Raw genomic sequence first — 113,999 nt, 5'->3', positions numbered from 1 at the left:
CGATGGAAATGCCGCCGAACAGCCAGCCGTAGGCCAGCAGCATGAAGATCAGCACCGATATAAAGGCGATAATGGTCGAAAGCTGGCCTTTGGCCACCGAGTCGGCCCCCAATTCGGCCGACACCACGCGCTGTTCTTCGATATTCAAAGGCGCAGTCAGCGCCCCGCCGTTGAGCACATTGACCAGCTCCGAGGCTTGCTGAACCGTGAAGTTGCCCGTGATCTGGCCCGAACCGCCCGTGATGGCGCTGATGATACGCGGAGCCGACACCACCTTGCCATCCAGAATGATGGCAAACGGACGACCGATATTCTGCGAGGTCGCCTCGCCAAACTTGCGTGCACCTTCGCCGTCAAAACGGAAACCGATGGCCGGGCGACCGTTCTGATCGTTATCAACAAAGGCCTTGGTAAGGTTTTCGCCCGACACGATGACCCGCTTCTTGACCACCATGGACGGCGGCAAGGTCGGATCGGAGGTCGGCAGAAGCTCAGAGCCCGGCGGCACACGACCGGCGGCCACATCGGACGGCGAGGCCGACTCGTCCACCATCTGGAAGGTCAGCTTGGCGGTGGTGCCGATCACGCGCTTGAGCTGCTCCGGGTCGCTCTCACCGGGGGCCTGAACCACGATACGGTTGGTACCCTGACGAATGATGGTGGGTTCGCGCGTCCCCAGATTATCGACGCGGCGGCGCACGGTTTCGATGGATGCGTCCACAGCACCGGATGATGCAGCGGCCTTACCTTCCTTGGTGTAGGTCAGGTGGATGACCTGATCGCCTTCCTTGCTGATGGCCACATCGCGCGCCGACGGGTTATTGACCAGCGGATTGGATAGCGGCGTCAGGGCCGTGACGGCGGCATCGACGCGCCCGGCTTCGTTGATGCGGACGCTGACCACGTCGCCCTGAGCGGTCAGGGTGCCGAAGGCAATCCCGGCGCTGCGCAGGCGGTCGCGCGTCTCTTCGGTCAGGTTCTTGATCTTGTCCTGTGCCAGCGCGTCCGTATCGACTTCGAGCAAAAGGTGCGAGCCCCCTTGCAGGTCGAGACCGAGGTTCAGGCCGCTTTTCGGCAGGAACCCATACTGGTCAAGGACCGTTTTCGGCAGAAGATTGGGCAGGGAAAACCAGATACCCAAAAGGGTGACGAGCGTCACCAGGGTGATTTTCCAGCGGGACAATTGCATCATGATCGTTACGACCCTTGAGTTCCCGATATCAAAAGTTCACGGGAATGGGTTGAATAAAAACACAAAAAGCCTGTCTGACGGATCAGACAGGCCCTGATGGACTAACGGGGTTTACGCGGCTTTGTCATTGGCCGGGGCGGGATCGCCCTTGGTACGGACTTCGGCGATCATCGACTTGACAACCGGCACATTCACACCCGAAGCGATTTCCACCATAACCTGGGCCTCTTCAACGCGGGTGATCTTGCCGATCATGCCGTTCGACAGCACGACCGTGTCATTGCGCTTTACGGCGTTGAGCTGGGCCTGATGCTCCTTGGCACGCTTTTGCTGCGGGCGGATGATGAGGAAGTACATCAGGACGAAGATCGCCACGAAGGGCAGAAGCTGAACAAGAGCGGCAGTATCCAAGACCGGGGTCTCCGTTTTGGCCCGCCAGGCGGCAGGCAGGAAATGAGGTTGCGCCATACATAGGCACACAGATTAAAAGGTCAATGCGCTTTTTACGGCTTCCTTATGCGTGCAATGCTTTGAAGGCCTGCGCACACAGGCCTCAGGGCAGGATCAGCGTCGGGTCAAAGGGCTTGGCAATTTCTGAAGACGGCGTGTAGCGCACTTCAAAATGCAGTTGCGGACGATCCACCGCCCCGGTCGCGCCCATAGTGCCAATCGTCTCCCCTTGGGTCACCTTCTGACCGGACTTCACCATAACCTTACCGAGGTGCGAATACCCGGTGTAAAAGCCATCGGCGTGGCGGATATAGACCGTGTTCCCCAGTTCCTTTACCTGATCGCCCACATAGACCACCGTGCCTTCGTTGGCGGCGACAATTTCCGCGCCTGCCGGCCCCGCAATATTGATACCGTCATTGCGTACATTCGGGGCCAGCTGCCCGTAGCGGACCAGCACATTCCCTTTGTACGGCCAAACAAAGCGCCCCTTCCCCAGCTTGACCATGCCCGCAGTATCGGACGGCAGGGCCTTAGGGGGCTCCACCGGCCTCGCAGGGGTGGGCGTCGGGGCCGGCGGCGTTACAACCGGTTTTTCGGCGGCAGGGCCGGCGACCACGGGCTTAGGGGCGGGCGCCACCACCACGCGCTTCGGCGCATCGGCCTGAGCCACCACGGCCTTGACGCGCTCAGGCGCGGGGCCAGAGGCATAGGTTTCTGCCCCCTTGTCCCTGGCATCTTCGGGCAGCAATATCTTCTGGCCGATATGGGTCACCGAGTCCGACGCCAGACCGTTCATTTTATAAAGGGTCTGCACCGGCACGCCGAAACGTCGTGACACCCCAAACAGGGTGTCCTTGGGCTGAAGCGTGTAGACAAAACCGGCGCGGCTATCATGTACCGGCAGAGTCGCCGCAGGCTTGGGCGCAGCTGGCGCGGGCTTCGTCGCCACCGTAGTGGCAGGCGGAGGCGGTGGCGGGGGTGGCGGCAAGTCGCTGGTGGTCACCCCTCCTCTCGACCCGAGCGGCTGAATCCCCGTGGACTCTTCGGCTGCGGCAGGGCGCGTTTCAACCGGCGGCGTCTGCGGGGCAGCGGCCACGGGCTTCTGCTCCATATAGATAGGGTATTTCGGCGTCTGGGGCATCACCGTACACGCCGAAAGGGCCGTCGCGGTCAGGACCGGGATGACGATAACGGAAATTCGCTTTAAAGCGTGCATGAGTTTCTCCGGAGCGTCGGTAATCTCGCTCCTTTATGGCCGAACTATGGATAATGAAAGATTACCAGCCCCGGCCGCGGTTGAGGATTTGCAAAGGAATCTGCTCGCCGACCGGCTTTCCGGCTTAAAAAAATCGGCCCTCCGTTTCCGGAACGGCTGGCCTTGCAAACCGCACCACGCCCCTGCCAGCCGTCCTTCGCATCCAACGACAGGTTTGCAGAACCGTCATATCAAAAACGCATACAATTCAAATTTCAATAATTATATTCAATCGGCATGCGATCCGGAATCTGCCTGACATTTTCCGTAAGGCACAGGGCTACATACTGTGCTTCCTGCGCATCACTTGCCTGTCAAGCGCGACAAATCCGCACAACGTCAACAAAACGTCATATGTGAAACGTATACATCAAACTATCTCATTTGCATTTCTTATATGTCCGTTTGTAAGGGGGCTTCACCAACGGCGCATCGCAAAGGGGAACCAGCCTCACACAGTTCTTAGCTGAAGCGCCATCTGCCGGGCCTTCAGTCGGTTTAGCCCGCCGGTATTGGCCGACGGGAGGGGACGACGCGCGCCGCCAGCGGGCGTCGGGACACATTCAACGGAGATACCCATGTTCAACCCGCCATCGCGCCTCAAACTCGCGGCCCTGACCGGCACCAGCGTACTCGCGCTCGCCTTCGTTCCGGCCGTGCACGCCCAGACGGCCAATACCCAGGCCCAGAAGTCGGCGGCCAAACCGGCCACTGATGAACCCATCACCGAAGTGATCGTCACGGGTCAGCGCCTGTCGAACGCCAACTCGATCCTGGCTCAGAAAAAGGCCACCGGCGTCGTCAACGTCATTTCCGCCGACGATCTTGGTAAACTGCCTGACGCCAACGTGGCCGATGCTCTGGCCCGTATCCCCGGCGTCAACGTCGTCGTCAATCAGGAAACCGGCGAAGGCGAATACGTCTCCATCCGCGGCCTGGCCAGCACCTATAACGCCTATTCGATCAATGGCGTGCGCGTCGCCCTGACCGACGCCAGCTCGCGCAAGATGTCGATGACGGTGCTGCCGCCCAACGGCCTGAAAGCGATCTCGGTCAACAAGACCCTGACGCCTGACCTCGATGGCGACGCCATCGGCGGTTCGGTCAACTTCGTCACCCCCAATGCGTTCGACTTCCGCAAGCCCACCCTGCGCGTTTTTGCCTCCTATGGTCTCAATGACCGCGCCCAGAAGCAGGACGAAGACGCCGGCAGCGGCCAGATCCAGATCGACGGCGCGCGCAAGTTCGGCGATGGCCGCTTTGGTCTGTTCGGTTCGGTCTATTACGGCAAGAGCCACTACACCAACGAAGAAACCGAAAACGACGGCGAATGGGAACCCTATCGCTGGCGCAAGGATTCGGTCGAAGCCATCGACAGCCGCTCCATGTACCTGCCGGGTATCGACCTCGACTTCCGTCGCGGTGAGCAGGAGCGTTACGGCGGCAACTTCTCGGCCGACTACCACTCTGAACAGCACGACCTCTACGTGCGCGGTCAGTACGCCAAGCTGAACCGTACCGGCACCAATGACTATACGGACTTCCGCAGCCGCTCCACCAAGCGTCTGACGCAGGTCAATCTGGAAGACACCACCCTGCTGCAACCGGAGCAGATGATCACGGGTCGTGACCCTGTGAAGGGTAATATCTACGGCTATACGACCGCTCAGATCGTCGATGCGGACAAGGACGGCCTCATCACCGACGCCGACCGCAAGTCGGGCAACTCCTACTGGTCGCTGTTTGGCCGTTCGGGCGTCTGGAACCCCAAGGCCTTCCAGTTTGCCCGCACCCATGAGTCTCAGGATCAGGAATCGTCGCTCTACACGATCAATATCGGTGGCCAGAGCCGCTATGAGCGCCTGACGCTCGATTACGACCTCAGCTATTCCTACGGTGAAAAGGGCACGCCGCTCTATTACAGCATCGGTTATAACTGCGATAAGTGCTCGACCGACCCGATGTTCACCTCGACCGGCATCCTGTGGTCGTCGGCCGATCCGCGCTTCCCGCTGGCGCAACTGCCAGCCTATGCCGCCAATGTCGATCGCCGCGACGATCTGCTGCCGTTCGATGGGGCGTCCATGAGTCAGGATAAGCAGTCGGATGCGCGCACGGCCCTGAAACTCGATGCCCGTTATGAAATGAGCGGCCTGATCGACTATGTGAAAGGCGGCTTCAAATATCTGAAGTCGGAGCGCGAATACGACTCCACCCCGATCTGGGAAGGCGATCTGTCCGGCACGCCGCTCAACGGCAAGTCGCTGGGTGCCTCAGGTCTGGTCGAGCGTCAGGTCGATGGCTTCTTCAAGGACCGCTACTACTATGGTTCGATCCTGAGCCGCGAAAAGGTCATCGCTGCCGTCAACGCCGCCCGTGCCGCCAATCCGGTGACTCATTCGACGGCTGAACTCAGCCGCGACGACAAGAAGGGCTCGGAAACCATCTATGCCGGTTACGCTCTGGCCCACATCCAGTCGGGCGACCTCGAAGTGATCGCCGGTGCCCGCGTCGAGCACACCAAGGTGGAAACCACGGCCTGGATCGACGACGGCACGAAGTCGGGCTTCGGCAAGACCGAAAAGGACTATACCAATGTCCTGCCCAGCGTTACGGCCGTCTATCGTCAGGGTCAGAACCTGATCTATCGCGGCGCTGTCTGGACCAGCTTCTCGCGTCCGGAATATGCCAACATCTCGCGCGGCGAGAGCGTCACCCGTGACAAGGTGACTCAGGAAATCATCGCCATCAACCGCGGCAATCCGGATCTGAAGCCGGGCGAGTCGGTCAATTTTGACCTGTCAGCCGAATATTATCCAGACCGTTCCAGCGTGGTGTCGGTCGGCGTCTTCCATAAGAAGATCAAGAACTTCATCTTCACCAATGGGCGCTCGGTCAATGCCGACACCAAGGAAGGCACCATCACCATCACCCAGCCGCAAAACGGCGAAGACGCGACCCTGACCGGCGTGGAACTGAACCTCATCAAGTCGTTTGAAGGGCTTCAGGCCCCGTTTGACGGCTTTGGTGTCGAGGCCAATGTGACGTCGCAGAACTCTTCGGCGGAAACCGGTCTGGCCTATCGCCGCGGTCATCCGATCTCATTCCTGCAAGCGCCGGACCTGATCTACAACACCTCGCTGACCTATCAGAAGTACGGCATCGAGGCCAAGCTGAGCTATCAGTACCAAGGGGCCTATGTCGAAGACACCCGCGACAACGCGGTCGATAAATGGGTGCAGCCGAACAAGTCGCTCGACCTGCATACGCGCTACACGCTCCGTCCGGGTCTGACGGTGGACTTCGACGTACAGAACATTCTGGACGGTCACCGCTACTACACGACCAAGGGCCGCAGCCCGACTTATCAGAAGGACTATATGGAGCCGGGCCGCAACTTCATCCTGCGCCTCGCCTACACCTACTGATACCGCTCTCATCTCTGAACCTGCCCTTCCGGTTCCGGCCGGAAGGGTTTTTCTATGCCCACAAGACAAATCATTGTTTTCAATAAACAAAGCCTGTTTGCGTTTCCGGCCCCGCTTTGTATGCTGAGGTCCTGTAGCTTATCGAAGAGAGAATCATGCCCGTTTCGCCTGACGACAGTGCCGAGCGTAGCCGCCGCCGTGAAACCGGCAGCCTGTCCATTGGGGCCCTCAAGGCCTTTGTCACCGTCGTCGATCAGGGCTCCTTCTCGCGCGCGGCGGCCGCATTGGGCGTGTCTCAGCCCAATATCTCCAACCAGATCAATACGCTGGAACAGATTTGCGGCGTGCGCCTACTTAACCGGCGCACCCAGAACCAGAACCTGACCGACGCCGGGCGCGAGCTTTATACGCGGGCGCGTCTGGTCATCAGCCGCGTCGATGACTTCGAAATGACGGCCAATCTGTTCAGCGGCCTGAAGCGCGGGCGCATGTCGGTCGGCTTTTCCACGCCGCCGGCGGCGATGCAGTTAATCAGCCAGTTTATACGCACCTATCCCGATATCGAAATCACCAGCCGTCTGGGCAATACGCGCTCTCTCACGCTCGACGTGATGGAATGTCGCGCGGATGTCGCCATTATCTCGCTGCTGGAGCCCGACCCGGTTCTGGCCTGCCATCTGGTATTCGAGCAGTCGCTCAACCTGATGGTCCCCGTCGATCATCCGTTTGCCCAGCGTTCCCACATCGAAGCGCGCGAACTGAGCGGCCTACCGCTGATCCTGCGCGAGGAAGGCTCCGTGACGCGCGCCCTGACGGAAATTGCGCTGGGGCGCAGCGCCACTAGCGTGGAACGCGGCTTTATCGTCGAAAGCCGCGAGGCGGTGAAGGAGGCGACCGCTCACGGTATCGGTTTCGGCTGTATTCTCGATGGCGAAATCGGCCATGACGCGCGCCTGAAAGCCTTGCCCGTTCAGGGTATGCCGCGCACCGGCGGCGTCTATATCGTCACCTTGCGTGAAAACATGGAAATTCCGGCGGTTTCGGCCTTTATTCGCCTTGCCGGACTGAGGGGGAATGGTTTATAATTATATTAAATATCATCATAAGATGGATTTAATATTTTTATGACAAAGCTCGTCTCTCTGGAAGCGTTGCACGCCGAAATTCGCGATATTTACCTGGGCAATGCCCAGCGTCCCTATGGCCTCTACGGCATCAATCAGCTTCAGCACGCCCTGCAATCGGCCGCCCATGCCGAGGCTCAGGCCCTGTCATCCGCCCTTGTGATCGCGTGCCTGCTGCACGATGTCGGCCACATGATCCACGATCTGGGCGAAGCCCCGGCCGAAGACGGCGTGGATGACCTGCACGAAGCCCTGGGGGCTGAATGGGCGGCCGAGCGCTTCCCGCTGGCCGTCAGCGATCCGATCCGCCTGCACGTCGCCGCCAAGCGGTATCTGTGCAGCGTGGAACCGGGTTATGAGGACGGTCTGTCGAAGGACTCACGCATCTCACTGGCGCTTCAGGGCGGCCTGATGGACAGTGCCGAACAACTGGCGTTTCTGCACGAGCCCTTTGCCGATCAGGCCATAGCGCTGCGTCGCATCGACGAACTGGCCAAGGACAAGCACGCCGTCACCGACAGCCTCGACGCCTTCCTTGATCGCCACCTCGCCGCGGCCCTGACGATCGAAACCACCCTCGCCTGATCGTCACACGATCATAATAATATTAAATTATACCAAAAACGGTCTAATTTAATATTATAGCAATCGAGGATGGCATGACCTCCAGACTTACCCGCAGCCTGGCCCGGTCTGGTCCGGGATGGGTGGCCGTCTATGCCCTGATGGCCGCTTTTACCACCTATTTCTGCATGTACGCCTTCCGCAAACCGTTTGCGGTCGCCAGCTATGCGGACATATCCGGCTGGCCGTTTGCCATCGACTTCAAGATCACGCTCGTCATTGCTCAGGTGCTGGGCTACGCCCTGTCCAAGATGGTGGGCATCAAGGTGGTCAGCGAGGCCAAGTCCGAGCGCCGGGCCTTGCTGATCGTGGGCTTTGTCCTGACCTCCTGGATCTCCCTGATCCTGTTTGCCGTCCTGCCAGCAGCGCTGAAGGTCATCGCCATCTTTTTCAGCGGTCTGCCTCTCGGCATGATCTGGGGGCTGGTGTTCGGCTATCTGGAGGGTCGGCGCAGTTCGGAATGGCTGGGCACCGGCCTGTGCATCAGCTTCATCGTCTCTTCCGGGGTGGTGAAATCGGTCGGGCGCGCGCTGGTCGTCGATTATGGCATCCCCGAACTGTGGATGCCGGCGGCGACCGGGGCGCTGTTTCTGCCGCTTCTGGCCCTGTCGGTGTGGATGTTGTCGCAGACCCCGCCGCCGGATGCCCGCGACGTGGCCGAGCGCATGGCGCGTCAGCCCATGTTCCGCGAAGAACGTAAGGCCTTCTGGGCGCGCGCCGGGCTGGGTCTGGTCCTGCTGATCATCGCCTATATCGTCCTGACCGCCGTGCGTGACTTCCGCGACAATTTCGCCGTCGAACTGTGGGATGCGCTGGGTTATGGCGATGAACCCTCGGTCTTCAGCCTGTCAGAACTGCCGATCGCAGCCCTCATCCTGCCGTTGTTCGGCCTGACATCCCTGATCCGTGACAATCGCCGCGCGGTACTGGTCTATCATGTCATGATCATCTCCGGTGCAGTGCTGATTGGCGCCGCGACCCTGGCGTGGCAGGCGCATCTGCTCAGTCCACTGTGGTGGATGATCGCCGTCGGGGCTGGGGTCTATCTCGGTTACATCCCGTATAACGCTGTGCTGGCCGACCGTCTGACGGCAGCCCTGAGCCTGCCCGGTAACGCCGCCTTCTTCATGTATCTGGCCGATGCCTCCGGCTATGGCGGCAGCGTCGCCCTGATGCTGCTCAAGAATTTCGGCCTATCCCTGAGCTGGCTCGGCTTCTTTACCGGCCTTTGCTACGCCGCCGCCGCCATTGTCGGGGCCACCACCCTCGCCTCGGCCCTCTACTTCTCTCTGAAGGTTTTCCGCAAATGACGCCGACCCGCCGCGCCGTAACCGCCGCCCTGAGCGGCATGGGTCTGGGCAGCCTGGCTGCTCCGCTCACCACCGCCGCGGCGCAACCGGGCACCCCCATACGCCGCATCGCCATTCTGGGCTGCATCCGTCAGAAAAAACCCGTCCCGGCGCTGGTGGCCTATGCGGCGGCCAAGGCCGATCTGAACCTGTGGATTGGCGATGCAGTTTATGTCGATACCAAAGACGATCCCGCCGCCTTTACCGAAGCCTATGCCCAACTGGCCAGCAAGCCCGGCTTTGCCGAACTGCGGGCGCAGGGCGTGCATATGGCGACTTGGGACGATCATGATTACGGCGCCAATGACGCCGACCGCACCTACCCGCTGAAAGCGGTATCCAAGACGGCGTTTCAGCGCTTCTGGAACCTTGAAACCGACACCTCGGCACTGGATGACGGCGTGTACAACAGCCGCCTGTTTACCTTCGGGGCGCGCCGCCTGCACGTCATCATGCTGGACGTGCGCTGGCACCGCGACGCGCCGGACGGCCATGGCGACATGCTGGGCGAGGCACAGTGGCGCTGGCTGGACGAACGGCTGGCCGTCGCGGCAGACCTCACTCTCATCGTTAGCGGGACGCAGATCCTGCTCACCGCCGGAACCGGCTCAGAAACGTGGGAAGACTATCCGCGCGCCCGTGATCGGCTGTTTGAGATGATCCGCAAGCACCGCCGCGAAGGCGTGGTCTTCATCACCGGCGATCAGCACTATGGCGAGGTGGCCCGCGCGCGCGGCGCTCTGGGCTATGACGCGGTCGAGTTGCAATTCTGCGGCCTCAATCAGATCGAGAAGCCGGAAAAGAACCTCTATCGCGTCTCGCCCGTCTCCACGACCCTGCACGCCATGTGCCTGCTGGATATCCAGTGGGAGGCGGACGACTACAACACGCCGCACATCCTCTATCGCGTCAGCGACAGCCAGACCGGTGCGACCGACATCTCCTATCGCCTTAATTTCAGTGAACTGACCTTATAAGCAAGGGACACAGCCATGACCGCTGATCGCCGCCATTTTATGAAGGCGCTGGGCGCCGCGGGCCTGAGCGCTGCCACGCTGGCGACGCTGGAAAAGGCCATGGCCACCCCGGCCCATAACCGCACCGGTACGATCATGGATGTCGAGCACGTGGTGATCCTGATGCAGGAAAACCGCGCCTTCGACCACTATTTCGGCAGCTTTCCCGGCGTGCGCGGACTGGGCGATCCGCGCCCGCTGCGCCTGCGCAACGGGCACACCGTCTGGCGTCAGCCCAGCGACCAGCACCCGGACGGCTATGTGCAGCCTTACTGGGCCGACTCCAAAACCGCCAATGCCTATGTGGTCGATGGGGCCGATCAGGGGCACAGCGCCGCGACGATCATCGTCAATGGCGGGCGCTTCGATCAGTGGGGCGTCTCACGTCAGTTGCAGCACCGCATGACCTATTACAAGGCGTCGGACCTGCCCTTCTATCACGCGCTAGCCTCGGCCTTCACCATTCTTGACGCCTATCACTGCTCGACCCTGACCCAGACCTATCCCAACCGCCTGCACCTGTGGACGGGCTGCAATGGCGGCGGGCGTGTGGGCGGCGACCCGGTGATGAGCAATTACGGCGAAGACGAAACCCCTTCGGCCGACATGGCCACCGATCAGCCGATCAAGGCCTATGAGTGGACCACCTATGCCGAGCGACTGGAAGCGGCCGGGATAAGCTGGAAGGTCTATCAGGAATACGACAATTTCGGCGACAATATCCTGTCGGTATTCAAACCCTTCCGCCCGTGCGACAAGGAGTCGAACCTCTATAAGCGCGGTCGCTCTTGGGTATCGGAACACAAGACGGGCGAAGACCGCACCCGCTCGGACGGCCAACAACTGGTCGAAGCCTTCCGCGCCGATATTGCCGCCGGTCGCCTGCCGCAGGTGTCGTGGATCGTCACCGCCGCCGCCCTGTCCGAACACCCGCGCTGGACGCCGGCGGATGGTGAGAACCTGACCGCCAAGCTGATCGGGGCGCTGGTCGAACATCCCGAAGTCTTTTCAAAGACCGTCTTTATTCTCAACTATGACGAAGCCGGCGGCCTGTTCGACCATATGCTGCCGCCCATGCCCGCCGCCGATGCCACGCGCGGCTACAGCGGCGTGAGCGTGGCCGGGGAGTTCAAGGATTACGACAAACACCCGCATCCCGGCATTCAGGGCCTTCAGCCACTGGGCCTTGGCATCCGCGTCCCTGCCATCGTCGTATCGCCCTGGAGCCGCGGCGGCTATGTCTGCTCTCAGGTCTTCGACCACACCTCAACCCTGAAATTCCTCGAAAAGCGCTTTGGTGTGAAAGAGCCGAACATTTCCGAATGGCGACGCGCCGTGTCCGGCGACCTGACGGCCTGCTTCGACTTCAAAACGCCCAATGCGGACACACGCGGTATCGACCTGCCCTCGACCGACGATTATACGCATCGACTGGCCCACGCGGCGCGGCAGCCGGCGTTGAAAATCCCGCCCGTTCAGAGTCCGGCGCAACAACCCGCTGTGCAGCGACTGGCGCGGCCCCTGCCTTATAGCTTGGGGGCTGACCTGCGCCCGGAGGGTGACACCCTGCGGATCGAACTGAACAACAGCGGCACACAGGCGGCGGTCTTCACCATCCATGACTACGCGCCCTACGGCCTGAGCGCGCCGTGGCACTACACCCTGATCGCCGGCGAACGTCATACGGCGGCCCAATGGAACCATCAGGACAAGGAGGCCTACGATCTGGCCGTGCACGGTCCCAACGGCTTCTATCGTCACTTCCGGGGCAAGCCGTCCAGAACCGGCTATGTGCGCGTGAGCCTGCACGAAGACCCCGCCAACACACAGGTGGTGCTGCGTCTGCATAATGACACCGCTGCCGAAGCGACACTCAGCCTCAGCGTCGATGCCCGCTATCCTTTGGGGCCGGGCACGCCGCGCCAGCAGACGGTCACCCTGAAACCCGCTGAGCACCGCGACATCGCCTGCGACCTGAGCGCCAGCGACCTGTGGTACGACCTCAGCCTCAGCGATACGGCCGATGCCGACACCCTGTGGCGTTACGCCGGGCACGTCGAAACCGGCAAGCCCAGCCGCACCGATCCCGGCATAGGTGCGATGGTCCTGACGGTGTAGAGGTGGATTAGCCAGAGCCCTGTTCTCCGTACCATGGTATAGGAAAAAGGTACGTTCCGGAGGGACATCTCATGGCGATTTCGCATACACTCATTGAACGGCACTATATCTCGCGCGTCGGTTGGCTGAGAGCCGCCGTTCTGGGGGCCAATGACGGCATCATTTCGGTGGCCAGCCTGATTGCCGGTGTCGCGGCGACGCAGGCGGACAAGCCTGCGGTGCTGGTGACCGGTCTGGCAGCGCTGGCGGCGGGAGCCTTGTCCATGGCGGCCGGCGAATATGTGTCGGTCAGTTCGCAGGCCGATACGGAAAGCGCCGATCTGGCGCGCGAAACGCGCGAACTGGCCGAGGACCCGGCGGCGGAGCTGGCGGAACTCACGGCCATCTATGTGACGCGCGGGCTAACCGAAGACCTGGCCCGCACCGTGGCGCAGCAACTCACCACGCACAATGCCCTGCAAGCCCATGCCCGCGACGAGCTGGGACTCTATGAGCATATGCAGGCCAAACCGGTGCAGGCGGCCCTGACCTCCGCCGCGACCTTCACTGCCGGCGGCATTATGCCCATTGGGGTACTGGCCCTCAGTCCGGAAAACCTCATCCTGCCAGCGGTTTCGCTGTCGGCTCTGGGGCTGCTGGGGATACTGGGCGCGGTTGGTGCCCGGACGGGCGGGTCGAACCTGCTGAAAGCGGTCGTGCGCGTGGTCGTCTGGGGTGGTATCGCCCTCAGCGTCACGGGGCTGGTCGGGCACCTGTTCGGGCCCGCCGGATAAAAACCGCTATGTTCCAGAAATCTTTGAGGCAAAAAAACAGGGACGCCGGTCGAAACCGGCGTCCCTTCTTTCAGGCCGGTATTCACGCCCGGCCGAAGCCGGGCATGAAAACCGTGTGCGTGACGCAACCTATCGGATTGCGCTTAGTAAGCCACGGTGACTTCGAGGCCGACCGTGCGCGGCGGATTGAAGTTACCGTAATCACCCAGCGTCTTGGCGTTGGCGGCCGAGCGACGGTAGATGTAGGTTTCGTCCAGCAGATTACGCGACCACAGCGAGACGGTCATCTTCGTGCCGGTCGCCTGCATGGCGATGTCGGCGATGGCCAGTCGGCCGTTGACGATGAAGCTGCTGTCAGACATCACGCTCTCGTTCTGGAACGTGTACTGCGCGTCGGCGTAGTTGCCGTCGAGGTGGGCCTCGAAGCGCGCGCCGTTGCTGCCAAAGGGCTTCTTGTAGTCGATATTGACCGAGGCCGCGTTCTTCGGCGTGAAGACGGTGTAGAAGGTGGTGACCACACCGGCATTGTTCTTCGAGTTGATCGGCGGAACCTTGGTGTAGGCGTAGTTGAGGCCAAGCGTCAGGTTGTCCGTCGGCTTCACCAGCAGTTCGGCTTCCAGACCTTCGATCTTCTGAACGGTCGGGGCGTTGTAGGTGAACTCGATGTTCTTGTTGAAGTTAGGGTTGACCGTGGTCGTGCCCGGCAGGGTCGGGTTCGGATCGACGTTGGAGTCGTCGAGCTGAGCGTTCTCACGATCCATCTTGTAGGCGGCCAGGTTCAGACGCGCCTTGTGATCGAACATGTCGAGCTTGGCACCAACTTCATAGGACTTGACCGATTCCGGGCCAAAGGCGCGGAAGTCGGTGGAGCGGTCGTTGGCCCCGCCAGCGCGATAGCCGGTCGCATACTTGACGTAAACGTGGGCGTCGGGCGTCACGTCATAGGCCGCGATGGCGAGCGGATCGAAGCGGGTCTTCTTGAAGTTCAGCGTGTAGGGGGTCGCCACGTTGCTGATCATGGTGAGCGCGCCGGTACGCTTGTCGTTGGTGACGCGGCCACCGAGGGTCAGGTGCAAAGCCTTGTTGGTCGAAGGCGTCCAGGTGGCCTGACCGAAGGCGGCTTCGCTGGTGGCTTCGCCGACGCTGTCACGCGCGATGAACATCTGGCTCTTGTTGGCCCAGCCCATCTTGGACGAGGTCACCGGGCCGGTATAGTTCTGGCTGTTGATCGTGTAGGTGCCGTCAGCATTCCAGGTGTTGGTGGACGGTGTCGCGGCCCATTCCGACACGTGCTCGTTGAAGTAGTAGATGCCCGCCACGTAGTCGATGTCGTCGGTCTTGCCGATCAGCTGGAATTCCTGGCTGACCTGATGCTGACGCAGGAACGACAGGCTGTAACGGCTGAAGGCCGCATTGGCCGCAAAGGCCGGGGTACGGTGCGCACCACCCGAGTTATCCCACTGATCGGTGGTCACACGGCGGTAGCCGGTGATCGACTTCAGGTCGAGGCTGGGGGTCAGATGGTAGGTGAAGGTCGCCGCGGCACCTTCGGTGAGGGCCACGCTCGGCTGTTGCGGCACGCCAATGTCGGCGCGCTTCATGCGGTTTCCGCCGCTGACCACCACGCTCGACGGCAGGGGCGCGATATTGCCCGAAGCGGTACCGACCGTCAGGTTCAGCGGGTTGTAGTTGATCAGCTGGCTGTAGTTCGGGGTGCTTTCATCGCGCGAAGCGTCGATCGAGAACACGCCGGTCAGCTTGTCGTTCGGGGTCCACTTGGCCGACAGACGACCGCCGGTGCGGTCATACTGGTTCCAGCCCGCCTGACCCGGCAGGATGTTCTTAACGGTCGGATCCTGATGCTGATAGACCGAGTCAATCTTGAAGGCCAGGGTATCGAAGGCCGGCAGATCCAGGTGGGCTTCCAGCGACTTGGAACCATAGTTGCCGAAACCGGCCTGCACGCGACCGCCGAAGACGCCCGTCGGGTCCTTGGTCACGATGCTGACGGCGCCGCCTTCGGTGTTACGACCGAACAGGGTGCCTTGCGGGCCCCGCAGGATTTCGATGCGCTGAACGTCGAACAGGGCGGCGTTCAGGCCTTGCGAACGGCCCATATAGATATTGTCGATATAGACGCCGACCGGCGTGTCGCGGGCGGTCTGGTTCTGGTCGAAGGGCACGATGCCGCGGATGCCGACGGTCAGAGCCGACTGACGGGCTTCGAAGGTGGCAACGCGCAGCGAAGGCGCAGCGCCATCGGCGAGGTCGAGCAGGCTTTCAACGTGGCGATCCGCCAGCGATTGAGCGCTCAGAACCGAGATGGCGATCGGAGTCTTTTGCAGGTTGGTCGCGCGCTTGGTGGCCGAAACAACGACTTCGGTCAGCTTTTCGGGGGCTTCAGCCGCCGGAGCTTCGGCCGGGGCATCCGTTGCCGGCGTGGCAGCGAAGGCAGGAGCAACAAGCGAACCCAGAAGGGCGCTGCTGAGGAACAGATATTTTTTCACGTCGAGTCTCCAGAGTGGGATCGACGAGCAATTAATTTCAATTCATGACAGTATTATAACGGCGCATTTGAAGCATTTTCAATTTCAAATGGAGTATCTTTTATGGCACATTACATCAAATGAGGCGAAAATTAAGTCTTAAAACGTCTTAATTATTTAATTATACAGGCATAGCAAGGCTATATTTGATATTGAAATCGAGTGGATGCGCGGTTTAAAAAAAATGACATTAAAATCACTCCAAAACGTCATAAAGCGTTACGTAACCGCGTTCACGCGGATGAAGCGACCCTTTATCTGTGTTAAGTGCGCTATTTTCGCATCACAAAAGGTTGCCTTATGGGCACAAAAGCGCTTGTGATCCGTGTGTTCCAGAGTAAGAGCCCCTATGCCCTCTGACCCGTCCAAACCCCCGCCGGTGGTCCTGACTGTTGGGATAGGCACCGAAGCGGCCTATAAACAGCGCTACCCGGATGCGTCGGATACCCCTGCCCTGTGGTTCGACAGCCTGAGCGACTTTGCGCGTCTGATGTCGACACCGAACCTGACGCTGTTGTCGATGATCCGCAAACACCATCCCACCTCGGTGCTGCAACTGGCGACCCTTGCCGGTCAGAATGCCACCACCGTCTCCTCGACACTCAGGTTGCTGGAACAGCACGGCCTGCTCAGCCTGTCGCGGGGGGAGCGCTACAATGTGGTGGCGGACGTGGCGTTCGACGAAATCCGCGTGCTGTTCCTGCTTGATGCCTGATCCGGTTCGGGCTCAGGCCGGAAACAGCACCTCTATGCGGGTCCCCTTCCCGTCGGGACCGTCAAGAACGTGGATTTGCGCCCCATGCCGGGCTGCAATTTCGGCCACGATGGACAGGCCCAGACCACAGCCTGTCTGATCCGTCCCCAAACGATAAAAGCGTTCAAAAACGCGCGCACGCTCTGCCAGAGGAATGCCTGGTCCCGTATCATCGACGCACAGCCGCACAGGATGGAGGCTCACCATTACCGTAACCTGCCCGCCGGCGGGCGTGTAACGCACGGCATTGTCCACCAGATTGCCGATCAGTTCGCGCAAAAGCTGCGCCTCTCCCTTCAGGCAGACTCCGGCATCCAGACCGTCATAGCCCAGATCAATGTCCTTTTCTTCCGCTGCGTCGATCCAGTTTTCCAGTTCGTCGCGCACCAGTTCCGCCAGATCGACGGACGTCGTGGCGCTGCGGGTCTGAGACGGCTCTGAACGCGCCAGGGTCAGAATCTGGTGCACCATGTGGCGTGAGCGGGCCAGAGCCGTCAAAACCTGCGACAACGCTTCACTGTGACGTGCCGGATCGGTTTCACGCAAGGCCCGTTCCGCCTGCACCTGAAGGCTGGCCAGAGGCGTGCGTAACTGATGGGCGGCATTGGAAATGAACCTTTGCTGCGCTTCCTGCGCGGCCGAAAGCCGCCCGATCAGCCCGTTCAGCGAGGTCAGCAAGGGCTTCAGTTCCAGAGGCATCCGCTCGATATCCGCGACAGGCTGAAGGTCGTCAGCGCGATAGTCGGCCAGTTGCGCACTGACGCGGTTGACGGCCCGCAGGCTGGTGGCCACCGCGTACCAGATGCTCAGACCGATAATCGTCAGGATAAACGCCTGAAACGGCAGGCCAATCAGAGCGATACGGGCGACGATGGCGGTGCGCTTGTTGAAGGTTTCACCCACCTGAATCAGGATCGAATTGTTCGGATTGCCGGGATAGGCGATGCGCGTGGCCACGATACGGGTCTTATAGCCCCGGATTTTCGCATTATAGTAGAACCGCTCCCCGATCTTCGGGTTGACCGGCGGATCGGGGAAGACCGCATTGCTGAACAGGACCCGACCATGTCCGGTAACGACATTGCCAAAGATACGGTCCTTAGCGTCCCATTCGAACATTTCGATCGCCGCCGTCGGCAGGTTCAACTGCGCCTTGTTTTCGTGGCTCACCACCTGATCGCCCATGGCCATGGCTGAATCGTAGAGCCAGTTGTCATAGACCTCGGAGCCGATATAGCTGGCCAGCGCCAAAGTCCCCAGTCCGCTGAAGATCAGAACGACGGCAATAGGCACGCCCAGCCGCTGCAACAGGCGCCAGCGCAGGGAATAGGCGCGCGCGATGCTCACGACCCCGTCTCCGCCGCAGGTGTTTTCAGCCGTTCCAGACGATAGCCCAGACCACGCAGCGCGCGAATGGCCACATCGGCCCCGGCGTCCGACAGTTTGCGGCGCAGGCGGCTGATGAAGACCTCGATCATCGAGGCATTGGCCTCCTGATCCCAGTTGTAGATGGCCTCAGCCAGTTGAAACTTGGCCACGACCCGCCCGGCCCTCTGCATCAGAAATTCGAGTACAGCCAGTTCCTTGGCGGTCAGGTCGAGAAACGCCCCCTGCACCGTCACGGTCTTGGAGGTCATGTCCAGCTCGACAAGGCCGAAGCGCAGTTGCGGGCTGATGGACTGCCCCCGCCGCAGAAGGGCCCGCACCCGTGCCTCAAGCTCCACCAGCGCGAAGGGTTTGACCAGATAGTCATCCCCCCCGGCATCCAGTCCCTGCACACGGTCCATCAGCTCATCGCGGGCCGTCAGGATCAGGACCGGCGTGGTGATCCCCTCACGCCGCAGACGGCGCAGAAGGTTCAGGCCATCTCCGTCCGGCAGGCCAAGGTCCATGACGATCGCCTGATAACTGTGGGCCTGACACGCAGCCTGCGCCATGGCGCAACTGTGCACCACGTCGGCCGACAGGTTCGACTGTTCCAGCGCCCGCACAAGCCCGTTGGCAAGCTCTATATCGTCTTCAACGAGCAGCAGGCGCATACACGGGTCCGGCAAGGTTCAGGCAAGCTTTGGGCAAGGTCCGCGCAAAGTCGCAGAAGTATAACAGTTTCCGGAATGTGGGCCATCGGCGCGCCATGAGCAAGTCTTGTGTTGCGGGTGCCGCCGGTCGCCGCCGTTTTCGGAGGGGCATCTCGCCTCCGGCCGGTTCTATTGTCGCGTCAGCAGGTTGAATATGAGCAAGGTTTTAAAGGTCGGCATCACGGACTATTGCGGTGATGACGATTCGGACGACAGCATCCAGTCGATGACGGATGGCACGCCGGAAATCTGGTTCCGCTCGCTGCCGGCACTGGCGCGGACACTGGCCGGCCAAAACCTGGCCGTTCTTAACGTCATTCGCGAATCGAAGCCGCAATCCCTTCTGCAACTGGCGGAAATGACCGGTCGTAATATCCGCACCGTGGCTGAAATCCTGCAAAACATGGAAAAGCACGGACTCGTCACCCTGCACAAGGGCGAAAACCGCATGGTGCGCCCGGAGGTCAATTACGACTCCGTGCAACTGGTCATTGACCTAGACAAGCTTCAGTTCAACCGCCGTCAATCGCGCGGCCGCAATTTCTGATCCCTTAGCGCCCCTTGCGTCCCGACATGCAAAAATGGTCCCGCCGGTGACGGCAGGACCATAAGTGACATCTCAGACCTGGCTAGTTCTTGAAGCGAACGCCCATGAAGATGCGGCTTCCGAAGGTCTCGTTACCGATGATGCGCGCATCCGCATTATATTCCACGCGCACCTCGTCAGTGAGGTTGACCCCTTCGACAAAGACCGTCCAGTTCGGGGTGACGTTGTAGTTAAACGCCGCGTCGAGCGAGCCATAGGCCTTGTTGAATTCGGGCAAATTGCCGCGACCGGTCGGCGTGATGAGCCACTTGTCGCGCCAGTTGTAGGACAGACGCGCGCTTAGCTTGTCGTTTTCGTAGTAGAGCGAGCCGTTATAGCTGGTCTTGGACAGACCAGGATAAGGCAGGGCCTCGCCGGTGATGGCGTTGGTGCCCTTATACCCCTTATCCTCCTGAACGGTAACATTGGCCAGTATCCCAAGCCCGTTGAACGGTGCTGGCAGGAAGTCGAAAGCATACTGAATGCCCGCCTCGACACCTGTGATCTTTACTGGCGAATTGTCGTTGACCGGACGGGTGATGTTATAGGTTGTCCCATCAATGACTTCGGGTGAGGACTGATTAACGATGAAGCGTGAAATGTCCTTGCGGAACAGCGTCACCGACCAGAAGCTGTCGGCATTGAGATAATGTTCCAGCCCCAGATCGAACTGAGCCGCCGAAAAGGGCAGCAGGTCCGGATTGCCGCGCGAACCGGTCAGGCCGACAATATCGGTCGAACGGCGTAGCGCCAATTGGCTGGGGGCCGGGCGCGACATGACCTTGCTGGCGGTAAAGCGGCCAACCCATTTGTTCGGCACAAACTTCATGCGCATGTTGAAGGATGGCAGGAACTCTGAATAGCCGCCTTCACGGACACCGGGCACGAAGGTCACAGCGCCCCCGGTCCCCTGCACGCGGTTATAGCCGCTCGATTTGGTATCAGTGTCGATCAGGCGGCCACCAATGACCCCGTCCACCGGGAAGGGGAAGTCATTGTCGAAGCGGAAGCCCAGTTGCACATAGGCGGCGTTGGTGTTTTCCTCGACGGTCCAAGTGTCAAGAAAGGCCTGATAGCTGCCCATGGTGTTGGCGTTCTGGTTCGTCGCATGGACATCCATCGTCGTGCCGCTGGCGGCAATCGTCGCCCAGTAGGTCGCGTAGGTATTATCGACCCACTGACGCACACCGCCGGAATAGCCGAGGTCGCCCGTCTTGAAGAAGGGAATGTCGTTAACGCGCGAATTGACGTTGACGATGGATTGCAGGGTCGCTGCCGGCACCGAATAGACGACGGCTGCACCAGAACTGGTGGGCATGGGCGTGCGGTTGGCCAGACGGATGGTGCGCTGATACAGGAGGCTTTCATTGCTCACCTCCGTGCGCGAGACGCCGAACTTGACGCTGGTGATCCACAACGAGTCCGACGGCGTCCATGTGGCATTAAAACGCGCCGCCAGTTCGTCGGCGACATTGTCACGCGGGTTATAGACGGCATCAAGCTGATTGACACCCTGCCCTGTTTTTACATCCAGACCGGGGAAGCTGAACTGCGGCGACCCTTGCGAGCCCGTATAGTCGATGACCGCCCGCGGTACGCCGAACACGACGGCGGTCGAGTTGATTTCATCGTTATGAACGTCACCCTTTGAGTAGGATACGCGGCCGTCAAACAGCCATTCCCCCACCGTCCACTTACCGCCAATGGCGGAGGTGTACTGGGTGCGCGTCAGGCTGCCGAGGATATTCCGGTAGGTCAGATCAATCGGAAAGGCCGAGGTCGAAACCAGTTCGACATGCGAGGCCGTGTTATCAGCACCCACACGCGAATTGGCGTAGTCGATTTCGCCAGACGAACCGCTCAGTTGCAGGAACTGGCTGTACACCTCTTCTTTGGCGCGGGCATAGGTGAGTTCCGCAAACAGGTTGAGGTAATCGTTCGGACGCCATTCGACGACGCTCGACAGGGCCGCCCGCTTGGTGTCGCGCCGATCCATAATCAGGCGCGGAATTTCGGGGATCCAGTCTTTGACGCCATCGCCATTAAGATCAGAGTCACGTCCTGTGGCTCCAGTGGCGCGACTGCGGGCCGCATCCGTGCGGCGAATCCAGCCGGTTGTGCGCGCATTATTCGAAAACAGGTGGCGGTCTTCGTAGGTGGCGCTTACCAGCACACCCAACGTATCGCCGGCAAACAGACGCGAACCGATGATCGCCAACTTCGGGTCCCAGCTTTCGGCAATGTTGGAATAGACACCCTGGGCGGACGCCGCAAAGAAGGGCTTACGGCTGTCGAACGGGCGTCGCGTGACAATCCGGACCGTACCACCGACACCGCCTTCGCTCATGTCCGGAGTGGCCGACTTCACGACCTCAAGGCGGGAAATAAATTCGACAGGCAGATCGCGGAAATCAACCGCCCGGTCGCCTGCGCCGACGGTCAGCGACATAGCTGTCGAGCCATTGACTTCGACGCGCGTCTGGTTGGGATCGCCGCCGCGAATGGACACGCCCCGGCCTTCGCCATCCTGACGGCTGATCTGAACACCCGTCACGCGTTGCAGGGCTTCCCCCAGATTCTTGTCCGGGAACTGACCAATATCTTCAGCGGTAATGGCATCGACGACCTGCACCGCATCGCGTTTGACATTCATCGAAGACCGTAACGAACTGCGGATGCCGCGGACAACAACCACTTCCGGTTCAGCCGCCGCCGTGGACGCCGAGACCTCTTGCGCCTGCACGATACCGCTGGCGCTGCACATGGCCATAACGAGCGCGGCGACGGACGCATGGCTGCGCCACCTGACATTGTTCATGAGGATGCTCCCTTTTGTTTTTCTGGTTCGAGCGCGAGACTCGATCACGCACTAATGATCGTGATTGAATTTGATCGTATATGATGATTTTTATTCATTCAAGTGCAATTACAGCAATGAATCTACAATTGAGACAAATTTGCACCACGAAATAAGAAATTCTATTTAAAAAGCAAAATGTGTAAATGAAACGGGAAAATCTCGACTGCGCCGTATGCGCGTCGAGTGAATATAGATTATAAATTTTTTTTCTTTTGCGCGATCTATAGCTTGTATTATTTTACGGCTATTTGATACGGGCAGTTTTCTGTAATCAGGTCAGAATTTTAACATGCCAGATTTGCGTTGAATAATACGAAATTTCGCGCGTTATATAGAAAAAATCTATATCGGAGCGCGTAATGGATCGGGTCCTTTTGCAATTTCTGTCAGTCGCCGAAGCGGGGTCGATCAGCACTGCGGCCGAACGGCTGCATGTCACCCAGCCCACCCTCACCTTCAATCTGAAAAAGCTCGAACGCACACTCGGAGTCAGTCTGTTCTCACGCACCTCTCGCGGGATGCGACTGACGCCCTATGGTCAGACCCTGTATGAACATGCGCTCATCATGAAGCGGCTGCACGACAATGCCATGGCCGCCATCGAGCGTCAGAAAAATGACTTTGAGCACGGCATCAGCATAGGGTCCGGATACACCGCCTGGAAAGCCTTTCTGCGCGACCTCGTCTTCGACTACCGCGCGACCCATCCCCACGTATCGATCAATGTCAGCCTCAGCAATGTGCTGCGCCTGATGGATCAGCTTCTGGCCGGGGACATATTGATGTTCGTCGGCTATAAGGTGCCGGATCTCGACCCCAATCTCGGGACCACCTTCGCCCCGGTCGGTCGCCTGCAGGATGGTTTTTTTGTCCGCGAGGACCATCCTTTGCTGGCGCGCCCGCGCACTCAGGCCGAGATCAAGGCCTATCCTTCAACCATCGCCTTCCCCCGCGAAAGCCATCAGCAACGCCTGTCCAGTTCGGTCTTTACCGGCGGCACGGTGGGCAAGGCCTTTACTTCCAATTCCTTGCAGGCGTGTATCGACTATGCCAAGGGCACCGACGCGGTGCTTCAGCACGGCGACCTGCTGGCCGATGAGTTCGCGAAATCCGGTCTGCGGCAGGTGGAACTCTTGCCCGGCGAAGCGCCAGACCCGGTACAAATGGGGGTTTATGCCCTCAAGGAACGCAGCAGCGATCCGCACGTCATGGCATTGATCGAGGATATTCGTAGCCGGGCCGCCAAGGCCTATAGCCTCGACAATGCGTAACCTGCCAACACAGCGAATGTGAGAGACCAAGGAAATGGTGCCTGGAGCCGGAATCGAACCAGCGACACGCGGATTTTCAATCCGCTGCTCTACCAACTGAGCTATCCAGGCACTCATAACATCGGAACGACCTTGGTGCGCCGCGCCGGGAGGCCGCTCTAATAAGCGAGCCATTCGGGCTTGGCAAGCGCGCAAAGCCTGAATTTCGCAAAAAACCCGCCTAAACCGCGTCTTTATCGTCAAAAGGTGAGGATAAGTCCGTGGGCGGCGCAATCCCCTCCTCCTCCTGAGCTTCGGCGGCCAGAGCGCCTGTGCCGCCGATGACGTATTCGCCTTTCAGCCAGTGCATGAGGTCGGTATCGGCGCAGCGTTTGGAACAAAAGGGAGAATAGTCCTTCGCCGCATTGGGAAGGCTTTGGTCAGCCACCTGATAGGGCTGCCGGCAATAGGCGCATTTGCGTTCGGTCATGGGGCCCATATAGGACGACTATCGCAGCGGAACAACCTCGCTGAGAGACGCCGTTTCGACGCTGAGGCGCGGTGTCAGCGGATCGAGACTGTCTTTCAGGCACTGCCGTACCTGATCAGCCACCGGCCCTGGGGCGCGCAGGATCAGCCGCCCCCCCGCATCCGATCGGGCCTCGGCCACGGCGCGCCACAGGAGTTGCCGGGCCGCCCTCAGTGGCGTATCTTCGGTGTGCGGCCGGGCGCCCCACGGCCGGCTGAATTCCAGCGTGCCGAAGCGCGTGATCGGCCCGCAGGCAATGGCGCGGCCTTCCGCCGCAAAGGCCGACTGCACCAGCCCGGTCAGCTTCTCGCCATTGTGCTTGTTGCCGATCAGATCGACCACCACCAGCCCCGCCAGATTGGACAGGCGCAGGCGGCGCACCACCTCTTCCACCGCCACCTCGTTGAGGCGCTTGGCGGCCTGACGCGGCGTGTGGATCATCCCCTCCCCCGCACGACCCATGTCGATGTCGCAGGCGATCAGGGCACGGGTCGGCTCGATAGACAGATAGCCACCGCCGGGCAGGTCAAAGCTGGGCTGGGTCGCCTGCGCCTCGGCGATATCGAGGGCGTCGGGGTCTTCGCAAGGCTCAAACCGGAGCTGTGGGTTGATCAGACGCCGCGCCTGTTGCTTCAGGCGTTCGATGAGCGTCAGCGTGTCCGACAGGCGACGTGGCGGCCCTTCGCTGACACCCAACAGGCGGGCGCGCGCCAATTTATCGGCACGGGCTTCGGCGGCGATTTCGACCTCCACTGCCGTACCTTCGTTCAACGCATCCGGATCGCTGAGGTCGGCCATGGAGTCTTGCCCATCGGCCAGCCTGAGAAAGCCGATGCGCCCCGACTTTGCGGTCAGTCGCGCCACCGAGCGCGTCCCCCACAGGGTCAGCGAGGGATCGAGCACCGGGCCTTCGGCATAGAGCAGCGGCTGACCCTCACGCGCCACACAGGCGCGCACCAGACCAAACCGCTGTTCACTATACAGTTTCAACCCGCGTAACCCGCGCCGCGCAGCAATTGCAGGGTCTCATAGGTGGGCAGCCCCACCACCGACGGGAAGGAGCCGATCAGGTGGATGACAAAGGCGCTGGCGCGACCCTGAATGCCGTAGCCACCGGCCTTGCCCAGACCTTCGCCGGAAGCCATATAGGCGTCAATCTCTTCGGCGCTCAGCCGTTTGAATTGCAGGCGCGTTTCCACCACGCGCGCCGACAGGCCCTTAGGCGAGACCAGCGCGACGCCGGTATAGACGCGGTGGCTGCGGCCGGACATCAGCTCCAGGCAGGCGCGCACTTCGGCATCCGTTTCAGCCTTGGGGAGGATGCGCCTGCCCACACCGACCACCGTATCGGCGGCCAGAATATAGGCAGGGTCTTCGACCAGTGCCGCAACGGCTTCGGCCTTGGCGCGCGACAAACGCCCTGCCAATTCGCGCGGCGTCTCACCTTTCAGTGGCGTTTCATCAATGTCGGAGGGGAGGATACGATCGGGTTTCAGACCGATCTGGGCCAGCAGGTCCACACGGCGGGGACTGGCACTGGCCAGAATAAGGGGCAGCATCAGGCACGCCCCTTACGTAAAGCGGCCAACACTTATTTGAACCGGTAAGTGATGCGGCCCTTGGTCAGGTCATAGGGCGTCATTTCGACCATGATACGGTCACCGGCCAGCACGCGGATGCGGTTCTTGCGCATCTTGCCCGCGGTGTGCGCGATGATTTCATGACCCGAGTCTTCGAGCGTCACGCGGAATGTCGCGTTCGGCAAAAGCTCGACAACGGTACCCGCAAACTCCAACAGTTCTTCTTTTGCCATTCGGCCCCACAGGGAAAGGGAAAAGGGCGAATCGTCATGCGATGTCGCCCATGAAAATCAGTGGCGCTCCCTTTATACCCAAACGGGTTCAGAGGAAAGAGGGAAAGCGCGCGTGAAAAGGCGGAGCCCCTTTCGGAACTCCGCCGATCCAGTACACACTCCCGGAGCGAAGCGACTAGCGACCGAGCGGGAGCGCAGGTTGCGCGCCGCTAAGAGGCCAAGCCTCTGAGCGCAAGTTAAGGATTAAAACTTGCGTACCACGCTGACCGACAGGTTGTCGGCATTACCCCGGTCATCCTTGAAGGCCGAGCGGGTATAGTCGCCGCGGATGGCATAGGCGTCATTGAGCTTCATCTGCGCGCCCACACCGACATCCAGCGCCGTGCCGTCTTCGGCGATCGGCGAGTTGTTATAATTCTTCAACTGAGTGTCCGAGACACCCACGCGGCCGATCAGTTCCACGCGATCCGACACCGGCAGGAAGCCCACAGCATAGGCGGCCTTCTTGTTGGTCAGCTTATAGCGGCCATTATTGGTCGTATCGCCATTGGTGCCGGCCGCCAGTTCACCTTCGACACCGAAGTGCGGGGTCAGCTTGGCGCCGAGGCGCGCATTCATCGAGTTGAGGCTGGAATCAGACTTGTTGTTATTCGTAGCGGTCGCACCGATCGAGCCATACACTTCGGGCTGCGACAGGGACTGCGCGGAAGCCGTGGACGCGCCGAAAGCCGCAGCGGCCAGAGCGGCGGTAGCCATGAGCATGGTCTTCATAGTGAACTCCTATTGTCTTCGTGTGCCGTGCGGTTTTCGTGAACCGCACTCATTGTTACTCGCCGGAGCTGATGCCCCAGCGACCAGACAACAATCGCTCTGCAAAGGGGCCGCAATGGGCCGCCTCAAAGGCCATTTCTGGGCGTTTTTACAAGAAAAACATCAATTTAGGTAGAGATTGCGGCAAAACCGCCATCTTGATGAACTCAAAATGAACGACCATTCATTTCGGGAAAAATACGCATAAAGCGGCTTTTGCGCCACACCTGCATTTTATCCCCACACGGAGCAATTAACCCCGCAGGTGCAGGGCGTGGATCAGGGTGAACAGACGCCGCGCCGTTTCATGATCAATTTCGATCTTGCCGGTCAGACGCTCGGTCAGGAGGTCCGCACCGTCATTGTGAATACCGCGACGCCCCATGTCGATGGACTCGATCTGCCCCACCGTGGCGTTTTTCAACGCCTCGTAATAGCTTTCGCAGATCATGGCATAGTCCTTCATGATCGGCTTGAGCGGTGTGAAGGACAGCATGAACTTCTTGGCATAGCCGTCGCCCGACACGTCAAACACCAGACGCCCGTCTTCATAGGCCAGTCGCAGATCGTATTTTTCCGCTGTGCCGCCTTCGGGTTTGAAGCTGTTTTTTTCGATCAGGTCGAACATGGCGACCTGACGCTCATGCTCCACCTCCGGCGACGGCGAAGCCAGGCTGTCGGAGTCGATGTCGATACGGGCCAGTTTCATAATTACACCGGGTGGCTGGGGGTCGAACGGGCGCGATGCGGCGCGGCGAGGTCCATAAGCAGAAGATCGACGGCCTCAACCTCGATCTTCAGTTCGGCGGCGGCCTTGCCCGCAAAGCGCAGATAGAGGTGGCAGGCCGGGGCTTCGAGCGGTTCGGTGGCCAGATGCAGGATGGTCATGCCTTGCGGCGGCCGATGCACGTCGAAGCCACGCGACTGAAGGCCGGTGATCGAGCCGATCTGCAAGGCACAGGCGGCGCGCAACGGCGTGCGGCTCTTGTGTTCATGGCAAAAGCGATTGAAGCGCAGAGTCAGGGCACGGGCACGGGCATCATAACGCACGTCTTCGCCGCGCAGGGCCGCATCCTGCAGCAGCGCGCTCAGCGGCACCACGTCCTCTTCGCTCTGGGCGAGAAGACGGAGCGGTTTCGGCTTATTTTGAAACCACCCAAACATGAGGCTTATTCTTCCTCAATCGGGTCATTGCCCTTGATACGGCGAATATTGGCGCCGCAGGCCGACAGCTTGCCTTCAAGGTTTTCAAAGCCGCGATCCAGATGATAGACGCGATTGACGATGGTTTCGCCGCGCGCCGCCAGACCGGCAATGATCAGACAGGCCGAAGCGCGCAGATCGGTGGCCATGACCTGTGCCCCGCGCAGTTCCTCAACGCCCGTTACTTTCGCTTCGCCGCCGTGCTGGACCGAGATACTGGCCCCCAGACGCCCCAGTTCCGGCACGTGCATGAAGCGATTTTCAAAAATCGTCTCGCGCACCGTGGACTCGCCTTCGGCCAGCGTCATCAGCGCCATGAACTGCGCCTGAAGGTCGGTGGCAAAGCCCGGATAGACTTCGGTGGTGATATCGACCGCTTTCAGGCGGCCCTGACCGCGACGGATGGTCACCGTATCGGCGGTCGTTTCGATCTCGCAACCCGCCTCACGCATCTTGTCGAGCAGAATACCGATCAGTTCCGGGCGCACCTTGGTGAGGCGCACCTCGCTGCCCGGCATGGCCGCCCCGGCCAGCGCGTAGGTGCCGGCTTCGATACGGTCGCAGATCACCGCCCAGTCGGTGCCCTTCAACGAGGTGACGCCATCGACGACGATGGTCGGCGTCCCCGCCCCGCTGATCTTTGCGCCCATGGCGTTCAGACATTCGGCCAGATCGACGATTTCGGGTTCACAGGCCGCGTTTTTGAACACCGTCGTACCCTGCGCCAGAGCGGCCGCCATCAGGGCGTGCTCGGTCGCGCCAACCGAAACGAAGGGGAACTCGATCTCCGTCCCCTTAAGGCCGCGCGGTGCCTGAGCGAAAACATAGCCTTCGTGCATGTCAATATGAGCCCCCAGCGCCTCCAGCGCCTTGAGGTGCAGATCGACCGGACGTGCGCCGATGGTGCAGCCGCCGGGCAGCGACACCTTGGCATGACCCGTGCGCGCCAGAAGCGGCCCCAGCACGTTGAACGAGGCGCGCATCTGACGCACCAGATCATAGGGGGCAAAGGCCGAGGTGATTTCCGGCGTATGCAGGAGGGTTTCCTGATGCCCGTCCGGTCCGTTGGTCTCAGTGATCTGCGTACCGAAGCGTTGCAGCAGACGCCCCAGCAGGCGCGTATCGGCCAGACGCGGCATATTGGTCAGGCGCACCGGGTCTGAGGTCAGCAGGGACGCCGCCATCAGTTTGATCGCGGAATTTTTGGCTCCGCTGACGGGAATATCCCCCTTGAGCGGCACGCCGCCTTCCAACGCAATACGATCCATTGAGTACGCCTGATCCAGATGTTCTTGAGCTTTCGTTTCATGCCCGGTCCGGGCGCGCCGACTCCGGCGGATGAAACAAAATGGATTTGGCGTTCTACATCACCGGGCCGCAGGTGCAACAGCTAGTTTTTCGTCTCGTCTTGCGGCGCTGGCGTCGGTTCGGGGCGGCGTGCGGCGGCCTTGCGGCGCTGGAGATTGGCGCGCAGGGCGGCATTAAGGCGCTCGGCCTTCTCATCCCTGGGGTTTTTATTCGGAGAGTCGCTCATAAGGCGGTGATTTAGCGTTCCATCCACAAAAAGCGAGCGAAAAATGCACTTTTCGCTTTGCGTTTCGCGCCGGTTTGGGTATTAGCCCCGTCCTCAGCCGGTGTTAACACCGGTTCAGCCGTATTAGCTCAGTGGTAGAGCGCATCCTTGGTAAGGCTGAGGTCGGCAGTTCAATCCTGCCATACGGCACCATGAAGGCCCGGTTCGGAAACGACCGGGCCTTCGCCATTTTCAGCCTACCATGCGCCGAACGTACCTGGCACCGCCCGTCCTCTCGTTGAACGGATGTCCCTTTGCGCCCGGATCGCCGAAGTGGTCGTGGTGTAATAGCCGATACTGCCGGAAGGCATGTTGAAACTGACTATATCGGTCCAGATGTGCGCCGTGTCGTCGGCACCGATGGCAATGGTATCCACCCCGTCGCCGCTCAACTTATCCCCCGTATCGCCTTCGACGTGGGTGGCCGCCAGAAGCTGCTCAGAGGTGTCGATATTACGAACCGGGCCGCCCTTACCGTTAAAATAATGTAGGCGTCGCCCCGCTGTGGGGTTGCCGGTTGCGCGGTGACCGCACGGGTCTTGCCCTTCGCCTGACTGAGGGCGTCGAGCCGCCAGAGACTTTAATTCAATGAGATATGTTTTGTGCCTGTCCCGCTTGCAGCAGGGGCAGCCCGAGCGCAGGTGTGTTTTGCAGCGACACATTCGGGCCTCATCAGGCTGACGCCAGTCAGTGTCCGCTCAAAAAAGAGACCGGGAACGAAAGTCAGGGCAAAAGATAGACGAGACGCTTCTTGCCCCTGGTAGACTTCAGGGTAGCCAAATGGTCTTTATGGCGGCCCGATGCATAGGCCTCACGGCCACTCTCTTCGATATAAAGGGTTTTTTCGATTTCCTTTTGCACGATGTGCGCGGCGTAGAGGTGCCCCTGAAACAGTGTGTCCGCCAGACCGGATACCGGCAGAAGGGGGATAATGCCGTCAAAACCGCTAATTCCCGCATCAATCGAAAGAACGAACAGGGTCTGCACAAAGGTGATAGGGCTGATGCGCACCCGCACCGCGTTAATCAGGATAAACAGGCTGGCGATGATTGAGTAACCGGCGGCAACGCCCGGCACGGGCACCCACGACAACAATCCGTCCAGACCGATGATATTGATGGGGCCGATACCGACGATACGATCCGAGAGGCGTTTAATCGTGCCTATGGAGTCATAGGTCTTCTGAACCTCGTATGCCGATCTGACGAACATGTCACTTGCTCCCCTTCGCCCGTTATGGCTACAGAGATTGCCTGTAGCGGGGTTATGCGTCAATCAGATGAGCGAGGGGAATTAACCATGATCGTCACAACCACACCGAATGTCGAAGGCCGCAGTATCGACACCTATATCGGCGTCGTTACCGGTGAGGCTATTCTGGGGGCAAATATCTTCCGTGACCTGTTTGCGGGTATCCGCGACATTATCGGCGGCCGTTCGGGCTCTTACGAAAAAGTGCTGCGCGCCGCACGCGAAGCCGCCTTGAAGGAAATGCAGGAAGAAGCCGCGCAACACGGCGCCAATGCCATTGTCGGCGTCGATCTCGATTATGAAACCGTCTCTCAGGGCACCATGCTGATGGTGACCTGCTCCGGCACCGCTGTCATCCTGCGCTGATCCGTGCTGGTTCTGCGTGTGTTTTCGTTTCTGGGCTTTGTGCTCAGCCTGGCGCTGCTGGGCATGGGGGCCGTGTGCCTGCTCGATCCGCATGAAGCGCGTGGGTACCTGATCGACATCTTCACGGCCCCCCTCCTCACTGTGGCGGTGGCGGCGAGCTTTGTGCTGATCCAGTTGCGGCAGCGGGCCTCGGCGCTGATGAGCCTTATGGCAGCTGGTCTTTTGGGGGTGAGTTTCTGGTCGCAGATCAGCCCGCCCCACCCGCCAACGGAAACGAAGGCGACCCCGGTGCGGCTCATGTTCGCCAACCTGTACGCCAAGAACGAGACGCCGGAGCGACTGCTTGAGTGGGTCAGAGCAGAAAACCCCGATGTCGTGGCCATGGTCGAAGCCGGGCCTCTGGCCGAAGCAACCTTGGCGGCAAAATTACGCCAGACCTATCCCCACGTGGCTCGCCGCTATGACACTTTCGTCTTTTCGCGCTACCCCCTGACGCGGCCGCGCGCCCGCCCCATTGGTTACAGCCTGCTAACCGTAGAGGTCGCGGCACCTGCGGGAGCGTTTCATCTGGCCGTGGCGCATCTGACGCGTCCATGGCCATTCAGTGCACCGGGCGACCAACCGCGCCAACTGGAGCGGCTTGGCGCGGACCTGCGCGACGAACAGCCGGAGCGCACGGTGCTGGTCGGGGATTTCAACACCACCCCCTCAGCCTCAGGCCTTATGGATATCAGTCGCCACCTGCACCTGTTCGCTGCCCCGGCCCCGGTCGGCACATGGCCGGCGGTGCTGCCCGCGCCTTTGCGCATTGGCATAGACAACGGCTTTGCGGGTAAGGACCTGACCCTGCGCAATCGCAAGTCCGGGCCCTATTACGGTTCCGACCACCGACCGATTGTTTTCGACATCTATCCGGCGAAGTCATGACGGCTGGATGCGGTTCGCGCATCCGGCCGTTCCATAATTACTTACGCGGCGCCGGACGGCGCTTGGGAGCGGCCTTGACCGCCGACAGGGGCTCAAACACCGGGGTGACCACCGGCTCTGACTCTACCTCTTCACTGACCCCGGTCTCGACGGTAGGGGCCTCAAATGTCGGCAAGGGTTCGATGTGCACCGGTGCCGATACCTCCGTCAAGGCGTCCACAACCGCGTCTTCAACCTCGATCGCGGCTATGACGGGGGCAACGGCGGCTTCGCGCACCGCCTCATTGACCTCTTCCAGCACATGCGCCGCGTCTTCGCTGGCCTTGAACCAACTCTGTCGCAGGCTCATCATATCGACAAAGCCGTGCGGCAGGTCCTTATAGAGGTCGTTGCCTCCCGCGCGGCGGGCCGTCGCTCCGGACAACATCCAGGCGGAGACACCAAAGCTGGTCGCGGCAAAAAACGGCACCCACATGGGCGAACAGGCCCCGATCCAGAAATGGGTCAGGCGCTCCGTCGCGCTCTTCATCTCTTCGGAGGTGGGCAGCGAAAAGGGGGGCAGATCGGATTGCGTCATGGTCAACATCTCGGGGCCTCGTGCGCTCGAAAAATATTGCAGCGCACAAAATCTAACACAGAAATCCACAGCCGCCTATGCGACCCATCGCCCTAAGCAGGCAAATTCGCGTGATCGGCGATTAATCCAACCTCCACACCGAGGCCTTACCCCCCGGTTCGGCAAAGACCTGAGCCAGATCCTCGGCAATGTCGCGCATGGCCCTGACCACCGACGCCGGCGCATTGACCGTCACCAGCGCGCAGCCGTTCATCTTCAACGGATGGGTCAGCGGGCGCAGGCGCAGTTCGGCCACGGCAATGTCCGGCCCGCCCTCGCCCGTCTGGTCCTCCAGAAGCTCGCATTCCATATGGCGCAGGAAGCGATCGAAGGTTTCAAGGTCTTTCAGCGGCAACCACACCAGCGCCTTGGTGGCGGGCTGTTTTTTCAGCACGTCACGCAGGGAGAGATTGATGCGCTCATAATCCTCGAACTGCTCGAACGGCGGGTCGATCAGCAGAAAGAAATCCTTGTCCGGTTCGACCATTTCGACCGCCGCCTCATAGCCATCCGTATGGCGGGCCTTGCCGCGCGGCGTCACCGTCTCCCTCAAGCGCTCGTAATCGTCCTTGCGCAACTCGCAGCCCATATAGCGGCCTTCTGCCGTCAGATGGTCAAGCACCAGAAGCGGCGAGCCGGGATAGAGGCCGATGCGCGTTTTGAACCCGGCCGCGCGGTTCTTGGCCCACACATAGTCCGACAAGGGGATGAGACTTGGCGGCACGTCACGCCCCAGCAGATAGCCGATCCCGGCCTCGGCCTCCTTGGAGCGCGAAAAGGTCGGATCGGACAGGTCGTACTGACCGGCCCCGGCGTGGCTGTCCACCACCTGAAGCGGTTGCCCCATCTCACGCAGGGCGCGCAGAAAATTCAGCAGAACCGCGTGCTTGAACAGGTCGGCGAAGTTCCCGGCGTGGAAGCCGTGGCGATAGTTCAAAGCCCTAATTCCTTCTGTTTCTTTTTCGACAGGCCATCCGCGACCAGACGATGCGAGTCAGCAATCAAGCCACGCAGTTCGTCGTCGGACATCTGATGGCCGGTATAATACTGTATCCAGCTCATGCTGCGTGAGGCCAGATAGGGGGCCGGGCGGCAATCGGGATGATCGCGCAGGATTTCAAAGGTCATGGGTGTCACCTTGACGCTGAACGACAGGTGTCCGTCGGGTTGCGTGCCCGCAACGACGAAGACCTTACCACCGACCTTCCACACATCGGACTGCCCCCACTGCACCACATGGGTGGTGGCGGGGAGCGACCGGCAGAAGGCATTGAGGTCGTCGAGGGTCATGGCGTTACCTATAGCACCTACCCGTAAATGGGGGGAGGCACCTGAGATGTCACCCCTTCAGACCGCGGGCGATCTCCAGCGTGTCGGCCAGCAGCGATTCCGACGTCGGCCAGGCCCCGGCCCCCTTGCCCGTCACGTACCAGAAGTCTCCGTTTTCCAGCTCGATAATGGCGCGGTTCTGCTCGCCCTTGGCCCCCACCAGATAGTGATCGGCGGGAAGCTCCTCCAGCTTCATCGACACCTCAAGACCCTTAGACGTCATTATGGCGCGCGCCACGTAGCGCAAGCCCTTGCCCTTGGGGATGACCAGCGATTCCGCCGTGATGGCCCCGACCTCAACGTGCACGGGCGTCACGCCGGGGAAGGCGATTTCGCGCAGCAGGCGCAGCTTGGCCCCCACATCCGTGCCATCAAGATCGGCCGTAGAATCTGGCTCGGCAAAGCCCAGACGGCGCGCCTCATCCATGGCCGCATCGAAGGTCTTACCCGCTTCGACCTGGTCAATCACGAAGTTGGAGGTGCCGTTGACCACCCCGGCAATGCTCTTGATCTTGTGCGACTTGACGGCGCGCAGCAGGGCTTCGATGACCGGGGCCCCGCCTCCGACCGAAGCCGAATAGGTCAGCGCCGCGCCCGACGCTTTCGCCGCGTCCTTCAGCTTGCCCTGAACAGCGGCCACCGCCTGCTTATTGGCAGAGGTGACGCCGACGCCCAGTTTGAGAAACTGCTCCAGCAGTTCCGCCGAGGGCGACACGCCGGTGCCGATATCGACGAACACATCGACATCAGCGCGGGCAAAGTTACGTGCATCCGAGGTAAACTTACCCGCCAGCGGATGGTCGCGGCGCTTCGACGGATCACGCACCAGTACGCGATCGACCTCGATCAGGTCCGACCATTCAAGGCAGCGTTGCAGGAACATCGAGCCGACGCCCCCCGCCCCCATCACCGCTACACGGATCTTGCGCGCAAAGCCCGGCGTCCTGCGTTCCGCCGTCTTGGCCCCCAGCACGGTCTCATACCCGCGCGCCATGCCCGCGACCTCGACCTCCAGCCCGTGCTCGTGGGCGTATTTCATGGCCTTGGCCTGCACGACGGGGAAGGCGATCTTTTCGGCCTCCTCCCACGACAGGGCGGCGTAGGGCTTGGCTGTATCGGGATAGGTATTGGGGTCGATATCATAGACCGCATCGACGTCCTTATTGAGACGCACGCGCGCCTCGACACCGGCGTCACGCAGGGCCTTGCCGATAAAGACGGCGGTCAGGTCCGAGCCGCCCCGCCCCAGAAGCACAGGCTCACCGGCGGCGTTTTCAGCCACATACCCCGGCACCACCACCAGATCGGAGGCTTTCAGGTCGTTGATCAGCACTTCGGTCTTCAGGCTGACCGGCTGAGCATTGAAATGATCCCCTTCAGCGGTCAGACCGATTTCGGCCACCGAACGAAAGCGCGTCACGATCCCCGACCGCTCGCAGGCCATGGCGAACAGGGTCGAGGCCTTCATTTCACCGGTCGCCAGCAGGTGCGGCGTCGCCGAAGAGGCCGAGGCCTGCGTATAGCCAACGGCCAGACGCATAAGCTGGTCTGTCTCACCCTTGAAGGCCGAAATAACAGCAATCACCTTTTGCGCGTCGCGCACATAGCGATAAACCTCGGACACGGCGCGGTGCAGGGCCGCTTCGGAGGTCAGAACCGAACCACCGAATTTCACGACAAGGGTAGACATGTTCTCAGATCCTTATTCCGATCGCCCTTACGGCAGGCGGGTAAGCATGGCGTTATAAGTCTTTTCAACGAATTCAAAGAAAAAAGATAAGGCGCGCTCCGTTTTTCGTGTTAAGCGCGCGACGACGGAGAGAAGTCGTTGCAGCAGTATCTAAAATCATCCGTGAGCCTGAAGGCCTATGCCTGCCTGCTGATCGCCTCGATCCTGTGGGCGGGCAATATGGTGTCGGGCAAGCTGGCCGTGGGGCATATCAGCCCCGCCATGCTGTCGGCCGCACGCTGGATACTGGCGGCGCTGGTGATCTTTGCCCTCTCTGTTAAGCCTTTGCGCCGCGACTGGCCCGTCATCCGTCAGCACCTGCCGCTCCTTCTGGCCTATGGCTTCTTCGGTTTCGCGTCGTTCAATATCCTGCTCTACACCGCGCTTGAGCACACCAGCGCCATCAATGTGGTGATCGAAGACGCCGGTATTCCTCTGGTGATTATGGGGCTGAACTACGCGCTTTATCGCATCACAGCCTCGTGGGCGCAGGTCGCGGGCTTCAGCGTCACCGCTATCGGCGTCATGCTGACGGCCACGCATGGCGATCTGCGCAATATTGTGCGGCTGGACCTCAATCTCGGCGATGCCCTGATGCTGCTGGCCGTCATCAATTACGGGGCCTATACGATCGCCCTGCGCTATAAGCCGGCGATCCACTGGCAAAGCCTGATGGCCATTCCGACCATTGGGGCCATAGGGGCCGCCCTGCCCTATCTGCTGTGGATGTCGCGCGATACCGGTATCGTCTGGCCCGATACCACCGGCTGGCTGATCGTGCTCTATACCGGCCTTCTGCCATCATTGGTGGCACAGGTCTGCTATGTGTGGGGCGTCGAGCTGATCGGGGCCAACCGGGCCGGCCTGTTCATCAACACCATCCCGCTGTTCGGGGTGATCCTGTCGGTGCTGATCCTGCGCGAGCCTCTGCACGGGTTTCACTTCTGGGCGCTGGCTCTGGTCATTGCCGGTATCGTGCTGGCCGAATGGGGCCGGCCTAAAGCCTCACAACCTACCTAACGCATCCCTTTGACGGCGTTGAAATAAAGTCCGTCGGGCAGCAGCGCCAGAAGTTTGACCATCCGCGTAAAGCCCTTCGGGAAGTGGATTTCGAAGCGTTTGCTGTCCAGTTCGCGGGCAATGGCGCGGGCGGCCTTTTCCGGCGTAATCATCATCGGCATCTCAAAACCGTTCTTGTCCGTCAGGCGCGTTTTGACAAAGCCCGGATTGATGACCTTTATATCCAGCCGGTCGCCATGTTCGGCGCGCAAAGAGGTCGCCAAAGAAATCACCCCCGCCTTGGTGGCCGCATAGGGCTGACCATTGGGCAGGCCGCGATAACCCGCAACCGACGCGCAAAGGGCGATCTGACCTTTTTCCGCCATGACCGGCAGGGCGGCCTCCACGACATAGAAGGCCCCTTTGAGGTTGGTATCTATAATGCGGCCCATGTCACCGAGGTCGATCTGCCCCAGCTTCATCGGCGTGTAGGCCCCGGCAAAAAACAGCACACGATCAAGCGGCCCCACCGTGTCCCTCAACCATATCGCTGAGCGCGCCACCGCCGCACCGTCCGATACATCCAGCGGCAGGACGCGATGCCCGCGGCCCTTCAGGCGTTTACAGATCGTGTCCAGCGCCTCGGTATTGCGCGCCGACAGGATGATTTCCTCACCCCGCGCCGCCAGCCGTTCGGCCAGCGCCTCACCTATGCCGCTGGAGGCCCCGATGATCCAGGTGCGTTTGGGTGTCTTTCGCGGGCTCATGCTTCCCCCAGGAGTCTGGCGCGCAGTGCTTTCGAGGAGGTCCGGCTGCCCAGCCAGATATCGAAGAACAGGCGCGTAAATTGCTTATCGCGGATAGTGCCGATGGAACGGCCATTGTGAATGAACTGGGCGTAACCATCGGCGTTGCGCACACCCGTAATATAGGCCCCCGAACGGATGTCCGGAAAAATGGCGCTCATCTGCTGCCGCCACTCTTCCAGCCTGGCCCTGTCCGAAAAGCCCTGTTTGCGGATTTCGACCACCGAATGATCGACGATATGCTTCGCGGTGATGTTTCGGAGATAGTCCAGCCGCAGGGCGAACGGCTTTTGCGGGTCATAGCGGCCATTGGGCGCATAGAGGCTGGCGTCAAAAATCGACAGGCCCAGCACACTGTAACGGCCCTTGCCGACCAGCTTGCCGTCAGGCACGCCCGCCGGAACCTCGGCGCGCCCAGCAAAAGCAGTGATCGAGAGGGGCAGAACGCCAAGAGAAACCAAGAGCGCGCGACGTTTGATTTGGGTCATATCGTCATTACGCATGACAGCCGCTGCCGGATGACCCGCTTATGCGCTTCTTATGCGAAAAGGCCTCAGGTCCATCAACCTCTTGACGACAAACCGAACTTGGGCGCATAAGCGCACATAACTCATCGAGACCAGCCGAGGGACAGGCCCGACGACGCTGGGGCAACCGCCGACTCTTCGGAATGGTGCCAACTCCTGCGGAAGTGCGCTTCCGACAGATGAGAGAAGCGACAGCGGCTGTGTGGCCGTGTCTTCTCCCGACTGGTCCGTTGAGCCCCTGTTTCGCACCGGACCACTGAGCTTTTACCGATATGAGCTTTATCAAACCCTTGTCCATGCCTGATCTGACCGGCACCGATATCCGCGTCGATATTCCGGACGATTTCCGTTTGCAAAGCGGACAGAAACTCGAACAGACCGACGTGGTCGCGCGCCTCTATGGCCCCGCCGATGGCCGCGTCGTGGTGGCCGCCGGCGGTATTTCGGCCGGGCGTATCCTGTTTGCCAAGGAAGATTCCACCGACACTGCCCCCGGCTGGTGGGAGGGCGTGGCGGGCCCCGGTGAGGCGCTGGATCTCAACAGGTTTCGCGTCCTGTCTATTGAATTTGCCCCGCGCCTGCCCGCCTCTCAGGTCTATACCATCACCACGCACGATCAGGCACGTTTGGTGAAGCTGATCCTCGATCACCTTGAGGTCGCTCATGTTTTTGCCTTTATCGGCGCGTCTTACGGGGCGATGATCGGGCTGGCCTTTGCCGAGCTTTATCCCGACTATATCGACCGCGTCTGCTGCATTTCGGCGGCGCACAGGGCGCACCCGATGGCCACAGCGATGCGCGGCCTGCAACGCCGCCTGCTGAAGTTCGGTCTCGATACAGGCCGTGAGCAGGAAGGGATTTCACTGGCGCGGCAACTGGCCATGACCACCTATCGTTCCGAAGCCGAATTTTCCGAGCGTTTTGATGGCCCGGCCCCCGACTGGGCCGGCGATAACTACGCGGTTTGCGGCTATCTGCGGGCGCGCGGCGATGCCTATGCGTCGAACGCCAATCGCTGGATATCCATGTCGGACTCGCTGGATCGTCACCGCGTTGACCCGGCAAAGATCAAAGCGAAGGTGTTTCTGGCCGCCGTCCCGACCGACCGGCTGGTGCCCTATTCCGACATGCAGACCCTGCATGAGACGCTGAGAGACAGCGTCTTTATCGACTTCCCCTCACTTTACGGACACGACGCTTTCCTCAAAGAAATCCGTCTGGTGTCCGATATTGTTCGCACATCCCTCAACGATTAGCCCGTCTCCCTTTAGGGAGAACGGGCAGGAATGAACATGTCCAGAAAAGACTATCTCAAAGACGCCAAACCCGGCACCAAGGTCATCAATATCGGCATCGACACGGACCGCGCCCATGGGGCGGTCATGCCGCCGATCTACCTGTCGTCCAACTATTCCTTCGCCGGTTTCGGGCAAAAGCGCGGTTATGACTACGCCCGTTCCGGCAATCCGACGCGTGACATCATCGCCGATGTGATCGCCGACCTGGAAGGTGGCGCAGGTGCGGTGATGACCGCGTCCGGCCTCGCGGCGCTGGACCTTCTGTGGCAGGACCTGCCCAACAAACGTGTTATCGTCCCCCACGACTGTTATGGTGGTACGCAACGACTGCTCAACGCACGCCGTCGTCAAGGATTGATCGAAGTCGTCTATGTCGATCAGGGCGACGATGCGGCTATGGAGTCTGCTCTGTCGCAGCCGGCGGGTCTGTTGCTGCTGGAGACGCCGTCCAACCCGCTGATGCGCGTTATCGACCTCGAAAAGCTGATCGCGCTCGGCCACGCGGCCGGGGCGAAGGTCGCCGTGGATAATACCTTCCTGTCACCTGCCCTGCAAAACCCCATCGCGTTCGGGGCCGATTTCGTCATCCATTCGACGACCAAATATATCAATGGCCATTCGGACGTTATAGGCGGGGCGCTGGTCTGCACCACGGCAGAGGACGTCACCACCTATCGCTGGTGGGCCAATTGCCTCGGTTCGACACCGGGCGCGTTTGACTCCTATATGACGCTGCGCGGCGTGCGCACGCTTCTGGTGCGGGTAAAGCAGCAGCAGGAGTCAGCGCAGGCCATTGCCGAATTCCTCGACGCTCACCCAGCCGTATCGCGCGTCTTCTATCCCGGCCTGCCGTCACACCCGCAGCACGCACTGGCGAAACGTCAGCAAAAGGGGTTCGGAGCCATGATGAGTTTCGAACTGTCGGGCGGACTTGAGGCCGTCAAGCGCGTGCTCGAAGTCGTTGACCTGTTCAGCCTAGCCGAAAGTCTGGGCGGGGTCGAAAGCCTGATCGTGCATCCGGGGTCGATGACCCATGCGGCCATGTCGCCGGAAGCGCAGGCTACGGCGGGGATTACCGAGGGCCTGCTGCGTTTGTCGATTGGCCTCGAAGACCCGACGGACCTGATCGCTGCGCTCGACCGGGCCTTGCAGGTGGCCTGACCCTTCAGCGACCCAGACCCTGAAACCGCTTCAGCTTGTCCGGGTTGCGCACGAAATAGATGGCCCTGGCGCGCCCGTCGTGAGTTTCGATAGTGAGCAGATCGCGGGTGCCATCCGTGTGGTGACTGAGCACCGACAGGGCCCCATTGGCCTGTACAAACTCGACCCGCACCACCGTGTGTTGGCGGAATTTCTGGTAGATACCGACCATGAATTTCAGCACCCGGTCGCGGCCTTCCAGCACGTTGAGGGCGGCTGACACCTTGCCACCGCCATCGGAATGGAGCGTCGCGTCGCGCGTCAGCAGGGCTTCCAGAGCGCTTACGTCTCCGGACTGCGACGCCTCCAGAAAGGCCTCAAGGAAGGCGCGTTCATCATCGGGCGTAACCGCAAACCGTGCGGCAGGTGTTTTGTCGCGCCGCACCGCCTTGCGCGCCCTTGCCGCCAATTGCCGACAGGCGGCTTCGGAGCGCTCCAAAGTGGCCGCTATGTCGGCAAACCCCACGCCGAACACGTCGTGCAGTAGGAAGGCCGCACGCTCCAGGGGGCTAAGCCTTTCCAGCGCGTAAAGCAGCCCGATTGACAGGTCGTCCGACAGTCCCTCTACGGCCCTTGCGCCCGGGAAATCGCTGATATCGTGCAGAGGCTCGGGGAGCCACGGTCCGACATAGGTCACGCGCTGACGATGCGCCGATTTGAGGACATCGAGGCTGAGCCGCGTCACCACCCGCGTCAGGAAGGCCCGTGGATGTACGACGGTTTCGGTATCGCGGGTACGGATATAGGCCTCCTGCACCACGTCCTCAGCCTCAGCGACGGTGCCCAACATGCGGTAGGCGACGCCGATCAGATAGCGGCGATGACTCTCGAAATCGGCGATCATCCCGCGCTCCTATCTGGCCCGGTCCTGCGGATGGACCTGCCGCAATGGCACAGCGATGCGGTTCCAGCCATTGATCTGCGCGATCAGAAAGGTCAGGTCAACCGCGTCCTTTTCGTTAAATTCAAACCGCATGGCCTCATAATCGGCGTCCGGCGCTTCGGTGGTCGAGATCAAGGTCACGCTCTCAGCCCAGGCCAGGGCGGCGCGTTCACGGGGGGTGAACAGGCCCGACTCGCGCCACGCATCGAGCAGCAGGAGCCGCTTTTCCGTATCGCCATCCTTGAGCGCCTCTTCGCGGTGCATGTGCAGACAGTAGGCGCAATGATTGATTTGCGACACCCGCACCTTGATCAGGTGCATCAGCGACGGCTCGATAGCGGTGGTTTTGAAATAGTCTTCGAGCGCCGCTTTGGCCTTATAGGCTTCGGGGGCGACGGCATAGCCATTGATCCGTTGCGACATAACACGTCTCCTTTTCACCGCCGCTTGGGTGCGGCCTTGAAGGCAAGACGAGCCAGCCGAAGCGGTTGTGACAGGACGCCGAAATTATCTGGTCTTCAGGCGGAAAATCTGACGGCCCGTGCCATCGAAATTAGCCGGGTCGAGCCAAGCCTCATAGGCGGAGCGGATGCGCGGCCACTCAGAATCAACTATTGAAAACCATGCCGTGTCGCGGTTTTCGCCCTTCATCACCATGTCCTGGCGAAAGGTGCCCTCGTAAGTAAAACCGAAGCGTTCCGCCGCCCGCACCGAGGCCAGATTGGCCGCGTTGCACTTCCATTCAAAACGGCGATAGCCCAGTTCGTCAAACAGATAGCACCCCATCAGAAACACAGCTTCGGTGGCCAGTGCCGTGCGTTGCAACGCGCGCCCAAACAGCACGGCGCCGATTTCAGCGCTTCCCTGCGCCTCGCGGATACGCATGAAAGAGGCCATGCCCATGACCACCCCGTGGGCATTGAGGATAACCTGCGTTTCCCAGCCTTCCTGCGCGCGCTTGGCTTCGAAGTCGCGCTCAAAGGCCGCTTCGCCCATATAGGGACCGAGCGGCATATAGCGCCACAAATCGCCATTCCCCTCACCACCGGCGACCGCATAGAGCCCCGCCCGATGACGCGCCCAGTCGAGCGGTTCCAGACGGCCATACCGGCCCACAATCGTCTTCGCCGCCGGTCGGGGACGCGGCGTCCAGTTTTCAAGACTCATGGCTTATCCCTACTTCCCTTGCCGCCTAAATCATTTTAGCCATATCGACAACGAAAACCGGGAGCGTTTCATGACCTATTCTGCCGCCACTAAGCGTTACGACGCCATGCCCTATCGCCGCTGCGGGGCTTCGGGCCTGAAACTGCCGGCGATTTCGCTGGGCCTGTGGCATAATTTCGGAGATATTGACGCTCTGGCAACGCAACGCGCCCTGCTGCGCGCGGCTTTTGATCGCGGCGTCACCCATTTCGACCTGGCCAATAATTACGGTCCGCCACCGGGCTCAGCCGAGGTAAACTTCGGGCGCATTTTCGCCGAAGATTTGAAGGCTTATCGTGATGAGCTGATCATTTCATCAAAGGCCGGCTGGCAGATGTGGGACGGCCCCTACGGCTCCATGACCGGTACGCGCAAGCACCTGATCGCGTCCTGCGACCAGAGCCTGAAGCGCATGGGTCTCGACTATGTCGATATCTTCTATTCGCACCGCCCGGACCCGCATACGCCGCTGGAAGAAACCATGGGCGCGCTGGCGACGCTGGTCCAGCAGGGCAAGGCGCTCTATGTCGGTATTTCCAACTACGGCCCGGACCTGACGCAAAAGGCCGCCGATATTCTCAAATCACTGGGGGTGCCCCTGCTGATCAGCCAGCCGAACTACAGCCTGCTGGATCGCTGGATCGAACCGGCACTGCTGGAGACTAACGCGCGCAACGGTGTCGGCACCATCGTCTTTTCACCTCTGGCGCAGGGTTTTCTGAGCGACAAATACCTGAGCGGTCTGCCCGAAGATTCACGCGCCGCCCGCCTCGACTGGGTGCGCGCCGGACTGACCGACGCCAAGCTGGCCCTGATCCGTCAGCTCAATGAGCTGGCAAAGGCGCGCGGGCAATCTCTGGCGCGCCTGGCTCTGGCCTGGACGCTGAAGGATGAGCGCGTCACCTCGACCCTGATCGGGGCACGTACTGTCGAGCAACTGACCGACAGCCTTGGCGCGCTGGACAACCTCGCTTTCAGTGATGACGAACTGGTGCGGTTGGACCAACTGACGCGCGACGCCCTGCCCGGCATTTTCACGGCTCCGCCGAAGTCCACGGGTCAGGATCTGATCGACAATCCGCATTTCAGAGCCTGAAAAAAAAGCGCCGGAGATTCGTTCCGGCGCTTCCTTGTTTTCAATCGGTTAGGCACAAAAATCTATTGCGCGACGATGACTTCGCCCGAAGTGGCCTTGTGGATCAGGGTGACGTTGATATTGCCGCGCGTTGCGTTCGAATAGGGGCAGACGACGTGTGCGGCTTCGATCAGGTCGCGCGCCGCTTCGTCCGGGACGCCCGGCAGGTTGACCTTCAGCGTCACTTCGAGGCCGAAACCGTTAGGGATCTGCCCGATACCGACCGATGCGTCGATCGAGGCGTCGGCGGGAACGGCGACCTTCTTCTGACCGCCAACGAACTTCAGCGCACCGATAAAGCAGGCGGCATAACCTGAGGCGAACAGTTGCTCCGGATTGGTGCCTTCCCCGCCGCCACCGCCCAATTCCTTCGGCGTCGAAAGCTTGACCGACAGACGGCCATCGTTGGTGGAGGCGGTACCTTCGCGGCCGCCGGTGGCCGTAGCGTGAGCGGTGTAGAGCGCGGTGATCGAGGTGGTCATGGTCAGGTTTCCTTTGCGGTTGAGGTCGATGAAGAACAGCCCGCGGCGTGTCTGAAACCTAGATAGATTGCGCGCAATCTTTTGTCAATTGCATTGTGTGCAATTTAATTGATTTTAAGCGATTATTGTGTTATCCCTTTGCCAAGTCAGGAGAAAATCATGTCCTCGCCTCTCATCCCTGCGGAAATGCGGCTTGAAAATCAAATCTGCTTTGCCGTCCACAGCGCCGCCCACGCCTTTGCACAGGCCTATAAGCCCCTGCTGGAACCCTTGGGCCTGACCTATCCGCAGTATCTGGTCATGCTGCTGCTGTGGGAGAAGGACGACCGGTCGGTGAGTGAACTGGGGACGCCGCTGTTTCTGGATTCCGGCACGCTGACGCCGCTGCTGAAACGCCTTCAGACGCAAGGGCTAATCGACCGCACCCGCGACCCAAAGGATGAGCGCGTCACCCGCATCACCCTGACGGATAAGGGCAAGGCACTGGCTAAACAAGGGCAATCCATTCCGCAGGCTATGCTGTGCGCCATGGGCAATATGGACCTGCCGCACCTGATCGCCCTGCGTGATCAGGTTAAGGCCTTGGGCCAGACCCTGCGCGCCGCCTGACGGAGATTTGGCCGCATTGGCGACACAATGCGACCTGTGGACAAGCCTCCCTTTTCGACAAACCCGAAACAGATCAATGTGATCACGGTCTAATCACGCAAATATCACGGAAACGTGATTGCGCCGTGAAAATGACGTGATTTCAGCGCGACATGAAGGCCGCCGCACTCGACTGCGGCGTCAACCTTCGTTTGGGGAGCCCCTCATGTCACCGCGTTGTTCCGGCCGTCTGGCCGTCGTTTTGCTGTTTGCGACCCTGCTCACTCTGTCGGCCTGTTCCAAACCCGCAGAGGAAGCCGCTCTTACCGAAGAAGCCGCCCCCGCTGACGCCGGTGGCGATATAGCCAAATCAACGCGCGTCGATCCGGCCTCTGTTCCGCAACTGGCCTATGATTATCGCTTTGATCTCAGCGCGCCCGACAAAACGGTCAGCGGCATGATGGAGGGCCATCGTGAGGCCTGCGCCGTGGCCGGCCTTACCACCTGTCAGCTTCTCTCACTGAGCAGTCAGAATACGGGTAAGGAGGGGCAGCTTCACACGCTGACCCTGCGCGCCACGCCGCAATGGATCGGCCTCTTCCGCAAAAATCTCAACAACGAACTGAAGGCCACCGGCGCGAAAATCGAGAGCCAGAGCATTGCCACCGAAGACGTCAGCCTGAGCCTCATTGACGCTGAGGCCCATATCAAAAACCAGATGGCCTTACGCGATAATCTGCAGGCGACGCTGCGCAGCCATAAGGGGAAGATGAGCGAAGTCATCGAGTTAAAGCAGCAACTGGCCACGATTCAGTCGGATATCGACAGCGCACAAACCGCCGTGGCTACAATGAAAAAGCGCGTGGCCATGTCGAAGCTGACCCTGACCTATCGCCCGGCCTCGGCGGTGGCCGTCGATGGCACTTGGGCGCCTCTGAAATCCGCGCTGTCGGATGTGGGGCCTAACATGATCTCGGTGCTGACCGTGATGGTCGCCGTGGCGGGTTACCTGCTGCCTCTAGGGCTTATCGCCGCGCCGGTCATCTGGTGGATGCGGCGCGACCGTAAAGCGGCGAAACCCACGCGCCCCGAACAGATCTGATTTTGAAAAAAAGCACCGCATCGAAACCGATGCGGTGCCTTTCTTTCCGGGATCGAGACTGCGGCCCCCCGCAGCCTCCCCTCCCCCCGATTAGAAGTTGAAGCGCAGACCGGCGACGTAGCGCGGGCCGAACTTTTCGAACTCGATAGGATAGATGGACGTGCCACCGTAACGACGGGCCCCCTGATTGCGCAGGTTCGAACCGTCGAAGAACCATTCGAGATTGTTGTTGATCTGATAACGCACCGACAGATCGACTTCTTCGTCTTCATCCCAGTAGATGTCGCCGTTGTCGGCCGGCATGGCCACACCGTTGACAATTGTGCTGCTGCCGATGTCCTGAATCCAGGCCGTGCGGTACTGATAGGCCAGACGCACGGTCAGACCGTACTTTTCATAGATCAGTTGCAGGTTGTAAACGCCGTCCGAGGTGCCCGGCAGGTCGGCCTTGCGCTCAGGCACGATCACCGGAACTGCCTTGGTGCCGATATTGTAGGCCGGTATGGTGATTTCGGAGTCCGCCAGCGTGGCCGAGGCCTTCACACCGAAACCGCCCAGCCATTCCGGCCAGCCCAGACCTTCGACCAGCTTTTCGGCGCTTTGCGACGCGAACAGTTCAACGCCCGACAGCTTGCCCTTACCGCCGTTACGCAGGGTGGTGAGAATGTAGGATGAACGATCCGTGTTGCCGGAGTTCAGGATGTCAGAGCCGAAAGTACCCGATTGGTTGAACAGCACGTCTTCCAGATCCTTGTGGAAGAAGCCCGCCGACAGGAAACCCGTCTCGCCGTAATATTCGAGATAGGCGTCAAAGCCGGTCTGCTTTTCCGGTTTGGCGTTCGGGTTACCGCCCGAGATCGTCTGATCGCCATCCTTATAGGTAAAGCTCGGACGCAGATCGTCATAGTCCGGACGAGAGGCGGTGCGGTTCAGCGAGAAGCGCGCCTTCAGACGGTCAGTGACGTTCCAGTTCAGGTGTACGCTCGGATAGACGAGCGTGTTATCGCTCGACGTATTCACAAACTTGGACAGGGCGCTGGAATAGGCCTGGCCCTTGTTCTCAATGGACTCGACGCGGGTACCATAGACGATATTACCCCAGTCGAACTGGGTGGTGGCCATGATGTAACCGGCGGTCAGGAACTCCTTGACCATCCAGTAGTTATCCGCCGAGTAACCAGCCTGACGGGTGGCCGCACCTTTGTTGATATAGCTGTCCATCAGCGCGTTGGTGTACGGCTGGTTGGTATAGCGGAAGGTATAGCCCAGCGGCTGACGGCCCTTGTAGGGATCGTCGATGGCCAGATCCCCCCACGACGGGATGGCGATGCCGTTGGCGCAGAAGGAGTTGGCGGGGGCACCCGAGGCCGGGCAGACGCCCGAAGAGTTGAGGCCCGACACGATTTCGTAGCGCTCGACATTGTTCTTCTTGGTGCGCGACGTCGTCAGGGCACCGAACTCCAGCTTGGTGCTGTGACCGAAGACATCCGTTTGACGATCAAAGTCGATCTTGGCGGTCAGGGCCTGCGTATCCTCGCCGCCGGTGTCGCGACGGAACTGCTGAAGCAGCATGGGAAACTGTTCAGCGCTAAGAATGCGCTCGCCCTGGGTGCGAGCGGAGGTCGTGCCCGTGGTGCGGAACAGGCGCACCATGTTCTGATCACCGTTGCGGAAGTCATAAACGGCGGTCGGACGATCGGTGAAGGTCGAGGGGCTCTGATAGGCCGCCGACACCGGGGTGTCGCCACCGTTCTTACCCAGCGTGTAGTTCAGGCGCCACGACACGTCGAAGCCGTACCAGTCGCGGTGCTCGCCGCCGATGGTCGAGGTAGCCAGGATTTCTTCGGAGTCACGATAGTCGATACGTGAGTTCAGACGCGCGCCGTAGGAGATGCCCGACTTGGGATCGGACGCGTTCTGAACCGCGGCCGTGTCGTAACGCACGCCCGCAGCATTGGTGCCCTGATCGAGACGCACGATCCAGTTGTCGCGCAGTTCGTCATCCTTGAACACAGTGGCGATCAGCGAGGCGAAGATGGTGTTCTTGTCGTCGAACCTGTAGTCGGCGCGGGTCGAGAAGGACGAGTTGTAGCGGGTCAGGCGATAGTTCTTGTATTCGAACTCACGCGCGAAACGGCGGCCCTGATCCGCAACCACCGCCGGCAGGTAGGGATCGGTTTCCCAGTTTTCCGTCGCCATGTTGCGGCGATAGTAGGACCCCTGAGCCACGATGCCCAGCTTGCCGCCCAGGAAGATGTTGGAATAGACGAGGTTGGAGTCGATCTCTTCCCCCCCGCCCAGCGTCACATGGCCGAGCCCCAGCTTGCCGGTGATCTTCTGACCCTTATAGTCGAAGGCGCGGCGCGTGCGGATGTCGATATTGCCGGCGACGGTATCGCCCGGCATGGACGGCACGATGGCCTTCTGGATCGTTACCTGAGAGGCGATAGCCGACGGGATGTTATCGAAACGCGAGTCGCGGCCTTCGGCGGACACAACCGACAGACCGTCGAAAGAGATGGTCGCCCAGCGGCGCGGCATGCCGCGCAGGTTGACGTAACGGGCCTGACCCTGATCGCGCTCCAGACCGACGCCCGGCAGACGGCCGATGGCGAAAGCGATATTCTGATCCGGCAGGTTACCGGCATCGTCCGCCGACAGAACGCTGACCAGCGAGTCCGACTGACGCTGCGCCTTCAAAGCGGCCGCATCGGATTCCGCCAGCGGCTTGCGGGCCTTAACGACGACTTCGGTGACCTCTTCAGCTTCAGCGGCCTGCACGACGACCGGAACGGCCACAGCGGCGATCGGCGCCATGGCAGCCGTCAGCGCGAGAAACTTTTCCAATTTCATAATCTATCCCCAGATTGTCCGCACGACATAGATGTATCGCGCCCGTGACGCAGCCAGTAGGCGCCGGGGATGACGAATGAGATACAGTTTTGCAAAGGTTTTGCGACACCGTCACATTCGTGGCTGAAGTGTGGCATTCCTGCATAGCCCATAGGACGGCATGTATTACATCAGCCCTTTGGGTTTAAAAGAGCAATCCCATCTGAACTCGCATTGACGACCCTCAATGCAATCGTTTTAATTCTTGAAACAGACCTAAAAACGGGCTGCGCTTTTTCAAAAATCGGCTACAAGGCAGCGCATGAATTGTTAAAGGGGATAACTGTATGCTGCCGACCCGGAAATTTAAACTTTTTGCGACAATCTCAACGCTTTGTCTTTTATCCACCGGGTTGTCGGCCTGCCTGCACCCTGAACTGATCTCCGACTCCACCAAGATGACGCAGGGCACGGGGACCCCCGTTCTGGCGGCCGCGGAAACCACTGCGGTCGGCACCGTCAATCTGGACTCGGCGGACGATCCCGAAATCTGGGTCGATCCGTCCGACTCCAACCGCGTTGTGATCTATGGCACCGACAAAAAGGCGGGGCTTTATAGCTACGACCTGAATGGCAAGGTGATCGACTTCCTGACCGTGGGCCCGATGAACAATGTCGATCTGCGTAATAACGCATTGGGCCTGCCGGTTGTCGTCGCCGCCTCTGACCGCGTCGGCAATGGCGTGCGTTTCTTCAAGCTCGATCCGGCCACGCTGAAAACGACGGACTGGGGCTTTGCGCCGCTGGCTACGTCTGAGGCCTATGGTTTCTGCCTCGGCAAAACGACGGCGGGCGATCTGGTCGCCATCATGGTGGGCAAGAACGGCGACGTGGCTCAGGCCACGGTTGGCGTCGCTGCGGGCAAGCCGGTCCTGAGCGAAACCCGCCGCTTCAATGTCGGCACGCAATCCGAAGGCTGCGTGGTCGATGATGCCACACAGACGCTTTACATCGCCGAAGAAAACACGGCCATCTGGATGTACAGCCTCGATCCGGCAACGGGGGCTCAACGCAAGGCCCTGATCAGCCTGCCGTCGGACGTGCTCAAAGCCGATATCGAAGGCCTGACCCTGCTGCGTGACGGCCAAAAAACCTATCTGATCGCTTCGTCGCAGGGCGACTCGGCCTTTGCCGTCTGGCGCGTAGAGGGTGAACCCGCCTATCAGGGCCGCTTCTCGGTCTTCCCCGGTAATGGCATCGACGCCGTGACGGGTACGGATGGCGTCGCGGCCTTGGGCGGGCAGGTCGGTCCCTATGCCAAGGGTATCGTCGTCATGCAGGACGACATGGACACCGAAGGCGAAGCGCTTTCGACCCAGCGTTCACGTCAGAATTTCAAGATCGTGGACTGGAAAGAGATCGAAGCGAAACTCGGCCTGAAATAAAACACAAAGCCCCGCCAACCGGCGGGGCTTTTCTTATACCAACGGCCGAAGATGCTGACCGCATCCGGCCGTTGAAGGAACGATACCAAGAGTCATTTTCAATGACCCTTGGTATTATCCGAGTTCTTTGGAGCGTTTTTGTGCCGCCATCACCGCAGCCGTGACAAGTTCGGTCAGCCCCTGCCCCTCCCGCCGCAGTACCTTCAGCGCCGCTTCGGTGGTGCCGCCGGGTGAGGCGACCTTGCGGATCAGGTCTTCGGGGTCTTCGCCCGCCTGATCGAGCAGATTGGCCGCCGAAATCAGGGTGGCGCGTGCCAGTGTTTTGGCATCCGCCGCCGTCAGACCGGTTTCCAGCGCCGCCTGCTCCAGCGCCGCGACAAAGGCATAGACATAGGCCGGCCCCGAACCGGAAACGGCGGTCGCCGCGTCGATCAGGTCTTCGTTGTCCAGCACCACCGTCGCCGCCATCGGTGAGAAGAGATCGGAGGCCGCCTGCAAGGCCACCCCCTCCGACGCATAGAGGCTGGCTACGCCCTTACCGGTCGCGACACCGGTGGTCGGCATAACGCGCGCGACTTTCAGCGGCGCAAACACGCTGCTGAGGTCTTCGGTCCGCACCCCGGCCATCACCGAAATCAACGTCGCATTCGGGTTGAGGTTGCCGTCTAGAATTTGCGCCGCCCCGCGCCAGCTTTGCGGCTTGACGGCGATGATGACGGTGAAGGCGTCGCGCCACACTTCCGGCGACGGGTTAAGCCGCGCCCCCAGACCCGCATAGGCGTGGGCTTCTTCGCCGGGATTGAGGTCGAGAATGATCAGGTCGGACGGCGCGATATGCCCGGCCGCACGCATCCCCTTGAGCATGGCCGACCCCAGCGCTCCCGCGCCAATGAGAAGTATGGGTTTCGCCAGCATTGATGGACCTCAATAAATCTTGAATAAAATGCGAAAAATGCCGACGGGCCGCCCCGAGGCATTTTTCACCGTACAGACCACACAAAAGTACCCGAAGGGCAACTTTTGTGTGAGCGATTAGGCCTCTCCGATTGTCTCAAACAGGCAGGCTTCCAGCGCCGCTTCGGCCGTGGGCGCGCCCTTGAACAGGAAGTCGAAGGCCGGATAAAAGCGATCCACGGCTTCGGCGGCAACATTGATCATGTGCGCCGTCTGCACCTGACCGGGGCGTTCCATCGGGCTCGACAACAGGGTATGGCGGAAGACGATATCGGCGGGCAGACGCCCCGCTTCGCGCATTCCTTCTTCGTCCTCATAGATTTCAAAATGGCCGAACCAGACACGCTGATTAACCAGCGACAGCAACTGATGGATCGGCGCCACCTTTGCCGGATCGAAGCGCAGGTCGAGCGACGAACACAGTTGCAGGCACTCCCCTTCCGGACGGCAGGAGAACCACATGTCGTGCGACTTCCACAAGCCCGCCAGCGAGAACAGCACCTCGCCATCGGGCGTCCGCTCAAAGGTCAGGCCTTCGTCGGTGAGGATGGCTTCGACCAGTTCGAGCGGGTCGGAAGTCGTGTCGGTATAATCAGCCTGAGGCAGGTCCATGAGAGATACGGGTGTCCTGAGAGAGGTCCAGAGGGCGGGATTACTCGGCCTTGGATTTGAGGCTCTGGATTTCCAGCTTCAATGCGGCGATTTCGGCCAGCATGACCTCCTTCATCGCCTCGAATTCATCGCGGCGGATAAGGTCCATATCGGCGACGAAGCGGTCGCCCTGGGCGCGGAAGGCGGCCTTGGCCTCGTCACCGGCGGCCTGAGCCAGAGACATGGCGCTGGTCGAGAGCTTGGCGAATTCGTCGAGGAAGGGGTTTTTCGACTGCATGGGAAAATCCTTGCGGATAAAGGCCCGGAAAGAGCCTCAAATGAGTTGTCACACTGTGCGCATATAGTGCGAATGGCGACTGAAAGAAAGTTTTTCACGATTCTTGCCCCCCTTCGATGATTCCTTTAGGTCATTGAATACAGTTCACAGGTTTCTGAGCATGACCCTGCCCGACATTGATCCCGTCCTTTTGCACATAGGGCCGCTGGCCCTGCGCTGGTACGCTCTGGCCTATGTTGCGGGTATAGCGGTGGGCTGGTGGTACCTGACGCAACTGATCCGCAAGGAGTCTTTGTGGGCTCCCTACCCCGCGCCCCTGTCGCGCGAAAACCTCGAAGACCTGATTATCTGGATGGCGCTCGGTATCATTCTGGGCGGTCGCATTGGCTATGTGCTGTTCTACGATCTGGCGCCCATCCTGAAAAACCCGCTGCAATTCTTCAAGGTATGGGAAGGCGGCATGTCCTTCCACGGTGGCTTTATCGGGGTCTGTATCGCGGGCGTGCTTTATAGTCGGCGTCACCGCATCAACCCGTGGACCCTGGGCGATCTTCTCTCCTGCGCCGCGCCCATCGGTCTGTTCTTTGGCCGCATTGCCAATTTTATCAATGGCGAACTGTGGGGCCGTACCACAGACGCCCCATGGGGTATGGTCTTCTGTAACAAATATCTCCTTCAGCAATATGGCGGTGTCTGCCCGGCTGGCTATCTGCCGCGCCACCCCAGCCAGCTATACGAGGCCGTACTGGAAGGGATCGTGCTGTTTGTCGTCGGCTATCTGCTGGTGCACGTCTGGCGCAGGCTGCGTCAGCCCGGCCTGATCATGGGCGTATTCGTTGCGGGTTACGGCCTTGCCCGCGTGCTCGTCGAATTTGTGCGCGAACCCGACGCCCAGATGCTGCCCTTCTTCAAACACGTCATCACCATGGGGCAGACCTTGTCGCTGCTGATGATCATTGGCGGCGGCATCGCCATCTGGCTGGCCCTGCGCGGCAAGACCCTGCCCGCCGGATTTACGGCGACAACTGAGACGAAAGCGCCTGATGGCCTCGCTTAAGACACGCCTGATCGAGCAGATAAGGCTCGAAGGCCCGCTGACCATCGCCGACTATATGTGGGCCTGCCTGTTCGATCCGCAGGAAGGCTATTACGCCACGCGCCCGGCTCTGGGTGAAGAGGGCGACTTTATCACCGCGCCCCTGGTGTCGCAGATGTTCGGTGAACGCCTCGCCCTGTGGGCCATGCAGGCGTGGCAGGATATGGGCGCGCCCGCCAAGATTCGCGTCCTTGAAATCGGCCCTGGCGACGGCACGCTGATGAGCGACCTGCTGAGGACTTTTCGCGCCCTGCCCGCCTTTGCGCAGGCCGTCGAGATCGGTCTGATCGAGCCTTCGCAGCCTCTGCGCGCCGTACAGACGGCCAGACTGGGTGAGGTGCGCCACTACGACAGCCTCGACCACGTGCCGACCGACGTGCCTCTGCTGATCATCGCTAATGAGGTGCTCGACTGCCTGCCGGCGCGGCAGTTTCAACTGACGCCCGACGGCTGGTATGAGCGCTGCGTTGGCCTGCACGAGGGCGAGCTGGTCATCGGCCTTGTCCCCGCACCGCAGGATTTCACCGCCCCCTTCGCCGCCGAAGTGGGTCAGGTCTGCGAAGTCTCTCTGGCGCAAAACCGCCTGATCGAGGCCGTGGGCGCGCTGATCCACGAGGCGACGGGCGCGGCGCTGTTTATCGACTATGGCCGCGACCGGCCCGAACCCGGCGATACGCTTCAGGCCCTCTATCGCCACGAAAAGACCGATCCGCTGGCCGACCCCGGCGCGCACGACCTGACCCAGTGGGCGGACTTTCCGTCACTGGCGGTGACGGCGTTGAACATGGGGCTGGGGGTCAGCCAGATCACGCCGCAGGGCGTCTTTCTGCAACGCCTCGGCATTATCGAGCGCTTCGACGAATTGCGCGCAAAAAACCCGGAAGACACCGACCGGCTGGCGCGGCAGGTGCATCGCCTGATCGCGGCGGAGGAGATGGGCGAACTGTTCAAGGTGCTGGCCATTCATTACCCCCGCGACCTGCCTCTGGCAGGCCTTGCGCCCATTCACGCCGAGACCTAGTACAGCTTAGCCTTCATACCTCCCCAGTTTACTGGGGAGGGGGACCGCACGAAGCAAAGCGGAGATGCGGTGGTGGGGGCTCTTAATTTCACAGGCACTATAATGACCCTGCCCCGTATCCTGCACCCGCTCCTTGACCTGCCGAATATCCAGCACGGCTTTTTCACGCGGCTGGGCGGCGTTTCACCCTTCCCCTACGAGTCGCTGAATGTCGGGCAAGGCTCCAAGGACACGCGCGACAATATCCTTGAGAACCGCCGTCGCGTCGCCGCCAGCTTTGGCCAGCCGGAGGCGCGTCTGCTCAACTGTTATCAGGTGCACTCCAAAATCGCCGTGACGGTCGATGGCCCGTGGCCAACGGAAGACCGTCCGGAAGCCGATGGTCTGGTCACCACCACCCCCGGCCTGATTTTGGGGGCTTTGTCAGCCGATTGCGCCCCCATCCTGTGGGCCGATCCGGTCAATGGCGTCGTCGGAGCCTGCCACGCGGGCTGGAAGGGCGCGCTGGGCGGCATGATCGAAGCCGAATACGCAGCACTTCTGGCCAAAGGGGCCGAAGCCCGGCACCTGCGCGCCGTCATCGGCCCCTGCATCGCGCAGGCCTCCTATGAGGTGTCGGCCGATTACGAAGAGACCTTCTGCGCACAAGACGCCGACAGTGCCGCCTTCTTTATTGCGGGTAAGACCGCCGACAAGCGCTATTTCGACCTGCCGGGCTTCTGCATGATGCGGCTGAAGCGGCTGGGCCTGACGCAGGTTGCGACCACGGGCCACGACACCTGCGCCGAAGAGGCCCTGTTCCATTCCAACCGCCGGGGCTTCCTGCGGCAGGAGCCGGACTATGGCCGCCTGATCAGCGCCATCATGCTGCGCCCCTGAGACTATGACCCGAGCCTGTGAAACGATTAAGCGTCGTCGCCCTGTGGACGCAGGACCGCAACCCCGCTCAATCCAGTCAGAATTTTAAGGATTTACGACGAATCGGGCTTGCCCCACGGATCGCACCTGTTAAAAGCCGCCGCATGTAAAACACGCACGTGTTTCCCACCCTGCCGCCCCACAGGTTCCCCATGAAATTGCTATCGGCCAATTCCAACCGACTGCTGGCTCAGGCCATCGGCGACTATCTCGACATGCCCCTGACCAAGGCGCGCATCGAACGCTTCGCCGACAAGGAAATCTTCGTCACCATCGACGAAAACGTGCGCGGTGAGGATGTGTTTGTCATTCAGTCCACCAGCTATCCGGCCAATGACAACCTGATGGAGTTGCTGATCTGCATCGACGCCCTGACGCGGGCTTCGGCCAAGCGCATCACCGCTGTCATCCCCTATTTCGGCTACGCCCGTCAGGACCGCAAGACCGGCGGCCGCACCCCCATTTCGGCCAAGCTGGTGGCCAATCTGATCGTGCGCGCCGGCGCGCACCGCGTCCTGACCATGGACCTGCACGCCGGTCAGATTCAGGGGTTTTTCGACATCCCGACTGATAATCTGGTGGCTATTCCCTTCATGGCCAAGGACATCAAGGCCAACTATCCCAATGCCCATGAAATCATGGTCGTATCGCCGGATGTCGGCGGCGTGGTGCGCGCCCGCGCTCTGGCCGACCGTCTGGGCGGTGATCTGGCTATCGTGGACAAGCGTCGTCCGCGCGCCGGCGAATCCGAAGTGATGAACATCATCGGGGACGTGACCGGCCGCAACTGTATCCTGTTCGACGATATCGTCGATTCCGGCGGCACACTGGTTAATGCGGCCAAGGCGCTGATCGACCGTGGGGCGACCTCGGTTTCCGCCTATATCAGCCATGGCGTCCTGTCCGGCAAGGCCATGGAGCGCGTCGAAACTTCGGTGCTCAAGGAACTGGTCATCACAGACTCCATCGAAGCGCCGGAACATGTGCGCAACCACCCCAAGGTCCGCATTGTGGGCGTTGCCCCGCTGATCGGCGAAGCGATCCGCCGCATCGCCAACGAAGAGTCCGTTTCCAAACTTTTCGACTGATCGCACGGTCCATTGCCCACCGCCAAAAGGGCGTCTTTTCAGACGCCCTTTTTATTTTAAATTAGGGCGATATTAACCCTGTCGCGCAGCGCGCGTCTCACAGAAATGTTATTTCCATTTTCCGGCGACTCACGGACGTGCACGGTTAAAAAAGCCATATTTTTGGCGCTTTTATGAGGACTTCTGCTGTCAGTTGAATTATTCCTGACAGCCTTGTGGTCGGCCGTTTTGCCGGTATCATGCCCTCGCCGTCCGGGTGGGGCAAATGGTCCGACCCGTAGCACCTGACATAAAGAACAGATGTGCAGACGCTTTGGCGCAGCCTCTGTTTTTCTGCGCCCGGGGGCCCAGCCCCGACAACCGACGTCTCGCATTTCGCCCGCCGCTTCGGGCATCCGTTTTGGGGAGTTTAGTATGAAATTCACGACCGGAACCGGCCGCAGGCCGATCTTCTTGGCCGTCACTGCGTCGATTATGGCGCTCAGCCTGGCCGCCTGTCAGACCGATGCACCGCCTCCCGCGCCTCCCCCGCCACCGCCCGCATCCGCTGGCCCGCCGGTGTCGCTGGCCCCGGCCATTTCGGATGCCGCTTCGGTCTATGTCGCCTATGTCGAACAGGCGCGCGGCATGAGCCCCGATTTCAACGACGCCTCCATGGTTCAGGCCAAGCTGAGCCAGGGTGCCTCCTATGAGCCCAAGCAACTGGCGCGGGGCGCGATCGCCTATGCCGCCATCGTCGCCATGCAGGAACCGGCCTTCCGCTCACAACTGCGCGCCTATGCCGCCGACGCGACCGCCCGTCAGGAACTGGTGACCAAGCTGTTCAGCAACCCCGGCTATGCGGCGGGCATACCCGGTGCCAATATTGCCGCGCGACGCGTGATCCTTGCCCTCTCTTCGGACGGCGAAATGCTCTACACCAAGGGCACGGCGATGAAGCAGGCGGCCTACGCGATCCAGAAGCAGGCCTGGTCCAAGGGCGTGCTGAGCGATCCGGCGGGCCGTCTGGCCGCCACCAAGCTGTCGTCCTCAACCAGCCGCGGCGTCGTTTCCGATCAAAGTGCGAAGCTGCTGACGGCCGCCCTGACGGGTGAAGGCCTGACGACCCGCGCCAATACGGGCGGGGCGACGGCAGATGCGGCCGCCTATAATGCCACAGCTTCGTCCGGTTCGGCCGCACAACCGCTGAGCAGCACCGGCACCGCTGCGGGGTCTTTCGATCACGAGGCCCTGTTCAACACGCCCTATACCTACGGCGTCAACCGTGCCCTGGCCATCGCGGCCATCTCCATTCTGGGCGAAGGCACTGGTCCCAATGAAGAGGCCGTCATAGCCCTGCTCAACGAACAGAAGGCCCCGCGCTGCCTTGGCGAATCAAAGCTGAACCTCAACCAGTGCCTGGCGGCGTCGCGCTTTCACTTCGACGACGTCTTCTGTGTCGGTCAGCACATCATGATGGACACCGGCAACTGCATCGGCGAACTGTCCTCCAATGCCCTCAACCTGTCGCCGGACCGCGAGGTCACGCTGAAGGCTGACGGCACCGAGGAACTGAAATACGCCAATGCCAAGCCGTATCTGAAGCCGGAGCCAGTCAAGAAAACGGCCTCAAAGAAGACCTCCGGCAAAAAGGCATCCACGCCGGCCAAGAAGAAGTCGTCTTAGGCGTCATGAGGGAAACCCGTTTCCCTCATGAGCGGCTGTCTTTAATATATCGAGGAAAAATCCCTCAGGGCGACCACAGAAAGCCCTTGAGGGATTTTTCGGCTTTCGGGCAGCCGCGACGCGCCGTTTTGCTATCAAAACCACAAATTTGATGGTTTTCGGCGGTTGCGTATCGGGACGTTAGCGTGTATCTACGCGCCCTCTTGAGATTTTCGGGGTCTCCCCCACGCCGTGTCCATTGTGTTGCCCGCGCCTCCCTTACGGAGGTTTCAGAGGGCGGGCATTGAAACCGACGCGGCGCATTTTGTTTGAGGAACAGGCTAATGGCCGATATCGTACTAGACGTTGAAATCCGTGAGCGCACCGGCACCGGCGGCGCCCGCGCCACCCGCAATGAAGGCAAGGTTCCGGGCATCCTGTACGGTGGTGACAAGGCTCCGGTGGCCATCGCCGTGAAGCTCAATGAATTCCGCAAGGCGCTCTACACGGGCAAGCTGGCCGGTCACCTCGTCACGCTGAAGTACGGCGAAGAGACCCAGAAGGTCATCGCCAAGGCGATCGACTTCCACCCGGTCACCGATGTGCCGGTTCACTTCGACCTCTATCGCGTCGATGAAACCCAGACCATCAAGATCAACGTGCCGGTTCACTTCAAGAACCACGACGCCTCGCCGGGCCTGAAAAAGGGCGGTGCCCTGACTGTGGCTTTCCACGAGCTGGAAATTCAGGTGCCCGCCGGTCACATTCCGGAAGACGTGATCGTGGACCTGTCGGGTCTCGACATCGGCGCTTCGGTCCACGTCGGCGATCTGAGCCTGCCGTCGGACGTCACCGCCGTTCAGGGCAAGGACGTCGTGATCGCCTCGATCACCGCCTCGGCCGCTGAAAAGAGCGAAGAAGCTTCCGCCGAAGCCTGATAAGGGCTTTTACACGGAATAGGATAAAGCCCTGTCCTTACCCTAAGGACAGGGCTTATTTCTGTGTGCAACCCGACGAATCCGCTCCGGGTCTGTGCATTTCGGCATGTTCGTTCTGCCATTTTTTTGATTAGATCACCGTTCATTGAGTACGGAATCGATTTGAGCTGATCGGAGCCCGCCTTGTTTCTTGTCGTTGGTCTTGGCAATCCAGGCACGCAATATGCGAAGAACCGGCACAATATCGGCTTCATGTTTATTGACCGCCTGATCGACAGCCCCGACTTCGGTCCGGTGCGCAAGAAGTTTCAGTCCGAAGTCGCCGAAGGGTCGGTCGATACGCCCAAGGGGCCGGCGAAGATACTGGCCATGAAACCGCAAACCTTCATGAATCTTTCGGGTAATGCGGTACTGGAAGCGGCGACCTTTTATAAGATCAAACCCGACCACATCCTTGTATTCCATGACGAACTGGACCTGGCACCGGGACGCTTCCGGCTGAAAATGGGCGGTGGCCATGCGGGCCATAATGGTTTACGTTCCATTATGGGACATCTGGGGCCGAATTTCGTGCGCGGGCGCATGGGAATCGGGCACCCCGGACAAAAGGAACTGGTACATAGCTGGGTCTTGTCGGACTTCTACAAGGCCGAGGACTGGGTTGAGCGTTTGTGTGACGCCTGCGTCAAGGCGCTACCTCTGGCGCTCTTGGGGGAAAGTGAAAAATACATGACCGAAGTGATGCGTTTGAGCCCGGCTCCGAAATTCGATCCTAAAAAAGTCGTTCAGTAGGACTTAGAAGGTTAGACGATGCCGACCGCGCCTCAAATCGTTCTGACGACCTTTGGTTCGCTGGGGGATCTGCATCCCTTCATGGCGTTGGGCCTTGCGCTGAAACGCCGTGGGGTGTCTGTCGTCCTGGCCTCGCACCCCGACTATGAAGGCAAGGTCGAAGCCGCCGGATTGAAATTCCTTGCCTGCGGCCCCAGCATGGAAACCTATCGCCAGAATCTGGGCATAGATGCCGCGCAGATCATCCGCCATTTTTCGCAAGACCACGGCTTCATGCTGAAGCATCTCGTGGCCCCCTATATCGAGCAGGGACTGTCGGAGTTGCGGCCCATTGTGCGGCAGGCCGATCTGGTCGTTTCCTCCTCCTATGCCTATACGGCGCATCTGGCGGCGCGCCTCGAAGGCCGCCCCTTCTCGACCGTCGCCCTGCAACCGGCTGTCATGTTGTCGGCCTATGATCCGCCCAAGCTGAAGGACGCGCCTCTGGTGCTGTCGCCGCGTACCGAACTGGGGCGGCAATATAACCGCGCCATCTTCTGGATCGGCGAAAAGAAGCTGGCGGGCTGCCTCGCGCCCATCCGCGCCATCTACGCCAAATACGGCATCGACATGGAGATCGGCCTCGGCGGGGTACAGTCGGATCAGATGACGCTGGGCCTCTATTCGCCCCTCATCGGCGATGTGGCGCCGGACTTCCCGCCGCATACCGAGATCGTCGGCTTCCCCTTCTTCGACTCGGAAGACGGTCGTCGTAGCGAACTGCCGCCGCAGTTGGAAGCCTTCCTGTCCGCCGGTCAGGCACCACTGGTTTTCAGTCTGGGCTCTACGGCGGTCTATGATGGCGAGGACTTCTACCGCACAGCGGTCAAGGCGGCAAAGGCGCTGCGTCAGCGCGCCGTGCTGCTGGTCGGCGGTCAAAGCCCGCTGCTCAATGACGACTTCGGACCGGATATTCTCTGCGTCCCCTATGCGCCGCATTCGCTGCTGATGCCGCGCGCCCGCGTCAATATCCATCATGGCGGCATCGGCTCCACCGCTCAGGCCCTGCGCGCCGGGCGGCCGCAACTGGTCACGCCGGTTTTTGGCGATCAGTTTGACAATGGCCGCCGCATCGAGCGTCTGGGGGCTGGCCTGTCGATCACCTTTGACCGCTGGCATAAGCACTCGGCCATTCGTCTGCTGGATCGCCTGCTCTCGGACACCGCCTTCGCCGGCAAGGCCGCCTCTGCGGCCGCCGTCGTGGCGCAGGAAGACGGGGCCGAACGCGCCGCCGAGCGCCTTATGCAAAGCCTGCCGGTGACGGTTTAATTATACCTCCCCAACTTGTTGGGGAGGGGGACCGCACGAAGCGAAGCTGAGATGCGTGGTGGGGGTTTTTAAGTCAATGACTTGTTACCCACCTGCTCATATCTTCCGCAGATCGAGATCCTGATAGTCGAAGCTGAAATCGGCCAGCGGCGAATAGGCCACCAGCTTCATGCCTGCGACCTTGCCGTCCTTTACCTCGAACGTCACCACGGCGTCCTCGCCCCAGCCGACAGGGAAGCGCGTGCGGAAGACGTCCGGCCCGAACACCTCCAGTGGCCCTTTCAGGCGCGGCGTGCGGGTGAAATCCAGCATCAGCCGCGCCGTCTTGCCCTTGCCGCTCACCGCCACCGTCACATCGCCGTACCAGGCATCCCGATAGGTGCCGGCATAGGCCGACAACGGCAGGGACGGTCCGCCCGGCTGGACTTTCGGCGCATCGGCCAGCGCCTTATCCGCCGCCTTGGCCGTGCCTTCGACGGCCGCCTTCAGCCAGTCGTAGGCGGGCGCCCCGATCAGCAGGTCGAGAATGGCGTTGCGAATCTGCCCGCTCGCTCCATCCTCGACATTGGTATAGACGACGACCGCTATGCCCTTTTCCGGCAACAGGGCCTGCTGCGTCACCTGCCCGACCAGCCCGCCGGAGTGCGACACCAGCCGCAGCCCACGATAATCCTGAACGAACCAGCCCAGACCATAGGTACGGAACAGCGCTGCGGTCGGCATCTCCGGCGTCGGCCCCGCTCCGGCCCCGACCATCGTATTGGGCTTCCACATTTCACGCGACGAGGCCTCGGAAAACAGCCTTTGCCCATTGGGCATCACCCCCTTTTTCAGTTGCGTATGCAGCCACGGCAATATGCCCGTCACGCTGGTGACCAGCCCGGCCGCCGGTGAAAAGGAGAGGGTCTCTTCGGGTAACACCACCTTATAATCGCCCATGCCGCGCAGCGGGCCGGTCAGGCGCGCGTGACGCCCGGCCACATTGTTCCCGGTCACATTGGGCCAGCCCAGCACCGTATCGGCCATGCCCAAGGGCGTCAGCAGACGCTCGGTCACAAAGCGCTCATAGGTCTGACCCGACACCCGCTCGATGACCAGACCGGCGATGGTGAACATGACATTGTTATAGGCATAGCCCGAACGGAAGGGGTATTGCGGCTTGAGGAACTGTACGCCCTTGAGCTGATCCTCCCGCGTGTGGTCCGACTCCGGAAACAGCATCAGATCGCCCTGCCCCAGACCCAGTCCGGCGCGGTGCGACAGCAAATCCCGCACCGTCACCAGCGGTGTCAGGGCCGCGTCGTACATCTTGAATTCGGGGATATAGCGCACGACCGGCGCGTCCCATTCGACCTTTTTCTCTTCGACCAGCAGGGCCAGAGCCGCCGCCGTAAAGGCCTTGGTATTCGACGCGATGCCGAACTGTGTATGCTCATCGACCTTGTCAGGCTTGCCGAGCGTGCGAACACCATAGCCCTTAACATAGTCGGGCTGACCGGGCCGGATGACGGCGACGGCCACGCCCGGCAGGGCAAACTTCGCCATAAAGGCTTCGACAATGGCGTCGATCTGCGCCGTGTCGGAGGTCTGCGCAACGGCCGGCAGGGCCGTCGCCGCGGCAAGGCCCGCGCTAAGGGTGAGGAACGAACGGCGGTCGGTGCGCAGCATGGTCATATCCTTGCAATAGATACGACAGCCTACTCCGCGTCATTTCGGTTACGCAAGCATATCCGCCTCTAAACCACTGGCCATTACCGGGAAAATGCGTTAGGCAGCGGGCCAATTTCTCTCTTTTCCGCTTGGAATCCCATGGCCCTGAAAGTCGCAATCGTCGGTCTGCCCAATGTCGGCAAGTCCACCCTGTTCAACGCCCTGACCCAGACCGCTTCGGCCCAGGCTGCCAACTACCCCTTCTGCACCATCGAACCGAACACAGGCGAAGTGGCCGTGCCGGAGCCGCGCCTTGAGGTGCTGGCCAAGATCGTCGGCTCGAAGGAAATCATCCCAGCACGCATCAACTTCGTCGATATTGCCGGCTTGGTGCGCGGCGCGTCGAAGGGCGAAGGCCTCGGCAACCAGTTCCTCGCCAATATCCGCGACTGCGACGCCATCGCCTTTGTGGCCCGCTGCTTCGTCGATACGGACATCACCCATGTCGAAGGCCGCATTGACCCGCTGGCTGATCTGGAAATCATCGAAACCGAGCTGATGATCGCCGATCTGGAATCCCTGGAAAAGCGCCTGCCGCAGCTTGAAAAGCGCGCCAAGTCAGGCGGCGACAAAGACGCAGCCCTCACGGTGTCGCTGATCCATGCCGCTCTGGCCGAACTGCGCGATGGCCGCCCGGCCCGCGTCGCCTACGAGAAAGGTAAGATCAGCAAGGAAGACACCAAGGCGTGGGAGATGCTGCAACTGCTGACCTCCAAGCCCGCCCTGTACGTCTGTAACGTCGATGAGGCCTCGGCTTCGACGGGCAACGACCTGTCGGAAATCGTCTCCAAACGCGCCGCTGCCGATCACGCCAAGTCGGTGGTCATTTCGGCGCAGATCGAATCGGAAATCGCGCTGCTCGATGCCGATGAGCGTCAGGAGTTTCTGGAAACCCTCGGCCTCGAAGAACCGGGCCTCAACCGCCTGATCCGCGAAGCCTATGCGCTGCTGGGCCTGCAATCCTACTTCACCGTCGGCCCCAAGGAAGCGCGCGCCTGGACCATCCATGTCGGGGATACCGCGCCGCAGGCCGCCGGCGTCATCCATACGGACTTTGAAAAGGGCTTCATCCGCGCCGAAACCATCGCCTATGAGGACTTCGTGAAGTTCAACGGCGAAGCCGGCGCCAAGGAAAACGGCAAGTTCCGTCAGGAAGGCAAGGAATACATCGTCAAGGATGGCGATGTGATGAACTTCCGCTTTAACGTATAGCAGGGGCACGGCCCCTGCACCCGTTACGGGGAGTAGATGGAGACGTCTCGGTGAGGTATCGGGGTTTGGGGCCTGCGGCCCCAAGTCTTAGATTTCTTCGTGAAGATATTCTATAAACGCCTTCATGCGGGCGTGGCGCAGGTCGGCCATATCGCGGCCAGCGGCGGTCTGAAACCCGGATTTCAGCTTGAACAGCTTGGTTTCAAAGTGGTCGAGCGCGAAGCTGAGGTCGTCCAGTTCGCGCTCCTCGGCCTTGGGGTCGAAAGGATCGTAAAGGGCGCTGTTCATGCGCCCGGCCGTGTAGAAACAGCGTGCAATACCGACAAAGCCGATGGCGTCCAGACGGTCGGCGTCCTGCACGATTTTGGCTTCCAGCGTTTCCGACGCGACATTGGCACTGAATGAATGGGTCAGGATGGCGTGGGTGGCGGCCTCTCTGCGGGCGGGTTCCCAGCCCAGAGCTGCCAGTATCTCGCCGGCCTTTTCCGCAGAGAGGCGCGAGGCTTCGGCGCGCAGCGGGGAATTTTTCTCGACCTGAACGCAGTCGTGCAGCAGGACCGCCGCCGCCACGATTTCGGCCTCACCGTTTTCGGCGGCACACAGGGTCATGGCGACCTTGAACACGCGCTGGAGGTGTGACACGTCGTGCGAACCGTCGTCACTGCTGCCCAGAACGTGCGGCAACAAGGCCTCGGCCAGAGCCTCATGCGGCGCAAAGGACGGTGCCAGACGCGCGGCCATCATCTTTTGCAGGGCCTGCGCATCAGGAAACCGGCTGGTGCCTTTGGAAACGGGTTGGGTCTGACAATCCATGGACGACTCGATACTGTCCCCTGCCTCGGCCTGATCTGTAGCACGCGATCATAAAGGAATGTGCCCTTTTACACCCGATGAGCGATCACTTTTTGAATCCCCCAACAGAAAAAGCCCCCGGCGAACCGAGGGCTTTGTCGTCAAGCGTCGTCATGACGAGTCGAAAATGACTGGCTTCCGAGAACCGAAGCGGAGCGTACATCAGTACGTGAGCATCGGATCGCAGGAAGACGGTCGTTTGCAGACCGTCAGGGCGGCGCGTCAGTGTTTGCCGTGCCAGAGCTTGCGGTACGCCGCATAGGTCACGCCGGCGAACAGCAGCAGATAGATCAGCACACCTACGCCGGTCTTCTTGCGAAGCGTCGCGTGCGGATCACCGGCCCACTCCAAGAAGGCAGCGACGTCGGCAGCCATCTGATGCGTGGTGGCCTTGGTGCCGTCGTCATAGGTGACCAGATCGTCCTTCAGCGGCGGGGCCATGGCCAGCACGCCACCGACCGGCACCTTGTGCGGGTCGCCCGACCATTGCGTGGCCAGAGAGCCCGCCATGAAGGGGTTATAGTGCTGGCCTTCCTTGACTTCGAGGCCCTTGGGCGGGGCAACGTAGCCGGTCAGCAGCGAATAGACGTAGCGGGCACCGCCGTGGCGCGCCTTGGTGATCACCGAGAGGTCCGGCGGGATGGCCCCACCGTTGGAGGCCGCCGCCGCGTAAGAGTTGGCGAACTTCTTGGGGAAGTGATCGGAAGGCGTCGCCGGACGGGTGATGGTGTCACCCGTTTCGGTGTCGATATCCGGCACTTCGAACTCCGATGCGATCTGCTTGACGATCGGGTTGTCGTTCGGGTTCTTGTACTTCTCGTCGTAGAAGGGACCGTCCTTCTGACCGAGGTTACGGAACGACAGCAGCGTCGCGGCGTGACAGTTGGAGCAGACTTCGCGGAACACCTTGTAGCCGCGCTGGAGCTGGCCCTGATCGAAGGTACCGAACGGCCCTTCGAAGCTGAAGCCTTCCTTGGGCGCGTGCGGATGCTTGGCCCCACCGGCTGCAAAGGCCGGTGCCGACAGAGCGAGGGTGGCGGCAATAGCGGCCAGTCCCAGAGCCTTAAGGCCTTTTGTCATAATAGCGGACATGTGACTTAAGCCCCCTTCTTCTTCGCGTGTTCGGCGAGGATGGCCTCGCTGATGGATGCCGGAACCGGCAACGGATCTTCCTTCAGGCCGACCCACGGCATGATGAGCAGGAAGAAGGCGAAGTAGTAGAGCGTCAGCGCGCGCGTCAGCCACAGGTAAGAGTTAAACTCACCATCGAACAGAGTGAAGCTGGGCAGACCCGGCACCACAGGCGCGTCCGGAAGCTGCGCCCCGCACCAGCCGAGACCAAGGCAGACGACAACAAAGATAACGAAGAACCAGCGCATCACCGGGCGGTAACGCATGGAGCGCACCTTCGAGGTGTCGAGCCAAGGCAGGACGAACAGCACGGCGATGGCCCCGAACATCGCGATCACGCCGCCGAACTTGTCCGGAATAGCGCGCAGGATGGCGTAGAAGGGCAGCAGGTACCATTCCGGCACGATGTGCGCCGGGGTCACCAGCGGGTTGGCCGGGATATAGTTGTCGGCGTGGCCCAGGGCGTTTGGCAGGAAGAAGACGAAGATCGAGAAGAGGATCAGGAAGAAGATCATCCCCAGACCGTCCTTCACCGTCGCATACGGCGTGAAAGGTACGGTGTCTTCCTTCGATTTAATGTCTACACCAGCCGGGTTGTTCTGCCCGACCACGTGCAGGGCCCAGATGTGCAGGATAACCACACCGGCGATCACGAAAGGCAGCAGATAGTGCAGCGAGAAGAAGCGGTTAAGCGTCGCCTGATCCACCGCGAACCCGCCTTGCAGCCAGGTGAGGATGGGGCCGCCGATCACAGGGATCGAGCCGATCAGGTTGGTGATAACGACTGCCCCGTGGAAGGACATCTGTCCCCAGGGGAGGACGTAGCCCATGAAGGCCGTGGCTATCATCAGGAAGAAGATAAGGCAACCAAGGATCCACAGCACTTCGCGCGGGGCCTTGTAGGACCCGTAATAGAGGCCGCGGAACATATGGATGAACACGGCGAAGAAGAACATCGACGCGCCGTTGGCGTGCACGTAACGGATCAGCCAGCCATAATTGACGTCGCGCATGATGCGTTCGACGGAATTGAAGGCCAGATCAATATGCGGCGTGTAGTGCATCGCCAGAATGATGCCGGTCACAATCTGGATCATCAGGCAGACGGACAGGATGCCGCCGAAGGTCCACCAGTAGTTCAGATTGCGCGGTGTCGGATAATCGACAAACGAATCATAGGCGAGACGAACGATCGGCAGTCGCTGGTCGAGCCACTTCTCGACGCCGGTCTTCGGCTCATAGGTTGACGGATGGTCGCTCATGATGCCCCTCTTAACCGATCTTCACTTTGGTGTCGGACAGGAACTGGAAGTCCGGCACGGCCAGATTCTTCGGGGCCGGTCCTTTGCGGATGCGCCCGGAGGTATCGTAGTGCGAACCGTGGCAGGGGCAGAACCACCCGCCGTAATCGCCTGCCCCGAATGTCGGCACACACCCCAGGTGCGTGCACGACCCCACGAGAATCAGAAACTGTTCCTTCCCTTTTTTGACGCGGTCGGAATCGAGCTGCGGGTCCTTGAGATCCGTCAGCTTGACGTCCTGCGCTTCTTTAATTTCCTTGGGTGTGCGATAGCGGACGAACAAGGGCTTACCGCGCCACTTGATCACCACCTGCATCCCTTCCTGAACCTTCGACAGGTCGAATTCGGTCGAAGCCAGAGCCAAGGTGTCGGCGGCCGGATTCATCTGATCGACCAGCGGCGGAATAACCATCGCCACCGCGCCTACGGCGGCCGCGCCGGCGGCTATGTAAATGAAATCGCGGCGGTTCGGGTCCCCATGACCGCCATGATCCGTAGCAGGTTCGCTCACCTTGACACCTCTTCGTCTTGCGCTCAATGCGCCGACCCGACCTTGCGGGCGGGACGCTTACCTCAATGCTTACCGCCACAGGACGGCCATAATTCTTATTGACCTGCGAATGCGCCGGTGGTTTTCCCCGACAAGACGCAGATAGCTCCTCTTACCTGTCAGAGGTCTTTCCGTCTATAGCGGCATTTGCGCGCCGAAAAAATCCTCTGTCCAAAATATGGCATAAAATGCGTCTGGCCCTTTTTCAACCGGATATTCCACAGAATCTCGGCAGTGCGTTACGTTTATGCGCCTGTCTTGATGTCGCACTGGACGTCATCGAACCCTGCGGCTTCCCCCTCAGCGACCGCGCCATCCGTCGCGCGGCCATGGACTATGGTGGACAGGCTGACGTCACGCGACATGATTCGTGGGCGGCCTTCCTGAGCGGGCGCGACGATTGGCCGCAGGCCGCCCGTCTTGTCCTCTTTACCACCAAGGGCGCCGAGCCCTACCAGAACTTTCAGTTCGGGCCGCACGACATCCTGCTGATGGGGCGCGAAAGCGCGGGGGTGCCGGATGAGGTCCACAACGCCGCCGATGCGCGCCTGCTGATCCCCATGCGACCCGGTATGCGCTCGATCAACGTCATCAATGCCGCCGCCATGGCGCTGGGCGAGGCGCTTCGCCAGACGCAAGGGTTTGCCCCAACCCCGCCAATAGCCTAAAAGACCATCATGACCGCCACCGCCCCCCTCTCCGCCCCGCTTTCCGCCGATACCCTGAGCAAGCGCCAGCAGGCCGCCGCCGTCTGGTTCCGTGCCTTGCGCGACCGCATCTGCGCCGCATTTGAAGCGCTTGAGGACGCGGCCCCTGAGACGTTGTACGGACCGACGCCGGGGCGCTTTACACGCAAAGCGTGGACGCGCGCCGACAGAGATCAGGGCGATGGCGGCGGCGGTGAAATGTCGATGATGCACGGACGTTTGTTTGAAAAAGTCGGCGTGCAAATCTCGACCGTGCACGGCACCTTCAGCCCGGACTTCGCCAAAACCATACCGGGGGCGGCCGAAGACCCGCGCTTTTTCGCCACAGGCATAAGCCTGATCGCACACATGTGGAGTCCCCACGTCCCGGCGGTGCACATGAATACGCGGTTTATCACCACAACACAGAGCTGGTTCGGTGGCGGGGCCGACCTGACGCCGCTTCTGGCCACCGATCGTCGCGAAGACGCCCCGCAGGCCAAAGCCTTCCACGCGGCGTTCGAAGCGACCTGCGATCATTTTGCGCCGGACTATTATGCGCGTTTCAAAAAGTGGTGCGATGAATACTTCTTCCTGCCTCACCGCAACGAACCGCGCGGCATTGGCGGTATCTTCTATGATCACCTCAACACCGGTGATCATGAAGCGGATTTTGCTTTCACCCGCGCAGTGGGCGAGACGTTTCTCGATATCTATCCGCGACTTGTGAGCGAACGCTCAGAGCAGAGCTGGACAGAGGATGAGCGCGATCAACAGTTGATACAGCGCGGCCGCTATGTCGAATTCAACCTGCTCTATGATCGCGGGACGCTGTTCGGCCTGAAAACCGGCGGCAATGTCGAGTCCATCCTGTCGTCGATGCCACCAGCGGTGAAGTGGCCGTAAGTGGTGCAAGGGCAGAGGACTAAAAAGTCTTAAGGCTCCAGATATTCGACCGTAATTCGGGAAAAGGTGAGTTCCACCTCACCCCAACTGCCTTGAATGTGAGCGCTGTTGCCTGTTAAAAGAAGCGTGTCGATGTTGCCGTAATCGACTTCACCATCGGCGTCCGCAGAGAAGGCCTTTCTTAAGCGCAGGGCTCTCCAGTCCAAATCAGCAATAGCTTCAAACCTCAACGCCAAACGCTTGAAGCAATTGTAGCTTTCAGAAGGAGGCGGCTCGTAAGCGGGATAGCTTTCGGTCAGGACCGCATCCAGCAGGAAGATCAGATCGGGATCCTGCTCAGCAATTCCCAAGACATAGCTGTCTTCCAGATAAATGTCTTGCAGAGCTACACAGGTTTCAAAATATGGCTTCACGCCGCCAGAAACCGTGAAATCGCCGCCAACACATGGTCGCGCGTCGTCCCGGCCTTGAGGCTGTCCATCGCCTGATCGACCAGATGCTCGGAAATGCGCCAGCCGCGGCGGCTCATCCACAGATCACCGGCGAAGTTTTCGCAGAATTCCGGATGGCACTGGAATGAAATCGCCTTGCGGTCCGTGTAGGCCAGTGCACCGTAGGGCGTGAAGTCCGACCCGGCCAGCACCACTGCCGTGTCGGGCTTTCTGACCACCTGATCCTGATGGCTGACCGCGACGCGGATCGACGACAGGTCCGTAGTCGCCAGTTCGCGCCATAAGGTGTTGTCATGGATAGTGTATTCGTGAAGGCCGACGCCCCAGCCCCTGTCGGACTTTTCGACATGGCCACCCCAGGCTTGCGCCATCACCTGGTGGCCGAAGCAGATACCCACCACCGGCACCTGCGCATCCAGCCCCCTCAGCCAGCCAATCAACTCCGAAATCCACGCATGATCCTCATAAACACCCGCCGGCGAGCCGGTAATCACGACGCCGCTGAGCGTGTCGTCCGGCCCCGGCAACTCGCCCTCCATGGTGCGGAATACGCGAAATTGACGCTCCGGTGCCGCCAGATGGCTACGGAACATATCGGCATAGGTACCGTAGGTTTCACTGAGTTCTTCCGGCGGCACGCCGGTTTCGAGGATAGCGATGTAGGACATAGGGCAGAAACAAGGGCGGGTTTTACTCGCGTCTCATGTTGGTCTGTTTGAGCACTGCGTCAATGGCCGCCTCTATCACGATTGATGAGAAATCGTGTGCGATCCATTCCGTTTCTACGCGACGCAGGGTCTGCCCCAGTTCCGGGCCGGGCCTCAGGCCCGCCGCGATCAATCGCGCCGATTTCAGCGGAAAAACCGGCACATCCATGTGGCTCAGCGCTTCATCAAGCACCTGCCACGCCGGTGCCCTCAGGCCGGCCTCAGCCGCGCGCAGCACAAGGGCATCGCGCATCGCCTGACGGCCATAGCGATAGAGGTGACGGCGCAAGTCCGCCGGTGACGCCGTAATGTCCGCTTCGGGATAAGCAACAGCCGCCTCGGTCAAACGGTCGGACACCCGGTTCGAAAGGCGCAGTCGCTGCGTGAGCCGGGATAGTGCCTCATCCCATCCACGGCCACCGATCAATATTATCAACCGTTGAATTTCATCTGCCGTCAGCGGGAAACCTGCCGCCACGCGTTCGGCATTCACGGGGGCACCCGGCACTACGTGCGCCATCACCCCGGTTTCGATCATGCGCTGTACGACGTTTACCGGGTCGGCAATAGCGAGCAGCTTGAACAGTTCCTGCTGGATACGCTCACCCGACAGGGTGTCTATCCCTTCCCGCAAGGCCACGCAGGCGTTTAAGGACGCCTCGTCCAGGCCGTGTCCGTGACTGGCGCTAAAGCGGAAAAAACGCAATATTCTCAGATAGTCTTCACGAAGTCTTGTCGCAGCGTCTCCGATAAGGCGGACCCGCCCGGCGCGCGCATCGTCAAGCCCCTTCCCGGTGGGGTCAAACACATCTCCCCGGATGTCGGCATAGAGGGCATTGAGGTAAAAATCGCGGCGCTGCGCATCACAACGCCAGTCGCTCGTATAGCTGACCACTGCCCGACGGCCATCGGTTTCGACGTCTTCGCGCAGCGAGGTGACTTCGAACGGCTGCCCCTCAATCACCGCGGTAATGGTGCCAAAGGCCTTGCCGGTCGGGACGTGGTGGATACCCGCCGCCGACAGGGCCGCTTCGGTGGCGTCGGGTGTCAGTTGCGTCGAAAGGTCGAGATCGCACGGCGCGCGGCCCATGACCACGTCACGCACGCAGCCCCCGACAAAGCGCACACATCCCGCACCACCTGCGGATTCGAGCGCAGCAAATACGCGTGCCACGGCGGCACCGGTCATTTGGGGAGGAAGCGCGATATGCACCCGGACGGCCTTACCTGTGTTGGACGGATCAAAGCCTATGCCGAAACCACCGGAATTTCAAACCGCTGCCCGCCAAGTTCGACCCGTACCGCGCCGCCATCCATTTCTGCCGTCTCGAACAGGCGGGCAGTGCAGGCGCGCGTCAGGCGTCCCCATAAATCACCGCGAACCCGCAACCGGGGCAACCAGGCCTCGCCCTGCACATCAATGACCAGCGGATGATCTGCCGACAAAGGCAGAGGATCGTCCTGATCGCTGCGGAAAACGCTGCCCTCGAAATCGACGATGCGAAACGGCAGATCCTCGACACGGAGGGTCAGCTTTTCTGCCGGGGTGACGAGCACATAGCCCTCAGCATCGCGGCGCAGCAGCTTCGAAAATAGCCGGACAAGCGCTGGACGCGTAATGGGCCGACCTTCGTGCAGCCATACCCCGTCACGGCGGATAAGGATGTCGATGGCCCCGCACAGGGACGGCTGCCATGACTCAACAGGGTAGTCTTTATCCGGAAAACGCGCGGCTTCGTTCAGCCAGCCGTTCATTTGTCCACCGCCCCCGTAAGGGCCTCACCCCTATAGGCCGGGTTATAAAGGACCATCAGGCGCTTGTAATCCACCGGTCCCGGAAGGGTCAGCCCCTCGGCCCGTGTAAAGCCAAAGCTCTGAAAATAAGCTGGGGTACCGACCAGCAGGACGGCGGTGATGCCGGAGTCGAAGGCCGCCTTGAGCGCCAGTCGGATCAAGGCACGCCCGATACCCAGGCTCTGATGCGCTTCATCGACGGCAATGGGCCCCAGAAAGGCCATTTCGCCGCGGACATTGTGCGCGTCACGTATCTTGACCGGCCACAGGCGCACCGACCCTATGATGCTCCTGTCGGTCTCATCGCCCTGCCCCAGCCGGTGCATGACAAAAGACAGATTGGGGATAGGCTGGTTGCCTTCGCGCAGCCGTTCCGCCGTCTTGGCATAGCGGCCCGGTCCAAACACACGGTTGACCAGCGCATCGGCGGCTTCACGCTCAACCGGCGCTTCGACGGTGATCAGACGATCAAAGGCATAGCTATCCACGGCCAGACCTGACAACTAACGGGCACCATATGCCGGAAACCGGCCAAAACGGGCGCATCCTTTAGTCGCAAAGCCCCGCCCCGTCAAATAAACAAGTCAGATGAGTGTAACAGGTCAGGCCTTTTTCAAAAACGCCGCAAAGGCCGCCGCCGCCTCCGGACTTTTCAGCCGCGCCAGGAAGATTTCGCCTTCGCGCACAATCTGCGCCCAGACGAGATTGGGTTGACGCATCAGGGCCTTGGCCTCAATCAGGGCCGAAAGCGGCAGGGCCACCAGTTGCGAGGCCACGCGCAGAGCCTCGGCTTCGAGCGCCTCGCGCGCCACAATCCGATTGGCGATACCCGTGCTCAGAGCCTCACTGGCGGGTATGGCGCGTCCGGACGTCAGCCATTCAAAGGCCCGCGCATGGCCGATACGCTGTGTCAGCACAAGACTCGATCCGCCCTCCGGCGTCAGGCCGAGTTTGAGGAAGGGCAGGCTGAGGCGCGCCTCCTCCGACATCAGAACCTGATCGCAATGCAGCAGAAGCGTGGTGCCTACCCCCACGGCCTGCCCCTGAACGGCGGCCACAATGGGCATCTGTGCGTAGGTCAGGGCCTTCAGGAAACGAAAGACCGGCAAATCTTCGACAGCCCCCTCATGCGAGGCCAGAGAAACGAAATCGACAATATCGTTACCGGCGCAAAAATCACCGCCATCGGCCTCCAGCAGGATCACCCCCGGCGAAGTCTCTATGGCCTCGGACAGGGTCGTGTACATGTGATGATCGAGCGCATTTTTCTTGGCCGCCCGATCCAGCCTGATGCGCCTGAGGCCTTCCGTATCCGTCACCTTTACCGACATGCCGTTCCGTTCCTGCCCTGTGTCCTGAGGGTTAGAGCGGGACTCGTTCACTTAATCGAAATTCCGCTCTAACGTTTTATCTGGTCGCGCAATTGGCTCCGAAACGGCGTTCGGCTTAGCTAAAACCGTTATACCCACTTCGGAATACGCTCCCGCCTATATGACACCTGTGCCGCTGGGGCAGGCAAGCCTCAAAATCAAACCGTTTTTTTACACGCGCAGGGGCCTGCACCGCACAGGTCCCATTGCCTTCAAGCCGCCACATCCTGTAGAGACAATCCTGTTATAAAGAGCCGCTAAAATCCGGCCGTTCTCGTCTTCACAGGTTCGCATTCAAGGAAAACGCAACCGATGTCTCTTTCCACCTTTTTCAGAGGCGCGGCTCTGGCCGTGGCCGCCCTTGCGCTGGGGTGCAGCGCGGCCTCGGCGGCCGAGGCGGTCAAGCTGAATGACAAGCAGCGCGCCAAAGGCATCGCCGAAGCTCCGGCCCTGCTCATGACCGCGGGCGTACCCTGCGAACCCGCTGATGCCTACTATGTCGGTGAATCGACGCAAAAAGGCGCTGACGGTAAGACCGTCAAGTTTCAGGTCACCGAAGTGGCCTGTAAGGCCGGCATCGGCTACATCCTGAACAAGAACACCGTCACCAATGCGGTGGAAAAGTTCAACTGTACGCAGGCGTTTTCGCAGAATGCGGCCAATAACAAGCAGATCAAGTGCAACCTGCCCGCCAATGAAAAGCACTACACCTGGCTGACCCCGCTCGTTCAGCAGTATGACGCCGCCTGCACCGTCAGCAATGCCCGCTGGATGGGTACGGTGACCGAGCAGAAGTTCGACCGCTATGAAGCCGCCTGCGAAGGCCGCGCCGGCGTCGTACTGGACGTCCCCTATGCCGACTCGGCCACCAAGCTGACCTTCTCCAACTGCCTCGCGGTGAAGGGGAATTCGGCCTGTCAGTACACCACTCAGGAACAGGCGGTTCAATCGCTTCAGGCACCTGCCAAGCAGGCGCAGGCCGCGTGCACCGTCGAAAAAGCGCGCTGGATCGGTCGCGTCACCAGCGATGGCCATGACTTCTTCGAAATCGGCTGCGCCGGAAAGCCCGGCTTCATCCTGCAAACCACGACGGCCCTGAAATATGTCGCCAACTTCGGTTGCGACAAGGCCGGCACGCTCGGCCCCTGTCAGTACACCGACGCGGCCAGCCTGAGCGCCGAAGCCCGCGCCGAATACAGCCAGAAGCTCAAGGCGGCGGGCATCACCTGCACCGTGACCGAATACAACCTCATTGGTACGGAAACCGCGACCAAGCGCGATCTGGTCGAATTCAAGTGCCCGGAACAGAAGCTCGGCCTGGCCGCCTTCATTCCGAACACCGGTTCGACGGCCAAGTTCGAGGCTATGGACTGCTTCACCATGATCTCGCGCCGCAAGGAATGTGGCTTCGTGCCGCGTGCCACGCTGGACCAGCATCTGAACACCCTGATCAAGGCGGCCAAGAAGGACTGCGAAATTCAGGAAGTGACCTATCTGGGCCGTGGCGACGACGATACGGCGCTGGTGGAAATCGCCTGCACCAACAAGCGCGGCTATGTCGGCGCGGTGGCCAAGGCCCGCACCGGCTTCGAAGAAGTCGTGTCGTGCAGCATCGCCAAGAGCCGCAAGTATCCGATCCAGTGTGAAATCCCCGGCAACGGCACCTACGTGCCCCCGGCGGGTGGTTCCAACGACTGATTGGACGCTAAGCCAAACAAAAAGCCCCGCCGAGTGTTCGGCGGGGCTTTTTTGCATTCAATAGACGTCCCGGCGTAAATCGTCAGCCTTGAGTCGAATAATAGCCGGCAAGCGCCGCAGCTACAAAAGTAGCTGCAAGCGCAGACTGCGTATTAGTCGGCCAAGGATGGCGATTTACAATATTTCCATGAAGCGGCAGGCTTCTCCCTGCGACGGCAGGACGATTTCGTCATCGCGCATGACCACCTTGCCGCGGATGATGGTGGCCTTGGGCCAGCCGTGGGCTTCGAAGCCGTCAAACGGCGTCCAGCCACAGCGCGACCGCATCTGATCGTGAGTAATGATCCGCTTGTGGTTCAGATCGACCAGCGTCACGTCGGCATCATAGCCTTCGGCCATCCGCCCCTTGCCTGCCACGCCGAACACGCGCTGCGCCCCGGCAGAGGTCAGGTCCACCAGCCGCTCCAGCGACAGCTTGCCTTGGGCCACGTGGGTCAGCATGACCGGCAGCAGGGTCTGCACGCCCGGCATGCCCGATGGCGAGGCCGGATAGGGCTTTTGCTTCTCTTCGATGGTGTGCGGAGCGTGATCGGAGCCCAGCACATCGGCCACGCCGTCGCTGATGCCGCGCCACAGACCATCGACATGGTACTGATCGCGTATCGGCGGGTTCATCTGGGCATAGCCCTTCAGGCGCTGATAGGCTTCGGGGGCCACCAGTGTCAGGTGCTGCGGCGTAATCTCGACGGTCGCTATGTCCTTGTTGTGCGACAGGAATTCGATTTCCTCAGCGGTGGTGACGTGCAGGACGTGGATACGCTTGCCCGCCTCACGTGCCAGACGCACCAGACGATGCGTGGACTGGATAGCCGACTGGGCATCGCGCACGAAGTCGTGGCTGGTCCAGTCGCCTTCACGGGCCAGGGCGCGGCGCTCGGCCAGCCGGTATTCGTCCTCGGAATGGAAGGTGGCGCGGCGGTTGACGCTGGCCAGCACCTTGGCCACGCCTTCGTCATCGGCGATCAGCAGGGTGCCGGTCGAAGCCCCCATGAAGACCTTGACGCCGCAGCAGCCCTTCATGCGCTCAAGCTCGCCCAGATGGGCGGCGTTTTCGTGCGTGCCGCCCACATAGAAGGCGTGGTCGCAATGCATACGGTGATGCGCGCGCTTCAGCTTGTCTTCAAAGGTTACCGGATCGGTGGTGTTGGGATTGGTGTTCGGCATTTCGAACACGGCCACGACCCCGCCCATGACGGCGGCCTGCGAACCGGTTTCGAGGTCTTCCTTCCACTCCAGTCCCGGCTCGCGGAAGTGGACCTGGGTGTCGATGACACCCGGCATGGCCAGAAGCCCGGTGGCGTCGAACACTTCGCCCGCCGAAGCCTGAGACAGGTCGCCAAAGGCCACGAATTTGCCGGCAGTGATGCCGATATCGCCCTGCCCCCGACCGGCGTGGTTGATAATGTCAGCATTGCGGATGATGAGATCATAGGTGGGCATAGGCGTCCTTTCAAAAAGCGAGGAACGCGTGAAACCGATTCTGCCCTGATTTCGCTACGCCGAACGGGCGTTTCAGGAAAGAAACCGGGTTGAGCCGGAGGGGGGTTAAGCGGCGGCTTTAACCCCACCACCGCTACGCGGTCCGCCTCCCCAGTCATCAGGGGGAGCTGCTCAGGTGGTTAGAGTCGTCTGGACGGCCTCATACACCCGGTTCAGGCTCAGGTCGAGCATGTGACACAGTGCCTGATCAAGATTCGGGTCCTGAGCGCGGATTTCTTCAAAATGGCGGGGCGTGCGCAGAATATGCACATTGTTGCCCAACGGCGCTTCAACCCGATCATCCGAAGGGCCATACAGGCCGAAACTCAGCACATTGGCTGCGGCCGCCAGATGCAGCCAGATATCGTCATTGCCGATAAACACATCGGCCTGACGCAGGCAGGCATAGGCCGTCAGCGGATCGAGCTTGCCGGTCAGTTCGATCACGCGCGCCTTGGGCGCGGCCATGCGCAACGCCGTCGCCGCTTCACGATCGCCTTCGTTTCCGAGTATCAGCAGACGCGCCCCTTTCAGCGGCCCGTCCTCATTCATCAGCCGCGTCGCCAGTACCGAGAAACGTTCGGCGGGCCATTGCGCCCCCTGCCAGCGCGCACCGGGAGCGATAGCCAGCAGCGGCCCTTCTTCTCCCGCCGTATCTTCGAGGAACGAGGCCGCCCCCACGGCGCGGGCCTCGGCCACATGCAGCCACGGCAGTTCCGGGGCGTCGAGCTTCAGCAGGTGCGAAGCGGTCACCACCGGGTGTTCATCGGCGTGATGCCCCGGCGCAATGGCACGGGTCTTGGCACTGAGAAAGCGCGACCACAGGGTTGGCCCGGTATCGAGGAGCAGACCCCATTCACGCTGCCGCAAACGCCACCACAGTTTCAGACCGGCCACCGACACGACCGCGCTGTCAAAGGGAATGATCGTCTCGATATGACTGAAGTCGGCAAACAGGGCAGCGCTGTCGCTGCGGGTCACCAAAGTCACAGCCGCATTGGGCACTTCTTGCAGCAGGCGCGCCAGAACCCCACCTAGAGCCAGCGCCCTTTTCGGTTCGTCCAGCGCCAGAACAAGGATCGGAAACGGACGGCTCATGCTAAACACCCTATCCCGAATCTATGGCTCACAGCAAACATGACCGACCTCATTGCCCTTCCGCACCGCGCCCTGATTGCCCTGAGCGGGCCTGACTGGGGGAAATTCCTGAATGGCCAGACGACCATCGACGTGGAAACCATCTTCGATGCCGTCGCGCATGGCAGGTATAGTCCCTTATATTATGGTGCCTTCCTCACCCCGCAAGGTAAGCTGAGCGCCGATGTCTTCATCTGTCCACGGGATTCGGATACCGTGTGGATAGATGTGGACGCAACGATCAGGGATGACCTCTTCACCCGTCTGAACCTGTTCAAACTACGGGCGAAAGTGACCTTGTCCAAACCGCAAGCGCAGGTCTATGCCTCTCTCTCGGATGGGTTGCCCGACCCGCGCGCGCCCGGCCTTTTTCGCGTCTACGGGACCTATGAGGCCCAGGGCAATATCGCTGACTATAGTGATTTTCGCCTGACGCAGGGGCTGGCGGAACCGGGGCTCGACTTCCCCAAAGACTATCTCTACCCCATTGACATCAATATGGACCTGATGGACGCCATCGACTTCAAAAAAGGCTGCTTTGTCGGGCAGGAAACCACGTCACGCATGAAGCGGCGCGGCACGATCAAGAACCGCCTCAGTCCCCTGACCCATGCCGGGCACCTCGCCTTTGGGGCCGAAGTCCTGCAAGGCGACCGTCGCGCCGGTGAAATTCTCGCGTCAGCCAATGCCAAGTCGCTGGCCCTGATGCGGCTCGACCGGCTGGACGGTGAACTGACCTGTGACGGTCGTCCGGTCACCCTCGCCGCGCCCGACTGGCTTGCCCCGCACCTCAAACCGGCGGAAACCTGACGGGGGTTTCATTTGCCAGCTAAAAGGACAGGCGCTATCGTCAGGCACCCACCATGGCCAAAGGGACACGCATATTCAGTTTCCATCTGATGTTTCAACCGCTTCGGCCCTGATCCCAAGGGCCGTGGCGAAGCTGGGCCGGTATCGGCCACCTTTGGCTGATAGCCTTTTTTAGACTCGGATAAGCCGGACACAACCTTGGGGAGTATTAACCGTCTCGGTTAGGCGGAATTTTAGTGTTATGCGTTACGCTTCCTGACGACACCCAAGGACACGGATGCCGTCATGCTGATGTTGCGCCCTCTGCTTCGTTACGCCGATTTTCAGGGCCGCGCCCACAGAGCCGAATACTGGCAGTTTACCTTTGCGCAACTGATCGTCTATGTGCTGCTGGTGGCCATGGTCATAGGGGCAGTCGCCTCAGGTAAGCCGCTGGCGGCGACCGGCGGCCTGACGGTGGTTCTGCTTCTGGCGGTCGTGGTCGCCTTGGGGTGCTTTATACCCAATCTGGCCGTAACGGTTCGGCGACTGCACGATTCCGGCAAGTCCGGCTGGTGGATCTTGCTGTATGCGCCGGGCCTGCTGGCCCATATGAGCTTGTGGCCAATCGCCGTCACCTCAGCGCTTGCAGGTAAAAACGGCTTGTCCGCCGGGGGTCTTGAAGCCGCGGCGGCTAACAGTATGCTTTTCAGCCTGACCTCTGCGGCCTGCAACCTGGTCATGCTCCTCTTCATGGTCCTGCCGGGGCAGACGGGTAGCAATCGCTTCGGCCCCGATCCGAAACACTCAGAGCCGGACATCAGCGTCTTCGATGACGAACGCCGCAATGCCCGCATTGACGACGCCATCGCGCGTGCCAAAAGCGCGCCCGGACAGACGCGCCAGTCGCATGTCCCCGTATTTGACTTCGACCCCCGCTCAAACGGGCCGATGATCACACCCTATGGCCGCGAAACGCAAGGCGGGGCGTCTCCGGCATCTTCGTCAAGCCCTGCGGGATGGGCTCAACCGGCTCCATCAGCTAACGCCCCCCGAAAATCCTTTGGACGTCGATAAAGGTCGGGGAATCGGCTAATAGCCATCCATGCCCGATTTCGCCTTTGAGTTTCAGTTTGATGGTCTGGTCTGCGGTGTCGATGAGGCCGGACGCGGCCCCTGCGCCGGGCCCCTGTGCGTGGCCGCCGTCATCCTTGATCCGGCGCGCATTCCACCCGGCATAGCCGACTCCAAAAAGCTCAGCGAAAAGCAGCGCTTCGCGCTGGAGCCCGACATCAAGGCGGCCGCTCTGGCGTGGTCAGTGATCGAAATTTCCGCCGCCGATATCGACTGCCACAACATCCTTAAGGCGACGATGATGGGTATGACGCAGGCCGTCGAAGCCCTCAGCCCGCAGCCGATCCACGCCCTGATCGACGGCAATCGCTGCCCGCCACTGGCCATCCCCGCCACGGCGGTGGTCAAGGGCGACGACAAATCCCTGTCCATCGCCGCCGCTTCGATCCTCGCCAAGACGGCGCGCGACCGCATCATGATCGAGATGGATGCCCTCTATCCCGTCTATGGCTTCAAATCGCACAAGGGCTATCAGGCCGAAGCCCATATCACCGCCATCCGCCTGCACGGCCCCTCGCCCATCCATCGGATGAGTTGGGCGACGGTGCGCTCGGTCCTCTCTCTTGCCACTGAAACGGCCGTTGTGGACGCCTGAGAGAACAAAACGAATCCAAAACTGAGTCTCAAAAGACTCACCCCCAGAAAATTGAATCGCCCGATTCGCCGCGAGTCAAGTTGTAACTTTTTATTAACCCCACAGGATTCTAACCTGTCTTTTCTTACCGGCCCATAGAAGCGGGCCGCCACGATCCGGGGTTAAGACATGACACGCCACATGCCGCAAAAAGCCATCATGCAGCGCACCGCGCTGGAGCTGGACACCATCCATGTCGGTGAGTGCGTGGACATCCTGAAATCCCTGCCGGACAAGTCGGTCGATCTGGTCTTCGCCGACCCGCCCTATAACCTGCAACTGGGCGGGGACCTGCACCGTCCGGACAATTCCAAGGTCGATGCGGTGGACGACGAGTGGGATCAGTTCGCCAGCTTCGAAGCCTATGACCGCTTTACGCGCGAATGGATGCGCGAATGTCAGCGCGTGCTTAAGGACGACGGGGCCATCTGGGTCATCGGCTCCTATCACAACGTCTTTCGTCTCGGCGTCGCGCTTCAGGACCTGGGCTTCTGGGTGATGAACGACGTCATCTGGCGCAAGGCCAATCCCATGCCCAATTTCAAGGGTACCCGCTTTACTAATGCCCACGAAACCCTGATCTGGGCCACCAAGGCCAAGGGCCAGAAGCGCTATACGTTTAACTACGACGCCCTCAAGGCCTTCAACGAAGACACGCAGATGCGCTCCGACTGGGCCATCCCGCTGTGCACCGGTGAAGAACGCCTGAAAGACGCAGACGGCAACAAGGTCCATCCGACCCAGAAACCGGAAAGCCTGCTCTATCGCGTCCTGCTGGCCTGCTCCAAGCCCGGCCACGTCGTGCTTGATCCGTTTTTTGGCACAGGCACCACCGGCGCCGCAGCCAAGCGTCTGGGCCGCCATTTCATCGGCATCGAGCGCGACGAAACCTATGCGAAGCACGCGCGTGAGCGCATTGCCCGCGTGCAACGCGCCAATGAGTCCGACCTTGCCACCATGGGCTCCAAAAAAGCCGAACCGCGTGTCCCCTTCGGCGCGCTGGTCGAAGCCGGCCTGCTGCAACCCGGCGACACTCTCTATTGTCCCAAGGGGCAACGCACCGCCCGCGTCCGGGCCGACGGCTCGCTGGTGCACGGCGAACTGACCGGCTCGATCCACAAGGTCGGAGCCATGCTTGAGCAAGCGCCTTCCTGCAACGGCTGGACCTACTGGCGCTTCAAGACCGATGCCGGGTTCAAGCCCATCGACGATCTGCGCGCCCGCATCCGGCAGCAGGGTCATTGACCCTGCACCCGGAACGTACCGCGGCAGGCGGGATCGTCCTTTACAATCACCAGCAGAACCCGGTCGAAAGGCCGGGTTTTGCGTATTTACGGCTAAAGTCGCAATATTGATCGTTTTCGCTTGATTTTGAAACAATCTGCGCGTTTAATCATCTGACAAATAAACGGCGCAAAGCCGTAACCACGGGAACGTCAGGATGATTACGCACACTCTTCGCCGTTGGGCGGTGGCCTTGACTGTCTGCGCCGGTCTGGGGCTGATTACCTCATCGGCCAATGCGCAGCAAAGCCGTAAGGAAATGCTGGCCGCCGAAGCCGCCGCCGAAAACGTCAAGACGGTCAGCAAGCTGGTGCAGACCTTTGGCCTGCCCTGCGACGTAACCGAGGCCTCAGTCCCCGTTGCCGCCGAAGCCACCGTCGATGGCAAAGGGGTCGCTATCGACAGCTTCGAAGTGGTGTGCAAGGACCAGCGCGGCTACCTTCTTTACATGGCCAAAAACGCGCCGTTTGGCGATCCGATGGGCTGTCTTCAGGCGGCCGCCATAGCCAAGGCCGCACCCGGCAGTCCGGTGTGCAAGCTTAAAGGCAACCGCGCGGCGCACTACTGGCTGACCGACACTGCCAAGTCGAAGATCCCGGCCTGCCAGATCGCGGGCGCGCGCTTTATCCGCGCCGACGCCGCGAAAGACAGCGAAATCTATGAAATTGGCTGTAAAAATACGGCGGGTGGCATCTTTACGGTGCCGACCTGGAAGGCCGCCGACAAGACCGTGGGTTTCCTCAACTGCCTGAAAACCGCCGACACGGCGCTGAAATGCGAACTGACAACGCCGGAGCTGTTGCCGCAAACCGTCGGCGCGCTGGTGCGCAAGAATGCCCCGGACTGCACGTTGAACAATGCGCGGTTTATCGGTGCCACCAAGGACGCCGAATACTACGAAGTGGGTTGCGAAGGTAAGCCGGGCTTCGTGCTGGTCACCGATCTCGACACCCAGTTCAAGGGCAAGGTCGGCTGCGACAAGGCGGCCAATATCGGCGGCTGCAAATTCACCGACGCCGCCGCTTTGGCTGCTGCGGGCAAGGCCAAACAAGACGAGGCCAAGGCCAAATATAAGGACGCCTATGCGCAGGCCCTGAGCACAGCCGGCATTGCTTGCACCATCGAAGATTTCCTCCGCATCGGCCGCGACACTGCCACCAACCGCGACCTGGCCGAATTCAAATGCCCGGAAGCCAAGACCGGCCTGATCGCCCTGATCCCCGATGCGGGCAAGGAGGGCAAGCTTGAAACCTTCGACTGCTTCGGGGCCGCCGTACAAAAGACCGACTGCGCCTATATGAGCCGTGATCAACTCAAGGCACACCTGCAAACCCTCAGCGCCAATCACAAGTCGATCAAGGCCGACTGCGTGATCGGCGAGGCCCGCTACGCCTTTGAAAACAACGGGCAGGTGGTGCTGGAAATCGCCTGTACCAACAAGCGCGGCTACATTGCCGTCCTCAACAAGGCCCGCACGGCCCTCAATCCCGCCGTGCCCTGCCATGTCGCCGCCACCAATCCCGGCGTGCCTGAAAAGTGCACGATCGCCGGCAATGGCAGCAACACCGCGGGATAACCACTCCGGTTTCAGTAAGCGTACCTCGTGAACCCTCCCCTTGCCCCGCCTTCACCGGCGGGGCATTTTTTATCTGAGCTTCAACGCCTTGCCAAAAACAGTGGGCAGCGATTTCGCCTCAGCCCAACTCAAGCGCTGCCAGGCATTGTGCTGGCGCAGAAAGGCCGCCATTTCGTCCGGGGTCAGTTTGATCCGCCAGACCTGTTGGTTCAAGGCAAAGTGCGTAAACACGTGCGCATAGGTGCCGAGTTTTTCCCACGCCGCATTTCCGTGGTGGACGGATGGGAAGACGATTTCCCCCTCGCTCCACACCTCTGAACGCCACTCCAGATGCGGCAGGCCCAGCATCCCGCCCAGCAGGCCCTTGTCCGGGCGACGTTCGACCACAAACCCGTCTTCTGACGTGATCAGAAAGGCCACACCGTGCCGCACAGGCTTCGGGGCCTTGGCGGCCTTCAGCGGATAGGCCTCCGGCTGGCCTTCGGCAAAGGCGTCGCAATCCTCACGTAACGGGCATATCAGGCAGGACGGCGATTTGGGGCGACAGACACTGGCCGACAGGTCCATCAGCGCCTGTGGCCAGTCGCGCGCGCGGTCTTCGCGTACCCAACGCGCCGCCAGTTCGCGCAACAGAGGCCGCGCCTGCGGCACGGGTGTTTTGACGGCATAGAGGCGGCTCATCACCCGTTCGATATTGCCATCGACCACATTGGCGGCCTTTCCGAACGCAAAGGCCATCACCGCCGCCGCCGTATAGGGCCCAAAACCCGGCAGTTTCAACAAGGCCGCCTCATCCGCCGGAAAGACGCCGCCATGTTCGCTGACCACGGCCCGCGCGCATTTGAGCAGGTTGCGCGCCCGCGAATAATAGCCCAGCCCCGCCCATTCGGCCATCACCCGGTCATCGGGTGCGGCGGCCAGCGCGCTTACGTTTGGCCACAGGGCAGTGAATTTTTCAAAATAGGGCGTGGCGTGCGACACTGTGGTCTGCTGAAGCATCACCTCCGACATCCACACCCGGTACGGATCGGCCTTAAGCGCAGCCCCCGGCCCCTCGCGCCACGGCAGGACGCGCGCATTGCGGTCGTACCAGTCCAGCAATCTCTGACGCGCAGGCGAGACATCGGCCTCAGTACGCTCTTCCTGTCGCGCATCTGATTCCAAAAACCGCTGCACTCTTTCTGGGATGCGCTTTATACTCAACACCATGAAACGTGACCTGCCGTCCTATGAAGAAGCCGTGCGCATCCTGCGGACCACACGAACGCGCCGCGCGCCGCAGCCGACGCCGCCCGTCAACCGACAGATAGCGCCGATGATGAAGGCACTCAATGAACGATTTGAGGCCTATGACACCGGGGCGGGCCGTCTCAAAAGCCGTTGGCCGGAGATTGTCGGCGATACAGTGGCGCGCGTCACAGAGCCGGTGAAGGTGATCCGCGCCCGGCCCGGCGCCAGAGCGGGGGGCACGCTCGATCTGCGCGTCGAAGGGTCGTTTGCCTCGGTCATCCAGCATCAGAGCCGCGTCATTCTCGATCGCGTCAATCTGTTCCTGGGGGCGGGCACGGTCGAACGCCTGCGCCTCATTCAGGGGCCGGTGCAGAAGGTCGCGCGTCCGCTGCCGCCGCCCGCCCCCAAACCCCTGAGCGCTGCCGAAGAACTGGCGTTACAGGAAAGCGTGAAGGCCGTAGCGGATGAAAAGCTGAGGCGTGAACTGCTGCGGCTGGGCCGTTCTGTGCTCCTCAAGGATCGCGTTCGACGGAAGTAACTTGCCAAAGGCCTCGCTCTCGCCGTAGGAAGGCCAAACAGGGCGTAAACACCGCCTGACACAGATTCTCAGATAAGGGCCCGATCCATGCACCTGACCCGTCACACCCTCGTTCGCGGCGCGCTTGTGTCTGCCGCTGCCTTCGGTACGCTCGCCCTCGCTGCCTGTGGCGGCAACAAGACGGAAGCCGGGGCCGATGACATGGTTCTGGGCAAGGCCGATGCCCCCATCACCCTCGTCGAATATGCCTCGGTGACCTGCGTGCACTGCGCTGCCTTCAACGAAAAGGTCTTCCCGACGGTGAAGGCCAAATATATCGACACCGGCAAGGTGCGCTACATCTACCGCGAATTCCTCACTCCCCCGGCGGACGTTTCGGCGGCGGGCGTTCTGGTGGCGCGCTGCGCCGGCAAGGACAAGTATTTCGAGGTGATCGACGCCATCATGCGCTCGCAGCAGGAACTGTTCACTACGGGCGACGCCAAGGGCATCCTCAAGCGCGTGGCCAATTCGGCCGGCCTGTCTGACGACGCCTTTGCCAAGTGCGTCAACGATCCGAAGGGTCTGGAGCGCATCCAGACCAATATGGAAAAATACGCCAAGGCCGACAATATCACCGGCACCCCGACCCTGATCATCAATGGTCAGAAGTTCGAAGGCGACTACACCAGTGTCGAAGCCTTCACGGCCGCCCTCGACAAAGCGCCTGCCGCCAAGAAGTAAGTTTTTCAGAATAGCCGCCCAGAGTATCGCCATGACCGCCACTGTTCGTCGCCTTTATGATCGTGCCCGCCGCGCGCCCTTCTGGCAGCAGGCCGTGGCGGTCTTTCTGCTGGCCGTTCTCACCACCGCCCTGTTCAGCGTGGCCGCCGACGCCCAGAGCACGGGAAAAGCCAAGGTCGCCCCTCTGAAAGAGATGACCAAGGGCGCGCCCAATGCCCGTGTGACCGTGATCGAATATGGCTCGGTCACCTGCACCCACTGCGCCCACTGGTACACCACCAACTGGCCCAAGTTCGAGCGCGACTATATCAAGACCGGCAAGGTGAAGTACGTCTATCGCGAAGTCGCCACCAATCCGGCTCAGATGGCCTTTGGCGTCTATATGCTGGGCCATTGCGCGGCGAATAAGTCCAACTGGCTGGGCCAGAAGGGCGGCACAAAGGCCTATTTCACCGTCATCGACGGCTTCTTCGCCGCTCAGTCGAAAATCTACGAGACGGGTGAAGCCGAACCGGTCTTCCGCTCTCTGGCGGCCAAGGCAGGCCTCAACCAGAGCGAAGCCGACAACTGCCTGAAAAACGAGGACCTGTTCAAGGCGATTTCCGCCCGCATGGAGACCAATATGGCCAAGGACGGCGTCGAGGGCACCCCGACCTTCTTCGTCAATGGCAAGCGCGTCGAAAGCGACTACGCCGCCATCGAAGCCGCCATCAAGGCCGTGAAGTAAGCGGATTAGGCAAAAGCGTTAAAGCCCGTTAACCTTTGCATCTTATCTGATTCGTTCTTTCTTCGGTCCCTACTTGCAATTCCAACGGCTGAAACTTTCCGGCTTCAAGTCCTTCGTCGATGCGTCCGAATTTCGCATCGAACCCGGACTGACGGGTATTGTCGGCCCCAATGGCTGCGGCAAGTCGAACCTGCTGGAGGCGCTGCGCTGGGTGATGGGGGCGACCTCGGCCAAGGCCATGCGCGGCGCCGGCATGGAAGACGTGATCTTTGCCGGATCGGACAAACGCCCGGCGCGCAACTGGGCCGAAGTCACGCTCACCATCGACAATTCGGCCCGCCTCGCCCCTCAGCCCTTCACCGATCAGCCCGTACTCGACATTGCCCGGCGCATAGATCGCGGTCAGGGTTCGACCTATAAGGTCAATGGCAAGGAGGTCCGCGCCCGCGACGTGCAGCTTCTGTTTGCCGATGCTTCGACCGGGGCCAACTCCCCCGCCCTGGTGCGTCAGGGGCAAATTTCCGAGCTGATCGCCGCCAAGCCGCAAAACCGCCGCCGCGTACTCGAAGAAGCCGGGGGCGTGTCAGGCCTGCACACCCGCCGTCATGAGGCCGAACTGCGCCTGCGTGCCGCCGAAGCCAATCTGGCGCGGCTGGACGATATTTCACGCGAGTTGGACAGCGCCCTGTCGCGCCTGAAACGTGAGGCGCGTCAGGCCGACAAGTACAAGAAGATTTCCGCCGAAATCCGTGCCCTGCAGAAGGCGATCCTTCATGCCCGATGGCTGGAAGCGCTGACCCTATTCCAGTCCGCCACCTCCGATATGCAGACCCTGTCGCAGGCGGTCGAAGAAACGACGCGCGAAGCCGCCGCCGCACAGGTTCAAGCCCTGAAAGCCGCCGAGGCCATCCCGCCACTGCGCGAAGAGGAAGCCATCGCAGCGACGGTCAACCACCGTCTTAGCATCGAGAAAGAACGCCTCGACCTCGAAGCCCAGCAGGCGCAGGCCGAGATCGAGCGCCTGAAAACCGACCTGCGCCGTCAGCAGGCCGACCATGCGCGCGAGCTGGAGCTGGCGCGCGACGGTCAGGCGCAGATCGAACGCCTTACCGAAATGCTGGCGCGTGTGCGCGAAGAGATCAAAGAGGCCCCGTCGCGCGAACCAGAACTGAAGGCCGCCGTGCTGATGGCAGAGGGCGAGCGCGTCGAAGCCGATCAGCGTATCGAAGAACTGGCCGCCGAACTGGCCGCCCTGAGCGAGCGGCAAAGGCTGGAGGCCACGCGCCTGAGAGAGGCGCAGACCCGCTTTGAACGCCTGCTGGCCCAGACCAATCAGGCGGAGCGCGAAAAGCAGGCGCTGGGTGTGTTTGATCATGCGGCGCTGGAGACCGCGCGTCTGGCGGCCGACACCGCGCAACAGACGCTGGACGCTGCGCGTGCCGAGGCTGAGGCGCTGGAAGGCGAGCGGATGGCGGTGGTCAATGCCGAGGCACAGGCGCGCAAGAGTGCCCGCGACCTCGAAGACCGGCTGGGGCGTCTGACGGCCGAATCGCGCGGTCTGGCGCAGATACTGAACGCCAATACCGCCAAGGGCAAAAGCCCGGTTCTCGACGCCGTGCGCGCCGAAAAAGGCTATGAACTGGCCTTGGCGGCGGCCCTGGGCGACGATCTCAATCTCGGCCTGTCGAAGCGCGGAGCGCTCGATGCGCTGGCCTTCTGGGCTGAGGATTTCGATTCGCAGGCCGTGGTGAGCGATCTGTCGGCGCTGGGGGTCACGCCGCTGACGCAATACGTCCGTGCCCCACCCGCCCTGTCCTTGCGCCTGTCAACCATTGGCGTGGTCGATCAGGCCGAGGGCGACCGCCTTCAGGCACACCTGCCCGTGGGCGCGCGGCTGGTGTCGAAAGAGGGCGATCTGTGGCGCTGGGATGGGCTGATCGTGCGCGCCAAGGCCCCCAAGCCCGCCGCCGTGCGTCTGGCCCAACGCACTCGCTTTGACGAGCTTGAGGCCGAAATCGACGCGCTCAAGCCGGAGCTTGAGGCCGCGCAAACGGCGCTAAAGACTGCCGCCGACACCCAACGCGGCTTTGAAGAGCGTATGCGTCAGGCGCGCACCCGTCTGCCGGAACTGGAACGCGACCTGCGCACGAAGACGGCGCAGGCCGATGAGCTGGGCCGTCGCCAGACGCAGTACGAAACGCGAATGGAGGCGCTGGACGGCACGATCAAACGTCTGCGCAACGATCTCGGCGAGGCCAAGATTGCCTATGAGGCGCTGGCTGATGCGCAATCGACGCCGGAAACGCTCGAAGCGCTGAACGACGCCCTGGTTGAGGCGCGCAATCTTGCCAATGATCGGCGTCAGGCCGTGCTGGCGGCACGGTCGGCGCTGGACGAAGACGCGCGCAACCGGCAGCAACGCGAATCGCGCGAACGCAATCTGAGCCGCGACCTCATCGACTGGACGCGCCGCCACGGCGAATCAGGCGGCCGCGTCGAAAAGCTGACGCGCGAGCAGGAATCCACGCTGGCGGCTTTGGCCACCGCCGAGGCCGCGCCCGCAACGTTTGAAACCCGCCGCCTGAGCCTGCTCGATTCGCTCGCCGCCGCCGAAAAGCGGCTGTCCGAGGCGCGCGATGCGCTGGCCTTGGCCGAAACCGCCAAGCGCGAGGCCGATGCCGAGGAAAAGGCACGCGAACAGGCGGCGGCGCAGGCACGGGAAAGACGCGCCGGAGCGCTGGCCCGGCTGGAAGCCACAACCGAGCGCAAGGCGGAGATCGAAGCACAGATCCTCGACCAGACGCAGGATACGCCGGAGGCTCTGGGGCAACGCCTGAAAGAAGAGGCCATCGCGACACCGTCCGACGCGGCCGGGGCTGAAGCCCTTTTGTCGGGGCTTGAGAAGGAGCGTGATCTGCTGGGCGCGGTCAATCTGCGCGCCGAAGAAGAGGCGAGCGAGTATCAGGAACGGCTGGAAGGCATCAGCCGTGAACGGCTTGACCTCACCACGGCCATTGGCAAGCTGCGCGACGGGATCGACGAACTGAACGCCGAAGGCCGTGAACGCCTGCTGGCGGCGTTTGACGTGATCAATGAACACTTCAAGACGCTGTTTGTCGCCTTGTTCGGCGGGGGTTCGGCGGAGTTGCGACTGGTCGAATCAGACGACCCTCTTGAGGCCGGGTTGGAAATCTATGCCTGCCCGCCGGGCAAGCGGCTCTCGACCATGAGCCTGATGTCCGGCGGCGAACAGGCCCTGACGGCCACCGCGCTGATCTTCGGCGTCTTTCTGGCCAATCCGGCCCCGGTCTGTGTGCTGGACGAAGTCGATGCGCCGCTCGATGACGCCAATGTCGATCGCTATTGCCGCCTGCTCGATGAAATGCGCACCCGCACCCAGACGCGCTTTATCGCCATCACTCACAATCCGGTGACCATGGCGCGCATGGACCGCCTGTTTGGCGTGACCATGGCCGAACGCGGCGTCTCGCAACTGGTCAGCGTAGATCTGAAGGCCGCCGAAGCGCTGGTCGCCTGAGGCAACCGACCAAAGTCTTAAGGGACGCAAATAGCCTCCCTGCAAACCATTGTTACAAGGGTTTGCCGCGATAAGGGCCCGCGCAGGAAACGAATTTTCGCAAATAGTGATACCCGGTGGCGTTTACACGAGGCAATTAGATCAACTTTATGTCATCGGCTTGCTTGACCTTTGCGGTCTGTCCGATTAGGTTCCGCGCCGTCCGAAGGGGGATATTTGTCAGTGTGCGAATGTCCTTCCGAAAGGTCCGAATATGAATAATGACCCCGATCATGAGACTTCGTCGAAGCTGGACGACCTCGAACGGCGGCTTGATGCCATTGAGCAGAAGAAGCGCCGCAAAGAGAGCGATCACGCCGAAACCGAAGCGGGCGCCGGAAAGGGCTATCAGGCTCTGGGCGAACTTCTCGGCGGCATTTTCATCGGACTGGGGGCTGGCTGGCTGAGTGACGAATACCTGCATACGCGCCCGTTCGGCATCATTGTCGGCGCGATTGTCGGTCTGGTCGCCGGGGTCTATGCCGTCGCCCGCAGCGGACGTCGTTGAGATTTTCAGGGCCCTTCGGTCCATCGCTATTTGAATTGATGAGGTAGGGCTTATGGCCGATCCGTTGCACCAGTTTCAGATCCAGAAGGTCGTCGAATTGCCGACCATCGACGTCGCTGGTGTCCCCGTTGACCTGTCGATCACCAATTCCGTTCTGGCCATGCTGATCGGCGTGGGCTGCGTGGTCCTGTTCTTCGCTTTGACGACCGCGCGCGCCTCGATCATTCCCGGTCGTTTTCAGGTGATGGCTGAGGGCCTGTTCGGCCTGATCGACGACCTGTCGGAATCCATCATCGGCCACGATGGGCGCGCCTTCTTCCCGTTCGTGTTTACGCTCTTCCTGTTTATCCTGAGCTGTAACCTTGTGGGGATGACCACCTATTTCACGGCGACCTCGCAACTGGCGGTCACCGCCATGCTGGCCATCCTGACCATCGGTACGGTGATCGTCGTCGGCTTCGTCCGCAATGGCCTCGGCTTCTTCAAGCTGTTCATGCCCTCGGGCGTGCCGCTGCTGATCCTGCCGATCCTGATCCCTATCGAAATCATCTCCTTCCTGATGCGCCCCATCACCCTGACGCTGCGTCTGTTCGGCAACATGGTCGGCGGTCACATCGTGATGAAGGTGTTCGCGGGCTTCATCGTGGCTCTGGCCTCGGCGGGTGTGCTCGGCTATCTCGGCGGCTTTGTGTCGCTGACGGCGGTCGTGGCCCTGACGGCGCTGGAATTCCTGGTGGCCTATCTGCAAGCCTTCGTCTTCGCGGTGCTGGCCTGCGTGTACCTCAATGACGTGGTGAACCTGCATCACCACTAAGTCATCACCTTACCTTAAGTTTATCCTCTTCTTCCTACGGAGTTAAAGTCTATGGACGCTTCTGCTTACAAGTTCCTCGGCGCGGGTCTGGCCATGCTGGGTATGATCGGTGCTGGTATCGGTCTCGGCCTGCTGTTCGGCAACTTCTTCCAGGGCGCGCTGCGCAATCCGTCGGCGGCCAAGTCGCAACAGACCAACCTCTTCATCGGTATGGCCCTGACCGAAGCCCTCGGCATTCTGGCGTTCGTTATCGCCATCATGATCCTGAACGGCTAATCCTGCTTTCGCGGGCTGCATCGCCGCAGGCGTTCGCCCGACGAAGACCGGACTTTCGACGGATCAGGCTGGCGTCACAGTCTGATCCGTTCGTTTTTACGCGCATCCTCGAACGCTGCGCGCCCGTCAAAACAGACCCATAGTCCGTGGCCACCGCCCGGATCAAAAGGATCAAATCATGAGCGTAACCGCAAGCCCCGCGGCCAGCGAGACGAGTGCCGAGGCACCCGTGACCACGGTGGCCACGCTTGAGCCCATCGCCGAAGCCCCCGCTTCTGCCGAAGCGGCCCACGGCGACGCCCACACCACCTCTACCGGCCACGGCGAAGACCACGCTTCCGGCGGCCTGCCGCAGTTCCAGACGGAACACTGGGCGGGTCAGATGGTGTGGCTGGTCGTTATCTTCACCGTCCTGTTCATCCTGATCGCCAAGGTGTTCGCCCCTCGCCTGCGCAACGTCATCGACACGCGCGGCGCGACGATCGCCGAAGATCTGGCCAATGCCCGCGCTATCCGCGACGAGGCCGAAGCTCAGGCCAAGGACGCGGCCGCCGAAACCGCAGCGGCCCATGCGGCGGCTCGCAAGCTGGCGGCTGATGCCAAGTCGAAGGCAACGGCTGAAATGGCCGCCGCTCAGGCCAAGGAAGACGCCCGTCTGAACGGTATTCTGGCCGAGGCCGAAGCCTCGATCCGCGCCAAGCGAGACGAAGCCCTGGCCCACGTCACCGAGATCGCCACCGACACCGCGTCGGCGCTGGTCGAAAAGCTGACGGGCAAGGCCCCGACCAAGACGGCCCTGACCGCCGCCCTGAAGAAGAGCTGAGGAGCACCCGATGGAACACGCTGAACCGTCCTTCTGGGCCAATCCGGAAACTTGGGTCCGTATCGGTCTGGGTTGCTTCTTCCTGGTTTTGATCGTCATGAAGGTGCCGCAAAAGCTGTGGGCCTCTCTGGCCGACACCGGCAATGCCGTGCGCGCCGAACTGGATGAGGCCGTGCGTATCCGTCAGGAAGCGCAGGCCCTGCTCAACCAGATCAAGGCCGAGCGCCTTGAGGCCGAGCAAAAGGCCAAGGAACTGATCGCCTTTGCCGAGGAAGAGGCCCAGCGCCTCGCCGCCGAAGCCAAGGCGAAACTCGACGAGTCGATCAAGCGCCGTCAGGCGCAGGCCGAAGCCAAGATCGCTCAGGCCGAGGCCAAGGCCGCGTCTGAGGTCAAGGCCGCGGCCGCCGATCTGGCAACGCAGATTGCGGAAAACATCCTCATCAGCCGCGCCGACGGTCTGAAGAGCGATCCGCTGGTCGATCAGGCCATCACGCAGGTGGCGACCCGCCTGTCGTAAGACACGGCGATCGCGCAAAAATAAAGGCCCTGCCGGTTTCGGCAGGGCCTTTTCTGTTTGATCTCGAATCAGCCCCTCTAGGCCGGTAGCGGCTTCAGTCTTTCAACCCACCCAGACGGCGGAAGATCAGCCACACCGAGACGCAGACGCAGACTATGCCCACCACGGCCAGCGTAATCGACATGGTGGTGAAGACATCGGCATTGCCGGGCTCGGTCATTTCGAGATTGATGGCCTTCTGATAGGCCCCGGCCGCCCCGCCCAACGCGGCCAGACCGATCACCGAAATGAAGATCCATTGCAGGGTTGAGGCGATCATCTGCCACAGGCTGCGCTCATTGGCTTCGGCCTCTTCGGTCGAAACCGCGATGCGGCCATCCTCGGCCAGCCACTCATCGTCTTCGACGACCTCTTCGGTATGGACATAGGTCTGAGGCGCGGCCTGAGCATTGAGGCTCAGAGCATCGGTGTGGACAGCCGCGGCCGCAGCCATCCCGGTCAGACCGGACGCGGGATGCTGCAACTGCTCGCGCCAGTGCAGTGGGGCTTCTCTGGAAGCCTCTCTAGGAACGTCTCTGGCCGGTTCGGGCACAGGTTGCGGCTGCGACGCAAGGGGTGCCGGCGCCGCGGCCACAGCCGCTGCGGTGTCCGTCTTTATACTGACCGGAGAGGCCACCACCGTCGGGGGCGCGACCAGCGACGGATTAGGGCGTACCCCCGGCTCGACCTTACTATGCAGCCGCATGACCAGCGGCGCGTCTTCCTCGTCCTCGGCATCGGTCTCAGCGACCACAGGCGGTTCCGGGTCAGGTCGGGACGACAGGTCGAACGGTGCTGCCGTCGGCGTCGGCGTCGGATTAGCGACCGCCGCCAGCGGAGGCGGGTTATGCGGGGACGCCTGAACCGGCGCAGGGGCCGGTGCGGGGGCTGGCGTTGTCGCCGGCTTTGGCTTGACCAGAGGCCCGGCCATGGTCGCATAGGGCGAGTAGAGCCGCATCAGGGCGGCGGCGGCTTCGGCCTTGCGCGCTGCCTCGGCATCGCTATCTACGGGCTTCGGTGCCGATGGCTCCGGCGTCAGCGGCGGCTGAGCCGTGCGCGCCTGCTCGGCACGGGCCGCAGCCTCGGCCTGTTCGCGGGCTTGTCGCTCAGCTTCCAGCCTTTCGCGCTCAAGTCGCTCCTGCTCCTGACGCTCACGTTCCAGACGCTCACGTTCCTGGCGTTCACGTTCCTGGCGCTCTTGCTCCAGTCTAACCTGCTCCTGACGCGCCGCCTCTTCGCGCTCAATCCGTTCGCGCTCGAGGCGTTCACGCTCCAGACGCTCTTGCTCAAGCCTGGCCTGTTCCAACCGAGCCTGTTCAAGTCGGGCCTGCTCCTGACGCATCTGCTCCAGACGCGCCGCCTCTTCGCGGACCCGCGCCTCATCCTCAAGCCGCTGCCGCTCAAGGCGCTGCTGTTCCAGACGCGCATCTTCCAGACGACGCAATTCGCTGAGCCGCGCCTCCTCAGCCACACGCGCCGCCGCCAGAGCCTGCGCCTGACGCATCGCCTCCTGACGCAGAGCGTCCTCGCGAATACGCGCCTCTTCACGCAGGCGGATTTCCTCACGCAGCTTGGCTTCTTCACGCAGACGCGCTTCCTCGCGCTGCCTCAGTTCCTCGCGCAGGCGGGCTTCTTCGCGCAACCGCACCTCTTCGCGGAGACGGGCTTCCTCACGGACCCGCGTTTCCTCAGCCAGACGGATGGCTTCCAGTCGGCGGGCCTCTTCGCGGAGACGTTCATCCTCACGCGCACGCGCCTCGTCGGCCAGCCGCCGCGCTTCAGCCTGACGTGCGGCTTCGGCACGCCGGGCCTCCTCAGCGCGCTCGGCTTCGCGCTTGCGGGCCTCTTCGGCGGCGGCCCGTTCGGCATCACGGCGCTGGGTTTCTTCGAGACGAACCTGCTCCAGACGTCGGAACTCGGCCTGAATACGCGCCTCCTGCTCCGCCTTGAGCAGAGCCGCCTGTACATCCATGGACGGAGTGGCGGGTGTCGGGGTCTCAGCGACATCAGCGACGCGGGTAATGACGGGCTTGGGGGCCGCAGGCGCGACCGGCACCGGTTGCGCCGCCGGAGTTTCGGCGGGACGGATGACCATGCCAGGCGTCAGCAGTTGCGGATCAAGCTCCATCCCCTCCATATCGGGGGTCAGGAACAGGCTCTTTTCCGAGGCGCGGCGGCGGATAAGGGGGGCCAGTACATAGGTTTGACCGTTGAACTCTGCGCTGGTCCAGTTGTCCATGGCCTGCGCCGCTTCGGTGACGCGGCCTTCATTGACCCGCCGCAGTACGTCCGACTGACCGAAGGCCTCGATGCCGACATTGAAGCAGAACGACACCAAAGCATCGAACTGGTTCTGCGTCAGCGGCGTGTGGACAAGATTATTGACCGCCTCGACAATGGGCAGAAGGTCAAAGCGCAGAAGCGCATCGGCATCCTCTGCCGTGACGCGCGCTCCTTCGCGGGCGGAAAAGGTATGGCCATAGCCGATCATCCAGCGCCCGTCGGGCAACTGCGAAGCCTGCTGGCGCAAGCCTTCGAAACTCTTGATCAGCTCGACTCCGGCGCGGGAGATCTTATGACGCGCTCTCATCACTTTTCCTGAACCAAAACGGTACACTTACGGAGATAGGTAGAAGGCCCAGCAAGCATCGCGCCGCTGCGGACACCCCCACCCGCTTTTTCAATACGATTCGACAACTTCCGCCGCCGACAAGATTAAGAAAAAAGATCAATACCGCCTGATTAGCTATCCATAGGCTCTAACGTTTTTACAACAGAATTATCGCCGCCAGCCCAAGGAAACTAAAAAATCCGATGCAGTCGGTCACCATGGTGACGAAAATGGGCGACGCCACCGCCGGATCGCGGTCGAGCTTCGACAGGGTGAGTGGCACCAGCGTCCCGGCGAGAGCCGCCGCCGTCAGATTGATCAGTACCGCCAGCGCAATCGTGACCCCCAGCATGGGGTTCTGCCACACCGTTCCGGCGACGCAGCCCAGTATGCAGGCGATGACCGCACCATTGAACCACCCCACCCGCACCTCACGCCAGACGGTGCGCAAGGCATTGGCCGTGGTCAGTTCACGCGCCGACAGGGCACGCACCGACACCGTCAGGGCCTGAGTGCCGGAATTGCCGCCGATAGAGGCGACCATCGGCATAAGCACGGCCAGCGCCACCAGCTTTTCGATTTCGCTCTGGAACATGCCGATCAGCGACGAAGCCACAAAGGCCGTCAGCAGGTTGACGCACAGCCAAGGCAGGCGCGAGCGCACCACCTCAAACACCGTGGAGTCACGCCCCTCCTCATCCGACACACCGGCGAGGGCCAGAATATCCTCGCGGTTTTCTTCCTGAATGATGTTAACGATGTCATCGACCGTGATCTGACCGACCAGCCGCCCGCCCTGATCGACGACCGGGGCCGAGATCAGGTGGTATTTTTCAAAGATATAGGCCACCTCTTCCTGATCCATATGGACCTCGATCTCGGTGATCGGTTCCATAATGGCCGACAGGCGGACTTCGCGCGGCGTGCGCATCAGAAGCGAAACGGGCAGCGCGCCGATCGGCTTATGCGTCGGGGAAATCACATAGACGTCGAAGAACAGTTCCGGCAGGTCGGCCCCGTGCGCCCGCATATGGTCGATGGCGTCGCCGACATTCCAGAAATCGGGCGCCGCGACCACTTCGCGCTGCATCAGGCGCCCGGCGGTTTCTTCCTCAAAGGCCAGAGAGGTGACCATGGCCTCGCGGTCTTCGGGGTCCATGGCCGCCAGAACCGCCTGCTGCTGCTCGGCCTCCATGTCCTCGAAGACGGCCGCCGCATCGTCGGAATCGAGTTCCTGAAGCACTTCGGCCAGATCGACCGGGCGCAGGTTCTCAACGATCTCCTCACGGATGCCGTCATCCAGTTCCGGCAGCACGTCCGGCAGGGCATCGGCGGGGATCCAGGGAATGACCTGTTCGCGGTAATCTTCGGACAGGAAGCCCAGCAGGTCGGCGACATCGGCCGGGTGCAGGGCGTCCAGAAGATCACGCAGACGCAGGCCGTCATTGCGATCCGCAGCGTCGATAACGAGCTGAATATATTCCGGATTAAGGGCGTAGTCGTCCTGAAGCGCGAAGTCTTCGATCTGTTCCGGGGTGATCAGTTCGGGGCGATCGTCGGCCTCGGCGGTCTCACGCGCCACGGCATCGGCCAGAGCCTTCAGCGAGCCGCGCAGTTCATCGGGCGGTGTGGCCAGGGTATCGAGTTCAGGTTCGGGCTTTTGTGACAACTCTCCCCCTCCCTGTCCATGGCGACTTCCCCTGTGGCATACGTCTTTTGCCGGAGCCAGACACTGGGCCGAATCCCTAGGGATTGCAACCGGTTTCGCCAGACTGCGGACACAAAAAAAGGTTCTGAGGTTTGCGCCTCAAAACCTTTTTTGACCCGGATGGTGCGGTCGAGAAGACTCGAACTTCCACGCCTTGCGGCACAGCGACCTCAACGCTGCGCGTCTACCAATTCCGCCACGACCGCACACATCAGGAGGCGCGCCACTTAGCAAGCCTTAGCGGTTTTGTGAAGCGACAAAAGTGCATTATCCCCTGATTTTGCCAAAAAAGCGCCGATCAGGCCCCAGCGTGCGGCGTATGGCCTATCGCTTCGCCGCAATGGCATGCGCCATCTGGCCTTCCAGCCAGACGTCGATCAGGGCGTAAATGTCCGCAATCGACGCATTTCCGGCCGTCTGATTGACGTCCCGGAGCCGACGCGCCCGGATACGCAAACGGTGCAGAAGGATAACGGCCTGATAATTGGGAACGGGCATTGTCTGTGTTTCGCCTCAGTTCGCCAGTCGCAGGGAATAGGCAATGGTCAGAAGAACGACCAGCAGCCCCACCAGCGCCAGGTCCATACGCAGGGTTTCTACCGAAAACAGGGACACCCTTTCTTCGCCCTCGTCGTTCAGGCTATAGGCGGCCACAACGACAATGTATCCAGCCAGACCCATAGCCGCAGGCAACAGGGCCAAGCCGGTGACAATCGCCGTCACCGCCAGTCCTTCGGTCAGCAGGGCCATGCCCAGCCCCAGACGCTCGTAGCGGGCGAAAAAATCCGTCTTGCCTCGGGTCGCCTTGCGCAGACGCATCACCTTATCGACAGCCCCCAGAATGAAGACGATCACCGCCGCACCGCAAACGGTGAGATACGGAAGTCCATAGTGAAGAGGCAAAGAGTCGGAGGTAATCATGGAGATAACGGGTAAGGTGATTACCGGGATTTACAGGCTGCGTACCGTAAATCCTAAACAGATTTACTGGACAAAGCGTAAATTTCCCACTGCGTGACCCTTTGGATACGCTTCGACAAGGCGTAACCCAAGCCTGGGAGGTGGCGTGGTGGCGGAGAATAGCCGCTCTAGGGGCGAAACCGATAGCCGATCCCCGGTTCAGTGAAGATAAAACGCGGACTTAACGGGTCATCGTTCAGTTTTTCGCGCAGGTGCTGAACGTGGATGCGCAGATAATGGCTCTGTTCCGTCGTGTGCCGCCCCCAGACGGCTTTGAGAAGCTGAAGATGAGTCAGAACCTTGCCCGCATGATCGGTCAGGGTCGTCAGCAGCTTGTATTCAATAGGAGTCAGACGCAGGTCTTCGCCCTGAAGCGTCACGCGGCGCGCCGCCTGATCGACACAGAGGCCGTCACGCTCGAAAACTTTCGGCGCTTCGGTGCCGGCCTGTGCCGCATGGCGCAGGGCGACCTTGATGCGTGCCAGCAGTTCGCCCGGCGCAAAGGGCTTGGTCAGGTAGTCGTCGGCACCGTTTTCAAGGGCCTCGACCTTATCCGTTTCCTGCTCGCGCGCCGACAGCACGATCACGGGCGTCTGAGACCATTCGCGGAGGCTACGGATCAGGTCCTGGCCATCCTGATCCGGCAGGCCGAGATCGAGCAGAACGAGATCAGGCCGGTTGAGCGTCAGCTTCTGCATCCCCTCCTTCGCCGTGGCCGCTTCCAGCACCTCGTAATCCTGTGCCGTCAGGGTGGCGCGCAGGTAGCGGCGGATATCGGCCTCGTCTTCGATGATCAGTATGCGGGTCATGCGCCGCTTGTAACCACAGGCACGGTAAAGATAAAGCTGGCCCCGCCACCGACGCCGTCTTTTACCGGATTGGTCTTGGCGTAGATCAGACCGCCATGCGCTTCGACAATAGCCTTGCAGATGGCGAGGCCAAGACCACTGCTTTCGGTCTGACGATCCGAAATCTGCTGGCCGTAGGTATAGAACTTATCGAAAATGCGATCCTCCTCCCCTGGCCTCAGTCCCGGCCCGTTGTCGCTGACGCGCACACGCACACGATCGGCGTCGGTTTCGAACGACAGGGTAATCTGCCCGTCCTCCGCCGTATGAGCGATGGCGTTTTCCAGCAGGTTGATCAGCACCTGCTCGATCAGGGCCCCGTCGATGCGCACCATAGGCAAGGTGCCGCTGATCAGGGTCCGGATCTGACGGTCTCCCCGCATGGCCTCGATACGATTGAGCGCCGCTCCGGCCACTTCCTGTATCAGATAGGGCTCAAAGCTGAGGTGCAGTTGTCCGGACGTGATGGCGGCCATGCGCAGCAGATTGCCGACAAATTTTTGCAGGCGCGTCAGATGGCTCCACAGGGCCGTCAGTTCATCCACCGCTTCACGGGGTAGCTTTTTGCGCATTTTCAGGAGCGAACCGACGGCCCCGTTCATGACGGTCAGCGGCGTCTTCAGGTCGTGCGACAGGGAGGCTAGCAGGACATTGCGCAGCTTTTCATTCTCGCTTTCAACGCGGGTGGCCTCGGCCAAAGCCGTCTGGCGGGTCCGTTGCAACGCGCCGGCGATCAGGGTGGCCACGGTCTCGAACACCAGAAGCTCGGCCCCGCTGAACTGCCGCGTCGTCTCGGTCGGCGTCAGGCGCATGACGCCGATGACACTTTGTTCGGCGCTCACGGGCAGGTAAAGCCCCTGCGCGGTGGGCAGGGTATCGGTATCGCGGCCAGCCATCTGACGGTTCTGAGCCACCCACTGCACCGCCGCCAGCTCCTTGGGGTCGTGCTCCGCCTTCCCCGCAACCTGCTGGCCTTCGTACCACAGCCCCAGTTCGACCTCGAATACCGGTTGCAGGTGGCGCTCGATCACCTGCCCGATGTCGGCGGCGTCACGCGCCCCCCCCAGTTGCCGCGAAATATCGTAGAGGAGCCGCGTTTCCACCTCCCCCTTGCGCGCCAGTCGCGCATGGAGAGACAGGCGCGCCGTCAGCGAACCAACGATCAGCGAGGTGATCAGCATGACCACAAAGGTGACGGCATAGCCTACCCGGTCGAAGGTCAGGCTGTAATAGGGTTCGACATAGAACCAGTTGAAGGTCAGGACCGACAGGACCGAGGTAAAGACCGCCGGGCCGATCCCATAGCGTGCCGCCACTGCCACCACGGCGGTCATATAAAGCATGATAAAGCTGTCGGGATCGACCACGTCCCGGAAAGGCAGGCCCAGCGCGGTCACCAGCGCCGTAGCAGCAACCGCCATCAGATAGGGAAGCGGCCTCAGGGCCTGAGCCACCGTGCGACCGTCCACCTCTGCCTTATCTTCGGCGCTGTCGGCACTTAGCGTGGTGATTTCAAGACCGGCACCCTGACTGATCAGTTTTTGCGACAGGCTGCGTCCGCCCATCAGCGCGCGCCACCACGGCTGCGGGCTGTGGCCCAGCACAAGGCGCGTAAAGCCGTTCTGACGCGCATAGGTGAGGACCGCCGAGGCGGCACGTCCCGCATTGAGGCGCACCACCCGCGCCCCCAGCTTTTCGGCCAGCCGCAGATTGTGCTCGACGCGGCGGCGCGCCTTGTCCGGCAGGGCTTCGTGGCGGTCGGTATGCAGGTAGAGGGCAAACCACGCGGCGCGGGCCCGGTCAGCCATGCGCTTGGTATGGCGGATCAGGCGCGCCGACAGGGCGTCCGGCCCGACCAGCACCAGAATCTTGTCGCCTGTCGCCGATTCGGCCTGCCCCATGGCGGCACTCAGGGCGTCATTCTGGGCGTCGATGCGCTCGGCCGTGCGTCGCAGGGCGATTTCTCTCAGACGCCCCAGATTGGCTTTTTTAAAGAAGTTGTCGGCGGCACGGGTCTGCGCCCCTTCTGCCACATAGACCTTGCCTTCGGCCAGCCGTTTCAGAAGCTCGTCCGGCGACAGGTCGATAAGCGCAATCTCGTCCGCCGCATCGAAAGCGGCATCGGGCACGGTTTCACGCACCCACACGCCGGTCAGGCGCGCCACCACATCGTTCAGGCTTTCGAGGTGCTGCACATTGAGCGTCGTATAGACGTCTATGCCCGCCGCCAGCAGTTCCTCCACATCCTGCCAGCGTTTGGGGTGACGCGACCCGGGCGCATTGGTATGGGCGTATTCGTCGATCAGGATCAGGTGGGGACGCCGCTCAAGCGCCAAGTCGATGTCAAACTCGGTCAGGCGAATGTCGCGATGGCTGACCTCGCGCAACGACAGCAGCGGCAGACCTTCGATCAGGGCCAAGGTCTCGGGACGACCATGATGTTCGACCACCCCGATCACCACGTCCCGCCCTTCGGCAAACAGACGGCGCGCCTCGCTGAGCATGGCGTAGGTCTTGCCCACGCCGGCATTGGCACCAAAAAAGATTTTCAGCCGCCCGCGACGGGGGGTATCCGGCGCGCCGTCGCCTCTGTCCTTGCTGACAAGGGCGAGCAGTTTATCAGGGTCGGGTCTTTGGTCCGCGGTCACTTGATCTTGCCATCCAGCCTCAGATTGACCTCTAGCACGTTCACGCGCGGTTCGCCGAGGATTCCGAAGCTGCGGCCCTCAGTGGCGGCGTGAATAGCGGCGCGCACCTGCTCTGGCGTCACCCCACGCGCGGAGGCAATACGCGGCACCTGAATCTCCGCCGCCGCCGGGCTGATGTGCGGGTCGAGGCCTGAGCCTGAGGCAGTGATCAGATCGACAGGCACCGGGCCCGTGACGCCCAGGGCTTCAATACGGCCTTGCGCCGCGGTAACAAGCGCCGGGTTGTTGACCCCATAGTTAGAGCCCGACGACGCACCGGCATTATAAGGGGCGGGGCCGGTGGCCGAGAGACGCCCCCACAAATAGCCGGGCTGGGTGAAGTTCTGACCAATCAGGCGCGATCCGATCACGGTCTGACCGTCACGGATCAGCGAACCCTTGGCCTTGTCGGCAAACAGGCCCTGAACGATACCCGTCGTGGCCAGTGGGTAGAGGCCACCGCACAGCAGAGTAAACAGGCCCATGGAAACCAGAGCGGGACGAAGGTGTGTGATGAGTAACATAGTAGTACCTCGCAAGCCTGACGTGCTTAAACCAGACCCACGGCGGTCAGGCCGAGGTCGATGAGTTTGATACCGATGAACGGGGTGACGATCCCGCCCAGACCGTAGAGGAAGGCGTGGCGCGACAGCATGGCCGAGGCCGATTCCGCGCGATATTTGACGCCTTTCAGCGCCAGCGGGATCAGAGCGATAATGATCAGGGCGTTGAAGATGACCGCCGACAGGATGGCGCTTTGCGGCGAGGACAGGCCCATGATGTTGAGGAGCCCCAGCGCCGGATAGGTGGTGGCAAAGGCGGCCGGGATAATGGCAAAATACTTGGCCAGATCGTTGGCGATACTGAAGGTGGTCAGAGCCCCGCGCGTCATCAGAAGCTGTTTGCCGATTTCGACAATTTCGATCAGCTTGGTCGGATCGGAATCGAGATCGACCATGTTTCCGGCCTCCTTGGCCGCCTGCGTGCCGGAATTCATGGCCACCGCCACGTCCGATTGCGCCAGCGCCGGAGCGTCATTGGTGCCATCACCAACCATGGCCACCATCTCACCGCCTTCCTGCATCTTGCGGATATATTTGAGCTTCGTCTCGGGCGTTGCCTCGGCCACAAAGTCATCGACGCCGGCCTCTGACGCGATAGCCGCCGCGGTCAGCGGGTTGTCTCCGGTGATCATCACCGACTTGATGCCCATCTTGCGCAATTCGCCCAGACGCACCTTGATATCGGGCTTGACGATGTCCTTGAGGTAGATCACCCCCAGAACTTTCGGACCTTCGGCCACGATCAGCGGTGTGCCGCCCTTGCGGGCAATGTCTTCCACGGCAGCGGCCACTTCGGCCGGCATGGCCCCGCCCCGCTTGGCCACCAGCTTGCCAATGGCGTCGCCCGCCCCCTTGAAGATATGGCGTTCGTTGATCACCACGCCGGACACGCGCTGTTCCGCCGAAAAGGGGATGAATTCCGCCTCGATATCGCTGGCCTTGCGCTCAGCCAGACCAAACTGGCCACGCGCCAGAGCCACAATCGAGCGGCCCTCCGGGGTTTCATCGGCCAGCGACGATAGCTCTGCCGCCTCGGCCAGTTGCTGCGCCGAAACCTGGCTGGAAGGGATGAATTCGACCGCCTGACGGTTGCCAAAGGTGATGGTGCCGGTCTTGTCCAGCAGCAGCACATTGACATCGCCCGCCGCCTCGACCGCCCGCCCCGACGTGGCGATGACATTGGCCTTGATCAGGCGCTGCATCCCGGAAATGCCGATGGCCGACAACAGCCCGCCGATCGTCGTCGGGATCAGACAGACCAGCAGGGCGATCAGCACGACGATTGAAATCACCGTACCCGACCCGGCACGCGCGACGCTGAACAGCGAGAAGGGCAAGAGCGTCGCACAGGCCATCAGGAAGACGAGGCTCAGCGCCGCCAGCAGGATCGACAGGGCAATCTCGTTCGGGGTCTTCTGACGCTTGGCCGACTCGACAAGGCCGATCATGCGATCCAGAAAGCTCTCGCCCGGATCGGCCGTCACCCTGACGATCAGCCAGTCCGACAGGACGCGCGTCCCGCCGGTCACGGCGTCGCGGTCGCCGCCGGATTCGCGGATCACCGGCGCAGACTCACCGGTTATGGCGCTTTCATCGACACTGGCAATGCCTTCAATGACCTGACCATCGGCGGGCACCACGTCCCCGGCATCAATGCGGATCACATCGCCCTTGCGCAGGCTGTTGGCGGCGACGACCGTCTGCTTCTTTGATTTGTCGAGCTTTTTGGCTGAGACGTCGCGGCGGGTCTTTTTCAGGCTGTCAGCCTGCGCCTTGCCACGCCCCTCCGCCACGGTCTCAGCGAAGTTGGCAAACAGGACGGTGAACCACAGCCAGAAGCAAATCAGACCGACAAACCAGACGGGCTGATGGAATTCGGGCAGGCGGGCGCCCGTGCCTGTGAGCATGACTCCCAGAACAAGGGTGGTAACGACCGAGCCTACCCAGACGAGGAACATGACCGGATTGCGGATCTGATAGCGAGGGTCGAGGCGGCGCACGGCCTGAAGTGCCGCGGCACCGATGTCGGTTTTATAGGTCACAGTTGAGGAGGACATGTTGATTAGCCCTTGATCATATTGAGGTGTTCGATGACCGGTCCAAGCGCCAGAGCCGGGGCATAGGTCAGGACGCCAATCAGCAGAATGACGCCGATCAGTATGGCCACGAACAAAGGAGTATGGGTTGGCAGCGTACCGGCAGACACCGGAACCGCTTTTTTGGCGGCCAGCGATCCGGCTATGGCCAGCACAGGCAGCAGAACGAAGAAGCGCCCGAACAACATACACAGTGCCAACAGTGTATTGTAAAAAGGCGTATTGGCGCTCAGGCCCGCAAAGGCCGATCCGTTATTATTGGCCGCCGAGGTGAAGGCATAGAGCACCTCCGAAAAGCCCTGCGCACCGGGGTTGAATATCCCCGCCTTGCCCAGAGGCGTCACCACGGCCAGGGCGGTGGCCCCCAGCACCAGCGCGCAGGGCAGAAGCACAGCTATAGAGGCCATCTTGATCTCATAGCCGCCAATCTTCTTGCCCAGATATTCCGGCGTGCGCCCGACCATCAGCCCGGCAATGAAGACGGTCAGGATGACGAAGACCAGCATTCCGTAAAGACCGGACCCGGCACCGCCATAGATGACTTCGCCGAACTTCATCAGCAGCATGGGCACAAGGCCGCCCAGCGGGGTGAAGCTGTCGTGCATGGCATTGACCGAGCCGTTCGACGCCGCCGTCGTGGCCGCTGCCCAGATAGCGGAATTGACGATACCGAAGCGCGTTTCTTTGCCTTCCATATTGCCACCGGCTTGCGCGGTGGTCGGGTCAGCCCCCGCGGCCACCAGATGCGGATTACCGGCCTGTTCAAAGCCGATGGCTGCGACGGCGAACGGCACGAAGACCAAGGTCATGGCCGCAAATATCGCCACGCCTTGCCGCCGGTCGCCCACCATCTTTCCGAAGGTGAAGCACAGGGCTGCCGGGATCAGCAGGATCGACACCATCTCGATCAGATTCGAAAACGGAGTCGGGTTTTCAAACGGATGCGCCGAGTTGGTATTGAAGAAGCCGCCCCCATTGGTGCCCAGCATCTTGATCGCTTCCTGTGAGGCGACGGGCCCCAGCGCGATGACCTGATCGCTGCCCTCCAGCGTTCTGGCGGTGGCATAGCTGTCGAAGGTCTGGATAACGCCCAGCCCACCCAGCGCCACCGCTACGATCAGCGACAGAGGCAGAAGGATGTAGAGATTGGCCCGCACGAGATCGGTCCAGAAATTTCCCAGCCGGTCGGTTGAATGGCGCGTCAGGCCTCGGATCAGCGCCACCAGCACTGCCATGCCGACAGCCGCAGACACGAAATTCTGTACGGTCAGGCCGACCATCTGGCTGAAATAGCTTAGCGTCGTTTCGCCGCCATAGGATTGCCAGTTGGTATTGGTGATAAAGCTGACGGCTGTATTGAAGGCCAGATCAGGCGTCAGTCCGGGTAGGTGCTGTGGATTGAGCGGCAGCGCGCCCTGCCCCACCAGCAGCCCGAAGAGAAGCACAAAACCCGTCAGCGAAAACAGGATGACGGCGATCGCATAGGTCTTCCACGTCATCTCTTCGGCGAGGTTGACGCAGCACAGACGATGGATCAGGCGCTCCACCGGCCCAAAGATCGCGGTCAGGACGGTACGCTCACCCGAGAAGACGCGCGCCATATACCCGCCCAGCGGGACCGCCAGCGCCGTAAGCACGCACATATAAAGCGCAAGCTGCACCCAGGCGCTTGCGGTGATACCGAGCCACATGCCGGTTCTCCAGATAAGATTACGGGAAGATTTCCGGTTTGATCAGCGCGACCACCAGATAGGCCGCCAATACCAGCACAAGGACAGCGGCGGCGACATAGAGGACGGTCATGGCCGATCCTCCCGCAGGCGGTCTGCGCCATGGACAAACCCCAGGCACAGGGCGAAAAAACCGCACCCGGCCATCAGATACACAAAGGTCATAAGAGGCTCCAATTCCAGTCAGGAAGCTGGATCGTCTCCTAAACCCCGACGCATATAGGGCGTGTAGAGATCACGCCGTGGGGCGTATATTTTGTGTATAGAGATTTGGAAAATGGTGACCCCTGCAGGACTCGAACCTGCGACCTCTGCTTTAGGAAAGCCTTGCTCTATCCGGCTGAGCTAAGGGGCCACGCGTGTCGGGTTTAGCACGCCGTTCGCGCCTTTGAGAAGCCGTTTCAAGCTCGGTCTGGTCTAAAAACCTGTGTGAGAACAGAGCCGACTCGACTCAAAGCGCGACTCGGCCCATTGAGCTATACGAGTATGGTTAATACGTTATCGCGCTACTATATCTGGTATAGAACAAATCAGGCATCGGGCGATGTCACTGATTCGGTCATGATTCGTTTTCATGGCGTTCACGGCGTTTGACGCAAGCCGTTAACCTCTGCATTTGCGCGCTTTTGACACCGTCTTCTACCTTTTCAATGCCGTTTTAAGCGGCTAAAACAGCCACGTGCCAGATCATTCGCATCCCGTTGCCGCCTTCGCCGCCCCAAGCCCGGATTCGCGGCTGGTGGCCGTCCTGGGGCCGACCAATACCGGCAAGACCCATTATGCGCTGGAGCGGATGATGGCCCATGCTACCGGAATGATCGGCCTGCCCCTGCGGCTTCTGGCGCGCGAGGTCTATGACCGTATGGTGAAGGAAAAGGGAATCAATGCCGTCGCTCTGATCACCGGCGAAGAGAAGATCATCCCGCGTCTTCCCTCCTATTTCATCTGCACGGTCGAGGCGATGCCACTGGAGCGGCGCGTCGATTTCCTAGCCGTCGATGAGATTCAACTGTGCGCGGATACGGAGCGCGGCCACGTCTTCACCGACCGGCTTTTGCACGCGCGCGGTCGCTATGAGACGCTGTTTATGGGGGCCGCGACCTTTGCGCCCCTGTTCCGCTCGCTGTTTCCCTATGCCGAGGTGCAGTTCCGTGAGCGCCTGTCGCAACTGAGCTATGCCGGGTCGAAGAAGCTCACCCGCCTGCCCAAGCGCACGGCCATCGTCGCCTTTTCGACGGAGCAGGTCTATGCCATTGCCGAACTGATCCGGCGCCAGCGCGGTGGAGCGGCTGTGGTGATGGGCTCGCTCAGCCCCAAGACGCGCAACGCTCAGGTCGATCTGTTCCAGCGCGGCGAAGTCGATTTTCTGGTCGCCACCGACGCCATCGGCATGGGGCTCAACATGGATATCGACCATGTGGCCTTTGCCGGCCTGTCGAAATTCGACGGCCGCCGCACGCGGGCGCTCACAGCACAGGAGGCCGCACAGATCGCCGGGCGCGCCGGACGCAACCGCAGGGAAGGTACGTTTGGGGTCACCGGCGATGCCGATGAGATGGATGACGACCTGATCGCGGCCATTGAAAACCACCGCTTCCTCAGCCTGACGGCGGCGCAATGGCGCAATCATGAACTGGATTTTTCGTCGCTCGACAACCTGCTGCGCAGCCTGACGCGGCCTTCGCCCGCCCCGGCATTGCAACTGGCTCGCGAAGCGCTGGATGAGAAGGTCCTGCGCCATCTGAGCGCCGAAGACGACATCGCGCTGAAGGTGCGCAATCCGGTTAGTCTCCGCATCCTGTGGGAGGTGTGCCAGCTCCCTGATTTCCGCAAGGTGTCGCTGGACGAGCATCTGAAAACGGTCGGTTTCCTCTTCTGGTCGCGCCACCGCCCGGACGGGTTTGTGCCGCACGACTGGTTCGATGAGCAGTTGACCCACCTCGACCGCATGGACGGCGATATCGACACCCTGTCGGGGCGGTTGTCGGGCGTGCGCACCCTCTCCTACATCGCCAATCGCACCGGCTGGCTGAAGGCGGCGGAACACTGGCGCGAAGCGACGCGCGATCTGGAGGCGCGTCTGTCCGACCGGCTGCACGAGGCCCTGATGCAGCGCTTCGTCGATCAGCGCACCAGCGCCCTGTTGAAGGCGCTCAACGCCTTTGAGACGCCGAAGCCGGAGATTATGGAAAATGGCGACGTTTTCCTTGAAGGCCAGCGTGTGGGGCAGCTCAAGGGGCTGAACTTCATCCAGGCGGCCGGTGAAAGCCTGATCGAGGACAAGACGATCCGTCAGGCGGCGCATCGCGCCGTGACGCCCCTGATCCGTGAGCGGCTGCACGCCCTGGCGCAGGCACCGTCCAAAACCCTGCGCCTGAAAGGCAAGCACGTTCTGTGGCAGGGCGAAACGGTCGGCCACATCGCACCGTCAGACTATTTCAACCCCGTCATCCGTCTGGAATGTCAGTCCGATCAGGCCGCGCTGGAAGACCGTGCGCGTAAACGGCTGACCGATTTTGTGCGGCAGCAGGCCCTGCACCAGTTGAAGCCCCTGCACCGGGTCTATGAGGCCGCACACGATGAGACGACCCCTGCGGCGGTGCGCGCTGTGGCGTGGCAGATCTATGAAAACGGCGGCGTGACCTTGCGTGGCGAAGACAAGCTGACGGCGGATGAGCGCAAGTTGCTTAAAGGGCTGGGCATCCACGGCAATCGCTTCGTCTGGCGTTTACCGAAGTTATCACCACCTTTGATGCAGGCCTTTGGCGGAGCGAAGGACCATCCGCAGCGTGCCTTAAGCCTCAAAGGGCTGGTGGCCATTGCCGGGCACAAACCCGTCCGGCTGAAGACGCTCGATGCGCTGGATGCGGCCCTGAACGAAGGTGTGTGGCACAAGGGTGCCATCTATCTCAAGCCCGGGGCGACTGAGGGCGTCAGCGACAAGCTGATGGCCGCGCTGGGCTATGCCAAGGCCGGGACGCACCACTTTGGCGAAGGGGATGCCGCCGCCGAGTATCAGGGCTGGCGCAGCAAATCGACTGCCCCGAAAAAGGCCAAAGTGCCGCCCCTCTTCGTCAATCCCTACTCCCCCTTTGCGGTGCTGCGCGGTGGTTGACAAACCTTGCCATAGGCCGCACCCTCCTGCCCAAGGAGTGCGGCCATGGCGACCATGAACATATCCCTGCCCGAACAGATGAAATCCTGGGCGGAGTCGCAGGCAGAAACCGGTCGTTATGCCAACACCAGCGACTATGTTCGCGACCTCATTCGCCGCGATCAGGAACGGGAAGAGAAAATAGCCGCCTTGCAGGTGAAGATAGACGAAGGTCTTTCCAGCGGTATCAGCCCCCGCACTGTTGACGATATTCTCGATATGGCCCGCAAAAAGGCGGCGGACCTTGGGTTCGACAAGCCGTGACATTCCGGCTGACGTCCGCCGCCGAAACGGACCTGATCCAGCTTTATCTATTCGGTCGTGAGCGGTTCGGCTTTCAACAGGCGGAAGCCTATTATGACGACCTAAATCGCGCCTTCGGCTTGCTGGCGGAATACCCGGCCATGGGACGCTTGAGAAAAGAGCTGAACCCACCGATGCACACGCATCCCTTCAGGTCGCATATCATCTTCTATCAGGTCGAGGCACAGGGGCTGCTTATCGTGCGTGTCCGGCACGCTTCGGAAGACTGGAACGAATTCGACCTCTGATCACAGCCCCAGAAACGATAGCATGATAAAGGCGCAGAACAGCACAAAATGTGTGGTGCCCTCAATCGCGTTGGTCTGACCGTCATTGAGGTTGATCGCGGCCACCAGCAGAGTCAGGGCGGTCATGATGCTCTGGGTCGGGGTCAGGGCCATGTGGATCTTCTGATCGTTGAACAGTGAGATCAGTTCGATCACCGGCACGGTCAGGACCACGGTCGAGAGCGAAGCCCCCAGCGCGATATTGATGACCGGCTGCATGCGGTTGGCCAGCGCGGCGCGCAGGGCCGTCAGGATCTCAGGACTGGCCGAAATGGCCGCCACCACCAGCGCCGGAAAGACCGGCGGGATGCCCGTGCCTTCGAGGCCGGTGCCTAGCGTCTTCGACATGACCTCGGCCAACACGCCAATCAGCACCAGACCGGCGATGAGGATGGCCGCCGAATACGCGGTCTTGCCTCCGTGCGTATGGTTTTCGTCACCCGTCCCGGCATAGGTATAGCTGAAGAAATAGCTGTGTTTCGTCGTCTGAAGACGCAGGAACATGGCGTAGAGGAAGACCATGATGCCGATGGAGAACAGCGAATAGGCCTTCCAGTGCGCCACCGGGATAAATTCGGGGACCAGCATGGAGACGCCCATACCGGTCATGATCATGACGATATAGGTCTTGCCCGAGGCATCGTTATAGGGCTGCTCACCGTGTTTCAGGCCGCCCAGAATCGCTGCCACGCCGATAATGCCGTTGATGTCGAGCATCACCGCCGAATAGATGGTGTCGCGCGCTAAGGTAGGGTTGTGCGAATGGCCCAGCATGATCGCCAAGATAACCACCTCGACCAGCACGGCCGACAGGGTGAGGATCATGGTGCCATAGGGTTCACCGACCTTTTCGGCCAGCACCTCGGCATGGTGCGCCACGCGCAGCGACACCAGAACGATCACCCCGATCAGGGCGACAGAGGCGATCAGGGCAACGGTCTGCCCTGACCCGGCGAGGCTGTGTTCCAGTGGAATGGCAATCGCGGCTACGATCAGCGCGATCAGCAGATTACCCTCTGACTTCAACAGGCCTGTCATGACGAATCCCCCTTCGGCAGCATGGACACAATCGTTTGTCCGACTGCGGCATAAGCGCAAAATATGCAATGCTTTTTGCAATCTCAGGGTTAAAGCGCATTCCGAAAAGTGTGCAGCGGTTTTGGTTTTCACCGAACGCCGTTTCGGAATGAAATGCGCGACAGACAAAATGTTAGAGCGGAATTTCGCTGCAATCTGAACGAAATCCGCTCTAGAATGAGGGATGGATTCTGCCTCTGACACCTGCCGCATTGATGTCTGGCTGTGGCGCGCCCGGTTTTTCAAGACCCGCGCCCTGTCGGCGAAATTTGCCGAAAGCGGCCTCTTGCGTCTGGAACGCTTTAGCCAGACCGCTCGTATCCAGAAGGCCGGTCACACAGTGCGCATCGGCGACCGGCTGACCTTCGCTATCGGGGCTCGCCTGATCGACGTCCGCGTTCTGGGCATGGGCGAACGGCGCGGCCCGGCTAGCGAAGCCCAGGGGCTGTACGAGATCTGCGAATAGGTGTCACTGTCAGGGCAAGCGTTCAGGCTTAAGCCAAAGCCCTTGGGCGGTTTAGTAAAAATCGCGGGTGAGCGGCGGCTAAAGCCTTGACAGTGCGCGCCGCAAAAGTCATGACCCGCAAACCGTTTACAGACCCGTTTTAGGGCACCTGTCTGGTGTATGTCCCCACTGAAGGCACCTGAGTTCAATGACCTATATCGTCACCGACCCCTGCGTTAAGTGCAAGTTTATGGACTGCGTCGAAGTCTGTCCGGTGGACTGCTTCTACGAGGGTGAAAACTTCCTGGTCATCAATCCGGATGAGTGCATCGACTGCGGCGTCTGCGAGCCGGAATGCCCGGTGGACGCCATCAAGCCGGACACCGAGGACGAACCGGACGGCAAGTGGCTGGAGGTCAATTCCAAATACGCCCGCGTCTGGCCGAACATCTCGGTCAAGGGTACGCCACCCGCCGACCGAGAGGACTTTGAACGCGAAACCGGCAAGTTCGAAAAGTACTTCTCCGAAAAGCCCGGCGACGGTAAATAAAGACAAAGAGCGCCGCATCGGGCGCTCTTTTTGTATCTGAACCCGTACCACCGTCTCTCTTGACTCCGCCAAATATATCAATTAATCATGATATATGGATAAAAAGCAAAGCCTCGATGCCCTCGCTGCGCTCAGTCAGGAAACGCGCCTCGATGTCTTCCGTCTGCTGGTGCAGGTGGGGCGTCAGGGCCTGCCCGCGGGTGAAATCGGTGAACGTCTGGGGGTGCGTCAGAACACCATGTCCGCCAATCTGGCCATATTGACTCAGGCCGGCCTGATCCACAGCGTGCGCGAGGGGCGCAGCATCCGCTACTTCGCCAATATGGATGGCGTCAGCGGGCTTCTGGGATTTCTGATGGAAAACTGCTGCGGCGGCGCGCCCGAACTGTGTCAGCCCGTGATCGCCAAACTCACCTGTGCGTGTTGAGAAGCGGGGCATGGAGATGGCTTTACGCAAATTAGCCGCCGAGGCACTGGGCACCGCCTGGCTACTGGCGATTGTGATCGGGTCTGGCATCATGGGGCAGGCCCTGTCAGGCGGCAACAGCGCTCTGGCGCTTATGGCGAATGCCGTGGCAACGGGGACAGGCCTGATCGTGCTGATCACCCTGTTCGGGCCTCTGTCTGGCGCGCACTTCAACCCGCTGGTGACGCTGACCTTTATGATGCGCGGCGACATCAAACCGGCTCTGGCGGCGGCCTATATGGTCGCGCAGTTCGTCGGGGCGGTCATCGGCGTCGGGATCGCCCACGCCATGTTCGGCGAGGCCCTGATGCAGTCGGCCACAAGACTGCGGGACGGTTCCGGCCTTATGCTGTCCGAAGCCGTAGCCACTTTTGGCCTGATGGGTACAATTTTCGGCTGCCAACGCTTTAAACCCGATTTTTCGCCCACCGCCGTAGGCCTTTACATCACCTCAGCCTACTGGTTCACAAGCTCCACCGCCTTTGCCAACCCCGCCCTCACTTTGGCCCGCAGCCTGACCGACAGCTTCGCGGGCATTGCCCTCGCCTCCGCGCCCGCCTTTATCGCCGCTCAGACTACCGGTGCGGTTATGGCTTTTCTCGTTTTTGGCTGGTTGCTAAACTCGCCCCCGCCCCAGACGTCCCCAGAAAGCAAAACCACCCCGGAGAGGATGGCCTCATGACGATCACCATCTATCACAATCCCGACTGCGGCACGTCGCGCAACGTGCTCGCCGTCATCGAAGCGGCGGGCTATACACCCCACGTCATTCCCTATCTCAGCGTCGGGTGGCAGCGCGACCACTTGCTGACCCTGTTTGCCGATGCCGGTCTGACGCCGCGTCAGGCCCTGCGCGAAAGCAAGTCGCCGGCCACCGAGCTGGGCCTGCTCGACCCCGGCGTCAGCGATGAAGACCTGATCGAGGCTATGCTGGCTCACCCCATACTGGTCAACCGACCCTTTGTGGTCACCGCCAAAGGGACGCGGTTGTGCCGCCCGTCGGAAAAGGTGCTCGATCTGCTAGAACGCTGGCCCTCCGGTCCCTTTCGCAAGGAGGACGGAGAATTGATGATCGACGCCAACGGGAATCGCATCGGCGGGTAAATTCAGATATGCAGGGCCAATGACCGTACCCGATCACGCCGTCAGCGCCCTGAGCACCGCCCTCTTCTGGCTGGACTACGCCGCCGTGGCCCTGTTCGGGGCCTCCGGCGCCATAGCGGCGGCGCGCGGGCGTCAGGACATCATCACCTTCACCTTTTTCGCCGCCATTACCGGCGTCGGCGGCGGGACGCTTCGGGACGTGCTGATCGGCGCCCCGGTCTTCTGGGTGCAGAGACCAGACTACATCCTGATCTGCGCGCTGGCCGGGCTGGCCGTGTGGGTGCTGGCCCCGCGCAATGCCTCACCGCGTCCGGACGGCAAGCCCGGCAAACGGATGCTGGCCATGCTGTGGCTGGACGCCATGGGCCTGGCGGCCTATGCGGTCGTGGGCGCGGCCAAGGCGCTGAACCTCGGTGTGGCCCCTGTCTCGGCCGTGGTGATGGGCGTGCTGACGGCGACCTTCGGCGGGATCA

At 61.1% G+C, this 113,999-nt stretch carries 112 protein-coding genes, 4 tRNA genes and 1 riboswitch (2 of these 117 running past the window's edge); of the genes, 55 read left to right on the top strand and 61 right to left on the bottom strand.

What is annotated here, in order from left to right:
* From secD to AACH73_RS05155, 4 genes are all read right to left on the bottom strand, one after another.
* A protein-coding gene (gene secD / locus AACH73_RS05170; RefSeq protein ID WP_272740204.1) for a protein translocase subunit SecD crosses the window boundary here: on the bottom strand, positions 1–1,192 show its beginning. 1,400 nt of this gene lie to the left of the window's left edge; 1,192 of the gene's 2,592 nt are visible here — the first part of the coding sequence; the start codon lies at positions 1,190–1,192; its stop codon lies beyond the left edge, outside the window.
* Positions 1,193–1,303: 111 nt separating this feature from the next.
* Positions 1,304–1,603, bottom strand: a complete 300-nt coding sequence (yajC, locus tag AACH73_RS05165) for a preprotein translocase subunit YajC (protein ID WP_272740205.1) — start codon at positions 1,601–1,603, stop codon at positions 1,304–1,306.
* Between the two features lie 142 nt (positions 1,604–1,745).
* Positions 1,746–2,861, bottom strand: a complete 1,116-nt coding sequence (locus AACH73_RS05160) for a M23 family metallopeptidase (RefSeq protein WP_338735612.1) — start codon at positions 2,859–2,861, stop codon at positions 1,746–1,748.
* Positions 2,862–3,351: 490 nt separating this feature from the next.
* Positions 3,352–3,480: a hypothetical protein gene (locus AACH73_RS05155; RefSeq protein WP_338735611.1), complete on the bottom strand. Its 129-nt coding sequence runs from the start codon at positions 3,478–3,480 to the stop codon at positions 3,352–3,354.
* Here AACH73_RS05155 and AACH73_RS05150 point away from each other — a divergent pair.
* From AACH73_RS05150 to AACH73_RS05120, 7 genes are all read left to right on the top strand, one after another.
* A complete protein-coding gene (locus AACH73_RS05150) occupies positions 3,479–6,328 on the top strand; it encodes a TonB-dependent receptor (RefSeq protein ID WP_272740207.1) in 2,850 nt (949 codons plus the stop codon). The genes AACH73_RS05155 and AACH73_RS05150 overlap by 2 nt on opposite strands.
* 155 nt (positions 6,329–6,483) lie before the next feature.
* On the top strand, positions 6,484–7,413 hold the full coding sequence (locus AACH73_RS05145) for a LysR substrate-binding domain-containing protein (RefSeq protein ID WP_272740208.1): 930 nt from the start codon (positions 6,484–6,486) through the stop codon (positions 7,411–7,413).
* A 39-nt stretch (positions 7,414–7,452) separates the two neighbouring features.
* Positions 7,453–8,037, top strand: coding sequence for an HD domain-containing protein (locus tag AACH73_RS05140; RefSeq protein ID WP_272740209.1), 585 nt, complete (start codon positions 7,453–7,455; stop codon positions 8,035–8,037).
* A gap of 74 nt (positions 8,038–8,111) precedes the next feature.
* On the top strand, positions 8,112–9,386 hold the full coding sequence (locus tag AACH73_RS05135; RefSeq protein WP_272740210.1) for a DUF5690 family protein: 1,275 nt from the start codon (positions 8,112–8,114) through the stop codon (positions 9,384–9,386).
* Positions 9,383–10,402, top strand: coding sequence for an alkaline phosphatase D family protein (locus AACH73_RS05130; protein ID WP_338735609.1), 1,020 nt, complete (start codon positions 9,383–9,385; stop codon positions 10,400–10,402). Before AACH73_RS05135 ends, AACH73_RS05130 begins: the two co-directional genes overlap by 4 nt.
* A gap of 15 nt (positions 10,403–10,417) precedes the next feature.
* Positions 10,418–12,559 (top strand): phospholipase C, phosphocholine-specific, encoded by a 2,142-nt coding sequence (locus AACH73_RS05125; protein ID WP_338735608.1) that lies wholly within the window; start codon positions 10,418–10,420, stop codon positions 12,557–12,559.
* 71 nt (positions 12,560–12,630) lie between these two features.
* On the top strand, positions 12,631–13,332 hold the full coding sequence (locus AACH73_RS05120) for a VIT family protein (protein WP_338735607.1): 702 nt from the start codon (positions 12,631–12,633) through the stop codon (positions 13,330–13,332).
* A gap of 143 nt (positions 13,333–13,475) precedes the next feature.
* Here the strand turns inward: AACH73_RS05120 and AACH73_RS05115 are convergent, their stop codons facing one another.
* Positions 13,476–15,839 carry a TonB-dependent receptor gene (locus tag AACH73_RS05115; protein WP_272740214.1) on the bottom strand — a complete coding sequence of 788 codons (2,364 nt, stop codon included), beginning with the start codon at positions 15,837–15,839 and terminating at the stop codon, positions 13,476–13,478.
* A gap of 388 nt (positions 15,840–16,227) precedes the next feature.
* Between AACH73_RS05115 and AACH73_RS05110 the strand changes: the two genes are divergently transcribed.
* Entirely contained in the window at positions 16,228–16,593 is a 366-nt protein-coding gene (locus AACH73_RS05110) for a hypothetical protein (protein ID WP_272740215.1), read from the top strand.
* A gap of 12 nt (positions 16,594–16,605) precedes the next feature.
* Here the strand turns inward: AACH73_RS05110 and AACH73_RS05105 are convergent, their stop codons facing one another.
* Positions 16,606–17,979: a sensor histidine kinase N-terminal domain-containing protein gene (locus tag AACH73_RS05105; protein WP_338735606.1), complete on the bottom strand. Its 1,374-nt coding sequence runs from the start codon at positions 17,977–17,979 to the stop codon at positions 16,606–16,608.
* Positions 17,976–18,671 (bottom strand): response regulator, encoded by a 696-nt coding sequence (locus AACH73_RS05100; protein ID WP_272740217.1) that lies wholly within the window; start codon positions 18,669–18,671, stop codon positions 17,976–17,978. The genes AACH73_RS05105 and AACH73_RS05100 overlap by 4 nt, the downstream gene beginning before the upstream one ends.
* A 193-nt stretch (positions 18,672–18,864) precedes the next feature.
* Here AACH73_RS05100 and AACH73_RS05095 point away from each other — a divergent pair, with 193 nt between their 5' ends.
* Positions 18,865–19,257 (top strand): hypothetical protein, encoded by a 393-nt coding sequence (locus AACH73_RS05095; protein WP_272740218.1) that lies wholly within the window; start codon positions 18,865–18,867, stop codon positions 19,255–19,257.
* Positions 19,258–19,339: 82 nt separating this feature from the next.
* On the opposite strand, the gene AACH73_RS05090 is transcribed toward AACH73_RS05095, so the two are convergent.
* A complete protein-coding gene (locus AACH73_RS05090; protein ID WP_338735604.1) occupies positions 19,340–22,114 on the bottom strand; it encodes a TonB-dependent receptor in 2,775 nt (924 codons plus the stop codon).
* A gap of 401 nt (positions 22,115–22,515) precedes the next feature.
* Between AACH73_RS05090 and AACH73_RS05085 the strand changes: the two genes are divergently transcribed.
* Positions 22,516–23,427, top strand: a complete 912-nt coding sequence (locus tag AACH73_RS05085; RefSeq protein ID WP_272740220.1) for a LysR family transcriptional regulator — start codon at positions 22,516–22,518, stop codon at positions 23,425–23,427.
* Positions 23,428–23,462: 35 nt separating this feature from the next.
* Here AACH73_RS05085 and AACH73_RS05080 read toward each other — a convergent pair.
* The 10 genes from AACH73_RS05080 to AACH73_RS05035 all read right to left on the bottom strand — a co-directional run bounded on the left by AACH73_RS05080 (position 23,463) and on the right by AACH73_RS05035 (position 29,295).
* Positions 23,463–23,538: transfer RNA gene (locus AACH73_RS05080), tRNA-Phe, on the bottom strand.
* Positions 23,539–23,647: 109 nt separating this feature from the next.
* A complete protein-coding gene (yacG, locus tag AACH73_RS05075; protein ID WP_272740293.1) occupies positions 23,648–23,896 on the bottom strand; it encodes a DNA gyrase inhibitor YacG in 249 nt (82 codons plus the stop codon).
* Between the two features lie 18 nt (positions 23,897–23,914).
* On the bottom strand, positions 23,915–24,925 hold the full coding sequence (locus tag AACH73_RS05070; protein ID WP_272740294.1) for a ribonuclease E/G: 1,011 nt from the start codon (positions 24,923–24,925) through the stop codon (positions 23,915–23,917).
* Positions 24,922–25,494, bottom strand: coding sequence for a Maf family nucleotide pyrophosphatase (locus AACH73_RS05065; protein ID WP_272740295.1), 573 nt, complete (start codon positions 25,492–25,494; stop codon positions 24,922–24,924). The genes AACH73_RS05070 and AACH73_RS05065 overlap by 4 nt, the downstream gene beginning before the upstream one ends.
* A 32-nt stretch (positions 25,495–25,526) precedes the next feature.
* Positions 25,527–25,748 carry a translation initiation factor IF-1 gene (infA, locus tag AACH73_RS05060; RefSeq protein ID WP_041658556.1) on the bottom strand — a complete coding sequence of 74 codons (222 nt, stop codon included), beginning with the start codon at positions 25,746–25,748 and terminating at the stop codon, positions 25,527–25,529.
* A gap of 243 nt (positions 25,749–25,991) precedes the next feature.
* Positions 25,992–26,519, bottom strand: a complete 528-nt coding sequence (locus AACH73_RS05055; RefSeq protein WP_338735603.1) for a porin family protein — start codon at positions 26,517–26,519, stop codon at positions 25,992–25,994.
* Positions 26,520–26,811: 292 nt separating this feature from the next.
* A complete protein-coding gene (locus AACH73_RS05050) occupies positions 26,812–27,267 on the bottom strand; it encodes a UPF0262 family protein (RefSeq protein ID WP_272740297.1) in 456 nt (151 codons plus the stop codon).
* Positions 27,268–27,269: 2 nt separating this feature from the next.
* The gene (locus AACH73_RS05045; protein WP_272740298.1) at positions 27,270–27,722 is read right to left on the bottom strand and encodes a DUF2948 family protein; all 453 of its coding nucleotides are present in this window, start codon (positions 27,720–27,722) and stop codon (positions 27,270–27,272) included.
* A gap of 5 nt (positions 27,723–27,727) precedes the next feature.
* On the bottom strand, positions 27,728–29,029 hold the full coding sequence (murA, locus tag AACH73_RS05040; RefSeq protein WP_338735602.1) for a UDP-N-acetylglucosamine 1-carboxyvinyltransferase: 1,302 nt from the start codon (positions 29,027–29,029) through the stop codon (positions 27,728–27,730).
* Between the two features lie 122 nt (positions 29,030–29,151).
* Positions 29,152–29,295 carry a hypothetical protein gene (locus AACH73_RS05035; RefSeq protein WP_272740300.1) on the bottom strand — a complete coding sequence of 48 codons (144 nt, stop codon included), beginning with the start codon at positions 29,293–29,295 and terminating at the stop codon, positions 29,152–29,154.
* Between the two features lie 117 nt (positions 29,296–29,412).
* On the opposite strand from AACH73_RS05035, the gene AACH73_RS05030 reads away from it, so the two are divergent.
* A tRNA-Thr gene (locus AACH73_RS05030) sits at positions 29,413–29,487 on the top strand.
* Between the two features lie 44 nt (positions 29,488–29,531).
* On the opposite strand, the gene AACH73_RS05025 is transcribed toward AACH73_RS05030, so the two are convergent.
* Complete coding sequence (locus AACH73_RS05025) at positions 29,532–29,996, bottom strand: hypothetical protein (protein ID WP_338735601.1); 465 nt, start codon at positions 29,994–29,996, stop codon at positions 29,532–29,534.
* Positions 29,997–30,057: 61 nt separating this feature from the next.
* Entirely contained in the window at positions 30,058–30,546 is a 489-nt protein-coding gene (locus AACH73_RS05020) for a DUF4112 domain-containing protein (protein ID WP_338735600.1), read from the bottom strand.
* A gap of 87 nt (positions 30,547–30,633) precedes the next feature.
* Between AACH73_RS05020 and AACH73_RS05015 the strand changes: the two genes are divergently transcribed.
* Together AACH73_RS05015 and AACH73_RS05010 are read left to right on the top strand one after the other, a co-directional pair.
* The gene (locus AACH73_RS05015; protein WP_272740303.1) at positions 30,634–30,951 is read left to right on the top strand and encodes a heavy metal-binding domain-containing protein; all 318 of its coding nucleotides are present in this window, start codon (positions 30,634–30,636) and stop codon (positions 30,949–30,951) included.
* A gap of 3 nt (positions 30,952–30,954) precedes the next feature.
* Entirely contained in the window at positions 30,955–31,878 is a 924-nt protein-coding gene (locus AACH73_RS05010; RefSeq protein WP_272740304.1) for an endonuclease/exonuclease/phosphatase family protein, read from the top strand.
* 37 nt (positions 31,879–31,915) lie between these two features.
* Here AACH73_RS05010 and AACH73_RS05005 read toward each other — a convergent pair whose 3' ends face one another.
* The 4 genes from AACH73_RS05005 to AACH73_RS04990 form a co-directional block, all read right to left on the bottom strand.
* Positions 31,916–32,455 carry a hypothetical protein gene (locus AACH73_RS05005; protein WP_338735599.1) on the bottom strand — a complete coding sequence of 180 codons (540 nt, stop codon included), beginning with the start codon at positions 32,453–32,455 and terminating at the stop codon, positions 31,916–31,918.
* A gap of 121 nt (positions 32,456–32,576) precedes the next feature.
* Positions 32,577–33,431 (bottom strand): 23S rRNA (adenine(2030)-N(6))-methyltransferase RlmJ, encoded by an 855-nt coding sequence (gene rlmJ, locus AACH73_RS05000; protein ID WP_338735598.1) that lies wholly within the window; start codon positions 33,429–33,431, stop codon positions 32,577–32,579.
* Complete coding sequence (locus AACH73_RS04995; protein WP_338735597.1) at positions 33,428–33,784, bottom strand: MmcQ/YjbR family DNA-binding protein; 357 nt, start codon at positions 33,782–33,784, stop codon at positions 33,428–33,430. Before AACH73_RS04995 ends, rlmJ begins: the two co-directional genes overlap by 4 nt.
* A 49-nt stretch (positions 33,785–33,833) precedes the next feature.
* Positions 33,834–35,513 (bottom strand): homoserine dehydrogenase, encoded by a 1,680-nt coding sequence (locus AACH73_RS04990; protein ID WP_338735595.1) that lies wholly within the window; start codon positions 35,511–35,513, stop codon positions 33,834–33,836.
* Between the two features lie 162 nt (positions 35,514–35,675).
* On the opposite strand from AACH73_RS04990, the gene AACH73_RS04985 reads away from it, so the two are divergent.
* On the top strand, positions 35,676–36,572 hold the full coding sequence (locus AACH73_RS04985; RefSeq protein ID WP_338735593.1) for a DMT family transporter: 897 nt from the start codon (positions 35,676–35,678) through the stop codon (positions 36,570–36,572).
* Here AACH73_RS04985 and AACH73_RS04980 read toward each other — a convergent pair.
* A complete protein-coding gene (locus AACH73_RS04980) occupies positions 36,569–37,318 on the bottom strand; it encodes an SDR family NAD(P)-dependent oxidoreductase (protein WP_338735592.1) in 750 nt (249 codons plus the stop codon). The genes AACH73_RS04985 and AACH73_RS04980 overlap by 4 nt on opposite strands.
* Complete coding sequence (locus AACH73_RS04975) at positions 37,315–37,845, bottom strand: chalcone isomerase family protein (RefSeq protein ID WP_338735591.1); 531 nt, start codon at positions 37,843–37,845, stop codon at positions 37,315–37,317. Before AACH73_RS04975 ends, AACH73_RS04980 begins: the two co-directional genes overlap by 4 nt.
* A gap of 119 nt (positions 37,846–37,964) precedes the next feature.
* Positions 37,965–38,070, top strand: a riboswitch (SAM riboswitch).
* An 86-nt stretch (positions 38,071–38,156) separates the two neighbouring features.
* Here AACH73_RS04975 and AACH73_RS04970 point away from each other — a divergent pair.
* A complete protein-coding gene (locus AACH73_RS04970; protein WP_338735590.1) occupies positions 38,157–39,140 on the top strand; it encodes a homoserine O-succinyltransferase in 984 nt (327 codons plus the stop codon).
* 36 nt (positions 39,141–39,176) lie between these two features.
* Positions 39,177–40,343: a cystathionine gamma-synthase gene (metB, locus tag AACH73_RS04965; RefSeq protein WP_272740313.1), complete on the top strand. Its 1,167-nt coding sequence runs from the start codon at positions 39,177–39,179 to the stop codon at positions 40,341–40,343.
* Between the two features lie 4 nt (positions 40,344–40,347).
* Here the strand turns inward: metB and sigJ are convergent, their stop codons facing one another.
* From sigJ to AACH73_RS04950, 3 genes are all read right to left on the bottom strand, one after another.
* Entirely contained in the window at positions 40,348–41,226 is an 879-nt protein-coding gene (gene sigJ, locus AACH73_RS04960) for an RNA polymerase sigma factor SigJ (RefSeq protein WP_338735589.1), read from the bottom strand.
* 9 nt (positions 41,227–41,235) lie between these two features.
* The gene (locus AACH73_RS04955; protein WP_272740315.1) at positions 41,236–41,688 is read right to left on the bottom strand and encodes a carboxymuconolactone decarboxylase family protein; all 453 of its coding nucleotides are present in this window, start codon (positions 41,686–41,688) and stop codon (positions 41,236–41,238) included.
* Positions 41,689–41,772: 84 nt separating this feature from the next.
* Positions 41,773–42,432: a GNAT family protein gene (locus tag AACH73_RS04950; protein WP_338735588.1), complete on the bottom strand. Its 660-nt coding sequence runs from the start codon at positions 42,430–42,432 to the stop codon at positions 41,773–41,775.
* Between the two features lie 70 nt (positions 42,433–42,502).
* Here AACH73_RS04950 and mgrA point away from each other — a divergent pair, with 70 nt between their 5' ends.
* Positions 42,503–43,567 (top strand): L-glyceraldehyde 3-phosphate reductase, encoded by a 1,065-nt coding sequence (gene mgrA / locus AACH73_RS04945; protein WP_338735587.1) that lies wholly within the window; start codon positions 42,503–42,505, stop codon positions 43,565–43,567.
* Positions 43,568–43,629: 62 nt separating this feature from the next.
* Here the strand turns inward: mgrA and AACH73_RS04940 are convergent, their stop codons facing one another.
* Positions 43,630–44,088 carry an organic hydroperoxide resistance protein gene (locus AACH73_RS04940; RefSeq protein ID WP_272740318.1) on the bottom strand — a complete coding sequence of 153 codons (459 nt, stop codon included), beginning with the start codon at positions 44,086–44,088 and terminating at the stop codon, positions 43,630–43,632.
* A 159-nt stretch (positions 44,089–44,247) separates the two neighbouring features.
* Between AACH73_RS04940 and AACH73_RS04935 the strand changes: the two genes are divergently transcribed.
* Complete coding sequence (locus AACH73_RS04935; protein WP_272740319.1) at positions 44,248–44,697, top strand: MarR family transcriptional regulator; 450 nt, start codon at positions 44,248–44,250, stop codon at positions 44,695–44,697.
* Between the two features lie 205 nt (positions 44,698–44,902).
* Positions 44,903–45,778: a DUF4349 domain-containing protein gene (locus AACH73_RS04930; protein WP_338735586.1), complete on the top strand. Its 876-nt coding sequence runs from the start codon at positions 44,903–44,905 to the stop codon at positions 45,776–45,778.
* A gap of 90 nt (positions 45,779–45,868) precedes the next feature.
* Here the strand turns inward: AACH73_RS04930 and AACH73_RS04925 are convergent, their stop codons facing one another.
* Entirely contained in the window at positions 45,869–48,631 is a 2,763-nt protein-coding gene (locus AACH73_RS04925; protein WP_338735585.1) for a TonB-dependent receptor, read from the bottom strand.
* A gap of 326 nt (positions 48,632–48,957) precedes the next feature.
* Here AACH73_RS04925 and AACH73_RS04920 point away from each other — a divergent pair, with 326 nt between their 5' ends.
* Positions 48,958–50,055: a phytase gene (locus AACH73_RS04920; RefSeq protein ID WP_272740322.1), complete on the top strand. Its 1,098-nt coding sequence runs from the start codon at positions 48,958–48,960 to the stop codon at positions 50,053–50,055.
* Positions 50,056–50,169: 114 nt separating this feature from the next.
* Here AACH73_RS04920 and proC read toward each other — a convergent pair whose 3' ends face one another.
* The 3 genes from proC to AACH73_RS04905 all read right to left on the bottom strand — a co-directional run bounded on the left by proC (position 50,170) and on the right by AACH73_RS04905 (position 51,898).
* Positions 50,170–50,970: a pyrroline-5-carboxylate reductase gene (proC, locus tag AACH73_RS04915; protein WP_338735584.1), complete on the bottom strand. Its 801-nt coding sequence runs from the start codon at positions 50,968–50,970 to the stop codon at positions 50,170–50,172.
* A gap of 117 nt (positions 50,971–51,087) precedes the next feature.
* The gene (locus AACH73_RS04910) at positions 51,088–51,621 is read right to left on the bottom strand and encodes a YbjN domain-containing protein (protein WP_126419956.1); all 534 of its coding nucleotides are present in this window, start codon (positions 51,619–51,621) and stop codon (positions 51,088–51,090) included.
* Between the two features lie 40 nt (positions 51,622–51,661).
* Positions 51,662–51,898, bottom strand: coding sequence for an accessory factor UbiK family protein (locus AACH73_RS04905; RefSeq protein ID WP_013478665.1), 237 nt, complete (start codon positions 51,896–51,898; stop codon positions 51,662–51,664).
* Between the two features lie 160 nt (positions 51,899–52,058).
* Between AACH73_RS04905 and lgt the strand changes: the two genes are divergently transcribed.
* From lgt to AACH73_RS04865, 8 genes are all read left to right on the top strand, one after another.
* On the top strand, positions 52,059–52,955 hold the full coding sequence (gene lgt / locus AACH73_RS04900; RefSeq protein WP_338735583.1) for a prolipoprotein diacylglyceryl transferase: 897 nt from the start codon (positions 52,059–52,061) through the stop codon (positions 52,953–52,955).
* Positions 52,942–54,015, top strand: a complete 1,074-nt coding sequence (locus AACH73_RS04895) for an SAM-dependent methyltransferase (protein WP_338735582.1) — start codon at positions 52,942–52,944, stop codon at positions 54,013–54,015. Before lgt ends, AACH73_RS04895 begins: the two co-directional genes overlap by 14 nt.
* Before the next feature lie 102 nt (positions 54,016–54,117).
* Positions 54,118–54,894, top strand: a complete 777-nt coding sequence (pgeF, locus tag AACH73_RS04890) for a peptidoglycan editing factor PgeF (protein ID WP_272740326.1) — start codon at positions 54,118–54,120, stop codon at positions 54,892–54,894.
* 191 nt (positions 54,895–55,085) lie between these two features.
* Positions 55,086–56,021: a ribose-phosphate pyrophosphokinase gene (locus AACH73_RS04885; protein ID WP_272740327.1), complete on the top strand. Its 936-nt coding sequence runs from the start codon at positions 55,086–55,088 to the stop codon at positions 56,019–56,021.
* Positions 56,022–56,435: 414 nt separating this feature from the next.
* Complete coding sequence (locus AACH73_RS04880; protein ID WP_272740328.1) at positions 56,436–57,686, top strand: hypothetical protein; 1,251 nt, start codon at positions 56,436–56,438, stop codon at positions 57,684–57,686.
* Between the two features lie 323 nt (positions 57,687–58,009).
* On the top strand, positions 58,010–58,603 hold the full coding sequence (locus AACH73_RS04875; RefSeq protein WP_272740329.1) for a 50S ribosomal protein L25/general stress protein Ctc: 594 nt from the start codon (positions 58,010–58,012) through the stop codon (positions 58,601–58,603).
* A gap of 183 nt (positions 58,604–58,786) precedes the next feature.
* Positions 58,787–59,395 (top strand): aminoacyl-tRNA hydrolase, encoded by a 609-nt coding sequence (pth, locus tag AACH73_RS04870; RefSeq protein WP_272740330.1) that lies wholly within the window; start codon positions 58,787–58,789, stop codon positions 59,393–59,395.
* Positions 59,396–59,413: 18 nt separating this feature from the next.
* Positions 59,414–60,703: a glycosyltransferase gene (locus tag AACH73_RS04865; protein ID WP_338735581.1), complete on the top strand. Its 1,290-nt coding sequence runs from the start codon at positions 59,414–59,416 to the stop codon at positions 60,701–60,703.
* A gap of 96 nt (positions 60,704–60,799) precedes the next feature.
* On the opposite strand, the gene AACH73_RS04860 is transcribed toward AACH73_RS04865, so the two are convergent.
* A complete protein-coding gene (locus tag AACH73_RS04860) occupies positions 60,800–62,371 on the bottom strand; it encodes a serine hydrolase (protein WP_338735580.1) in 1,572 nt (523 codons plus the stop codon).
* A 141-nt stretch (positions 62,372–62,512) separates the two neighbouring features.
* Between AACH73_RS04860 and ychF the strand changes: the two genes are divergently transcribed.
* The gene (ychF, locus tag AACH73_RS04855; protein WP_126419933.1) at positions 62,513–63,625 is read left to right on the top strand and encodes a redox-regulated ATPase YchF; all 1,113 of its coding nucleotides are present in this window, start codon (positions 62,513–62,515) and stop codon (positions 63,623–63,625) included.
* A gap of 87 nt (positions 63,626–63,712) precedes the next feature.
* On the opposite strand, the gene AACH73_RS04850 is transcribed toward ychF, so the two are convergent.
* The 4 genes from AACH73_RS04850 to petA all read right to left on the bottom strand — a co-directional run bounded on the left by AACH73_RS04850 (position 63,713) and on the right by petA (position 67,420).
* On the bottom strand, positions 63,713–64,438 hold the full coding sequence (locus tag AACH73_RS04850) for an HD domain-containing protein (protein ID WP_272740333.1): 726 nt from the start codon (positions 64,436–64,438) through the stop codon (positions 63,713–63,715).
* Between the two features lie 261 nt (positions 64,439–64,699).
* A complete protein-coding gene (locus tag AACH73_RS04845; RefSeq protein ID WP_272740334.1) occupies positions 64,700–65,569 on the bottom strand; it encodes a cytochrome c1 in 870 nt (289 codons plus the stop codon).
* 5 nt (positions 65,570–65,574) lie between these two features.
* On the bottom strand, positions 65,575–66,870 hold the full coding sequence (locus AACH73_RS04840) for a cytochrome b N-terminal domain-containing protein (RefSeq protein ID WP_272740335.1): 1,296 nt from the start codon (positions 66,868–66,870) through the stop codon (positions 65,575–65,577).
* Positions 66,871–66,880: 10 nt separating this feature from the next.
* Positions 66,881–67,420, bottom strand: a complete 540-nt coding sequence (petA, locus tag AACH73_RS04835; protein ID WP_272740336.1) for a ubiquinol-cytochrome c reductase iron-sulfur subunit — start codon at positions 67,418–67,420, stop codon at positions 66,881–66,883.
* Positions 67,421–67,647: 227 nt separating this feature from the next.
* On the opposite strand from petA, the gene AACH73_RS04830 reads away from it, so the two are divergent.
* Both AACH73_RS04830 and hemF read left to right on the top strand, forming a co-directional pair.
* Entirely contained in the window at positions 67,648–68,127 is a 480-nt protein-coding gene (locus tag AACH73_RS04830) for a tRNA (cytidine(34)-2'-O)-methyltransferase (RefSeq protein WP_272740337.1), read from the top strand.
* A gap of 9 nt (positions 68,128–68,136) precedes the next feature.
* Entirely contained in the window at positions 68,137–69,051 is a 915-nt protein-coding gene (hemF, locus tag AACH73_RS04825; RefSeq protein WP_272740338.1) for an oxygen-dependent coproporphyrinogen oxidase, read from the top strand.
* Positions 69,052–69,080: 29 nt separating this feature from the next.
* On the opposite strand, the gene AACH73_RS04820 is transcribed toward hemF, so the two are convergent.
* From AACH73_RS04820 to AACH73_RS04795, 6 genes are all read right to left on the bottom strand, one after another.
* Entirely contained in the window at positions 69,081–69,464 is a 384-nt protein-coding gene (locus AACH73_RS04820; RefSeq protein ID WP_272740339.1) for a hypothetical protein, read from the bottom strand.
* Positions 69,461–70,171 carry a type 1 glutamine amidotransferase gene (locus AACH73_RS04815; protein WP_272740340.1) on the bottom strand — a complete coding sequence of 237 codons (711 nt, stop codon included), beginning with the start codon at positions 70,169–70,171 and terminating at the stop codon, positions 69,461–69,463. Before AACH73_RS04815 ends, AACH73_RS04820 begins: the two co-directional genes overlap by 4 nt.
* A 22-nt stretch (positions 70,172–70,193) precedes the next feature.
* Complete coding sequence (locus AACH73_RS04810; RefSeq protein ID WP_338735579.1) at positions 70,194–71,384, bottom strand: CCA tRNA nucleotidyltransferase; 1,191 nt, start codon at positions 71,382–71,384, stop codon at positions 70,194–70,196.
* Between the two features lie 74 nt (positions 71,385–71,458).
* Positions 71,459–71,965, bottom strand: a complete 507-nt coding sequence (locus tag AACH73_RS04805) for a DUF1285 domain-containing protein (RefSeq protein ID WP_272740342.1) — start codon at positions 71,963–71,965, stop codon at positions 71,459–71,461.
* The gene (locus tag AACH73_RS04800; RefSeq protein WP_272740343.1) at positions 71,962–72,507 is read right to left on the bottom strand and encodes an N-acetyltransferase; all 546 of its coding nucleotides are present in this window, start codon (positions 72,505–72,507) and stop codon (positions 71,962–71,964) included. Before AACH73_RS04800 ends, AACH73_RS04805 begins: the two co-directional genes overlap by 4 nt.
* 99 nt (positions 72,508–72,606) lie before the next feature.
* Positions 72,607–73,335 (bottom strand): enoyl-CoA hydratase-related protein, encoded by a 729-nt coding sequence (locus tag AACH73_RS04795; protein WP_338735578.1) that lies wholly within the window; start codon positions 73,333–73,335, stop codon positions 72,607–72,609.
* Between the two features lie 351 nt (positions 73,336–73,686).
* Between AACH73_RS04795 and AACH73_RS04790 the strand changes: the two genes are divergently transcribed.
* On the top strand, positions 73,687–75,072 hold the full coding sequence (locus tag AACH73_RS04790) for a hypothetical protein (protein ID WP_338735576.1): 1,386 nt from the start codon (positions 73,687–73,689) through the stop codon (positions 75,070–75,072).
* A gap of 174 nt (positions 75,073–75,246) precedes the next feature.
* Here the strand turns inward: AACH73_RS04790 and AACH73_RS04785 are convergent, their stop codons facing one another.
* Entirely contained in the window at positions 75,247–76,572 is a 1,326-nt protein-coding gene (locus tag AACH73_RS04785; RefSeq protein WP_272740346.1) for a dihydroorotase, read from the bottom strand.
* A gap of 171 nt (positions 76,573–76,743) precedes the next feature.
* Positions 76,744–77,709 carry a glycosyltransferase family 9 protein gene (locus AACH73_RS04780; protein ID WP_272740347.1) on the bottom strand — a complete coding sequence of 322 codons (966 nt, stop codon included), beginning with the start codon at positions 77,707–77,709 and terminating at the stop codon, positions 76,744–76,746.
* 39 nt (positions 77,710–77,748) lie between these two features.
* On the opposite strand from AACH73_RS04780, the gene AACH73_RS04775 reads away from it, so the two are divergent.
* The 5 genes from AACH73_RS04775 to AACH73_RS04755 all read left to right on the top strand — a co-directional run bounded on the left by AACH73_RS04775 (position 77,749) and on the right by AACH73_RS04755 (position 83,165).
* Positions 77,749–78,558: a folate-binding protein gene (locus AACH73_RS04775; RefSeq protein WP_338735575.1), complete on the top strand. Its 810-nt coding sequence runs from the start codon at positions 77,749–77,751 to the stop codon at positions 78,556–78,558.
* A gap of 285 nt (positions 78,559–78,843) precedes the next feature.
* The gene (locus AACH73_RS04770; protein WP_272740349.1) at positions 78,844–79,614 is read left to right on the top strand and encodes a DUF805 domain-containing protein; all 771 of its coding nucleotides are present in this window, start codon (positions 78,844–78,846) and stop codon (positions 79,612–79,614) included.
* 28 nt (positions 79,615–79,642) lie between these two features.
* Complete coding sequence (locus AACH73_RS04765) at positions 79,643–80,266, top strand: ribonuclease HII (RefSeq protein ID WP_272740350.1); 624 nt, start codon at positions 79,643–79,645, stop codon at positions 80,264–80,266.
* A 168-nt stretch (positions 80,267–80,434) separates the two neighbouring features.
* Positions 80,435–81,550 carry a site-specific DNA-methyltransferase gene (locus tag AACH73_RS04760; RefSeq protein ID WP_338735574.1) on the top strand — a complete coding sequence of 372 codons (1,116 nt, stop codon included), beginning with the start codon at positions 80,435–80,437 and terminating at the stop codon, positions 81,548–81,550.
* A gap of 196 nt (positions 81,551–81,746) precedes the next feature.
* Positions 81,747–83,165 (top strand): hypothetical protein, encoded by a 1,419-nt coding sequence (locus tag AACH73_RS04755; protein ID WP_338735573.1) that lies wholly within the window; start codon positions 81,747–81,749, stop codon positions 83,163–83,165.
* Positions 83,166–83,234: 69 nt separating this feature from the next.
* On the opposite strand, the gene mutY is transcribed toward AACH73_RS04755, so the two are convergent.
* Positions 83,235–84,329, bottom strand: a complete 1,095-nt coding sequence (gene mutY, locus AACH73_RS04750; protein ID WP_338735572.1) for an A/G-specific adenine glycosylase — start codon at positions 84,327–84,329, stop codon at positions 83,235–83,237.
* Positions 84,330–84,372: 43 nt separating this feature from the next.
* On the opposite strand from mutY, the gene AACH73_RS04745 reads away from it, so the two are divergent.
* The 9 genes from AACH73_RS04745 (at position 84,373) to AACH73_RS04705 (ending at position 92,898) form a co-directional block, all read left to right on the top strand.
* The gene (locus AACH73_RS04745) at positions 84,373–84,933 is read left to right on the top strand and encodes a DciA family protein (RefSeq protein WP_338735571.1); all 561 of its coding nucleotides are present in this window, start codon (positions 84,373–84,375) and stop codon (positions 84,931–84,933) included.
* Between the two features lie 87 nt (positions 84,934–85,020).
* A complete protein-coding gene (locus AACH73_RS04740) occupies positions 85,021–85,656 on the top strand; it encodes a DsbA family protein (RefSeq protein ID WP_338735570.1) in 636 nt (211 codons plus the stop codon).
* Positions 85,657–85,687: 31 nt separating this feature from the next.
* On the top strand, positions 85,688–86,383 hold the full coding sequence (locus tag AACH73_RS04735; protein WP_338735569.1) for a thioredoxin domain-containing protein: 696 nt from the start codon (positions 85,688–85,690) through the stop codon (positions 86,381–86,383).
* 73 nt (positions 86,384–86,456) lie between these two features.
* Positions 86,457–89,921: a chromosome segregation protein SMC gene (smc, locus tag AACH73_RS04730; protein ID WP_338735568.1), complete on the top strand. Its 3,465-nt coding sequence runs from the start codon at positions 86,457–86,459 to the stop codon at positions 89,919–89,921.
* Positions 89,922–90,174: 253 nt separating this feature from the next.
* Positions 90,175–90,468, top strand: coding sequence for an AtpZ/AtpI family protein (locus AACH73_RS04725; RefSeq protein WP_272740358.1), 294 nt, complete (start codon positions 90,175–90,177; stop codon positions 90,466–90,468).
* A 52-nt stretch (positions 90,469–90,520) separates the two neighbouring features.
* Positions 90,521–91,282, top strand: a complete 762-nt coding sequence (locus AACH73_RS04720) for a F0F1 ATP synthase subunit A (RefSeq protein WP_272740359.1) — start codon at positions 90,521–90,523, stop codon at positions 91,280–91,282.
* A 51-nt stretch (positions 91,283–91,333) separates the two neighbouring features.
* Positions 91,334–91,558 carry a F0F1 ATP synthase subunit C gene (locus AACH73_RS04715; RefSeq protein WP_013478623.1) on the top strand — a complete coding sequence of 75 codons (225 nt, stop codon included), beginning with the start codon at positions 91,334–91,336 and terminating at the stop codon, positions 91,556–91,558.
* A 178-nt stretch (positions 91,559–91,736) separates the two neighbouring features.
* Positions 91,737–92,381 carry a hypothetical protein gene (locus tag AACH73_RS04710; RefSeq protein WP_272740360.1) on the top strand — a complete coding sequence of 215 codons (645 nt, stop codon included), beginning with the start codon at positions 91,737–91,739 and terminating at the stop codon, positions 92,379–92,381.
* Positions 92,382–92,391: 10 nt separating this feature from the next.
* The gene (locus AACH73_RS04705) at positions 92,392–92,898 is read left to right on the top strand and encodes an ATP F0F1 synthase subunit B (protein ID WP_338735567.1); all 507 of its coding nucleotides are present in this window, start codon (positions 92,392–92,394) and stop codon (positions 92,896–92,898) included.
* Between the two features lie 94 nt (positions 92,899–92,992).
* On the opposite strand, the gene AACH73_RS04700 is transcribed toward AACH73_RS04705, so the two are convergent.
* The 12 genes from AACH73_RS04700 to AACH73_RS04645 form a co-directional block, all read right to left on the bottom strand.
* Entirely contained in the window at positions 92,993–95,527 is a 2,535-nt protein-coding gene (locus tag AACH73_RS04700; RefSeq protein ID WP_338735566.1) for a glycoside hydrolase family protein, read from the bottom strand.
* A gap of 178 nt (positions 95,528–95,705) precedes the next feature.
* Positions 95,706–97,217 (bottom strand): magnesium transporter, encoded by a 1,512-nt coding sequence (gene mgtE / locus AACH73_RS04695; protein WP_272740363.1) that lies wholly within the window; start codon positions 97,215–97,217, stop codon positions 95,706–95,708.
* 160 nt (positions 97,218–97,377) lie between these two features.
* Positions 97,378–97,462 (bottom strand) — tRNA-Leu (locus AACH73_RS04690).
* Between the two features lie 118 nt (positions 97,463–97,580).
* Positions 97,581–97,754, bottom strand: a complete 174-nt coding sequence (locus tag AACH73_RS04685) for a hypothetical protein (RefSeq protein WP_338735565.1) — start codon at positions 97,752–97,754, stop codon at positions 97,581–97,583.
* Positions 97,755–97,769: 15 nt separating this feature from the next.
* Positions 97,770–98,177, bottom strand: a complete 408-nt coding sequence (locus AACH73_RS04680; RefSeq protein ID WP_338735564.1) for a hypothetical protein — start codon at positions 98,175–98,177, stop codon at positions 97,770–97,772.
* A 167-nt stretch (positions 98,178–98,344) separates the two neighbouring features.
* Complete coding sequence (locus tag AACH73_RS04675) at positions 98,345–99,025, bottom strand: response regulator (RefSeq protein WP_272740366.1); 681 nt, start codon at positions 99,023–99,025, stop codon at positions 98,345–98,347.
* Positions 99,022–101,712, bottom strand: a complete 2,691-nt coding sequence (locus AACH73_RS04670; RefSeq protein ID WP_338735562.1) for a sensor histidine kinase KdpD — start codon at positions 101,710–101,712, stop codon at positions 99,022–99,024. Before AACH73_RS04670 ends, AACH73_RS04675 begins: the two co-directional genes overlap by 4 nt.
* Positions 101,709–102,275 (bottom strand): potassium-transporting ATPase subunit KdpC, encoded by a 567-nt coding sequence (kdpC, locus tag AACH73_RS04665; RefSeq protein WP_272740368.1) that lies wholly within the window; start codon positions 102,273–102,275, stop codon positions 101,709–101,711. The genes AACH73_RS04670 and kdpC overlap by 4 nt, the downstream gene beginning before the upstream one ends.
* Positions 102,276–102,301: 26 nt before the next feature.
* Positions 102,302–104,371, bottom strand: coding sequence for a potassium-transporting ATPase subunit KdpB (gene kdpB, locus AACH73_RS04660; protein ID WP_338735560.1), 2,070 nt, complete (start codon positions 104,369–104,371; stop codon positions 102,302–102,304).
* A 5-nt stretch (positions 104,372–104,376) separates the two neighbouring features.
* On the bottom strand, positions 104,377–106,101 hold the full coding sequence (gene kdpA, locus AACH73_RS04655; RefSeq protein WP_338735559.1) for a potassium-transporting ATPase subunit KdpA: 1,725 nt from the start codon (positions 106,099–106,101) through the stop codon (positions 104,377–104,379).
* Positions 106,102–106,120: 19 nt separating this feature from the next.
* Positions 106,121–106,213, bottom strand: coding sequence for a potassium-transporting ATPase subunit F (locus AACH73_RS04650; protein ID WP_272740371.1), 93 nt, complete (start codon positions 106,211–106,213; stop codon positions 106,121–106,123).
* A 205-nt stretch (positions 106,214–106,418) separates the two neighbouring features.
* Positions 106,419–106,495, bottom strand: a tRNA-Arg gene (locus tag AACH73_RS04645).
* A 324-nt stretch (positions 106,496–106,819) separates the two neighbouring features.
* On the opposite strand from AACH73_RS04645, the gene AACH73_RS04640 reads away from it, so the two are divergent.
* The 3 genes from AACH73_RS04640 to AACH73_RS04630 are packed head-to-tail and all read left to right on the top strand — an operon-like array spanning position 106,820 to position 109,845.
* Positions 106,820–109,255, top strand: coding sequence for a helicase-related protein (locus AACH73_RS04640; protein ID WP_338735558.1), 2,436 nt, complete (start codon positions 106,820–106,822; stop codon positions 109,253–109,255).
* A 45-nt stretch (positions 109,256–109,300) separates the two neighbouring features.
* Positions 109,301–109,558: a type II toxin-antitoxin system ParD family antitoxin gene (locus tag AACH73_RS04635; protein WP_272740373.1), complete on the top strand. Its 258-nt coding sequence runs from the start codon at positions 109,301–109,303 to the stop codon at positions 109,556–109,558.
* The gene (locus AACH73_RS04630) at positions 109,555–109,845 is read left to right on the top strand and encodes a type II toxin-antitoxin system RelE/ParE family toxin (RefSeq protein ID WP_272740374.1); all 291 of its coding nucleotides are present in this window, start codon (positions 109,555–109,557) and stop codon (positions 109,843–109,845) included. The genes AACH73_RS04635 and AACH73_RS04630 overlap by 4 nt, the downstream gene beginning before the upstream one ends.
* On the opposite strand, the gene AACH73_RS04625 is transcribed toward AACH73_RS04630, so the two are convergent.
* Positions 109,846–110,922 (bottom strand): calcium:proton antiporter, encoded by a 1,077-nt coding sequence (locus AACH73_RS04625; protein ID WP_272740375.1) that lies wholly within the window; start codon positions 110,920–110,922, stop codon positions 109,846–109,848.
* A 223-nt stretch (positions 110,923–111,145) separates the two neighbouring features.
* Here AACH73_RS04625 and AACH73_RS04620 point away from each other — a divergent pair, with 223 nt between their 5' ends.
* The 6 genes from AACH73_RS04620 to AACH73_RS04595 form a co-directional block, all read left to right on the top strand.
* Positions 111,146–111,427 carry an RNA-binding S4 domain-containing protein gene (locus AACH73_RS04620; RefSeq protein WP_272740376.1) on the top strand — a complete coding sequence of 94 codons (282 nt, stop codon included), beginning with the start codon at positions 111,146–111,148 and terminating at the stop codon, positions 111,425–111,427.
* Positions 111,428–111,614: 187 nt separating this feature from the next.
* On the top strand, positions 111,615–111,956 hold the full coding sequence (gene fdxA / locus AACH73_RS04615; RefSeq protein WP_013478606.1) for a ferredoxin FdxA: 342 nt from the start codon (positions 111,615–111,617) through the stop codon (positions 111,954–111,956).
* A 94-nt stretch (positions 111,957–112,050) separates the two neighbouring features.
* Positions 112,051–112,383, top strand: a complete 333-nt coding sequence (locus tag AACH73_RS04610) for a metalloregulator ArsR/SmtB family transcription factor (protein WP_272740377.1) — start codon at positions 112,051–112,053, stop codon at positions 112,381–112,383.
* Between the two features lie 16 nt (positions 112,384–112,399).
* A complete protein-coding gene (locus tag AACH73_RS04605) occupies positions 112,400–113,104 on the top strand; it encodes an MIP/aquaporin family protein (RefSeq protein WP_338735557.1) in 705 nt (234 codons plus the stop codon).
* Positions 113,101–113,526, top strand: coding sequence for an arsenate reductase (glutaredoxin) (gene arsC, locus AACH73_RS04600; RefSeq protein WP_272740379.1), 426 nt, complete (start codon positions 113,101–113,103; stop codon positions 113,524–113,526). The genes AACH73_RS04605 and arsC overlap by 4 nt, the downstream gene beginning before the upstream one ends.
* A 19-nt stretch (positions 113,527–113,545) precedes the next feature.
* Positions 113,546–113,999, top strand: partial view of a trimeric intracellular cation channel family protein gene (locus tag AACH73_RS04595; RefSeq protein ID WP_272740380.1) — the 5' portion only. The gene runs 239 nt beyond the window's last position; the window shows 454 of its 693 coding nt (coding positions 1–454); it begins with the start codon at positions 113,546–113,548; its stop codon lies off the right edge, out of view.

It is taken from the genome of Asticcacaulis sp. DW145 (assembly GCF_037101385.1).
Lineage (GTDB): Bacteria > Pseudomonadota > Alphaproteobacteria > Caulobacterales > Caulobacteraceae > Asticcacaulis > Asticcacaulis currens.
The sequence above is the reverse complement of the archived record's forward strand: the minus strand, read 5'-3'. Positions and strand labels throughout refer to the sequence as shown.

Coding starts and splice junctions, on each gene's coding strand:
- AACH73_RS05160 (WP_338735612.1), bottom strand. CDS start 2,861: ATGCACGCTTTAAAGCGAATTTCCGTTATCGTCATCCCGGTCCTGACC.
- AACH73_RS05150 (WP_272740207.1), top strand. CDS start 3,479: ATGTTCAACCCGCCATCGCGCCTCAAACTCGCGGCCCTGACCGGCACC.
- AACH73_RS05155 (WP_338735611.1), bottom strand. CDS start 3,480: ATGGGTATCTCCGTTGAATGTGTCCCGACGCCCGCTGGCGGCGCGCGT.
- AACH73_RS05145 (WP_272740208.1), top strand. CDS start 6,484: ATGCCCGTTTCGCCTGACGACAGTGCCGAGCGTAGCCGCCGCCGTGAA.
- AACH73_RS05140 (WP_272740209.1), top strand. CDS start 7,453: ATGACAAAGCTCGTCTCTCTGGAAGCGTTGCACGCCGAAATTCGCGAT.
- AACH73_RS05135 (WP_272740210.1), top strand. CDS start 8,112: ATGACCTCCAGACTTACCCGCAGCCTGGCCCGGTCTGGTCCGGGATGG.
- AACH73_RS05130 (WP_338735609.1), top strand. CDS start 9,383: ATGACGCCGACCCGCCGCGCCGTAACCGCCGCCCTGAGCGGCATGGGT.
- AACH73_RS05125 (WP_338735608.1), top strand. CDS start 10,418: ATGACCGCTGATCGCCGCCATTTTATGAAGGCGCTGGGCGCCGCGGGC.
- AACH73_RS05120 (WP_338735607.1), top strand. CDS start 12,631: ATGGCGATTTCGCATACACTCATTGAACGGCACTATATCTCGCGCGTC.
- AACH73_RS05110 (WP_272740215.1), top strand. CDS start 16,228: ATGCCCTCTGACCCGTCCAAACCCCCGCCGGTGGTCCTGACTGTTGGG.
- AACH73_RS05100 (WP_272740217.1), bottom strand. CDS start 18,671: ATGCGCCTGCTGCTCGTTGAAGACGATATAGAGCTTGCCAACGGGCTT.
- AACH73_RS05095 (WP_272740218.1), top strand. CDS start 18,865: ATGAGCAAGGTTTTAAAGGTCGGCATCACGGACTATTGCGGTGATGAC.
- AACH73_RS05090 (WP_338735604.1), bottom strand. CDS start 22,114: ATGAACAATGTCAGGTGGCGCAGCCATGCGTCCGTCGCCGCGCTCGTT.
- AACH73_RS05085 (WP_272740220.1), top strand. CDS start 22,516: ATGGATCGGGTCCTTTTGCAATTTCTGTCAGTCGCCGAAGCGGGGTCG.
- yacG (WP_272740293.1), bottom strand. CDS start 23,896: ATGACCGAACGCAAATGCGCCTATTGCCGGCAGCCCTATCAGGTGGCT.
- AACH73_RS05065 (WP_272740295.1), bottom strand. CDS start 25,494: ATGCTGCCCCTTATTCTGGCCAGTGCCAGTCCCCGCCGTGTGGACCTG.
- infA (WP_041658556.1), bottom strand. CDS start 25,748: ATGGCAAAAGAAGAACTGTTGGAGTTTGCGGGTACCGTTGTCGAGCTT.
- AACH73_RS05055 (WP_338735603.1), bottom strand. CDS start 26,519: ATGAAGACCATGCTCATGGCTACCGCCGCTCTGGCCGCTGCGGCTTTC.
- AACH73_RS05050 (WP_272740297.1), bottom strand. CDS start 27,267: ATGAAACTGGCCCGTATCGACATCGACTCCGACAGCCTGGCTTCGCCG.
- AACH73_RS05045 (WP_272740298.1), bottom strand. CDS start 27,722: ATGTTTGGGTGGTTTCAAAATAAGCCGAAACCGCTCCGTCTTCTCGCC.
- murA (WP_338735602.1), bottom strand. CDS start 29,029: ATGGATCGTATTGCGTTGGAAGGCGGCGTGCCGCTCAAGGGGGATATT.
- AACH73_RS05035 (WP_272740300.1), bottom strand. CDS start 29,295: ATGAGCGACTCTCCGAATAAAAACCCCAGGGATGAGAAGGCCGAGCGC.
- AACH73_RS05025 (WP_338735601.1), bottom strand. CDS start 29,996: ATGTGTCGCTGCAAAACACACCTGCGCTCGGGCTGCCCCTGCTGCAAG.
- AACH73_RS05020 (WP_338735600.1), bottom strand. CDS start 30,546: ATGTTCGTCAGATCGGCATACGAGGTTCAGAAGACCTATGACTCCATA.
- AACH73_RS05015 (WP_272740303.1), top strand. CDS start 30,634: ATGATCGTCACAACCACACCGAATGTCGAAGGCCGCAGTATCGACACC.
- AACH73_RS05005 (WP_338735599.1), bottom strand. CDS start 32,455: ATGACGCAATCCGATCTGCCCCCCTTTTCGCTGCCCACCTCCGAAGAG.
- AACH73_RS04995 (WP_338735597.1), bottom strand. CDS start 33,784: ATGACCCTCGACGACCTCAATGCCTTCTGCCGGTCGCTCCCCGCCACC.
- AACH73_RS04990 (WP_338735595.1), bottom strand. CDS start 35,513: ATGTCTACCCTTGTCGTGAAATTCGGTGGTTCGGTTCTGACCTCCGAA.
- AACH73_RS04980 (WP_338735592.1), bottom strand. CDS start 37,318: ATGAGCCCGCGAAAGACACCCAAACGCACCTGGATCATCGGGGCCTCC.
- AACH73_RS04975 (WP_338735591.1), bottom strand. CDS start 37,845: ATGACCCAAATCAAACGTCGCGCGCTCTTGGTTTCTCTTGGCGTTCTG.
- AACH73_RS04970 (WP_338735590.1), top strand. CDS start 38,157: ATGAGCTTTATCAAACCCTTGTCCATGCCTGATCTGACCGGCACCGAT.
- metB (WP_272740313.1), top strand. CDS start 39,177: ATGTCCAGAAAAGACTATCTCAAAGACGCCAAACCCGGCACCAAGGTC.
- sigJ (WP_338735589.1), bottom strand. CDS start 41,226: ATGATCGCCGATTTCGAGAGTCATCGCCGCTATCTGATCGGCGTCGCC.
- AACH73_RS04955 (WP_272740315.1), bottom strand. CDS start 41,688: ATGTCGCAACGGATCAATGGCTATGCCGTCGCCCCCGAAGCCTATAAG.
- AACH73_RS04950 (WP_338735588.1), bottom strand. CDS start 42,432: ATGAGTCTTGAAAACTGGACGCCGCGTCCCCGACCGGCGGCGAAGACG.
- mgrA (WP_338735587.1), top strand. CDS start 42,503: ATGACCTATTCTGCCGCCACTAAGCGTTACGACGCCATGCCCTATCGC.
- AACH73_RS04940 (WP_272740318.1), bottom strand. CDS start 44,088: ATGACCACCTCGATCACCGCGCTCTACACCGCTCACGCTACGGCCACC.
- AACH73_RS04935 (WP_272740319.1), top strand. CDS start 44,248: ATGTCCTCGCCTCTCATCCCTGCGGAAATGCGGCTTGAAAATCAAATC.
- AACH73_RS04930 (WP_338735586.1), top strand. CDS start 44,903: ATGTCACCGCGTTGTTCCGGCCGTCTGGCCGTCGTTTTGCTGTTTGCG.
- AACH73_RS04925 (WP_338735585.1), bottom strand. CDS start 48,631: ATGAAATTGGAAAAGTTTCTCGCGCTGACGGCTGCCATGGCGCCGATC.
- AACH73_RS04920 (WP_272740322.1), top strand. CDS start 48,958: ATGCTGCCGACCCGGAAATTTAAACTTTTTGCGACAATCTCAACGCTT.
- proC (WP_338735584.1), bottom strand. CDS start 50,970: ATGCTGGCGAAACCCATACTTCTCATTGGCGCGGGAGCGCTGGGGTCG.
- AACH73_RS04910 (WP_126419956.1), bottom strand. CDS start 51,621: ATGGACCTGCCTCAGGCTGATTATACCGACACGACTTCCGACCCGCTC.
- AACH73_RS04905 (WP_013478665.1), bottom strand. CDS start 51,898: ATGCAGTCGAAAAACCCCTTCCTCGACGAATTCGCCAAGCTCTCGACC.
- lgt (WP_338735583.1), top strand. CDS start 52,059: ATGACCCTGCCCGACATTGATCCCGTCCTTTTGCACATAGGGCCGCTG.
- AACH73_RS04895 (WP_338735582.1), top strand. CDS start 52,942: ATGGCCTCGCTTAAGACACGCCTGATCGAGCAGATAAGGCTCGAAGGC.
- pgeF (WP_272740326.1), top strand. CDS start 54,118: ATGACCCTGCCCCGTATCCTGCACCCGCTCCTTGACCTGCCGAATATC.
- AACH73_RS04885 (WP_272740327.1), top strand. CDS start 55,086: ATGAAATTGCTATCGGCCAATTCCAACCGACTGCTGGCTCAGGCCATC.
- AACH73_RS04880 (WP_272740328.1), top strand. CDS start 56,436: ATGAAATTCACGACCGGAACCGGCCGCAGGCCGATCTTCTTGGCCGTC.
- AACH73_RS04875 (WP_272740329.1), top strand. CDS start 58,010: ATGGCCGATATCGTACTAGACGTTGAAATCCGTGAGCGCACCGGCACC.
- AACH73_RS04865 (WP_338735581.1), top strand. CDS start 59,414: ATGCCGACCGCGCCTCAAATCGTTCTGACGACCTTTGGTTCGCTGGGG.
- AACH73_RS04860 (WP_338735580.1), bottom strand. CDS start 62,371: ATGCTGCGCACCGACCGCCGTTCGTTCCTCACCCTTAGCGCGGGCCTT.
- ychF (WP_126419933.1), top strand. CDS start 62,513: ATGGCCCTGAAAGTCGCAATCGTCGGTCTGCCCAATGTCGGCAAGTCC.
- AACH73_RS04850 (WP_272740333.1), bottom strand. CDS start 64,438: ATGGATTGTCAGACCCAACCCGTTTCCAAAGGCACCAGCCGGTTTCCT.
- AACH73_RS04845 (WP_272740334.1), bottom strand. CDS start 65,569: ATGTCCGCTATTATGACAAAAGGCCTTAAGGCTCTGGGACTGGCCGCT.
- AACH73_RS04840 (WP_272740335.1), bottom strand. CDS start 66,870: ATGAGCGACCATCCGTCAACCTATGAGCCGAAGACCGGCGTCGAGAAG.
- AACH73_RS04830 (WP_272740337.1), top strand. CDS start 67,648: ATGCGTCTGGCCCTTTTTCAACCGGATATTCCACAGAATCTCGGCAGT.
- hemF (WP_272740338.1), top strand. CDS start 68,137: ATGACCGCCACCGCCCCCCTCTCCGCCCCGCTTTCCGCCGATACCCTG.
- AACH73_RS04815 (WP_272740340.1), bottom strand. CDS start 70,171: ATGTCCTACATCGCTATCCTCGAAACCGGCGTGCCGCCGGAAGAACTC.
- AACH73_RS04805 (WP_272740342.1), bottom strand. CDS start 71,965: ATGAACGGCTGGCTGAACGAAGCCGCGCGTTTTCCGGATAAAGACTAC.
- AACH73_RS04795 (WP_338735578.1), bottom strand. CDS start 73,335: ATGTCGGTAAAGGTGACGGATACGGAAGGCCTCAGGCGCATCAGGCTG.
- AACH73_RS04790 (WP_338735576.1), top strand. CDS start 73,687: ATGTCTCTTTCCACCTTTTTCAGAGGCGCGGCTCTGGCCGTGGCCGCC.
- AACH73_RS04785 (WP_272740346.1), bottom strand. CDS start 76,572: ATGCCCACCTATGATCTCATCATCCGCAATGCTGACATTATCAACCAC.
- AACH73_RS04780 (WP_272740347.1), bottom strand. CDS start 77,709: ATGAGCCGTCCGTTTCCGATCCTTGTTCTGGCGCTGGACGAACCGAAA.
- AACH73_RS04775 (WP_338735575.1), top strand. CDS start 77,749: ATGACCGACCTCATTGCCCTTCCGCACCGCGCCCTGATTGCCCTGAGC.
- AACH73_RS04770 (WP_272740349.1), top strand. CDS start 78,844: ATGCTGATGTTGCGCCCTCTGCTTCGTTACGCCGATTTTCAGGGCCGC.
- AACH73_RS04765 (WP_272740350.1), top strand. CDS start 79,643: ATGCCCGATTTCGCCTTTGAGTTTCAGTTTGATGGTCTGGTCTGCGGT.
- AACH73_RS04760 (WP_338735574.1), top strand. CDS start 80,435: ATGACACGCCACATGCCGCAAAAAGCCATCATGCAGCGCACCGCGCTG.
- AACH73_RS04755 (WP_338735573.1), top strand. CDS start 81,747: ATGATTACGCACACTCTTCGCCGTTGGGCGGTGGCCTTGACTGTCTGC.
- AACH73_RS04745 (WP_338735571.1), top strand. CDS start 84,373: ATGAAACGTGACCTGCCGTCCTATGAAGAAGCCGTGCGCATCCTGCGG.
- AACH73_RS04740 (WP_338735570.1), top strand. CDS start 85,021: ATGCACCTGACCCGTCACACCCTCGTTCGCGGCGCGCTTGTGTCTGCC.
- AACH73_RS04735 (WP_338735569.1), top strand. CDS start 85,688: ATGACCGCCACTGTTCGTCGCCTTTATGATCGTGCCCGCCGCGCGCCC.
- AACH73_RS04725 (WP_272740358.1), top strand. CDS start 90,175: ATGAATAATGACCCCGATCATGAGACTTCGTCGAAGCTGGACGACCTC.
- AACH73_RS04720 (WP_272740359.1), top strand. CDS start 90,521: ATGGCCGATCCGTTGCACCAGTTTCAGATCCAGAAGGTCGTCGAATTG.
- AACH73_RS04715 (WP_013478623.1), top strand. CDS start 91,334: ATGGACGCTTCTGCTTACAAGTTCCTCGGCGCGGGTCTGGCCATGCTG.
- AACH73_RS04710 (WP_272740360.1), top strand. CDS start 91,737: ATGAGCGTAACCGCAAGCCCCGCGGCCAGCGAGACGAGTGCCGAGGCA.
- AACH73_RS04705 (WP_338735567.1), top strand. CDS start 92,392: ATGGAACACGCTGAACCGTCCTTCTGGGCCAATCCGGAAACTTGGGTC.
- AACH73_RS04700 (WP_338735566.1), bottom strand. CDS start 95,527: ATGAGAGCGCGTCATAAGATCTCCCGCGCCGGAGTCGAGCTGATCAAG.
- AACH73_RS04685 (WP_338735565.1), bottom strand. CDS start 97,754: ATGCCCGTTCCCAATTATCAGGCCGTTATCCTTCTGCACCGTTTGCGT.
- AACH73_RS04680 (WP_338735564.1), bottom strand. CDS start 98,177: ATGATTACCTCCGACTCTTTGCCTCTTCACTATGGACTTCCGTATCTC.
- AACH73_RS04675 (WP_272740366.1), bottom strand. CDS start 99,025: ATGACCCGCATACTGATCATCGAAGACGAGGCCGATATCCGCCGCTAC.
- kdpC (WP_272740368.1), bottom strand. CDS start 102,275: ATGTTACTCATCACACACCTTCGTCCCGCTCTGGTTTCCATGGGCCTG.
- kdpB (WP_338735560.1), bottom strand. CDS start 104,371: ATGTCCTCCTCAACTGTGACCTATAAAACCGACATCGGTGCCGCGGCA.
- kdpA (WP_338735559.1), bottom strand. CDS start 106,101: ATGTGGCTCGGTATCACCGCAAGCGCCTGGGTGCAGCTTGCGCTTTAT.
- AACH73_RS04650 (WP_272740371.1), bottom strand. CDS start 106,213: ATGACCGTCCTCTATGTCGCCGCCGCTGTCCTTGTGCTGGTATTGGCG.
- AACH73_RS04635 (WP_272740373.1), top strand. CDS start 109,301: ATGGCGACCATGAACATATCCCTGCCCGAACAGATGAAATCCTGGGCG.
- AACH73_RS04625 (WP_272740375.1), bottom strand. CDS start 110,922: ATGACAGGCCTGTTGAAGTCAGAGGGTAATCTGCTGATCGCGCTGATC.
- AACH73_RS04620 (WP_272740376.1), top strand. CDS start 111,146: ATGGATTCTGCCTCTGACACCTGCCGCATTGATGTCTGGCTGTGGCGC.
- fdxA (WP_013478606.1), top strand. CDS start 111,615: ATGACCTATATCGTCACCGACCCCTGCGTTAAGTGCAAGTTTATGGAC.
- AACH73_RS04610 (WP_272740377.1), top strand. CDS start 112,051: ATGGATAAAAAGCAAAGCCTCGATGCCCTCGCTGCGCTCAGTCAGGAA.
- AACH73_RS04605 (WP_338735557.1), top strand. CDS start 112,400: ATGGCTTTACGCAAATTAGCCGCCGAGGCACTGGGCACCGCCTGGCTA.
- arsC (WP_272740379.1), top strand. CDS start 113,101: ATGACGATCACCATCTATCACAATCCCGACTGCGGCACGTCGCGCAAC.